This is a genomic window from Corynebacterium sp. (assembly GCF_030532715.1).
GTDB lineage: Bacteria > Actinomycetota > Actinomycetes > Mycobacteriales > Mycobacteriaceae > Corynebacterium.
Genome location: NZ_JAUNKO010000004.1, coordinates 1 through 115,343, shown reverse-complemented (window position 1 = coordinate 115,343; position 115,343 = coordinate 1). Strand labels below are relative to the sequence as shown.

The following is a 115,343-nucleotide window of genomic DNA, read 5'->3' as shown; positions in this document are numbered from 1 at the left end:
TTCGCTCATTTCTGCGAAACAGAGATCGGGCCAGCCGACCACGCCAATGCTGCCGCCCTGACGAGCCGCATGTACCAACACATGCATCACCAGCGGCGAGCATTCATTAAACACAGACACCGCGCGACGCGCGAGCCCGCCGCCGGGAAGCACTTCCGCCAACGCCCCTGGAACTGGGACAACATCTTCCGTATCGAAATGCTTCGAAGCGCTCCTAGGGGTTGACGCACTCGCGGGCGCGGGGGTGCCGTGCCCGCCCAAGGCGCCCAACGCGGCCATGCGTCCGCGTAGGATATGGATGCGTTCGTCGCGGCTCATTCCGCGAAGATCAGCACCATCAACCTTTCGAACGCTAGTTCCCATCATGGGTTCCAGTATCCGTTTTCGAACGCATGTGCGCAAGCTTCGGGGGTGCGGTGAATTTGGCAACAAAACCATAACCTTGGCGTGACACTTGCTCCACGCTCCATAACGCTTCAGGTACGTTTCCCCCAAGCCATAGCATGTGCGCTCACAGGCGTTATAGCATCGCCTCTAAGCTTTTTAATAGATACACATATGGAGCGCAGGACATGTCGTTTGCCAAACGATCGATCAAAGTTTTTATCGGCGCCAGCTTAATTTCCGTGGGGCTCTTGTGGTTCCTCCAAGGCACCCATCTCATGGAAATGGCCCCACTCATGTGCGCCGGAACATGCACCCCAGTGACGGAAAAATCCCTTACCTGGACGATCATCGGTTCCTGCATCATCGCCCTCGGCTGCGGCTTCCTCTCCTACGCGGTAGCCCAACCACCAAAAGAACACTAAGCTACCGGCGGTTAATCAAGGTCGTGGGATTGCGCCCACCGAGTCAGGGCGTGACGGTTAGACTGCTGGGTTTTCCTTAAGATATTCGAGGCGTGCGTCTCCACCGTTTTCACGGAAATAAACAATTCCTTACCGATTTCCTTGTAGGTATATCCGCGGGCTAACAACCGCAGCACTTCAAGCTCCCGCCGGGTTAAGGCGTCAATCACCGGGTCAGACACAGGGGCATGCCGCCCGGATTCCGTGGCACTGTCTGCATCAGGGGCGTCAACAACGCCGGCGCCGGCAACACGATCAGGGGCGCAAAACGCATCAAGCACAAAACCCGCGAGCCGTGGTGAAAACACGGCGTCCCCGGAGTGCACGCGTTGCACGGCGTCGATAAGCTCCGGTCCGGAAATGGTTTTGGTAACGTACCCACGGGCGCCAGCGCGGATCACAGAAATAACATCTTCCGCAGCGTCCGAAACACTCAGCGCAAGAAACGTAGTACTAGCGTCTACCCCACGAATCACGGCCTGGCCGCCACCTTCCGGCATGTGCACGTCCAAAAGCACCACATCAGGACGGGTATTCTGAATACCTTCGATAGCGCCCGCAACGGTGCCCGCCTCCCCGACGACCTCCAATGCTTGGGAGATTTCTGCCTTCACGCCAGAACGAAACACCGAATGATCATCAACCAAAAACACCGTGCACATACTGCCATGCTACGGCACCTGTGTTCCCTCCGATTGGCTCTCCGAGACCGGCGGGGGGAAATGTAGCAAGTCTTCGCCCACAGCCGTTTCCCCCACGGAAACCCGGATTTTCACCTCCGTGCCGTCATCCCCGGAACGAATCTCCGCCTCCCCACCCACTCGTTTCATGCGCCCAAGGATGGAATCACGTACGCCATGCCGGTCGGCGGGGATGCAATCGACGTCGAAACCCACGCCGCGATCGCGCACGAAAATTTCCAAACCGTCAAAGTTTTCGGCATACACATCGAGCTGCGCAACCTGCGCGTACTTCGCGGCATTCACCATCGCCTCCCGCGCGGCCAGCACCGCAGCCTGGGTTTCCACCGTCAGCGGCGAATCCGCGCCCACCGTTACCGGCGCAATGTGCAACCCGAACATATCTTCAACCTCGGCGCAGGCCCGTCCGAGCGCCGCAAATGTCGTTGTGGGTTGCGTTTTCTCAGACTCAAACAGCCACTGGCGCAACTGTCGTTCTTGGGAACGCGCCAGCCGGGCAACCGCCTGCGGATCATCAACCTGCTTCTGAATCAACGCCAGCGTCTGCAACACCGAATCGTGCAACCGAGAAGCAATTTCGGCACGCTCCGCCGCAGCCCGCGTTTCCGCCCGCGCCTCCGTGAGCGCATCCCACAGCCGCAACCACAGCGGCAATCCCAACACCAGCACACCCGCCAACGTCAACAGCACCGCCACTATCGACGCCATGAACACCGCCGGCGTCTCCCAATTCAACAGCGCCAGCACCACTCCCGAACCCAACAACAACGCCCCAGCGAGAATGCTGAGAATGCCGCGGGAAGAAGTGAACGCATCCTCCCCGCTGTCCATGGCGCGCCAAGCCAACATCGCACCCATTCCGAGCGACCCCAACGCGAGCAGCGTACTGCCCTGAAAACCAGTGGCGAAGGAAAACGAAGCCACCGCCCCGAGCAACCCCACCGGCACCAGCATGAAAGACCCGACCTGCCGCTGCTGCTGCTCCAGCACCTCCGGTGGGGCGTCTTGCAATTTTGTGGAAATCCACAACAGCGAATAAAACAACAGCCCGATGCCCCCGAACAGCATGGTGAAAATCATAGCCAGGCGCACCATAAAAACGTTCACACCGAGGTGGCCGGACAAACCAGCCGCAACACCTGCCACGACGCGCCCTTGGCGGTAGCGCACATATGTGGGGTACGGGGAATCCATAGCATGTATCGTCCCACGCCACATAAACCCCCAACAACCCCAACAGCGCAAGTCCAGGGTTTTCTCAGGGCAAACCCTGAAATTAGCCGCACATATCCCCCGCACAACACCCACAGAAACCCTTAGCACCCAAAGTAAAATTCACACTTGGGCGAATAATATACCCCCACTGGGCCGTAAAATTATGAGGTGAGGGCCTTTCAACCTAAGTTGGTATGCATGAATGCTGTATTGCTTGCGGTCATCGTCATGCTTGCGCTCGCGCTGGCGCGCGTGCACGTCGTGCTCGCCCTGTTTATCGGCGCGGTCGTCGGCGGCCTCGTCGGCGGCCTCGGCCTGGATGGCACCATGGTGGCCTTCCAAGACGGCCTGTCCGGCGGCGCGAAAATCGCCTTAAGCTACGCGTTGCTCGGCGCCTTCGCTATGGCAGTGGCGGCCTCGGGTTTACCCCGCCTACTTGCGGATTGGCTCATCGAAAAGATGGGCTCCACCAACGAAGGCGTCAACGCCACCGCACATGCGGTGACCAAATGGGGGTTGCTGCTGGGCATTATGTCCATGGCAATAATGAGCCAGAATTTGATCCCCGTGCACATCGCGTTCATTCCATTGCTGATTCCGCCACTGCTCACTGTGCTCAACCGGCTGAAGTTGGATCGCCGGGCGGTCGCCTGCGTCATTACGTTTGGCCTGGTCACCACCTACATGTTTATTCCGCTGGGCTTCGGTAGCATCTTCCTCAACGATATTTTGCTGGGCAACATCAACGACGCGGGCATGGATACCGCGGGGATCAACGTCATGAAAGCGATGGGCATTCCGGCGCTCGGGATGTTCGGAGGCATGCTCGTGGCGGTGTTTGTTACCTACCGGCGCCCCCGCACCTACGAAGATATCCCCATCACCGCCACCAGCAAGCTGGAATCCCAGCCGCTGTCACCCTATAAGGTCACTGTCGCGCTCATTGCCATCGTAGCGACGTTTGCCATCCAGGTAATCATGCAATTCATGGAACTGGAGGCGGATTCCCTGTTGATCGGCGCGCTCGTGGGCTTGAGCATCTTCCTTGTCACCGGCGCCGTGAACTGGCGGGAGGCTGACGACGTATTCACCTCCGGCATGAAAATGATGGCCCTGATTGGCTTCATCATGATTGCCGCCCAGGGTTTCGCTTCCGTGATGAACGCCACCGGCGATATCGAATCGCTTGTCGACGCCTCCGCCGCCCTCTTCGCAGGCTCAAAAGCGGCCGCAGCGATGGCCATGCTGATAGTCGGGTTGATTGTCACCATGGGCATCGGTTCCTCATTCTCCACCCTGCCTATCATCGCCGCGATCTACGTCCCACTGTGTGCATCGTTGGGGTTCTCCCCGCTAGCCACCGTAGCGATCATCGGTACCGCAGGCGCACTCGGCGACGCCGGCTCCCCCGCCTCCGATTCCACCCTCGGCCCCACCGCCGGCCTAAACGCCGACGGCCAACACGACCACATCACCGGCTCCGTCATCCCGACCTTCCTGCACTTCAATATCCCCCTCCTTGTAGCTGGCTGGGCCGCCGCCATGGTGCTATAACAACACCCGCACAGTTATAGTGGTCCCACATGCGCCGTTTCTTGCTTCCCACCCTCGCAAGCACTCTTCTGTGCACTTCCTGCGCCTTGCTGCCTATTGGCCGGCCCACTACCGAACACCCCGATCCGGAAGTTGTTACCGTAACGACGGCCGAGCCTGCCAAGGGTGATGCACAGCATAACGCCGCCACGCCGGACGTCGATACGGAAACGGAGCCCGGAGCTACCCTCACCCCAAACGCGCACCCCAACCCCGGCTGCCCCGGCGAACCCAACTCCCCCGAAATCACACGTAACATCCCGAACGTGCCCAAGCCGCACGACGCGCAACACAGCGGTTGGACCTACCACGGCGACAGCAACTACGACACCTGCTCCGACCTCTCCTACGCCACGCTCATGCCGCTCGAATACCCATCCGCGGAATTCGAAATGCAACTCATGCTGTTCCACAAAGGCGAATACCTCGGCGTAGGTGCATTAGTGCCAGCACAACACGTAGTGATCGCTACCGACAACCGCTCCGTCACCGTCCGCTACAAAGACTGGGAAGCCTTCTACGCCAGCGACGACCCCAACGCGAAATCAGAAAACTTCTTCGTGGACGTCACCTACGTGTGGGCGGGCGACCACGTGCAAGCGGTGGGGCGGATTCCCAACCAGGGCCTCTAGCCGCACCACCAGCGCCGCAATCACCATCCGGAAATCAAACGATTATTCCCACTCGATGGTGCCCGGTGGCTTGGAGGTGCAATCCAGTACCACGCGGTTAACGTCCGGCACCTCGTTGGTAATCCGCGTAGAAATTTTCTCCAACACGTCGTACGGCAGGCGGGTCCAGTCGGCGGTCATCGCGTCTTCGGAGGAAACCGGGCGCAACACAATTGGGTGACCGTAGGTGCGGCCGTCACCTTGAACGCCGACGGAGCGAATGTCCGCCAAGAGCACCACGGGGCATTGCCAAATTTCGGCATCCAATCCGGCGGCGGTAAGCTCCGTGCGGGCGATCAAATCGGCAGCTCGGAGGGTTTCCAGCCGCCCCTCCGTCACTTCACCGATAATGCGAATGCCCAAGCCCGGACCGGGGAATGGCTGACGGTTCACAATTTCCTCCGGCAAGCCAAGCTCCCGGCCCACGGCGCGCACTTCATCTTTAAACAACGTGCGCAGCGGCTCTACCAACACAAATTCCACATCGTCCGGCAGGCCACCCACATTGTGATGACTCTTGATATTGGCGGTGCCGCTGCCACCGCCGGACTCCACCACATCCGGGTACAAGGTGCCTTGGACGAGGAAGTCAACGCTCGCGCCAGCCGGGGCGTCGGCAAGCACTTGGGCGACGGCGCGCTCGAACGAACGAATAAATTCGGCGCCGATGGCTTTGCGCTTCGCCTCTGGATCAGTCACCCCCGCAAGCTTGGCCAAAAACGCCTCACGCTCATCCACGGTAACCAGGTTCGCGCCGGTAGCGGCCACGAAATCCTGCTGCACCTGCTCGCGCTCCCCGGCGCGCAACAAGCCATGGTCCACAAACACGCAGGTGAGGCGGTCGCCGATGGCGCGCTGTACCAGCGCTGCGGCCACCGCGGAATCCACGCCGCCGGAAAGCCCGCAAATTGCGCGACCATGTTCGCCGACTTGTTCGCGAACCGCTTCGATGAGTTCCTCGGCAATATTCGCCGGCGTCCAATCCTGCGGCAGACCCGCCACCTCGGTGAGGAAGCGTACTAGTACCTCTTGGCCGTGCGGGGAATGCAGCACCTCTGGGTGATATTGCACGCCAGCCATCCGCCGATCTTGGCATTCGAACGCGGCTACGGGCGCGCCCTCGGAGTGGGCGGTAACCACAAAACCTGCGGGGGCTTCGGTGACCGCGTCGCCGTGGCTCATCCACACTTTGTGGGTATTTTCGAAACCGGCATGTAACGCGCCCCCATCGACGTACAAGTCCGTTCGACCATATTCACGATTTCCGGTGTGGGCGACGGTGCCGCCCAACGCGTGCGTCATCGCCTGAAAGCCGTAACAAATGCCAAACACCGGCAGTCCGAGGGCGAGAATTTCAGGATCCAACGCGGGAGCACCAGGGGCATACACGGAGGAAGGTCCCCCCGAAAGTACCAGCGCAGCCGGGTTTTTAGCCTTGATTTCCGCCACGGTTGCGGTGTGCGGAATCACCTCGGAGTAGATGCGCGCTTCCCGCACGCGGCGGGCAATAAGCTGGGCGTATTGCGCCCCGAAATCAACGACAAGGACGGGGCGATGGGTCTGCTGAGTCACGCTACAGCATTCTACTGCATTGCCTACGATTGAATTGCAGCAATATCCCCGCCCCGAGTTTCGATATTCAGTGTCAGAACCCCACCCGGCGCCTGCGAGTTGAACGACCCCGTGCCGCAATCAGCAAATGCGTTGACGGCATTGCAATGGAGACGCACCGGCACGTTCGAAGGTAGGTACACGCTGACGGCGGCGGCATCCGTATACACATTCACCGTGCGGTCCGCGGGCAGCGGCTCCAACGCACCGAGCTGAAATTGTGCGGTGTCCCCCACCGAGGCATAAGCATCGCGCAGCTGATCGACAGTATGTGCGGTAACCACGTAGTCTCCCGCAAACACATGCCCAGTGCCCAGCGGGTCAAAGTCTGCCGGTGCAGGAATGGGAGCGCCAGTGCCCACGAACGCGTCATTGCGGGATTGCTCCAGCGCAGCGTGGGCTTCGGCGACAGCGGAACTCGCCTCCGATTCGACGCTCGCCATCACGCTCGATTGCACGCTAGAGGCTGACGAAACCGCGGCTTCCACATCGTCGGGTTTATTGTTGCACCCGGCGAGCAATACCCCGACCGCCAATCCAGCGCCCACCAGCGCAATGTTCCTACGCATCGAATTTCCTTTCGTCTTCCCGCAGCCACCTTTCGACGCCGCGCCTTAGGGCGCCGCTTCCAACTCAGCGACATCCACCTTCCCACCGGTAACGTCCAGTTTCATCCGCAGCACTTCCCCAGATGCGTCTGGGTTGTAGCGGTCTGCGGAACAGTCTCCCTCACCATCTTTGATATCGCACTGTAATTCTACGGGGACATCTTTGGGCAGGATCACACTGACGCCGCCATTGCGCACATGCACGGTAACAGTAGTTTCGTTATCGAGAGGTTCAAGGTCGCCGAGGTCGAAGTATGCGGTGCCGTCAATGAGCGCGTAATCGGTTTTTAAATCACTGCCTGCGGTAGCGGTGACCGAAAACGCGCCGCTATAAACCTTACCGGTACCCAAGGGGTCAAATCCTTCAGGGGCTGGGACTTCCTGCCCACCATCCAGGAAGCTATTGTCCAGCTGTGAAGTCTCCGGTTGCGTCTCCTGCTGAGTAGCGCCATTGTCAGCGGCGCCATCGCTGCATGCGCCCAGCAGAAGTGTGGCTACCGTAGCACACCCAATGACCGATAATTTCTTCAGCATTTCTCTCCAATTACCCAAAACCGATGTGAGGACCAACCTCAAACTACCGAAGTTGCTACAAGCTAGTCGCCCTTGCCCTCTGATGAGGGCGCCCCCCTTCACGCGGTGTGGGCGATGGTACCGGCACATTCTAGGCCAACGATACCGGCCTCAGATACTCGCAGCTGAGCGTCGATGCGAAACACCCGCCGCAGGTTTTCGGCATTCAGCACTTCTCTCGGTGGGCCCTGATCGAGCACCCCTCCTTGGTGCAGCACCACGATATGATCGCAAAATCGGGCGGCAAGGCCAAGGTCGTGAATCGCAGCCAAGACGCACACGTCCCGCTCGTGTGCCAGATTGGCGCATAAATCCATCAGCTCATATTGGTGGTGGATATCCAGGTGGTTGGTGGGTTCATCCAGCACGAGGGTCTGGGCGTCCTGGGCGAGCGCACGGGCCACGTGGCTGCGTTGTTTTTCGCCACCGGACAGCCGGCTCCACGGCCGATCGGCCAGATGCTCGATATCCACGTCGGCTAATGACCGCGCCACCACATCACGGTCATGTTGCGTCATACTTGCCCACGGTCCTTTGCCTGCCACGCGCCCTAGGGACACGATGTGCCGCACCGTCAAGTCCGTTTCGGATTCGGTGTATTGCGCCACAAAGGCGAGTTGGTGCACCCGTTCGCGCCGCGGGTAGGACGCAAGTGACGCCCCGTTGATGGTGATGTCACCGCCGTACTGGTGGACTCCGGCGATAGCGCGCAACAGCGTCGACTTGCCGCAACCATTTGGCCCTACCAGCGCGGTTACGGTGCCCGGCGCACAGGTGAAGCTGACATTGCTGACCACCGTTTTGGGCCCGTAAGCCACAGACGCATCGCGTAATTCAATGCTCACAACCGTTGACCTCGCTTGAGGATTAGAAAGAACATGGGTACGCCAATAATGGCGGTAAATACCCCGACGGGTACTTCCTGCGGGTTAAACGCGGTGCGCGCCAACGCGTCTGTGATGACGAGGAACGCGGATCCTAGCAGCGCACTTACCGGGATGAGTTGGGCGTGCGCAGGACCGATCACCATGCGCACGGCGTGCGGCACGATGAGCCCGATAAACCCGATGGCACCCACGGAGGATACGGTGGCACCGGTGAGCAATGCCACCGTGATCAGCGTGATGGACCGGACGCGCGCCACGGGAACCCCCATGGATTCCGCGGTGTCGTCGCCGAAGCTTAGGCAATCGAGATAGCGGGACATCGCCCACAGCACAATGCTGCACAGAGTGCATACCAGCGCCACCACCGTAAGCGTGTCCCAACGGGAGGCGCCGAGCGCGCCAAGCAGCCAGAACATCACGCCGCGTACGGAGTCTGCGGCGCCTCGCGCCATCAGAATCAGCGAGGTAAGTGCGGAGAAAAGTTGTCCTACCAGCACGCCCGTCAGTACTACCCGGGTGGAGGAAAAACCAGAGCCTTTGAGTAGCGCCATGAGCAACCCGAAGGAAGCCAGCGCGCCGAGTGCTGCCCCGCCGGTGAGCCCGAACGCCGCACTTCCTCCGAACGACGCTGCGGAGACGAGCACAATCACCACGACCGCGCCTGTTGATGCGCCGGAGGATACGCCCAACAGGTAGGGTTCCGCCAGGTCATTGCGGGTGATGGCTTGCAGCGCAGCACCGGCAACCGCGAGTGCGCCGCCCACGATAACCCCCATGAGGATACGCGGAATACGCAGCTCAAACAGGATTGATTGGCGCAGCAAAGATGGCTCTGGGTACGCAGCGCTAATAAACAACCCCGTTTTGTGCGTGACGGCGCCCCACACTTCCACCCAGCTTAACGACGCCGCGCCCAGAAACAGGCTCCCGGACGTCGCCGCAACAATCGCCAAGATCCCGAAGATCCAGAGGATTGCGGGGTGTCGTTGCTTCCTCATCCCTGTTGAGCCAAGCCGTCAGCGATGACCTGCAGGGCGTGAGCGGAACGCACGTTTGCGTCAAGTTCCACGCCGGGAACAATAATAAAACGCTCGTTTTTCACCGCATCCAATTGGCTCATCGCAGGATCTTTTTTCATGGCTTCGATCTTGTCTTCATAGCTATCACCTGGTGCGCCGCGTTCTTTCAGGTCCGCCAGCACGATTACCTCGGGGTTGCGCTCCGCGATTGCTTCCCAGGCAACTTCGGGCCACAACTCATTGGTGTCCTCGAATACGTTTTTTACGCCCACAATGTCGCTGATGCTTTGGCCAACCCCCGTGTTACCCGCCACATAGGGTGCGCCCTGGTACACGGAGTAGAGATACAGGATGGATAGTTTGTCCGCGTTTTTAATGTCCTTGCTTTTGGCCTCTGCGATGATCTTGTGTTGATCTTCAACGAGTTCCTTTGCGCGAGTTTCTGCGCCGAAAATAGTTCCCAGCTCGGTCACGTCCTTTTCAATCAAATCGAACGCATTTTTACCTTTATTGGGGGCGTAATCTCGGCATTCCACATTGCTATAGTATGCGTTTACCCCAAGCTCTTTAAGTTCTTCGCGGGTCCCCGAACCATCCGCGGTATACACTGATTCGAATGGTGAATAAACGAAATCAGGATCCACCGAACGCAATTGCTCACCAGTGGGCACGCGTTCGGCAATCTTTTCAATCGCTTCGTATTTTTCCTGATACTCAGGAAGGACTGCGGTCTTAAGGTTCGCGGTACCCACCATTTGTTTGTCCACGTGCAGCGCTAAGAGCGTATCAGTTGCCGCTTGCTCGGTGGAGACAGCGCGTTTGGCGGTTGATTTAAATTCCAATTCAAATCCACAGTTATCAATCGTGAAAACGGAACCGGAATCCGCCGCATCCTTGCCCGATTCCACATTTCCACTACACGAAACCAACAACCCAGAGATCGCCGCCATCGCTACGACGGAATAAATATGACGCTTCAACATAGTGACCCTTCTGCACATGTGCACGCTTTTCGAAAAAGTTTTTCAATAAATTAAACTACTATCACATGCAGAAGAAGGAAGCATAATGCACCAACTGTTACGCAACTATACATTCGTCAAACTATGGTCGGGCTCAACCGCCAGTGGGCTGGCCACATGGGCATTGCCGTTCATCCTAGGATTGCAATTAATTACCGATGAACTTGACGCAACGCAGCTGGGCATCATTCTGGCGGCACGGACCATCGGTCTCGTAGCCATCATGCCCCTAGCTGGCGCACTGGCAGACATGGCATCCGCAGTGCGCACAGTCCGAATCGCTGGTCTGCTCGCCGCTATCAGCAGTGTTGGCTTCGCAATGTCCGGATCTTCGCTGGTGTTAATGTCACTCAGCGCAGCAGCAATCGGCGCCGGCCAAGGGGCCTGCCGCCCAGCGTTTCAATCGCTGATCGCCGCAAACATAGTGGGGCCCCAACGACAAGCAGCGAATGCGGCGAACACGCTATCAGTACGGTTGGTCGTGGTTGTGGCACCAACGTTAGCGGCGATCGGCAGCCGAACCCTTGGCACCAATGTCCTGTTGCTCATCACTGCGGCACTATGGGTACTCGTGGTCACAAGCACCGTGGGCATTGCCGAAGCCCCAAGGGTCCCACATCAATCCTTGGCGAAGGGTTTTCAGGAAGGTTTCCAAGAAGCCCGCAAGCATCGCTGGTTTATGGCCGGCTTAGGGCTACTCGCCGCAGTCATCATGTTCGGCTATTCCGCCACCGGCGTGCTGCTGCCGCTAGTAAGCGAGCAGATCACTGGCACGGATACGCTGCTAGCTATGGCCACCACCGGGTACGGCTTCGGCGCCATTATCGGCGCTGTGCTCATGATCCGCTGGGTCCCAAAATCCCAAGGTTGGTGGGCCTTCGCAGGCCTTGCTGCTTATGGCCTAGTGGCGGCCGCGATGGCTGTGGCGCTCAACGGGTGGCATTGGTGGATTGTAGTCACCGCCTATGTGCTCGCCGGCGTTGGCATCGAGGTGTTTAATGTCCCATGGTTTACCTGCGTCCAGCGGGAAATGAAACCCGAGCTTATCGCCCGGGTATCCTCCCTAGACTTCCTCGTCTCCTACGGGTTGGCCCCCGCCGGGCTCGCACTCATGGCCCCGGCAGTGAAATATTTTGGGCTGGAACCCGTATTGTGGGCTGCCAGTGTCGCATGCCTCGGGGCGGGGGTGTTGGCCACCACCGTGACTGGGGCTCGCACCTTCCACGAGCCTCACCGCAAGCACAGCTAGCAGTAAAACACCGTCAAATCGACCTTTTGGAAACTCTTCAAATCCGTGTAGCCAGCCTTCGCCATGGCGCGGCGCAACCCGCCAACAAAATTGTGGTCACCATAGGCATGAGAAGACGGCCCGAGCAGAATCGTCTCCAACGGAGCCTGCTGGGAAAGATCGCCCAACAAGTCACTGCTGCCGGGTACCACCGCGCCCCTAGGGAAACGCGGGTGACCAGCGGTGGATGGCCAGTATAAGCCTTGACCGGCGGCTTCCGCGGCGTCGGCAAGCGGCATGCCCAGCATCACAGCATCGGCGCCGCACGCGATCGCCTTCGCCATATCCCCGGAGGCATAAATCTCGCCGTCGGCGATAATGTGCACGTAGCGCCCCTCCGTTTCGTCGAGGTAGTCCCGTCGGGCGGCGGCAGCATCAGCAATCGCCGTAGCCATGGGCACTTCCATACCCAACGTACGTTCGTTCGTATTCGTACCGCCGCCCACAATCACACCAACGGCGCCCGTACGCATCAAATGCAACGCCGTGAAATAATCAACCACGCCGCCGACAATCACGGGCACCTCAAGCGCCCCAATAAACTCCTTCAAATTCAGCGGCTCCCCGCCCTGCGCCACATGCTCCGCAGAAATCAACGTGCCCTGAATCACCAACAGCTCCGCACCGGCCGCAATCACCACCGGCGCCAACTCCCGCGCCCGCTGTGGCGACACGCGCACCGCCACAGTCACCCCGGATTCGCGCACCTGAGTGATGCGCTCCGTGAGCAACGTCTCGTCGATGGGCGCGGCATGCAACTCCTGCAAGACGGCAATTGGATTGGCAGTCTCATAATCGAACGTGCCGTCCTCCGTCACCGCAGCCTCGCGCACGCGCGCAATCGCCGCTTCAAGATCCGCATGGCGGCCCCACAGCCCCTCCGCGTTGATCACGCCGAGGCCACCCAGCCTGCCCATCTCAATCACGAACTCAGGGGACGCGAGCGCGTCCGTCGGGTGCGACATCACGGGGATGGAAAACGCGTAAGCATCAATACTCCAAGACGTGTTCACATCCTTCGACGAACGAGTGCGGCGGTTCGGCACAATTGAGATATCGGACAAACGGTAGCCCACGCGGGCTTCCCTCCCCTTGCCGATCTCCACATAATTACGCATCGATGAGTCCTTAAGGTCCGTAACCTGGGCGGGGTGAGCGCTGGTTATTGGTGGGGTTAACGCTGATAATAGTTCGGTGCTTCGACCGTCATTTGAATGTCATGGGGGTGAGATTCGCGCAAGCCTGCCGCTGTGATCTGCACAAACTGCGCGCGGTGCAGCTCCTCCACGGTAGCAGAACCCGTGTAGCCCATCGCCGCGCGCAAACCGCCGACCAATTGGTGCGTGATCGCGTCAATGGAGCCCCGGAATGGCACGCGGCCCTCAATGCCCTCCGGCACCAGTTTTTCTTCGCTTTTCACGTCGGCTTGGAAGTAGCGATCCTTGGAGAACGAACGCTTCTCCCCTGACAAACCACGGCCCTGCATCGCGCCGAGCGACCCCATGCCGCGATACATCTTGTACTGCTTGCCGTTGACCACCACTGTTTCGCCGGGAGCTTCCGCGGTGCCAGCGAGCAGCGAACCCAACATCACGGTAGAAGCTCCAGCCGCGAGAGCCTTGGCGATATCACCGGAAAACTGCATGCCGCCGTCGGCGATAATCGGCACGCCCGCCTGCTTGGCGGGGACTGCGGCCTCCATGATCGCCGTAATCTGCGGGGCGCCGACGCCCGCGACTACTCGCGTCGTGCAAATCGAGCCCGGGCCGATACCCACCTTGATGGCATCCGCGCCCGCTTCGATCATCGCCTTGGCCGCGGAACGCGTGGCAAGGTTACCGCCAATCACGTCGACGCGATCACCAAACTCTTGTTTGACGCGCGACACCATGTTCAAAACACCTTGCGAATGCGCGTGAGCCGAATCGACCACGAGGACATCGACGCCCGCGTCAACGAGCGCCGCCGCACGATTCCAAGACTCATCACCGGTGCCGATCCCAGCACCTACCAGCAAGCGACCGGACGCGTCCTTGGAAGCATGTGGGTACTGCTCGGTTTTCACGAAATCCTTCACGGTGATAAGGCCAACCAGCACACCAGCTTCATCTACGATGGGCAGCTTCTCCACCTTGTTGGCGCTGAGCAGACTCAACGCATCCTTCTTTGACACGCCCTGCTTCGCCACCACGAGCGGCATCGGGGTCATTACCTCGGCGACTTTACGTCCGAAATCCGCCTCGAAGCGCATGTCCCGGTTCGTGCAAATTCCCACAAGTTTGCCCTGATCATCAACGACAGGCAGGCCGGAAATGCGGTACCGGGCGCACAGAGCATCAACCTCACCGATAGTCATGTCCGGGCTACACGTCACCGGGTCGGAGACCATGCCGGACTCCGAACGCTTGACCAATTCCACCTGCTCCGCTTGTTCCTCGATGGACAGGTTGCGGTGCAAGATGCCCATGCCGCCCTGCCGGGACATTGCGATAGCCATTCGCGCTTCGGTCACAGTGTCCATAGCGGCCGAAATAAGCGGAATGTTTAACCGAATATTCCGGGTGAGCTGGCTGGACGTATCTACTTCGCTGGGGATTACATCGGACGCGTCTGGCAGCAACAACACATCATCAAACGTCAGGCCCACGAGGGCAACTTTGTTCGGATCGTCGCCGCCGGTACGTACGCGCGTATCAGTCATATGAACCGTCCTTTACGAATGTAGTTTTGTGCTATAGCTGCTGGGTCTAGGTTGCATCAAGCCTAGTCCTTTTCACCGGCTAAAAGGTAACCGCTCAGATGCTTGCCTCTATCGGTGAGCAAGCAATACTGTGGCACTGTGTACTACAACGACCGCATGCCACCTGATCCGTTCGCCGACGACCCCAACGATCCGGCATTGTTCCTTGAAAGTGACGATCCCGATCCCCCGCTCACGCCCGCTGAGCGCATCGCAATGACGCATGACCTCGAACTTATTCACGAATTCCGTCGGGTGCTAGAACCCAACGGCATCAAAGGTATCTGCTTCTTCTGCGACGACTGTGAAGATAACCACTACTACGATTGGGACATCATGACCGCCGAACTCCAGGCCACCCTCAACGGCCAAGTCTCCGCGGTGCACGAACCCAGTGCCCACCCCATGGTGACCGCATACGTGCCTTGGGCGTATTGCGCGGGCTACCTTGATGGGATGGACTCCGCCCAGCACTAACTCAGTGTTCTTCGACCAACTTCTCGGGGGGATTAGCGGGGGTTCGCAGAAGGCTTGCGGTTGCCTTAACGAACCAGCCCCTCCCCACAGCTAACCCCTCTGTTGCGGGGTTACCCGCCGGGGGTTTCACCGGGCGGGCCGGGCTCCACCGGGGGTTGCGCTGGGTCTGGCGGACTCGGGTTGGGGTTCTCCGGACCACTCGGCGCTGGCGCTTGGCTGGTGGGCTGCTGAATGGGCGCCGGCTGCTGGACCACAGTCACAGTCGCGGTAACGGTAACCGGCGGCGGTGGCTCCATCGTGGTGGTTGGCTCCTCCGGCTCTTCACTCTTTGGAGTGGTGGAAGTGGCCACGGGCCCTTGGGTGACGGTCACGGTGGTGACTGGTCCGGTGTCGCTGCCGCGCTTGGCTTGGATATCCGCTGCCATGGTGCGGGCCTGGTCTAAGAGCTCCAAGGCGCGTTCCACGTCACCGCGGCTACGGGAATCATCAGCTTGTTCAAGCGTGGAGGCTAGCTCCACCACAGCTGCGTGATCGCTAAACAATGCAACATGTGCACCCCATAAGGGGGAACCCGGCCCTGCGTTATAGATTGCTATGCCGGATCCTGCGATCGCTAAGGTTGCGGCCGCTGCGCCGAGGACACCATGCAGGAATGCCTGCCGGAAGGAGCGTTTCGGACGGCGGGTGGACAGGTCGACCACTTCCGCATCCTCGTACTCTTCGTACTCGTTGTAATCGTCGTACTGTTCTTGTTCGTACTCGAGCTGAGAGGTGGGGGCTGCAGGCACGTCGCGTATCGGCCGCATGGCGGTTGTTGGCGCGTCGTTGACCAACGGGGCCGGCGGCATTGGCGCATCGACCTCGGCTTTGAGGTCCAGCAGCAGCCCTGCCAGTTCGTCCGTCCCGTCCGACGGATCCACACCACGAGCCAGCTCGGTCAAGAACGCGTCATCGGCAAGTACGAGTTCATTCTCGTGCCCGCCAGCGCCTGAGCCTTCGGCTCCGCGAAGATGGTTCATCTACGCTCTCCCACGTTTTCCAATTGCTTCCGCAGCGCTCCGAGGGCACGGTGTTGCGCCACCCGAACTGCGCCAGGGGTACTTCCAACAATATCCGCAGTTTCTTCTGCAGATAGTCCGACAAATACTCGCAAAATAATAATGTCACGAGCCTTATCACTTAAACCATCGAGAAGATGGCGTACTCTGTTACTCCCATCGCTGACCAGCGCATATTCCTCAGGTGTGTCGTGCTCAACCGATTGCTCAGGGAGCTCTTCAGTTGGGTTAGACAAATCTCTATGGAAACTTCGGTGCGCGTCAGCAACCTTGTTGGATGCGATCCCGTATACAAACGCCATAAATGGCCGTCCACGGTCCACATAGGAAGCAACGGATGTGGACACTGCCAAGCAGATCTCCTGGGCGACGTCGTCGGCGGTGGGATGACGCCCACCCCCGAGCCGCGCGCGACAATATCGCAGCACTTGAGGGTGGATGATCTGCATGATTCTTTGCAGGGCCCTCCGGTCACCATCAGCAGCAAGTGGCACAAGCTCAGCAAGCTCAGCCTCAAACTCACTCACCGGCGAACCCCTTCCTTCGTTCATGCGATGCCAACTGGCATATAACAACGTCCAATCGTACCGCGAAAAGTTAACGAACGCGTCTCAGGTTCCCGCAAGGTGTAAAGCCCCAGCGCGCGCTGTATAAGTAGCACACAACACACATAGTATCCCGGCGCGAACGACTCCAAAAACACGAAAACCCACCGACCTTTGATCAACCTAACTGTAGTGAGGTTTACAAAAGTAGTGGGTTTCGTGTGGGAAATATCAACTAGTGGTGGTGCCCATGACCCCCACTTGCGGGTGCCGGCTCCTCCGGCTTATCCACCACGGACGCCTCGGTAGTGAGCACCATCCGCGCCACCGACGTGGCGTTCACCACAGCGGAGTGGGTGACCTTCACCGGATCAACGATGCCCTGATCCATCAGGTTGCCGTACTCCAGCGTGGCCGCGTTAAAGCCTTCACCATTGGGCAGCTCACCAGTCTTGGACACCACAACGGCGCCATCCAAGCCAGCGTTTTCGGCAATCCAATAGCATGGCTTTGCCAAGGCACGCGCCAACGCCAGCACACCAACGCGGGCATCGCCGTCGAATTCCTCAGCGTACTTGCCGATCTCCCGTGCGATCTGCACGAGCGCGGAACCGCCGCCAGCGATGACGCCTTCCTGCGCCGCGGCCTTCGCGGCATTAATGGCGTCCTCGACGCGCAGCTTCCGTTCGCCAACCTCAGTTTCGGTGGCCGCGCCGACCTTGATCACCGCGATGCCACCTGAGAGTTTCGCCAAACGCTCTTCAGCTTTTTCCTTGTCCCAGCTGGAATCCGTGCCATCGATTTCCCGGCGGATCTGCCCACGGCGGGCTTCCAGGTCTGCCGCGGTGCCCGCGCCGTCGACAATGACGGTACGGTCCTTGGTCACGGTGATGCGACGTGCGGCACCGAACGCGTCCAAGCCGATCTCGTGCAGATTCACCCCCACCTCAGGGTCAACCACGGTAGCCGCGGTGACCACAGCGAGATCGTCCATAAATGCTTTCCGACGGTCGCCGAAATACGGTGACTTCACAGCCACCACCTTCAGCGTCTTCCGAATGGAGTTCACCACCAGCATCTGCAGCGGCTCACCCTCAATATCTTCAGCGACGATCAGCACCTGCTTGCCGGACTCCACAATCTTCTCCAGCACCGGCAAAAAGTCCGGCAGCGAGGAAATCTTATTGCGGACGAGCAGCACGAGGGCGTCGTCAAGCACCGCTTTTTGGGCGTCTACATCGGTGATGAAGTACGGAGACAGGAAACCCTTATCAAAGGAAACGCCTTCGGTCACGTCCAAGGTCGTCTCAATGGACTGAGACTCCTCAACCGTGACCACGCCGTCCTTGCCCACCTTCTCCATGGCAGCGGCAACCATATCGCCGATTTCTTCATCGCGCGAAGACACCGTAGCAACATTGGCAATATCACGCGTGCTGGATACCTCGGTGGCGCGCTCCAGCAGCAACTCCACGGTACGGTCCGCACCGGCAGCAATACCCCGGTTCAACTCCACCGGGTTCGCCCCCGCCGCAACATTGCGCAACCCCTCATGGATCAGCGCCTGCGCCAGCAGTGTCGCCGTAGTGGTCCCGTCGCCTGCAATATCGTTGGTCTTTACCGCAACGGACTTCACCAGCTGCGCGCCGAGATTTTCAAACGGATCCTCGACGTCGATGTCGCGTGCGATGGTGACGCCATCGTTGGTGACCGTCGGGCCGCCGAACGGCTTGTCCAACACCACGTAACGCCCACGCGGGCCCAGCGTTACCTTCACCGCATCAGCGAGCGTATCGACGCCCGCCTGAATGCCCTTGCGGGCCTCCTCATTGAATGCAATAAGTTTTGCCATGTTTTTTACTTCTCAATGACGGCGAGAATGTCCCGCTGAGACAGAATCAGGTATTCCTCACCCTGGTACTTGATCTCAGTGCCGCCATACTTGGAGAAGATCACAACATCCCCCTCCTTGACGTCCATGGGGATGCGGTCGCCCGACTCATCAAACCGGCCGGCGCCCACGGCGATAACAGTAGCCTCCTGCGGCTTCTCCTTCGCAGAATCCGGGATGACCAGGCCAGACGCGGTGGTGGTCTCAGCCTCGTTGATCTGAACCAGGATCTTATCCTCAAGGGGCTTAATGTTGACTTTCGCCACGATGAATTCCTCCATTGTGAAAGCAGTTGAATATGTGCCGGTTGCAACTCCCAGCACAGCCGTCGTCGCGGGTGAACAACTGTGTGTGTCAGACAACCTCATTAGCACTCTACCCGCGCGAGTGCCAGCCTTCAAGGCGGCGCAGTTGTCAACTCCAGCGGGGGTGTTTGCCCCAATCTCACACCAATAATCCCAGTACCGTGGGCATCATGAGCACAGATGAAGCATTAAAACTCCAACTCCCCGACGTACTCGCCCCCTACCAAGACTTTCTCGACGCCCGCGCACGGCGAGTCGCAGGCCTGTTCCTCCACGGCATGACCGTGCGAAATCCCAACCACATTCCCAAACGCATCGTAGACAACCCCACCGGGTCGCGGATCGGTGGCGCGGCCTTTATCACCCAACAAAACCCCTGGCCACGTGATCGCCACGGGCGGCGCATGCTCTTCGTCGCCCAAATCAACCTCTCCGAAATGCCCGTATTGGAGGGCTTCCGCAACGAAGGACTCCTCCAGTTTTTTATCGGCGACCACGGGTACTTCGGCATCGACGATGAAGACTTCACGCGCGGCACCTACACCAACCCGCACAACCAATGTGTGCGCTACATTCCCGTGCAGGAATACATCAACGGGCAACTCCTTGGCGGACTGAAAACCCAATGCAAGGCGATCGAAAACGGATTCTTTGACCTCCGGGCCGTGCCATTCGACCAATACCCCACCAGCAAAGACGAGTCCTTCATGAGCAGCCTGGACTATTTCACGCCTGACGGCGAGACCCTCATCAATGAGACCCCCGCGCTGGCCCACATGGGCCCGCCCGCCATCTTCGGCGGCGGATGGGCCGCATTCGCGCAACAAGACCGCGCCGGATTCAGCTTCCACTCCAAAGTGTTACTGCAAATCCGGTCGAGCCGAGGGCCCAAAAACAAACCCCGCATCCAGTGGGGCGACAGTGGATTCGCCAACTTCTTTATCCGGCCCGAAGACCTCGAACGATGGGACTTCAGCAACGTCGCCTACTACTGGGACTGTTATTGATGCGCTCGTACTGAACAGTAGTTCGCTCATGGCAAGGAGCCGATTCGGTGGTGCAGGCAGGCACGTAAAGTACTCGATATGACCAGTATGAACATCCTTCGCCCGGAAATCCCAGAAAAATTCGCACGATACCGCAAGTTCCTCGAGGAAAACACGCGGCGCACCACCATCCTGAAGTTGCGCCCCGTGATTGTGCACGGCGATAAATTCCCTGGCTATCTTTCCAAAAGCCCCGCGGGCTCGCGTATTGGCGGGCCCGCGTTAGTCACGGATAATTTTCCGTGGCCGGTGGATTCGCAGGGCAAACCCATGATGCATATGGCGCAGCTGAATATGGCGGAACTACCCGCGCGCGAGGGGTATCCCACCGAGGGTTTATTGCAGTTCTTTCATGGCAATGACGATTGCTACGGCATCACCAGCACGCCAAATCACGTAGTGCGCTACATTCCGGCGGCTGAGCTTGCGCACGGTCGACTGCACGGCACCATCGCAGATCAGACGGACGCGATATGGGACGGGTATTTCGAAGTCACCGGGCAATTGTTTGATCAATTCCCTACTGGCTGCGATATTGAGACGGAAAACTTGGAGCTTCCCGACGGGTTGAACGACCCCAACAATGACGACGATTCCGAGCGCTACGAAATCTTTGAACTCAACCCCAGCAACACCATCTTCGGCGGGGGTTGGGCGTATTTCACCCAAGAAGATCCGCGACTATATGAAAAGGGGCTCGACGACTACCGATTGCTGCTGCAACTGGATACGGAGACCCCTGAAGATGGTCCGGTGAGCATGATGTTTGGCGACGCCGGCGTAGCCAATTTCTTTATCCATCCCGCCGACCTCGCCGCCCTTAATTTTGACAACGTGTTCTACACGTGGGACTGCTGCTAGCCGGGCACGCGCACTACAGTTGGCCGGTTTCCACTTCGAGGGCGGGGTCGCAACCGATAGTCAGCGCTGACGGGGCGGCCCCAGCCGCGATGAGTTGCGCAGCGAATGCCGCGATCATCACGCCATTGTCGGTGCATAGTTTCATCGATGGCACCCGCAAGGTAATTCCCGCCGCCGCGCAGCGTTCCGCCGCCAGTTCCCGAAGCCGCGCGTTCGCGGCCACCCCGCCACCCAACAACAGCTCGGGCGCGCCAACATCTTGGCACGCCCGAATGGCCTTACGGGTGAGCACGTCGCACACCGCCTCTTGGAAGGACGCGCACACATCCTCAACGCAGATGATTTCGCCCGCGCGTTCGGCGGCTTCCACGTATCGGGCGACGGCGGTTTTCAGCCCGGAGAAGGAAAAGTCATAACGGGAATCGGATTTCTTCATCAACCCGCGCGGAAAATCGATGGTTACAGAACCGCGGCGCGCAAGCTTATCCACCACCGGGCCGCCCGGGTACCCCAGGCGCAGCAGGCGGGCGACTTTGTCGTAGGCTTCGCCCGCGGCGTCGTCCAGCGTAGAGCCAAGTTCCCGCAGCTCAGCGCCGCGAACCTCAAGGAGTTGGGTGTGTCCGCCGGAAACCAACAACGCCACGGCATGCGCCAACGCGTCACCTTCTAACGCGGCCACTGCGACGTGACCGCCAAGGTGGTTGACGCCGTAGAATGGGACGCCCCACGCCGCGGCGTAGGCTTTTGCGGCACTCGCGCCGACGAGCAAGGCGCCGGCCAACCCAGGGCCAATCGTGGCGGCCACTGCATCTGGGCGTTCGATCCCGGCCTCGGCAAGGGCGGCGCGCATCACGGGAACAATGGATTCAAGGTGGGCGCGCGAAGCGATTTCCGGGACGACACCACCGAAACGCGCATGCTGTTCCATGGAGCTTGCTACGACGTCGGCAAGGATCTCGTAGCAAGGGGCACCATCGCCGTAGGTAACGCGGACGATCCCCACCCCGGTTTCGTCGCAAGAAGATTCGACACCGAGAATTATTGCGCTGTTCATTTTCGCCCTTCCCGCATCATCGTGTACGCGTCCGCGCCCGATGGGTGGTAGTAGTTTTTCCGAACCCCGGTGATAGTAAACCCATACGCCTCGTACAACCCAATGGCGGGCGCGTTATCGGTACGCACCTCCAAGAAGATCGGCCCACCGTAGCTGTCGGCGGCTGCGACGAGCTGGTCCATGAGCGCCCGACCCAGGCCCTGCCCTTGGCGCTGCGGGCTGACGCCGATCGTGTGGATTTCAAATTCCGGGCTGCCGGACGGGCCCAGCATGGCAAGCCCCGCATAGCCAACCAGTTCGGGATCGAACAGGCCGATATAGAAGTTGAAAGGGCTAGCGATTTCCGCGCGAAATGCGGCCGCGGGCCAAGGGTCGTCGCCCGGGAAGAGCACCTGCTCCCAGGCTGCACACGCGGGCGCATCGTCTTCGGTCAACCGGCGGATGTGCACTAGTCAATCACCACGTCGGGGACCGCAGGACTCTTCGGCTTTGCTTTCGGTTCTTTCGCGTCGGGGCGGCGTAAGTACAGGGGGACCAACGGCGCGGGCGGGGCGGCAAAGTCGACCGCGGCGACAAGAGTCGCAGGCGTCGGATGGCTATCCACACGCGCGCCGACGGCGGGGATCGCGCCGGCAAGATGCGCAGGGGCGTTCACCACCTCGGCGGGTTCCAAAAGTAGATTCGGGGCGGCGACCGCTGGGCCAGCCACGCGCCTGCCCTGCTCATATCGGGCCCAATACACTTCTCGACGCCGCGCGTCCGTGGTCACCAGCACCGACGCGGCGTCGATACCCTGGGCGATCGCATCGAGGGAGCACACGCCGAACGCGGGGATACGCAAGGCGTCAGCAAGCGCCGCGCCAGTTGCCATGCCTACGCGCAAACCGGTAAACGGGCCCGGCCCACAGCCCACAACAACCGCATCAAGCTGCGCAAACCCCACGCCCGCCTCGTCCAGGCACTGCTGAATCGCAGGGACCAGCGTCTCATTATGGTGCCGGCAATCCGGCGCGATGCGCTGCGCCAACGTTGCGCCGTCGCGCACCAAGCCAGCAACAACGGTTGGCGTCGAAGTATCAATGGCTAACACAAGCACGGGTAACAGCCTAGCGCGCCACGGCCGCACGAACGTAGCGCAGGAAATCCTCGGCGACCTGATCGCGGTCGGCGGGCTCGGAGGCCGGCCCCCGGAAGTAGTGCTTGTGGTCGCCACCGTACGCCACAACAAAGTTCTCGCCGTTCTGTTCGACGAAGTTGCAGATGAGATCGGTAGCGATGCAGTACTCGGTGCGGTTTCCAGAAGCAATCAAATCCGGCGGGTACGGCGGGTTGGGGTCCGCAACCAATAACCCACCGTGCAAATCCTTGCCAATTATGTGGTTGCGGGGATCGTTGTGCAATTTAATGGGCGTGCCCAAATACACCACACCCGCCAGCTGTTCGCGCCGTTCCAGCTCCACCTCGATACCTTGCAGCGCGAGCGCACCCTGCGAGTAGCCGTTGAGCAAGTATTTCGGGTGGCAACCGGTGGTGGCCTCGTAATCAGCAATGGTGCGCAACGCGCTTTCCGTGCCCTGCCGGGAGCTTGTGTACACGCGGCCGAACGGAATGCTGCCGTAACCATCGTCGGAGCCATTGACTGCCACGGCTGGGTACTCCTGATCCAACGGCAACAACGACACCTGCTCGAACAGGTCGGCATTTTCCGTGGCGCGGGCGTAGGCGTCAATGTGGCGGTACATCGCGTACAGCGTTTTGCCCTCCCAACCTTGCCGGTCCGGTACCGCAAACTTCCAAGTGCTGGGGTAGTCCGCGCCGAGAACGACTCGCTGTTCGCCGCTGCCGCGAGCGGCGATAACCACCACCGGCGAGCATACGGCGCCGGACTGCTCAACGGGGTGCGCATCAGTGTGGGCTGCCGCGAAAGGCACTCCAGCCCCGAGGCTGACCCCAAGAATCAGTGCCGCGACGGCTGTGGTGATGCGGCGCATTCGTCGTGTGGTGATACCCATGGCGTCGAGCTTATGGTTGCCTCGCAACATCCGCCGGTAACGAAATGCCTGCACTCGCAAACCAAGAAATGCCGTGCACCAGCTGAGCTCACACAACGTTTCGAAGCCCCTGGCAGTAGACGCGCGCAGCTACCCTCGATCGGGGCTTATCGACGCCCCCGACCCCACCCACCGCCAGGAAATATACCGCGCCTCCGATGCGGGGTCCTCCGCCACGGCGGTATCGCGATCAATCGTGACCAAAAGATAGCGGTCGGCTATGCGTTCCACGAGCCCGCCGCCCCATTCGGCGACCACGACGGCGTCCGCAAGCTCGGAATCAAGGTCGAGGGCATCGAAGGCGCCGAGGGCGTCGCCGTCATGCTCAAGCAGCCGATACGCATCCACGTGAATCAACGGCGGCCCACCCACAGTGGAACGGTGCTCGCGTGCGATCACAAACGTGGGCGAGGTGACCCGCCCACGCACATGCAGGCCGCGGGCGACGCCCTGAGTGAAGGTGGTTTTGCCGGCGCCAAGCGGGCCGTCGAGAATCACCACGTCACCGGCACGCAAGGTACGGCCCAGTTCCTCGCCGAGGGCTTGCGTATCGGCGGCGGTTTCCAAGCGGCGTTTCATTTATCCTCCCAGGTATGTGCGGGTAGTGCGACCGTGAGGGCTGCAAATCACCTCGTAGTTGATGGTGCCGAGCACAGCCGCGAAATCGTCGGCGGTCATCTCTCCGTCCGTGCCGGGGCCGAAGAGAATGGCGCGGTCGCCGGGGTGGACTTCCGGGGCGCCCCCCTCGCCTAACCACACCACGATTTGATCCATGCATACGCGCCCCACCTGCGGGTAGCGGGAATCTCCAATGGTCACTTCCAGTCCGCCCTGCATGGCACGCGGCAAACCATCGGCGTACCCGCAGGCCACCACCGCGGTAAACCCATCGCTGGGGGCGCGCCACGTTTGCCCGTAGCTCACGCCCTCACCCGCCTGGATCGGCTTCACCACGGTGACGCGGGACTCCCACGTCATGGCCGGGCGAAGTTCCGTGGCCAATCCGGGGACGGGATTACAGCCGTATACCGCAATACCCGGGCGCACCATTTCGAAGAAACTATCGGGCCGGGTGAGCAGCGCCGGGGAGTTTGCCAAGTGGTTCACAGGCACCTCCAAACCAGCGGCGCGGGCGGCGCTAATCGCCCGATTCATCGCGGCGATCTGCTGATTATTCAGCGGATTGTCGGGCTCATCAGCGCAGGCGAAGTGGGAAAACAGGCCGGTGACGGTGAGGTTGGGGGCCGCCGCCAGCATGGAAAACGCGGCGTCCCAATCGGTAGGGTCCACGCCCGAACGGTTCATCGCCGTGTCCAGCTTCAAGGAAACGCGCGCAACAACCCCCTCGTCGGCGAGGCGGCGAATGTGCGCCAAGCTGGGCACGCCTAGCTCGATGCCCGCCTCCAGCGCCGCCTCGATGTTCTGATCCGGCTGCCACATCCACGCCAGAATTGGCTGGGTAATGCCAGCCTCGCGCAGCGCTACCGCCTCCGCCAATGTGGCCACCCCGAACTGGTCCGCCCCGTGCGCCGCCATCGTCGCCGCCACCGGTGCCGCGCCGTGGTTATAACCGTCTGCCTTCACCACACACATCAACTGCGCGCCACCGGCCATACGTTTGAGCAGGCGGGTATTGTGCGCGATGGCATCCAAATCAATTGTGGTGGTGAGCAAGTTCATGGTTGCCCATTCTGCCACTGGCGCACACGTCATCCAATATGCTTAATAGTAGGTATCCCGCAGGGGATCCCCCATCACCCACGGCAAGGAGTGAGAACAATGACCAGGATCGGTGTCCAAGAACTGCTTGCTTTCGCGCAGGTGTTGTTTTTTCTAACATTTCTCGGGTTCGCGGCGTTCGCGTTTACGCAACGGGAGAGCATACTCGAGCAGTAGCCGGCCGAATCGCCTCGACGATAAGCGAGGCAGAGGTTGGCGCATGCCCGTACTCGGTTCTGGCGGCTATTTCCGCAGCTTGCCCGTGGATCATGGCCGCCAGGGTCATCACATTCACCGCGCCAAGCGCCTCCAAGTGCGGCGTAGCAAGCCACGCGCCCGCCAAGCCGGACAGTGCGTCGCCGGAACCTGGGGTGGCGGCCCAGGAGGTGCCCAAATCCACCACGTGGCTGGGGCCAGTGCTGCCGGTAATCACAGTGCGGCGGCCTTTCAGCAACACCGTGGCGCCGGTATGCACCGCGAGCGAGCGGGCAGCACCCACCCAATCTTCTAGGTTGACGGGCAGATGAAAACCTTCGACCAATTGCACGAATTCGCCGACGTGTGGCGTGAGTACCGTGACGAACCTACGGTTGATCAGCTGTTCACGCAGGGCGTTGTCGCGGGCGAGGACGGTGAGCCCGGAGGCGTCGATAAGGAGTGGTTCTGGGCGGGAGAGCAGTTCGGCGAGTTCGTCACGCTCGCCGCGTCCGGGGCCGTACACCCAGGCTTGCACGCGGGCGGCTTCGGCAATGCTTGCGTGCGGCACCACCTCGGGCGCGGGGCAGCTGGAGCCAATAACGCGAACCATGCTGGGGGTGGCGCGAACGGCGGCCATGGCGCACAATGTGCCGGCACCGGGGTATTGCTCGCTTCCCGCACAAATACCCACAACGCCACCGGTGTATTTATCGTCGGATTCGCCAGGTTCGAGGCGCAGCGGGAATGAATCATTGAGCGCGTGCCACAGAAATGCGTCGGCCGGTTCAAACTGGAGTCCAATATCTGCAACGGTCACCTCACCGCACGCCGAAGCAAACGCGTGTGCGTAACGCAGTCCGCTAAACGTAATGGTGCGGCGGGCCCGCACGTGGGCGCCGTGCGTAGCGCCGGTATCCGCATCCACCCCGGAAGGCACGTCCACCGCCAACACCGGCGCGTCGATTTCTGCGACGATTCCGGCCGCCCAGTCTCGCAGCGCCCCGGTCCCGCCAATGCCCGTAATACCGTCAATGACGAGCGCATACTCCCCCAATGGCTTCTCCACGACCACCCCTCCCGCGGCCTCAAAGGCGGCCAGCGCCGGCTGGTGCACGCGACCGCCCATCAATATGGCCTCGAGTGAAATGGCCTTCAGTTCGGTGGCCGCGTAGAGGGCGTCTCCGCCGTTGCCGCCCGAACCAGCGAGAATCAACACTCGCCCATAATGATCATCCAGCATCTGTTTGGCTACGCGGGCGACCTCTCGCGCGGCCTTACGCATAAGCTCGTCGGGGCGCTGCTGCGAGGCGAGCAGCGGGGCTTCGGCGGCACGGACCTGGTGGACTGTATAAAGGGGGCGCATACTCCTAGGTTAGGCGCACAGAATGGCGAAAGGAATGAGATTTGCTATTTTTGTTGTGCACAATTTGTTTTGGGGTGGGATTTAGTTACTCCTAGGCCCCAGACGGGGCTTGACTAAGACGCAGCGTTACACCTGAGAATGGTGGCATGAGCGATTCCTTTCCCATTGAAATTACTGGTTTGGTAAAAATTTACGGCGGCGTGCCAGCCGTTGACCATTTGGACCTGCGGGTCCGGGCGGGCACCGTGCACGGGTTTCTTGGGCCGAACGGTGCCGGAAAGTCCACAACGATCCGTTCCCTCTTGGGGCTGATCCGCCCAGACGCAGGGACGCTGCGCCTCCTCGGACACGACCCAACACGAAACCCAGCGGCGGCGACACGGAGGGTCGCATACGTGCCGGGCGATGTCGCACTATGGCCGCACCTCACCGGCGCGGAAGCACTAGCGACGCTCGCGCGACTACGGAATCGACGTCACGGGGACGATCCCGCCCGGCGCGCCGAATTGATCGAACGCTTTCAATTCGACCCGTCGAAGCGAATTCGGGCGTATTCAAAAGGGAATCGGCAAAAAGTCATGCTGATCGCCGCGCTGGCCGCCGACGCGGATGTCTTGGTCTTTGACGAACCCACCTCAGGCCTCGACCCGCTCATGGAACGTGAGTTTGGGGCATGCTTGCGGGAACGCGTAGCCGAAGGCGCGTCGGTGTTATTGTCCAGCCATATCCTTTCGGAGGTGCAAGAACTGGCCGATGACATCAGCATTATCCGCGCCGGAAAACTAGTGGAATCGGGGCGGTTGTCGGAGCTGACTCACCTCCGAGGCTCCAGAATCGTGGCCACGCTCCCCGACGGCAGCGTGCACGACCGCCTCTACCCCGCCGCCGAGATTCCGAATCAATTGCAAAAACTCCTGAATGCCTCGGCGACCGGAATTACCTGCACCAGCGCCGGCTTGGACGACATCTTCCTAGACCATTACAAGGAACAGGCATCATGAGCACGCTGATCAGAGTGTTTTTCAAAACCAACCTTGGGTTCCTGCTGGGGTGGGCGGTGCCGCTCCTGGCATTGCTCGCGGCGTCGCCGGGCGCCCTCTATGCGGCGAACCCAAATTCAGATGAAGTCGCCGCACTCGGGCAGGCAATTAGCTCAAGCCTGGGAACATTGATTATGTACGGCCACGCGCCGCAACCGCTCGGGTACGCGACATGGATAATGTGGGAATTATGGATCTGGCTGGGCCTGCTCGGCGGCGTCATGTTCATCCTGTTCGCGGTTCGGCTCACGCGCGCGATGGAAGAGGACGGGATCGTTGAATTGATCCGCGTGACGGGGATCAGCAATCGTACCCCGGTCGCTGCCGCCGCGCTCGCGACCCTCTTGGCCAGCGGCATATTCGGATTATCATGCGCACTCATCCTGTACGCACAAGCGATCAAAATCGAGGGGTTTGAACTCTTCCCGAGTGTGCTGTGTGGATGCGGTATCGCATTGATGCTCGCCACCTACGGCGGCATCGGATTGCTCGCCGCCCAACTCACTCCAACGGCACGCAGCGCACGCGCCGCCGGGCTCAGCGTGCTGGCCATTACCTACACCCTCCGCGTATTCGCCGATGTGTACGATTTCTCCTGGTTGCGGTGGCTGTCGCCGCTTGGTTGGCGGCATATCATCGACCCCTACCTCGATAACAATGTGTGGCCGCTTGCCGTATTCGTCCTGATAATCGCATGCCTGTACGCTCCGACACTGGCCCTCACGCGCGATGTTGGTGCATTCTGGGGAGCCCGTACGGTGCGCCTTAAAACCAACCACATCAGCGAGCATGCATTCAATCCGGTTTCACTCCATTGGCGGCTTAACCGCGCCACGGCACTGTGGTGGGCATTCAGCATTATCGCCATCACAATCGGACTATTCGCACTCATAGGCGAGATGGATTCGCTCGCCATGGCTGGCACCGAAATGATGGAGTCCATGACGCAGCTTCTCGGCGATACAGAGCTCAGCAGCGTATTCGTGCGCATGATGGGCACGCTGCTGGGAATCCTGCTCAGTTGCGCGGCGATCCAAACGACGCTGGCAGCCCAGCGTGATGAAACCACCGGCACCCTCACGCTTGAAGTTACCGCGGGCGCCCGGAGGAGCCGCCCCTTGCTGATCACTTGGGGCATCGCGGTATTGACAGGTGCGGCAACCGCGCTCACCGCAGCACCGCTCGCCGCACGCATCACGGATTGGAGCATACGTTCAGAACACGGCGATGCTGCCGATACCAGCGAAATCGCCAGCGCGGCGTTTTGGGCGGTGCTGGACCAACTGCCACCACTGATCGCTCTCGCCGGGATCGCAATGCTGTGCATTGGATTATCTACCCGGCTTACGCCCCTGCCATGGGCGGTCCTTGGAGTATCCGGCGTGATCACTTATTTCGGCGAACTATTCCAATTCCCCGAATGGCTACTCAATGCCTCCGTATTCGCCTGGGCCGCGCATCACGAAAGCACCACGCAGTGGGCCGGTGCACTCACGCTCGTGAGCATCGGCCTCATCACCACAGTGGCTGGTACGTTGCTGCGGAATCGCCGGGACCTAGTCTGCACATAAGGTGAACATATGCGCATTTCGGAAGTTGCAAAGCTGGCGGGCGTTTCCGTGCGAACCATCCGCCACTACCACAGCGTAGGGCTGCTGCCGATCCCAGAGCGGCGCGGCCCATGGCGCGCATACAGTATTCAAGATCTTGAACGCTTGGTATATATCCGCGCGCTCGCGGAGGCCGGCGTCCCGCTCCAGGAAATTGACGTCAGCGAGAACTATCACAGCACCTGTGCCGCCGCGATTTCTCGTATCGACGCCCAGATTGCCAAACTCCAGCAGCAACGCCACCGGCTCCAAGCATTATGCAAGAACACAACCACCTCCGGCGAAACTACGCTCCCACCCAACATCGATACCCTCTTCGATCGTGCGGAAGAATTACTCAACGCCGAAGGCTACGAACAGGCGCTGCCGCTGCTGCGACGTAAGCGCCAGCTCGATCGGCTGGCCATCCGCCTCGGCCTTTTCAATTCGGATTACTATACGTTTTTCGATCAGATAGACGCAGCAGACATTATCGGGTTCTACAGCCGTTTTTTGGCGCTCAGCAAGCCGGGTTGGACCGACCAACAATGCCACGAACTAATTGACTATACGTTCGAAATACTTGAACGTAACGGCCCCCTGCCCCAACGACTTATCGGCCCGGTCCGCCGCATGGCACGAAGCAACAATACGCAGCTCCTAGCCCGCGTCGCTTACCCCGCCGCCGGACACCAACGCTACATTGAGCTGATCCTGCCTCGCGTGCAAGAATACCTCGATAACTGCGCAACCACCCCTTGATTGCGACGCTACGTCACACCGGATAATCGCATTATGTTCGAGCTTATCCGCTGTAATTTCCGTTCCACCCGATGGTTTCTCGCCGGGTGGATTCTGCCGCTGACCGCCCTGATTGCGGTGGTTCCGCGCGCGTACTACGACACCTACCCGAACGCCGAGGAGCTCAAACGCCTCGCCGATCCGATGCGCGGCCAGCTCGGACTGCGAGTACTGTACGGCGTGGTCCCAGATCCGCTCACCATTCCAAGCTTCACCATGTGGGAGACCGGCATGTGGGTTATCCTCCTGGGCTGCATCATGTCATTGCTCCTTGCCATCCGCCTTACGCGCGCCGCCGAAGAGGACGGAATCCTTGAGGTTGTGCGCGTGACAGGCTTGGGCCGGGCGACCGCGAACTTAGCGGCGGCGGCCATGGTATTACTCGCGTGCTGCATCTTGGGCGTGGCCAGCACGCTCGCGTTGTATGCGCAGAATCTCCACCTGGAGGGTTTTGATTTCTATAGTTGCCTGCTGCTTGGCAAGACAGTGGCGCTTGCTACGGGCTGTTTCGGCGGCGTCGGCATGCTGTGTGCGCAATGGGCGCGGACGGCTCGGGAAGCCCGCAGTGCAGCGTTGATTGCCCTGGCTGGGGCGTTCTTCCTCCGCGTCGTTGCGGATGTGTGGGATGTTCCCCGCCTGCGTTGGTGCTCCCCGCTCGCTTGGCGCGACCTGGTTAAACCGTTCGAACAGGACCACGCCTGGCCACTCGTCGCCGCACTCGGAATTACGCTGGTCTGCTACGCGCCGCTCTTGGTTCCGCGTGACCTCCATGCCACCTGGACGGCCCGCATCCCGTACCCGTTCCGCATGCGAAATCAGCGAAATGTCATCAACCATTGGTTCGTAGCGATCACCATTATTACCGGCGCGCTCTTCGCCCTCACCGGCGAAATGAATGCTCTGCTTGAAAGGTCCCCAAACACCGCCGCGCTAATGCAATCCATCACCAATGATGCCGAGACCGAAGCGAGCTATTTGCGATTCATCGCCACCCCCGTGGGCATCCTGATCGCCTGCGCTGCGGTACAAATCTCGTTAGCCACGGCGCGCGATGAGCGGAGCGGCGTGATCACCCAGGAGGTGGTTAATGGAAATACACGCCACCGCCCGCTGCTTACCGATTTCGGCACGGCCGTGGCGGTCACATTGGGTATGGTCGCCATAATCGCTCCCCTTTGCGCCATTGTTGCGGACGCTTCCACCAACGCAGACGTGTTCGAAGCCGCATGGCAATCAATCCTCGACCAAGCACCCCCAGCTATCGCCGCCACCGGATTTGCCACACTCGTTACGGGATGCTCTTTACGCTGGTCAGTCCTAGCGTGGATACCAGTCGCGGCGTCCGGTTTTATTACCTTCTTCGGCGCGCTAATGGATTTCCCCACTTGGCTCCAAGACGCCTCCCTATTCGCCTGGCCAGCGCACGAACACACATTTGCGGCGGTGATGCTAGTGTGCATCGGCTTCGGCTGCGCGCTCGTCGGCGCCATTGCTTATCGGCACCGCGACCTGCACTGCTAATGAAAAACCCCAGCGGCGGCATGCGCTCACTGGGATTTTCGATTACAAGCTTGGGCTACGCAGCGCGGTCGGTATTTCGAACCGGAACGTCCGCCTGCACAACCTCACCAACGTTCGCGGGCTGGCTGGCGGCACGGGCGGCATTGCGAAAACGCTCATAAAACTTCGCATACAACCGAACATTCTTATTGTATTGCGAAGTACCGCCCCACTGGTTTGACAGGTATAAAACGAACACAAGGGCGAAATATCCCAGTACCCAGAATTCGAGGCGCTCAACTCCCCACAAGAAATACAATGGGGTTCCAATAACTAGGGCCAACAATCCCTCGAAAACTACCGCGTAGAGGGCTGCCATGAGAAAATTGACGATTCTGCTGCACTGTTTCTTCCGCTCCAAAGCATTAAACTGCTCTGGCGGGATAAGCTCAGTTACTTTGCCGGAGGCAATGGCTGCGATCAGCTCCTTGTTGCTGATCTTTTCGCATTCGACCATGCAAGATCGTGATGCTTTATACCAAGCTTTAATCTCATTCCCCTTCCCGTTATGAGTGAGTATTGATAGTGCCAACATGACTGCGCACGACGATAACAGCGCGCTTCTCAGATGCTACACCGTTTTTGTACAGCCTTCACGTATTGTGACACAAGCGCCAAAGGCGCCGGACTGAGGCCAATCGCTCAGTAACGTATTGGCCTTCAACGCCGATTGGCCCGACGACGGCGCCGCCCCTTGACTGTGACCCTGCGTCACACCCCACAATGGCGTTATGAGGGTTTCTACGGTGGCAGAGATCGCGGGCGTGTCGGTGCGCACTATTCGCCATTATCATCAGATCGGCCTGCTGCCGATACCGCCGCAACGCGGTGCATGGCGGAATTACAGCTTTGAAGATGTTGCGCTGCTGGTACGCATCCGCACATTGACTACTGCGGGTATTCCGCTCGCAGAGGTTCCCCGTCACTTGCAGGAAGCCTCGCGGGAGATTCCATCGGACGATGTCGGCGCTTTGGATGATGCGATTGAGTCCTTAACCAGCCGTATCGATTCCCTGGAGGCACAGCGTCAACGGTTGTTGGCGTTGCGGGAGCAGGTGGCTGCGGGCAAGCAGTCGTTTCTGCCGGATGCGCTGGCCGAAAGCTATGACGAGATCGTGGCTCGCATTCGAGCTTCCGGTTCCACGAAGGCATTGCGCTTGTTTCGCCGGGAACGGATGCTGGTGGAGCTCGCCGCCCAGCGCGGGTTTATCGACGATGATTTTTCGTATTACCTCTCCCGCGTCAACCACCAGGAGGTCGCGGATTTTTACGTCGAGTTCGCGGACCCCACCGGCGGCATCCTAACCGAACCTTTATGCGCTCAACTCGTCGACCGGCTCTTTGCCATCCTTGAAAGTTATGGCGATCCGCCGCCGTCCACAATTGAGAACGCCCGCCGCCTTGCCAATAACCGCGCGGTTCGCCTGCTGTGCCTGTCCGCCGCCCCCTCCGCCGGGCACCGCCGTTTTGTAAATATGGCCTTCGACCGCCTCAAAACGGACCTATAGCTTCTCGACGACGCGGCTCCCGGAGACGAAGCGCCAGGGCTCGCCAACCGCAGCGACAGCCTCCGCCCAGGCAAGCACCGCCATGACGGGATTGTCGCTGACGGCAAGTAATCCGAGCAGGACATCTTTCGCACCGGGACCAAGCACTCGTTGTAGTTCCGTATCCACCACGATGGTTTGATCGGCGCTTCGGATCGTGGTGATCGGTCCTGGGAACACTTGAAAATCGGGGCTGATGATGCGGTCTCCTCGCCCGTCCCACCACGGCACACCGCTACGTTTCACTTCCGCGACTTGGGCGGGGCTCGCGCCGTCGACAAGAATCCAGCAATCCGGCGGCGGCCCGCTAACCTGTTCTAATGATCCGGCGACGAGCGCCTCGGGAATATCTCGCGGGGACTGGTCCACCCGCCCGACAATGCTCACCTCAACGCCGGCGTAACGCTGGGCGGCCAATGCGGGAAGCACATGCGCCGCCCGCCGTTGCAGCGTCCCCCCTACGATGCCGATTCGCGCCGGCAGCACCGACACATGGCTACGCGCGAAAAACTGGAGTCGAGGTTCGCGCAGCTCTTTGACGCCTTCGATGCCTAAATACGCCGCGTCCCTGCGCGCCACCCGCACGCCGTACGTTTCGGAACGCCCCGGGCTTTCCACTGGCACGTTGGCAATAAACACCCGCCCGCCGAATTGCATGTGCTCCACGGTGGCCCACCCAATCGCCACCGAGCATTCCGCTTTCCACTGGGCGGTAGGCACTCCGATCGCCACGGTGGGCAACGAAAGCACCGTGTGGTATTCGAACTCATCGCCGAGATCGAGGGCGTTGACGGCGAGGTCGAATTCCACGCCCATGGAATCCGTGTCAAAGGCCTCCAGCCAGTTAAACACCTTGCCGCCCGCGTTGACGTAGCGCTGGAATTCCAGGGTGCGGAGTTGCTTCGACCCGCCCGCCGCAAAAAACACCTCCACGGCAATCCCCCGCCCCAACAATTCCACGGCGCTAATGAGGCCGATGCTGCCGCGCCAACCAGAGCCGGCCACCAGCAGCACGCGCCGCGGATACAGCACGTGCCTGCCCCCGCTGAGCGCCGCAACCACAACGTCCGCTATTCGACGCTCGATTGGTATGAGATGACCGCCGCCCTGATGAGTTCGATCGAGTACCCCTACCCCATTTTGGGCAAAGCTTTCCTTCAAAAGCGGGTCTACAAGTTCAGCAGGAAACAACGGCTCCATAGCGATACATCATAGTTTCCATGGGCACAAAGTAGGCGATCATTTAGCTCTTCGGCGTGCCAAATTTGAGCAATGTTGAGGAGCAATATACGCTTGGACACTTCGGCCGCGAATGAGCATTCTAGCTGCGCATATGACTAGTATTCACGTACAAGCCTGGGCGCGACAAGAAACGATTTCAGCATCAACATATAAACTTCTTAATGCCAAGCAATACAATTTTAGAGACTTATCAACTTAATCTTGCCGTTTTAATATCAGCGGTTCAGCAAAATTCGATAGGTAGGTCGCGCGCAATGCAACACTGGCGGTATTGGAAACTTCCGAGTGCGACGATCGGTTGCGCTTTAGCCGCGACTGCACACCGCTTACAATGAGGTCACTTGCCGCACACCTACGAACTATGTCGATCGAGGTATCACCATGATCACGCAGACTCGTAAGCATGAACTAGATCTCTTGCACATACGTGCCTGCGTCGCCGGGGACGACTACTACGTTGATCTCGACGACCACGACTTCCGCGAACTCATGGAAGATTTCGAAATCACCGAGGAAAGCGCCGAGCCCGGCTGTCGGGCACTCTTCGCCGCCCACTGCCGCCAACGGGAGGTGGGGTTCACCCCCTTCCAGGAGGAAGTGCGCGGCGAATTTGCTGGTATCACCAGCCCGGAGGAGTTGCACTACCTGGCCAAGGACTACAACTTTGATGATGGCTTTTGGGTACTCGAGCAGATCATCAACAACCCGTTTTGCGATATCCGCACCGCCCGCATGCTGTTCTGGCTTTCGGAACCGGAATACATTGCCACCCGCTTTGGGCACCCCGCCCATGCCCCCGGCGATGGGATCACCGAAGACCACGCCCGATTCCTCACCCAGTTGGACGCCAAGGCGCATCGCGGCGAATTCCTCCACGATTTACCCGCGGAGTTCGAATCCCCGGAGATTGATACCACCGCCGGTCAACTCTGGGGTATTGCCGCTGACTTGCAGCACTCGTAGGCGCCGTAACGCACCGCCGCGCCCGCGCACCCCTTGGCGCTAAAACGGCGCGTTAAACACCTGCAAGGCTTTGGAGTTAAAGGCGTAGAGTTTTGCGGGACGATGGGCGCCTTCCCGCCAAACACCGCCGGTTTCGTGGATGGTGTTCAGGCTGAGGAATTTCTTCCGAAAGTTTCGCTTATCAAGGCGCCGCGCGCGCACCGCCTCGTACGCTGTTTGTAGCTGCGACAGGGTAAACGCTGCTGGCAATAGCCCGGCCACGGCGTTACTGTACGACATTTTTGAGTTCAGCCGATCCCGCGCGTAGCGGATAATATCGGCGTGGTCGAACGCCAAGCTGGGCAGCTCATCAACCCGCCAGAACTGGTGTTGATGGTTGCCGTTATGCAGGGCAAAATTGGATCCGCATCCGAGGTACACCACAGAAACGGCGTGCCCGCGAGGGTCTCGCGCGACCGTGTCAAAGGTGTAGAGCTGTTCTAAAAACCCAAGGTCTTTGGCCACGTCGAGGCCCACCTTGTCGTACGCCACCCGGGTGAGCGCCTCAATGGTGGTTTCGCCTTTGAAGTTGTACCCGCCGGGCAGCGCCCACTCCCCGGCGAATGGCTCGGCCGCGCGTTGCAGCAGCAGCACTTCCAGCTGGCTCGCGGCGACACGAAACGCGACGAGGTCAACTGTCAGAACGGGGGGCTGGTAATCCGATGCAGAGCTCATAGTTGGTAAAAGCGTAACATTTGTGACGGCCATTACCCCGCCTTATCGTGTACATGTGTTGTCCGACACCCGCCGCACCAACGTTAACGCGCGGGTTGTTTATGCAGCTGCAACACGGTTTTGTCGGCGGAGAGCATCGACGGCCCGTGTACCGCACGAATGGTGATGTCGTCGGTGCTGGTAATAACGTCGCCGTCTTTGATGACGCAACCGTACTCCATAAGGTAGCCCGCGGTGCTGAACAACAGTTCAAGGGTTTCGCGCCCCGGCTCATCCACCTCGGGGATTTCGACGTCCATCAAACCCAGGCGCTCCAGCCCAACCGTCAGCGCCGCGATATTGCCGTCCGGCCCTGGGCCAATGTTGTAGGAAACCCAGATGGCAGGCAGCGGACGCGGCAGCTCCTGCAAGGCGATTTCCCGCACGAACCCCGGATACGCCAAATGTTGGGCGCTTTCCCAAAACACGGCAAAGCCGTGGGGCGCTATGGCAATGAGGGAGCAAATGACCCGCGTGAGTAGCGCCGCGGCCTCCAGTTCATTGCCGTCCCCAACGCCAGCGACGCTGACCAACGTGTGTGCTTGGTAGTCCGTGTCGAAGGCAACTTCATCGGGCCACAGCCGGCTGGCGGCGCAAAGCTCGCTAATGTGATTGAGTTCCCGCATGGGACGTTGCACCAAACCCACCATGACCACGTAGCCTTCAAACGTGAAGGCGAGCACGCCGTCCTCTGATTCCGAGCGAATAAATTGTGAAACATCAAGGTCTGGCCAGTCTTCAGCGAGCTGGTTTTTCAATTCGTCTTCGGTAACCCCCAGATCGGCTTCGTGCTGGAGGAGCATTGCCATTGCCACAGACACCAAAGTTTCCTTCCACGTGGGTAATTTGGGTACTCCACCACCCATATCAAATTTGTTGCCAAAAGGATTGTGCACGCACCCCTACACACGCGAAACCCCCCGCACGGGGTCAGTGGCCTCGCGACACGAGGGCGCACTGGGTGCGGGAGGTGGGGCGTCGAAAAGCGCTATTCCACGGTCACGGACTTCGCTAGGTTGCGCGGCTTATCAATATCCTCATTACCGCACTCACGTGCAATAAACGCGGCGAGGAATTGCAGCGGCACCGTGGCAAGCAGCGGCTGCATGATTGACGAGGATTCCGGAATGCTGATCAGCCAGTTCGCGTACGGCTCCACGGCAGTATCGCCCTCTTCCGCGATCACGATGGTCTTCGCGCCGCGCGCCCGAATCTCCTGAATATTCGACACGATCTTCGAATGCAGCACTTTCACGCCGCGTGGACTGGGCACCACGACAACCACCGGAAGGTCGTCTTCAATCAGGGCGATCGGGCCATGCTTAAGTTCCCCGGCGGGGAAACCCTCCGCATGGATATACGCCAACTCCTTCAGCTTCAGCGCACCCTCCAACGCCACGGGGAATCCCACGCCACGCCCCAAAAACAGCATCGTGGGAATCGGACCCAGCGTCTCGGCGATCTCACGCGCCTGCGCCTCGCAGTTGAGCAACAATTCAATCTTGGCGGGGATAGCCTCCAAATCCGCCCAAATATCCGCAATCTCATCCGGGTACTTGGTGCCCTTGGCCTGCGCCAACGCTAAACCAACAATGTAGTTCGCCGCCACCTGCGCCAAAAACGCCTTCGTGGAAGCCACCCCGATCTCCGGGCCCGCGTGGGTGTAAATCGCCGCATCGGACTCCCGCGGAATCTGCGAACCGTTCGTATTACACACGGCCAACACCTTCGCGCCTTGGGTTTTCGCGTGGCGCACCGCCTCAAGCGTGTCCGCCGTCTCCCCTGACTGGGACACGGCCACCACAAGCGTGCGGGAATCCAGCACCGGATCGCGGTAGCGGAACTCGGAGGCTACCTCAATCTCCACCGGGATTCGCACCCAATGTTCAATAGCGTACTTTGCCAGCAGGCCAGAGTGATAAGCGGAACCGCACGCCACCACAAAGATCTTGTTGACGGCCTTTAAATCCGCTTCGGTTAAGTTCTGCTCATCCAACACGATGCGGCCATCCACCAAGTGCCCGGCCAAGGTGTCGCGCACCGCGGCGGGCTGCTCGTGGATTTCCTTCATCATAAAGGAGTCGTAGCCGGCCTTCTCCGCCGCAGCCAAGTCCCAGTCAATGGTGAATGGTTTGCCTTCTGCGGGGTTGCCCTGGAAATCCATGAGCCGATATCCGTCGCGGCTGAGCACCACAACGGTATCCTGATCCAATTCCACCGCCTCGCGCGTGTATTCGATAAACGCGGCGACGTCGGAACCGAGGAACGTTTCCCCCTCACCCACGCCCACCATCAACGGGGTGGAACGCCGCCCCGCAATAATCGTATCGGGGTGATCCGCATGCAGGAATAGCAGCGTAAACGCGCCCTCCAGCTGGTTCAGCACGTGCAAGACGCTGGCCTCAAAATCGCCCTTGGTGTCCCCATCGTTGTACGCCAACGCCAGCAAGTGCGCTGCCACTTCCGAATCGGTGTCGCTTTGAAGCTCCACCCCAGCCGCAACCAGCTGTTCCCGCAGTGGGGCGAAGTTTTCAATAATGCCGTTGTGAACGATCGCGGCGTTCCCATCGAAAGAAACATGGGGGTGGGCATTCACATCGGTCGGCCGGCCATGCGTGGCCCATCGCGTGTGCCCGATGGCGGCGTGCCCGCGGAACGCGCCTTCACCGGACTCAGCGATCCGATCCTCTAAGTTTGCCAGCTTCCCGGCCCGCTTGACCGTGTGAAAGCGGCAATCGCCGTCAACCACGGCGATACCTGCGGAATCATAACCGCGGTATTCCATGCGCCTCAGCGCACCTAAAGCAATCTGCAGGCCATCGTGGCCGCCAACGTATCCTACAATTCCACACATGGCCCACAGAATAATGCAAACCGGCTGACTTTCAAGGAAACCGCAGCTTCTACCCCTTATCGTTGCATTATTATTTCCCGTGGTGGTTGCTGCAAGTCTCCCGCCTCGATCACGGTTGAACTATCCTTAAACATTGTGGCTGAGAATCTGAAAAAGCAACTTCCTAAACTAAGCAAGCGCGGCCCCCACCGCGTGCTCGTGGGCGACCTTGAGTTTGCGGGCCTGCCGGGCAAGGTGTACACCCCGGCGGAGGGCGCGGGGCTGCCGGCGGTGGCGTTTGGGCATGATTGGATGACCGATATTTCCCGCTACCACAACACCCTGAAGCACCTTGCCAGCTGGGGTATTGTCGTGGCAGCCCCGAATACGGAACAGGGGATTGCCCCAAGCCACCGCGGCTTCGCCGCAGATTTAGAATCGGCGTTGCAGATCGCGGCCGGCGTAAAATTAGGCAGCGGCAAAATTACTGTCTCGCCCGGAAAGCTCGGGTTTGTTGGCCACGGCATGGGTGCGGGTTGCGCGGTGCTGGCCGCCACTGGACGCCCGAAAATCCGCGCGGTAGTGGCCTTGTATCCTGCGGTGACCAGCCCGTCCGCCGAGTCCGCCGCCCGCACCATAGATGTGCCGGGCATGATTCTCGACGCCGGCAAGGAATCCGTGTTTACCAGCGGCAACGCTGCCGCCTTGGCCCGCGCCTGGAAGGGGCAAGCGGTGTACCGCCGCATTACCAAAGCTTCTCAGCATGGATTTTCCGAGGCGGTGTTGCTCAAAGCTGTCACCGGATTAGGTTGGCCGGAGTTTTCCGCCCAGGAAACCGCACGCGGCTTGATCACCGGGTTCCTGCTCCACCGGGTTGCAGGCGAGAAAAAGTACGCGCCGTTTTCCGCGTTGGAAGTTCAGGCGAAGCATGTGGAAAACATGGCCGATGCTCCTGCCCCGCTTGTCGACCTCACCACACTGTAATCCCACAATCATCACGGGGATCAGAGGCGCCGCCTTTTCAGCACACTGTGCACCGGCCCGCTTGCCTGCCGTGCGCTCGGCACCAGCACCGCCTGTTGCGCCGGGTATTGCGGCACGTGCTGTGCTGGCTGTTGCGCCGCCCGTAACGACGCCGCGCGCGTCCTATCCATCTCCGCCTCAAATTCCATCAGGCGCCGCGCCGCCCGCGCACGGAACTGCTCAATAAATTCCGAAAATTCCGGGCTGCTCACCACGCACCTGCTTTCCTAGCGCCCCCGCGTTTCAAGGTCCCACCAACCGGCCCCTCAGCCGCCGGCACTGTACACTCCCCGACCGTCGAACCCGTTGGTTCCTGGGCCGGACGCACCGGTTCCGACGCTGGTTCAGGCTCCGCCACCGGCTCAAGTGGTGGGGCTGGTTGCGGCGCAGGATCCGGTGGCACTTCCGGTGCCTGCGCTTCCGCTGGGGGCGTTTCCACTGGTGGCGCTTCCGCGGGCGGCGTTTCATCCGCCGGAGTTGTCTCAACGCCGTCAGTGAGTGCACCTTCGCTCACCGCCTGAGCGAGGCTCGCCAACGCCACACCAATATTCATCACTCCCATCAGGGGCTGGCCAATCAACCCCGGCACATCCGGGGCCGGCCGCGCACCCAACTCTTCGCCGAAGCCAAGCAAGGTGTCATAGCACTGGCCGAGTGCTTCATCTCGGTCCTGGCACACGCCCATCAGCAAGGTACCCGCGCGGTCGATCAAATCCGCCGCCGCATCAATGCAGCCGCGAAACGCGGCGGCGTGGCCTTGGGGGTCCAATGTGTTCAACTGGGCGCACAGCACGGCGATCAGCCGCTGCAACTCCTCACACATAGCGCGCAGCGTGGCGCCGGAATCCTCCGCAATAGTGTGGATCGCCGCGGCACATTCCGAAGCCCGCTGCTGCATATCCTGGCCTGCCTGCCGGTAATCCTCACACTCCACAGACAGCGCGCGCAGCACATCTGTGATCGTACCTTCCGCTAACCCACGCAATTCATCGAATAAACCGTCGGTTTCAATGGGGTCCAGATGTTCCCCGGCAGCCAACTGGGTGTGCGTTACCAGCGCCTCAGGATCAGTGCCGTCGACGGCGGACGCGGCGTCGGCAAGCGCCGTGGGGCTCAGCACTGGGCCACCCCACAAACCGCGGGACGCCGCCTGCAAATCCGCCACGGCGGTGCCGTAGCCGCCGACGAGCGCTGCGGTGTTCGACATCGGGCTCACAGCCCCTCCAAGCGGTGAGCGAACTCATCGTCGGCATCACACACATCAATAACCACGCGCCGAGCGAAACGACACCCGTCCGCGAACCCGGAGGAACGCGCCTGCCCCGCCTCGTGCACCTGTTGCAACATGCGAGCGATGCGCTCACCGTAGCTGGCAAAACCTTGGCCCGCGGCCTGGCTGGGAAAACTCGGAACTTTGGCCTGGTAGGCGCGTTGCCTGCCGTCGCATTCGCCGATCAACCGCTCCAATTGCGCTTGCGCCGCCTCCGCGTCAAAGGAAAACCCTGCCATCCGGACATACCGCCTTTTCCAGCGCACTCGAGCCGTTTCCTCTTTAAGACGCCGCGAAACCCCCAAGCGGTTCCCACCCTTGCACGCCACCTACCCCCATATTGGTGACGTGCCACCAGGGTGGAATGCGCAGTTACACTTCGGCGACGACCGCAGCGAGCCTGCCCGCGACGCGACGCGCGGTCTCTTCGGTGGGAGCCTCCACCATGACTCGGAAAAGCTCTTCGGTGCCCGACGCGCGCAGCAGCACACGCCCAGTATCGCCAAGCTCAGCCTCGGCGAGGTCAATAGCGCCGCGCACATTCGGGTGATCAACGATCACGGCCTTATCCGCCACTGGGACATTGATAAGCACCTGCGGCAATACGGTCATCGCCGTGGCCAATTCCTTGAGGGTCTTTTGTGACTCCGCCATCCGCGCCATGAGCGACAACCCGGTGAGCACGCCGTCGCCGGTGGTGCCGTAATCCGGCAGCACGATATGGCCAGACTGCTCACCGCCCAAGCTGAACCCGCCTGCGTTCAAATCCGCCAGCACGTAACGATCCCCCACGGCAGTCGTGCGCAGCGTAATCCCCGCCTCCTGCATGGCAAGCTTCAGCCCTAGGTTCGACATGACGGTGGCCACCAGCGTGTTTTTGCGCAACTCGCCGTTTTCCTTCATCGCCAGCGCGAGGATCGCCATGATTTGGTCGCCGTCAACAATGTTGCCTTCCGCATCCACGGCAAGACACCGGTCTGCGTCACCGTCATGCGCCAACCCAATATCAGCGCCGTGCTTCACCACGGCCTGCTGCACCTGCTCAATATGGGTGGAGCCGCAATTGTCGTTGATGTTGTACGAATTCGGCGTGTTGTGAATAGCAATGACCTCCGCGCCCGCAGCGCCGTACGCCAGGGGCGCGACCGTCGATGCGGCACCGTTCGCGCAATCCACTACCACCTTGATGCCCTGCAACTTGTGCGGCACTGAACGGGACAGGTGCTGCAAATAACGCTCCGTCGCGTCCGTGGATTCCTCCAACACGCGCCCAATACCGTGCCCCGTGGGGCCCTCCTCCGGCAGCTGATCCATCGCCGCTTCGATCTCATCTTCGACTTCGTCCGCGAGCTTATGCCCACCCGCAGCGAAGAACTTAATGCCATTATCTGGCATCGGATTATGGCTCGCGGAAATCATCACCCCCATGTCCGCACCGTAATCATCAGTAAGGAACGCGACGGCGGGCGTGGGTAAAACGCCGACACGCAGGACGTCGACACCCTGGCTTGCCATACCCGCAGCGAGCGCAGCTGCCAGCATCTCCCCCGACACGCGCGGATCGCGCCCAACGATTGCCACGGGCCGCCGCTTAGAAGTGCGGTTTTCGCTAGTGAGCACGTGCGCCGCCGCAGCACCCAACCGCAAGGCCAGCGGAGCAGTCAGCCGTTTGTTCGCCAACCCCCGCACACCATCAGTTCCGAAAAGTCGAGTCATGGAGTCCATTATGCCTACCCGCACATACGGTGCCCCACCCCTCCCCCTCCCCGAGCGCAAAAGCTAGCGATCGTTGCCGCTGGCGAACCGACACGCCACTAAACAACACCACCGCGCCACGCGAAATAAATCTTGCGTGGCGCGGTGGCGTCACCGAAACCGGCGAGTTACTTAGTTACCGCGGCGTCCCCGACGGATAAGGAACACACCTGCGGCTACCGCGATCGCTGCGATGGCGATGACCGCGAGCACGGAAGCACCGGTGTTCGCGAGGGTCGCTTGCGCGCCCTTGTCGCTCCGCTGTGCGGGCGCATCCTGGGAAGCAGCGGCGGGAGCCTGGCGGGCGGTGTCATTCCCGCCGGGCTGATTCGTTCCTGCAGACTGGGAAGATCCTGCGGCGGAACCGCTCGCGCTGCTGCCGGAGGAGCCAGCGGCGCCCAGGGCAAACGGCAGGAGCAGCAGCCACCACGGCTTCGACGGTAATGCGCCGCCCTTGTAGGTGTTGGTGAACTGGAATTCAGCAACAGCTCCGGCTTCCGGCCCAAGCTTCAGGGTTTGGGTCATGGCGCTTTCATCGGTGGTGAGTTCCGCGCCGTCGATCTCCGCGGTGGCGCGATCCTCGGTGACGGTGCACTCTGTGCCCACTGGGAAGGACTTGCCCACGGACACGGCTTCCCCGTCGCCCTTTACCTTCAGGGTGCCGGTACCGTGCTCGCCGCACTTGTAGTTGAACGTGTATTCCTTGGTGCGGGCGATGTCCATCCACTCGTCGTTCAGCCCGGCGATCTTCTTGGCCACGGTGAATGAGGCCTTGTTGGTCACCGCCTTGTTCTCCACGACTACCTGCACGTTTGCGTCGCTCACGGTGGTTACTTCCGCCTTGGCGCCGTCTTGCAAGATCTTCACGTTTGCGTCACCCGCGGTCACTGGCGCGAACTTCGGCTGTTCAAACGTGAGTCCGGCAACCTGCGGGAAGGTCGGCTCGCTCAAGATTATTTTGGTGCCTCGGGGGAGTTCCTGCTTGCCCTTGGCGGAGCCGTCAAGCGGAACCTCGATGCGCTCTTTGACGTCTTGGCCATTGAAGTTGTATTCCGCGAGCACGCTAAACACGGTGCCAGCCGGCACGGGCGCGGAATCCTGGGCAAGCTTCTTGTGCACTTCCACAGACCGACGGTCTACACCTTCAATGGTGCCTTGGCCGGTTTGCGAACGGCTCACACTCCGCTTCAGGGTACCGATGGAGTCGATTTCCGCCAGATTGTTCGTTACGGCGGCGAACGGTGCTTCCTTGCCGTCGGCGGTTTTCGTGCGATACTCCACCAAGTAGTAGCGGTCCTTGTTCCAGCCGTCTTTCGGCGGGTTCACGGTAACCTTCGCCTTGGTGCCGTCAGTGATATCCACGGCGACGTTGAGCACTTCCTTCGGCTCGCGCGTGCGCCGGTCAACGTCGGGGGTGATGGTACCGATGATTTCGTATTCGCCTGCGCGCCACGAGTTATCCACGTACACGTGCCCGTGGCCGGACAGGACATCGTTGATCACCATGGGGGATGCGCCCAGGGCAGCAGCTTTGTCGCCGGGGATGTGGATGCGCCAGGTGACGGTTTGCTGATCAGCGTTGTACCAGCCCCACTTCACCGGGTATTTCGGGGCCTCGTCGATCTGCCCCGTGATGGTGCCTTTCGGGCCGGGCAGCCTCACGCTCTTCTGTTCGCCGTTGTTGACATTGAACACCACATGCTCGCCGTCCCAGGCTTGCACGGCTTGGGCGCGGATGGACAGTTTGCCGTGGACGTCGTCCTTTTCCGCGAAGTTCTTACCGATGGTGCACACCACTTTGCTAGGGGTTGGCCGCGCCGTGGCCCGACAAATACCGTTGTCTGGGTGTGGCGGTTCGCTGCCCGAGGAAAGATAGAACTCTTCATCGTGGCTAAGGTTGAGCTGCTCAGGGAACTCGATGCTAAAGGTTTGCCCTTCGAGCACGTCACCTGTTGCATGCCAGCTCCACTGCACGGTGAGGTGCTGCCATTGAATGAGGGCTTCGTTTTGGCTGGTGCTGGTGCGGTCGTTGACGATAGTGATGTCGTCGATAACAACGGCAGCTGGGGTTGCGGGCGCAATGTCGGCGCGCTCAGCCTTCGCTGGGCTCTCAGGCTCCGCGTTTTCGCTTTCGCTTTGCGACGTCGCGGCCTGCTCACCCACTTCGGGTTCCGCAGTAGCTGTGGTGGCGGACGTATCCGCTTCCGATGCAGTGGTCGTGGGCTGGTCGTTTTGCTGCGCATGTGCCGGCGGCATGGTCAACCCTGCCACCAGCAAAAGCGCGGTAGCAAAAACCACGAGATAGCGCAGCAGGCGCACCCCACCGAACGTTTCGGCGCGAAGGCTAGTTCTCAATGTGCTTCCTTTAATTCGTTCAGTTTGCGCTCAGGCGACTCTTCCCCACAAGAAACTGTCGTACGGTCGCATTCCCAGCGTTGAATAGCTGACACCTCAGGCAATTAATAACTTTTTACGTAGGAAGCTTAAGCGTTTGCCAAGATTTTAGATAGTCCGGTCACCCCTAAACCTTAAAGCTAACCTTAAAAGTTTGGGGCTGGCCGGGATGAAAACCCAGGCCAGCCCCAACGCTGCGCGTATTCAAGTGCTACACGCCACACTCCCCAATCGGAATCTTCCTGTGATTACCCCACTGCTCTAACGCATACTTAATGGAGTCCACGTAGGCCTGTGTCCCCTGATCGGAAGGGTGAATCAGGTCGCTCCGCAGGAGGGCGTGATCGGCGCGTGCCCGCTGACACCAGTTAGCAACATAAAGGTTGGGGTACTTTTCCTCGGCGATCTTCACTTCCTCGTGGGAGTTTGGGATCCAGGACCGGTCACCGTACGGCATGACCAACACCACCACACGCTCCGGCCCGGCAATATCCATAACCTGGCGCAGGTGATCTTGGCTTAGGTGCGCGTTGGTGCCAAAGCCCAACACCAAGAACGGGTCCAGCGCGCCAGCATCCTTCAGCGCCGAGACGATCTCCGGCGCCGCGCTAATGGTACGGGACACTGCGGCGTCCACATGGATGCCAGGCAGTTGTTCTTCCAGCGCGGGCAGGCTCGCCAGCATCACAGAGTCTCCGACCGCGGTAATACGGTCCCCGGTAGGCACCAGCTGCGGACCCATGATTGGCTTGGTCACATCCGCTGCTTCCGCCGCTGGCACCAACGCGGTCGCGGCTTTCGACGCCGCTTCCTGCTGCTCCGCGAGCGTCACCAGGTCGCGTTCCAGCTCTGTTTCGTTCGGGGAACTGGCAATGGCCACTCCCGCAATAACCACCACAGCCACACCCACGGCACTGCTGACGGCACGCAGGAACAACGGCTTCGTGCCGGGCGCATCCCACAGCACCGCCTTGTAGCCGTGGCGGCGGATCGGCGTCTCGATCCATTGATAGGACCAATGGCACACCGGCAAGCTGATCACCAACGAGGTCACGCCAATGAGCCACGACGGCACCGTGAGCCCAAGGTTGTGAATAACCTGCTCCAGCAAGATAATCACCGGCCAATGCCACAAATACAAGCTAAAGGATCGCTCGCCCAACCAGCGCATAAAGTGCAGGTTCATAATCTTGTTCACCGGCCCGGCTTCCAACACCACGGTGGTAAGCACAATCGCGGTCAACACGGACGCCAAAAGCAACCCACCACGGTAGGTGAACGGGTGCGTGTCATGCACCAGCATCACCATTGCAATGAGCCCGAGTAGGGCGATAAAACCCACCAACCCGGCGATGCGACCCAGCGGCAACCGTTCCTTTGGCCAGCTATCCGCATCCGGGTTGCCCACAGTGGTGGTCGCGGTAAGCGCCAGCAGCACACCGATGAGCAGACCAAAAGAGTGCGTGTCGGTGCCGTAATACACCCGGGTGGGGTCCTGCGCGGGATCATACAGGTACAGCATCCAGGCAAACGAGCCAATCAGCATCGCCCCCACGAACCAACGGATGTGCTGACGCACAAACCTGCTCGCAGTAAGCAACACAAACAGCAGCGGCCAAATGACGTAGAACTGTTCCTCCACCGCGAGGGACCAATAGTGGGCGAAAATCTGCACCCCGGAGTCCGCGAAATAGCTCGCCGATTCCGCCACCTGCACCCAGTTATTCACAAACAGCAACGTGCCGAAGAATTGCGCCACGAGCCCTACAGCTGGGTCGCCGCCCACCATGCCTGCGAAGGCGGTGACCATGACAAGAACGGCGACCGCCGCGGGAAGGATGCGCCTCACACGGCGCCGCCAAAAGTCCTTCAAGTCAATTTTGCCGGTCACGGCGCGTTCGCGAATCAACAGCGAGGTAATCAAAAAGCCGGACAGCACAAAGAACATGTCCACGCCTAAGAAACCACCAGGCATCAAATCGCCGAAGAAGTGGTAAATCACCACCACCAGCACCGCTAAACCACGAAGGCCATCAATGCCCGTCACGCGGCGAATACGAATCCGCGGCTTCCACCCCGCTTTCGCGGGAGTGCCCTGCTGCGGCGGCTTTGACTCCGCGGGCGTCGACACTGCGGGCGTCGGCACTGCGGACTCGACAGGTGCGGGCTCAACTGGTACAGGCTCGGCAGGTGCGGGTGCCACGGGCGGAGCCACGGTAGCCAACGCCGCAACCTGCTCGGGCTCCGGGGCCGCAAACTGTCGGGTTGGGGCGCCGGAGGGGGTATCGTCCACCGGGGGCCGCTCGGGAGCGTCGGAACGCGCAGGAGTGTCGCGTTTCGGAGTCGGCGGCGGCACTTCGGGCACGGGGAAGCTGTCTGTTGGGGCCTCCGGCGCCGGGAAGGTTACCGTCGGAGCCTCCGACGGCGGAGCTTCGGGAATTTCAGCAAGCTCCAGCTCAGGGACGTCAGTATCGTCAACGAGCTCCCGCACTTGCTCAGGTTGCTGGCGTGGCGGCTCGGCGGGCTCGGCGCCGTCGCGCTCGACAACATCTGCGGAATCGATGGGTTCGAGTTCGGGCGGATGCGCGTGGTGTCGGGTTCGTGCCAGTCGTCGCACCCGCGCCTCGACGAGTTTGTTGTTGCGAACCCGCGGCTTGGGTTGAACTCGTGTTGTTTTCCTGGGAGACCGTTTCTTGGCCACTCGTGTCCTACCTTTGCCCTTTCTCTTTCAGGCTCGCCGCGGTGGGCGAGACGATGCCTGCGAACCCCCTGTGCTGAATCGTCTTCCACAGTGAGCACATATGCCCGTGGAACTTTACACTGCAATCCTGAAGGTTTTCTAAAGTGTGGTTGACGCTACTGCAATCACCGCCCAGTGGGAAACGTAATTGCCGATAAGAAACCCACCACAATAGGTTGCCTGCCACTAATAACCTTGCTCGAGCCACCGCATTTACCTGCGGAAACCCGGAAATATAATCAAAAGTTCGCAATATAAATTTGCATATTGAAAACCCTTGGGATTCGCCTTTGCACGAGCTTCCGTGCGCTAGGATTTTATGCGGTTCGCACGAGTTATTCCACATCGCAAGCTTGTTCCGAATGGAAAATTCGCCCACTGCGGGCTGGGAGTGTTACAAGCCTTCGCTGATAGCCAAACGTTACCTGATGATCACCCAGGTTCACCACAGCCATGCCGTGCTGGAAACGCCGAGAAAACACACCCGCAGCCCGCCATGCGGAAACTTCACCGACGGCCACGCCTAGGTCCAGCTCCGCCTCCGCCAACAGCGGCATGCAATGGTAGCCGTCATGACTTGTGGCGGTCACGGCAATATCACGGTGCGGCAGAAACACCCACGCCGCCGCGAGCGCGAGCCGCAGGTAGGGGTCATCGTCCGCGCCGGTACCGGGAACGCGGGCGATGATCAACCCCTCGCGGTCCATTTCCGCCACCTGCGCTAAACAATCCTCTACGCTCAACCAGCCATCGTTCGCGCTGCCCCAACCCAGCCAGCATTCCTCGTAGCCACCGCCGAAACGTGCGTGCCGCGCCCACCGCCCCGGCTGCCGGCGGGATTCCGCGATATTCGGCACCAACAGCAACCCGTGCTGGCGTAACGACGCCCCGGCCTGCGCAAGCATCGCCTCCAGCCCAGCCCGCACCTGCTCCATGTTCAACCCGTGCCCGTAGTAATCCGCGTAGACATCGTTGTCTGCCATGACCCCATCGAACCCCGATGCGACAAGTTCCGTGGTGACGCTATCTACCCAGGCGCGCTGGTAAGCGTCGTCCCAGACCTTTTGCTGCACGTGCCCTGGGTAGCCCGCCCATTCTGGCGCCGCCACCGAAGATTGCAGCTGCTCTGCCTGCGCCGGACTAATACCGGAAGAATACACAGGCCCCTGCTCATAGGTGCGCACCGAAGACAAACACTTGTACGCCAACACTGTTATATTAGGGTCCGCCTCTCGGAGCCGCCGCGCATTGTCGGATTCCCACGGCTGCAAGATCACGGCCCGGAATTTCCCAGCGGCCTGTTCGATTTCCTCTTCGCTCAGGGGGCCCGCATATCGGATCCAACCGAGACGCGGACGCACCCGACTATCCTGCGAGATGACGGCCAACACCCCCTGGTACCGATTGCAATGCAGCCTGCTTCGGCCGCCGCTGCCATGCACCAATCACGATGTCGAATCGGCCGCGACCCAAGTCAGCTGTACGGGATACGTTGGCGCCGGCCCCGAGGCGTCGATAAATGGCGTTGTAGCGCACCATCACCTGTTCCATCAGGAAGATGGTATGCGGCCGGGCGAGCGCATTAGCATGCCAGCGCAGGTACAGGTCCTTGTCAAACACGATGCGCTGCACAATATCCGCGAGCTCCACCACGTCGCCCGGCTCCGCCAAATCACCGCACGGTCCAACAACGTGTTCGTCTTGATCCAGGAGCGGGTCCAGCACCATCTGGTCCATGCCGCCCACCCGGGTGCCAATCACCGGCAAGCCACCGACCATAGCTTCCAGGACCACCACCGGTTGCCCCTCGTTAAAGCTCGCAAGAATGAGCGCATCGTAATCGTGCAGCACGTCGCGCACCTTCATCGAGCCGCGCAGCACCACCTTGTCCTGCAAGCCCAGCTTCTCAATGTGCTCGAGACACTTTTCGTAATATTCCGGCAAGTGGTTCGTCGGGCCGAGCACATCCACCACCACATTATCCACGCCTCGTTGCCGCAGTTCATCCACCGTGTCAATGAGCTCGATAATGCCTTTGATCGGCACCACACGAGCAATACACACAAACCGCCACGTCTTCTTTGCGGGCAGGTTGTCAATCACCTCTTGGCGGCGCCGGCGGGTGTACTCGAAGTCCTCCCACACAATGCCATTCGGCAAAATTTCCGATTTCTGTGGGTCGCCGCCGAGATCTTTGGCTTCCTCGATCGCGCGCGGATACAGGTACGTGATGTGGTCTGTCATCGGATACAGCAGGGCGCCCAGCCGGACCCACCAATGCGTCCAAAACCTCTCGAACGTACTATTGCAAAGCTCGCGGGGAGAATCCAGCGTCACCGGCAGGTTCATGCTGCGATCCAACAGCGTATTCACTGTGTCCTGCACATACAGGTTGTGCTCCGTGAGCAGGAACTTCCCGTTATGCTGCAACGCCGCCGCAGCGGAAACAAGACTCGCATAGCCCGTGGTGTGCGCGTGGTACACCCGCGCCGGCGGATGCACGCGATCCAGCAACGCATACATCAAAGAGAAGAAATCCCGGATCAGCCAAAATAACTCGTCCAAGCGAATATCATCCGCCTGGCCCGCACCTTCTAGCACCGCGGCCATCAGATCGCGGCGCGGCAACAGCGACCACAAGCGCCACGTGCGAGTCTGGGGATTCACCGCATCAATGTACAACCGGCGCAGCAGCTCGGGATCATCGTGCATACCCGCAGCCACAGCGCGCACGAGTTCACCAGCGTTATGGTCACCGACGGCGTCGTCTTTCACCGCCGCTTGGAAACCTTCACGGTGCTCCTCCAGCGACAAATACAGTACGTCCACCCAAGCAACGTTGCCCGGCACCCCATACAAATCCTTCGAAGGAGCCTTCGAATCCCACGCGATGTGGATGATCCCGAACGTGAGGTCTGGATTGTGGGTGACAATGTCATGAACCACTGCCGAAACCCCGCCGGTAAGGAATGGATAGGTGGACTCCATGACGATGGCAACGTCCACCATGTCCAATGGGGTGTCATCGCCAGGGAATCGGTATTTCGTATTGGTTACCACTGCACTGCTTTCTGCCAAAACATTTCAAACGGGGCGTCGTCGATGCGGCGCGAGGCGCTGCGAATCGCACCCACCGCCCCGATCACCGCCGAAACCATAGCCACAACAAGCCCCGGAATAGGCCCCACCAGCAACGCCAGCATCACCACAAGGCAAAACGCGCCCGAATAGACGGCGGCTTGCGCATGCATATACAACTGCGTCAGTTGAAACACTGCGAGGTGGAACGCCAACAGCGGAATGGGTACAAGAAACAGCAGCAAACTCAGCAGGTTGTGCTCCATGCCCAGCGCCGATGACACCAACAACACCCCTAACGACGTCACCGCCGCAACGCTCAACGTCAGCGCAAAGCACCGCGCAACATTGTTCCGGGTAAGTCTGATGGTGTTTCGTAACCCGGATAGCGGGGTTTGGTGTATACCCACCATCAACGAATCCACGTTCTGGCGGATCAACGGGTATTGCGAGCTGAAAAACACCGCCATGCCCACCACGACGGGAATGAGACCCACATACACAGTGACCACGTCGATACGTGAGGCATACAGGGCAATGAGGAAAAACTTGTCCGCCCACAGAATGCCGCCAAACAGCAAACCGAGGCCGAGATCCCACAACAGAGTGCTCCGATCGGGGCGGGCAGGGGCCACCAAACCCCACACCGCGCCGCCAATTAGCGCCAGTTGAGGCACCATTCCGGCCACCGGCGCAAAAAACCAAAAATGCGGGAACAGCAGTAGAAACAACGCGTAACAAACCCAACCCGCAAACAGGAAGTTCGCTTTCCGTAGCTCTTGGGCGGGAATCAACGACAACGCGAACACAAGATTCGTGAACAAGCCAAGCACATAACCGAACACTTCGGCGGTGCCCCACGTGTGTGTGGTGGTCATGAACAACGCAAACCCCATGAGCGGCAACACCGCAAAACCCAAGATGGCCGGGGTGAGGCGCATGAGTTGGAAATTAAACTCTCGTTCATCGGCACGGCTGACATGTTGCAGCGGCCGGTAGAACGGCAGGGTAACAGCGTGTGAAATCCACGGGACCGTGACGGACACCATCAACACAATTGGAAGTACGGCGCGAATATCATCAACGATCCACGGAAACACCGTCATTAACAGCGCCGTTGGTGAAAGCTGCACCAACGCCTGCCAAACCCGGCCCAGCAACACCACTGCGGTGAGGGACACAAGGCAAAAAACAATCCCCAGCGAGGTTGCAACCATGGGGTTTGGGTCCACTTGTGTCAGCCAGGCCCAGGCACACGCAGTTCCGAAGAAGGCAACAATCGTTACCGCCAAGAGAACTACAACTGGGACCTGCCTGAAGTGGTTGACTTGCAGAGCCAAAGCCCTTTCCTTTCTCCAACTTTCTGCAGGCTCGAGCGGACGGTAGCACCATCCCTATGGGAACCATACCCGGTTAATTTGCGGGCAACATACTCGCCAACGGCCAAGAATGAGCTGAGCTGCTACTGGGAATTAAGCATTCAAAATTGCCTAAACCCCAGCTAGATCGGTACATGTGAGCACTAATGTTCGTGCATTCCAACCTGCGGAAAACAAATTTTCGATTATTATTCAGCAAACGCTGTTCCGCCAGCGCACAAGAAGGAAATAGCCCCAAACAATTTCCGTGAAGCGTCATCATATTTCCGCAGCTTAAGACGTCAGACCATTAAAATGCACGGCCTATTCTCAGCCTTTTCGCGGCCTCCGCACACAATATCGACCCCACCCCCAAATGAGGGAAAGTGCCGTGTTGTCACGGCGTCAAATTCGACGTACAACCGAACCCCGAACCCCGACAATTTCCGCCCCGCCGCCCAACGATGCAAGCACCCAGTTTTGTGTCCCCACACAAAAGAACACCGCCGCCCAGCCCCCAAACCAGGGACCATGGACGGCGGTGTACGCGTATGCGTCGAAAAATATTAACGCTTGGAGTACTGCGGGGCACGACGTGCCTTGTGCAGACCAGCCTTCTTGCGTTCCACAGCGCGGGCGTCACGGGTAAGGAAGCCAGCCTTCTTCAGTGCCGGACGATCAGCCGGGTTGTAGGCGTTGAGCGCGCGGGCGATGGCGAGGCGGAATGCGCCTGCCTGGCCGGTGGGGCCGCCACCACGCAGGTTTGCGTGAATGTCGAACTGACCTTCGCGATCAATAAGAACCAACGGGGCCTTGATCAGCTGTTGGTGCAGCTTGTTCGGGAAGTAATCCTCCAAGGTGCGGCCATTGCAGGTGAACTGGCCGGAGCCTGCGACCATGCGCACGCGCACGATGGCACGCTTACGGCGACCAACCGTCTGAATCGGGTGATCGAGCTCAGCCGGCGCAACAACAGTGGCGGTTTCTTCGGTAGCCTCTACCGCTACAGCGTCACCAATGGTGTTGGTGAACTCTTCGGTAGCAGCCTGCGCAGCGGCAATGTCGGCGGCGTCGGCTGCGAGGTTTTCGGTGTTGTTCTGATCGGTCACTGGGCCACCTGCTTGATTTCGTAGGTTTCGGGCTTCTGAGCGGCGTACGGGTGTTCAGGACCTGCGAACACGCGCAGCTTCTTTGCGGAAGCGTTGCTCAGCTTGTTGTGCGGCATCATGCCTTTCACGGCCTCAAAAACCACACGTTCTGGGTGCAATTCCATGGAACGGCCCAAGGAGAGGGTCTTCAAACCACCCGGGTAGCCGGAGTGGCGGTAGCGGAACTCACGGTCCCGCTTATTGGAGGAAATGTGCACCTTATCGGCGTTCACAATGATCACATAGTCGCCGCAGTCAACGTTGGGGGCGAACTGGGGCTTGCCTTTACCGCGGAGGAGATCAGCAACCTGGCATGCCAAGCGGCCGAGCACCACGTCGGTAGCGTCGATGACGTACCACTTACGGGTAATGTCACCGCTCTTCGGGTGGTAAGTAGACAACAGGACTCCTTTAAAGTCTGTTTCGGAACTGCCAGCCATCACGTGTTATAGAAAGTATGTTTTACGGCGGCCGGTGGAGACCCGTAAAACCTTGCTGCCCTCACCCAAGATGAGGGCCCTACACACAGACACCCAACTCTAATGCAGCGGTGATTCAAACTCAAAACCGAAAATGCTCCGCCACCTGCGGCCCTATATGCGAGGAAATCGACAGCTGCGCCAATCGGGGGAATTGGTAGGTGTCAGCCAAGTGAACATCTCGCATATAGGGGCGCCGGTGGCGGAGCCCCTTACCCGTGTGTGAAGTTTTCCAGCGCACCCCAGGTTGTTGGTTTCTGGCGGTAAACCTGGGGGCGCCTCCTCGGGGTCTTGTGAACATCTCCTCCGCAATGTGAATTAGCCCCAACTCGCCGCCGCGCGCCTATTCACATCGCCCATGCGATCGTTGCCTTCCGAAACGGCGCTGGCAATGGTGGCCAGAATGCTGTTCAGCTCCGCGGCAGCATTATCCCATTGCGCTTGCGCCGCCTGATACGCCAACGCCGATTCGCCCTCCCACGTTTCCACCATGGGTTCTAGCTGCCGCTTCAAATCATTCAAAATGGTGTCAATGCTGGCGGATGTAGTTTGAATATCCGCCGCCGCGTTCTGAATCTCCCCAAACGAATACTTGATTGTGTTGTACATGCCCCTCAAACCACTCCCACTCGTGTCCTTTATATAGCCCCGCGCTACAACGGGAGCCCCTCGCCACCAATTGATTGCAACGAGGCAGCGTTGTCCGTGTCGGCCCCTTCGAACGAACCCGCATTTTGCCGGATATTGTCCGAAATACTCGTCAACGCTTCGCGCAAATTTTTTGCGGAGATATTCCAGCGTTCCATCAGCGACTGAAAATTCACTTGGGCCCTGCCCTGCCAACTGCCCTGCAATGAATCCACCACACCCTGCAGCCGACTCAGCTCACTTTGCACCTGAAGATTGACATCATCGACACGACCCGCCGTGGCGACCATAACGTCAGCTTCAGTGCGAAACATCCCGTTCACTGTCAGGCTCACCCCTTAGGAGAAAAACTCAGTACCACCATCATCTTGCTGTCACCCACTTAGACTCCCCGCGCACCATGGTCGGTTCCCACCGCCTTAAATCACCCCCCATCATGGTGTATTTGAAGCGTCCCGGCGGCCATCCGGCACGCCGCCAGCTGCGGAATTGTCGGCTCCGAGCGGGTATGGCACCCCATGGAAAATTGGTGATCCGACTCCACCCACGTCACCCACCGCACCTTGGAACCATCGCCAGGCAGCTCGCGATAATCAATCGTGCGCACCGCGTGCTCCCGAAAACCCTCACCGTGTTCAACCTCCAACGCGGGGTCGCGCTCAATCATCAATTCCACTTCGCGGTACACCGCATCTGAACTCACCCCATACACCGGATCCGCCGCAAGCAGGATACGCAGCTCCGCATCGGGCCCGGTCGCGCTCAGCGCCCCGTCCTCACGCTGTTCCAATCGGAATCCTTCCGGCAAGCGAACCCGCAGCGGCCCGTGGGCAAGCTCCACACCCGGCAGCTCCGGCGGGTTGTTCGCCACCGGCTGCGCACTCGGCGCCTCCGCGCCCGTAACAAGCGCCCCACCCCGCGAGTTTGCCTGCGGACGAGATTCTGCGGAGGTCTGCGCCACGGGAGCATCCGGCCGAGTACCCCACCAACAGGCGACACCCACGCAGCACACCACCACCCCAAGCGCTGGGATAAACCAGGCTGGGCTGCGGGGTTGCGAAGGCCGCGGGATGTTCAGGCGCTTCGGCTCACGCGGCGGCACCACTGGATCCGGCGAGTCCTCTTTCACCAGCACTCCAGCACCCGCAAACGCCGCCGTAAGTACCGAAACAACGTTTGCGGGCGCCTCAATGCGCACCTCCGCGCTCTGCCAACGCTCTTGGAGCACATCACGAGCCTGATCCACCACTGATTTCGCCGCCGCTGGGTCTTCAGCAACCAGCGACGCGGTCAGGTCGTACCGGTAGGTGGTCTCCTCCGCCTCAAACACCGTAGCCGTATCCAACACCACAATATTCACGGCGCGAAATCCCTCCTACTGTTGCGCCACCTGGCCTACCCCTATGACGTTGCCGCGCACCACCCAGGTTCCCCGACCCGGCGGTTGTGTGACCGGCCGCACCCCAAACAGGGCCCCTTCTTCGCGGTCAGCGTCCAATATCAGCGCCGCGGGAGATTGGTCTTTTACGGCGCTGAGCAGGGCGTCGAAAAGCGCGCGCCCCGCGCCGCCGGATTTGCGCGCAACTACGACGTGCAGGCCAATATCGCGGGCGTGCGGCACGTACTCCACCACAGGTTGGAGCAGGCCCTGCGGCAGCACATCGTAATCGTCGATCACTAGGAATATGTCCGGCCCGGCCCACCACGAACGGCTGTGCAATTCGGCGGGCGTAATATCCGAACCCGGCAACCGGCCGCGCAGCGTCACCCCGAGTTGTGCAATGGCTTTGGCGGCGGCGTCGGTGGTCGCGCAATATGCCGCCAGCATCTGCTCCGGCACCGCGCCGAGGTGGGTGCGGCGGGGGTCGATGAGCACGATTCGCTGGCGGGCAGGCTGCGTCAACCCCGCCATCAACGTGCCCAACAAGGTGGATTTACCGGAACCTTGCGAACCGAAACACACCAGGTGCGGGCTGGACTCCGAATTCCACACCAGGGTTTCCAACCGCGGCCCGCCCACGCCAAACGGAATACCCGCGGCGACCGACGCCGGAAGTTCAGTGCGGGAGATTCGCTGCGGCAGCACCCGCAGCGCGGGCACTCGTGGCTGATCCGCGAGCTGTTGGCACACATGGTGCACGTCTTGGTTGCCGCTGATTGCTACGAGCATGTGTTCACCGGTAGCGGTAAGACCACGACCAGGCAGCTGCGGCAGCTTCAATTGCGCCTTCCTATCGATCACCGAATCCATGGGTTCCGCAAGCCGCAGCTCCACGCGCTGCTGCAACAAGTCCCGAACAACCGGGCGAATGTTGGTCCAGCGCGCTGTGGTCACCACAAGGTGAACGCGGGCAGCCAGCCCGTCCGCCGCAACCCGATTCAGCGGCTCCACCAAATCCTCGAACTCCGTTGCAATCGCATGCCAGCCATTGACCAATAAGAACGTATGCCGATGCTCTGGGGCCGCCAGCAACCCCAGCACCTCATCCACCACGCGCCGCACCCGCTCCGGATCGCTTCTCGACGCCACACCCGCCACATGTGGCACCTTGGACAACCCCGCCAACCCTTCCGCGCCACCGAAATCCAGGATATAAAAACGCAGCTGATCAGTGGTATGGGTAAGCGCCAGTGACAGCACCAGCGTGCGTAGGAAGGTGGTCTTGCCGGTGCGGGGGCTGCCGCAAATCGCCGCATGCCCGGCCGCGCCGGAAAAGTTCATCACCAGCGGATCTTGCCGTTGTTGGTAGGGGCGGTCGATGATGCCCACCACGCAGGCCAGCTTCCCCACATTCGCCACCACGTTTGCCAACGGGATTGCCGGCGGCAGCGGCGGAAGCCAGATCTGGTGGGCCCGCTTCTCCCCTGCGGCTTGGTGCACCGCCGCCACCACCGACTCCAAGAGCGTGACCGTAGGGTGATACGCCTGCTTGCGCGGAGTGTCCGCCACCTCCGGCACGATCCACTGGTGGAAACGCCGCACCGTGGGCCGGGCCTGCCCGTCCGCCGGAGAGGACACCACCGGAAGTTTGCCCGAGACGTACGCCGCTTGGAAACGCACCAAGGATTCTGCGTCGGTGCGCAAATACCCGGCTCCGGGGCAGGCTGGCAGCTGGTAAGCATCAGAGACGCCCAACACCTGACGCGACTCCGCCGCCGAAAAGGTTTTCAAGCCGATCCGGTAGGACAGGTGCGAATCCAACCCGCGCAGCCTGCCCTCCTCGAGCCGTTGGCTAGCCAGCAGCAAATGCATGTGCAGCGAGCGTCCCAGTCTGCCCACCGCCACAAATAAGTCCGCAAAGTCGGGGTGCTGGCCGAGCAATTCGGAAAATTCATCAACCACAATCACGAGCGACGGCAACGGCGCTAGATCCTTGCGTCCCGCCATGCGCGCCGCATTGTAATCCGTCACGTTAGCAAAGTTGCCCGCGGTGCGCAACACCTCCTGCCTGCGGTTCATTTCCCCACTGACGGCGTCATGCATGCGCTCCACTAGCGTCTGTTCCGCAGCTAGGTTCGTAATCACCGCACTAGTGTGCGGTAGCTGCTCCAAGCCAAGGAACGTCGCCCCGCCCTTGAAATCCACCAACACGAAATTCAATTCGTCCGGGTCATGGGTGGCCGCCAGCGCCAACACCAGCGTTTTCAGTAATTCGGATTTCCCAGAGCCAGTCGCGCCGATGCACAAGCCGTGCGGCCCGACGCCGCCCAACGCCGACTCCTTCATATCCAACAACACTGGGGCACCGGAATCGTAAGCCACACCGATCGGCACCGTCAGGTGGCCGAAATGCGCACACTGATCCCACAAACGATCCGGGTGCTGCAATTGCATTGGGCTGAGCCCCACCAACCCCAAGAAATCGCGCGGCAGGTTGGAGCGGTCGGCGTCGACGGGACGTCGACAAGCGGCTAACGCGCGGGCAAGTACCAGCGCCTCCGCCTCGCTCATGCGGTCAGGTTCACCAATAGTTTCGTTACCTTCAACCGTGAATATTTGCAGTTCGTCGCCACAATCAAACGCCAAACCGTCCGCCTGCGCGCGGGAACCCAACACGCTGGAAGCGCGCGAGCCCACGTCAATAATGGTGGTCCACCGCGGATCGTCCACACAATCCTCCGCCCCCTCAGCGGTGGCGGAATCCACCACCAACACCCGATGCACGGCCCCATCAACCGAACGTGCATGCGGCAACCACTTTAACCACTCCCAACCAGCACCCAAGGCCGTCACGGACACCAACTCGGGACCATGGTGAAACACCAATTGGGCGACCAACGCCCGCGCTACATCCCCTGCCGCGGCCCCCGAAAACGCCAAAAACCGAAACGCGCCAAGCTGCACCACCACCGGAACCGACGGCACGGACCCCACCTCATGCACCACGCGACGCAATGACACCGCGCACACTGGGTCCAAATCTTCCGTAGCCCCGGAATCCGGAACCTCCACGGGAGTGCAGAGCGCCGCCGGGCCCAACCCTAAACGCACTTGCAGCGCATCCGGATCGCCCACGGCGCGTTCCCACAACCTGCGGGATGGAACCAACGCCACCAGGTGGCGCGGATCCGGCGCCCGATACAGTTCGCATACCCGCTGATCATGGGCGTTTTCCGCAGCTTGGCTGCGCAGGGCATCCAGATGGCGCATGTACACGCGGCGCTGCTCGTCCGTATCCTCCCCCGGCTGCGGCAAAAACATGGCGAGCATGCCCATGCCCATCATGACCGGAAACAACATCATGCCTGGGTGCATGCCCGCCCCAGCACGGGCGCGGCCAGTGATCACCATCAACACCACCATGCCCACCATCGCAAATACCATCACAAGCGGCATCAACACCCGAATCAATGGTTGTTGCTGCGGGCGCACCGCTGGCGGCACCGGATCGGGGATCAGCGATCCGGTGGGGAGCGAAGGAGCGGGATCACGTTCCGCCAACGTCAACGGAGGCACCACACGGATACGCGGCCCGTGGGTTTGCTGCGGCCCGCGCACCACCGGCGGCTTCGCGTGTGTTGCGCGCCGCGCCGATACGGTGCGCGTCGCGGTAGCAGTGTGCGCGCGGACAGTGCGGGAGGTTTGCGCGGTACGGTGCTGCTGATCGGCCGAATTCCCCATGTAAGTAATCCCCCTTGGGAAGGGTACTGCACCTGTGCGTTATAGAAGTTGCGGCAAGTGTAGATCAGCTCCCCTCAGGCAAGCTGAGATGGGGGTAACACCCGGGGAACCCGACTGGGGTAACGCTGAGCATTCCATGATGGCCGCTCCAAGCGCTCCGCGAGTGGAGAAACACCCCACAACAACCACGGCGCATCGCTGGAAACCACCACGTCACTGCGGGTATTGCCGGGTCGGGATGTGGCTGCGAGACCTGGCAAATCCCCAGTACTGCGAGACCAGGTGCCAGCTGCCAGAAACGTTGATCACTTTGTGGGCTACCCATCGGGAACTGTGAGTTGCCTGGGCAGAGTGTGAGCTGCGCCTTGGGCACTCGACCGCTGGGCGCCGTGTCCGTCCCGCACGCCTCCCCTCAACTGCATAAATAGATAGTTCACTAAGCTTTGGTCCCCCTGTGGTGTCGGTGTGTAGCCGCTGGTGAGCCCACCGTTTTGCGTCCATTGCGTCGTACCTAACACCCCCGCACATCGGGCGCCGCAGTGTTGCGTGTAGAACATGGTCTAAAGCCGCTAGATGATCCCGCCGCAGTGGCTTCTGATGGAGGCAGCCGGTTTCAGGAGGGGCGGAAAATGAGCATGAACACAGTGGTGCATCTGACTGTCCGGTTAGAGGCACCCGGCACGCATCGCAGGCAGGTGGATTTGGTGTTGCCCGCGCATTCCAGCGTTGCCGAGTGTTTGGGCGAAGTGTTACCGATGTTGAAGGCGCCTGCCATTTCCGTACCTTGGCAGCCGTCCACGCCGGCCGGCACCCCACTGTCTGCGACTGCACCGTTGGCAACGTTGCCGTTGACCCACGGGGATATTTTGGTGTTACGCCCGCATGTGGAGCCCCCGGTTCCTACGGTGATTGACGCCGCGGAAGCCCTCGTCAACGTCCCCATGCCTCGCCCAGCCTCACACCTCAGCGCCGCAGCGATGGCCGCTGGCCTCGCCGGACTGTTGTGGTGGGCCGCTACCCTGCAATACCTATCGTGGTTAGCGTTTGCGGCGGGCGCGTTGGTGTGCGTGATCATGCTGGCGGTTTCGGTGCGCGCATCCACCGGTTCACCGTACGCGCGTGTGGTGTTGGCGTCCGGCACGCCGATCCCGGCTGGTTTGGCGGCCTGGAATTACATCACCGAGCACGATACTTCGCCTGCGGCGGTGATTACGGGTGGTTTGACGGCGCTGGCGGCGATGGCCTGCGCGTGTGTGGCCGTGCAGGTGGTGTCGTTGTGTTCAGCTCGGATTAACGCCTGCTGGGGCGCATTGTTACTGGTTGGCGCCTGTGCGGTCGGGGCGTATGGTGTTGCACCTGCGGACGCTCGAGTCGCTGGCGCTGCGGCTGCGTGTGTGGGGGTGGCCCTGGTGGGGCTGCTTGCGGTGCCCACGTTGTCGGTGCATTTGGCGGGTTGTTCCGTGCCGCGTTTGCCGTCAGCCGGGCAGGATTTTGCAGTGGCCGACCACATTCCCCCAGCCGAGCAGGCGCAGGCCAGCGCTCGCCGCGCCGTATTGCTTCACGACGGCGCGGTGCTCGGCCTCAGCATCGCCGGCTCAGCGGGCATCGCGGGCGCGTGCATCTCGTGCGATGCCGACATGGCGCCGTATGTGGCAGCGCTGTGTGTAGCTGCGAGCGCCGCCGTGGGTTTTCATGCGATTCGGCATCGGTCCCCGTGGGCCACGTGGTCGCTGTGGGCGTGGGCATTGATGTGCCTAGTGTGCAGCGTGGCCACTGTCCCTATCGTGGGGTTGCTCCTAGTTAGCGGGTGCGCAAGTAGCGTGTTGTGGGCGCACCTCGCCCCTTCCCTCAATCCGAGTGCAATCAGTTGGTTGGAACGCATCGAGGCGCTCGCGATCGCCGTGGCGTTCCCCCTGGCAGCGCATATTGCTGGGGTGTTTGTAGCCATTCGGGGGTTGGGATGAGCTTTTACATCAAGGCCGTGGTGGCGAGTTTTTTCACGCTGTGCGTGTTGGTGTATCTGTTGAGCCCACCGATCGCACAAGCCGAGGATCCGCCGCCCCCACCGGAGCACACCACGGAGCAGGCACCCGAACCGCGCCCCCAAGTGCAGTGCCCGGAAGCGTCTCCGGTGGAGTCGCTGCCCGCGAAAACAACCAGTGCGTGGACGCGAGCACACGAGTTTGCCACCGGCGCCGGGGTGCGGGTCGCGGTGATTGATACCGGGATTCATCCACACCCCTACCTACCTGAGGTGCGCGCCGTCGCGGACCTTGTCGACGGCGCACAGGGCGACGCCCTCAACGATTGTGACGGGCACGGCACGGTGGTGGCCAGCGTGTTGGCTGGCCGTGGGCCGTTAGATGGCGTCGCCCCCGATATTGAAATATTGAGCATTAAGCAGAGCTCGAATTTTGCCCCCAATGCCTCCACCGCGGGCACCCTAGATTCGTTGGCGGACGCGATTGAGCTTGCAATCGATCGCGGCGCCCAGATTATTAACGTATCGGTGGTGTCGTGTGTGCCGGGCCGTGGTGAGCCGATGGAGACAGTCTTGGACCAATCGCTGGCTCGCGCCGAGGCGGAAAACGTTGTGGTGGTGGCCGCGGCGGGCAATGTTACAGCGGAGTGCCAGCCCGATTCTGCGGTGCTACCAGCGCATTCACCGACCGTGTTAGCGGTGAGCGCAAGCAACGATGCGCACGGCATTGCGCCGTATAGCATTCCGGTGCTGGAGGACCATCCGCAAGTCGCGGCCTCCGGGCATGTGAAGATAGCTGCCAGCCCTCGTGATGAAGGGTTCGTCGGCGGCATGGCCGACCCTCACGGCGGACTCCAGCCCTTCGAGGGGACAAGTTTTGCAGCCCCAGTGGTCACCGGTACTGCGGCGTTGCTCAAACAACGCTTCCCTGACGCAAGCGCAGCAGAAATTCGCAACCGGATCACTACGAGCGCGGCGCATGGAACCGGAAATGTAGACCCATATGCTGCGTTAACTTGGCTGCCTACGAGCGCTCCCCAACGAAACTTGGAACGTGTTAACGTCCCATCAAAAACTCACTCGACGATGACCACCGACCGTGCCGCCCAAGTGGGCATGGCCTTATTATTAGGCGCCGCGCTTTCGACGCTGTTGCTACATCACCATGAAACACCTTAGGCACGACTACGAAAGTCCGGATGAGGCGCTGGCCTAGGAGCCTGCGCCGAGCGGGACGAGGGCATGGACCGGGTCGAGGGCAACGCCCTCCGGCAGCAATTTGATGATGGACCATGGCGCGGGTGTTGGAGATTCGATACCTAGGGCGGCGAGTGCTTCCTCATTGGGAATGGTGTGGCGGGTGCCATGATCGCTGATGACGAGCCAGCCATGACCGGTGTCTACGGGCAGCCCAAGTCCGGGGCCGCGGTAGCTCAGCTTGGGGTTAATGGTTACGCCGGCGGGTGGGGCATCGAGAAGCGCGATATCGCCTTCCTCACCGGTGGCGCACACGTAGCGGTCGGCGGGGTCCAGCCAGGTGCGGGGTGCGGCGGTTGGAAGGTCAACGAAACTGGGGGCATCCGCCAAATTGGTGGGTTCATCGCGGCCCACCGTTCGGGATTGAAAGCCAAGGTCAAGCAGGATATCCCGTTGCAGGTTCGTGAGCCGAATCACCGCATGATCGCGCATGAAGTACGCCTCCCTGTCGGAGGTTTCCCACAACTCACCGCCATCCGGAATCCGCACCTCCGGCTGCTCGGCGATGGTGTTCAGCATATCCGGCGAGGTACCCCACACCGGGGTTTTCGCACTGATGCCTAGGCGACGGCGCACCACCCGCCCCTCCGGAGTATCGCCCGGCGGGAGCGCCTGGCGGCCCTGGGAGGTCACCACGTACGTGACCCCCGCGACCTGCGCAAGAATGGCTTCGCCGCCTTCAATCGGGGTAGGGGCCTGCTCCGCCACCCGCACCTCGATGGCATCACCTGCGGCGCAGGCGGAAAATTGCCAGCGGTGCGTATCGCTGGTGTCGATAACACCGGGAGCATCAATGAGCCCGACGGGCACACCGCGGGGGATCTCAGCAAGCACCTCGTTGGAAGCGCGGGCCGGCTGCTCCGGGGCCCCGGCGATCAATTGTGCGGACGTAAGGTTCAACACCGGATGCAGTCGATCATCTATTCGGACGTATAGCGCGCCAGTGTCCGCCACCACGATTGGCGCCTCGCCGGGATCCACCCGCGGCACAAACAACGCCAACGCCCCCGCACCCAAACACAACAACACGCACGCAACCCCACCGAACAACGCGGCACGACGGCGGCGCGCAAGCGGATCGTGGATCATGCGGGTATCACCAAGCACAAGACCATGCTCAATACGACGCAAGAAAAACTTATGTCCAGACACCTGCGCCTGTGTTGTGGGCAAAAGAATACGCTGATAAGGCACTGAAGAACTCCCCGGGGGCTGGGCCCTGAATCACTGCTACGTTACCCTGCACAGATGCGACATTGGTGCCACTTCAACATTTTTTGGCAAAACCGCAAAATTCCCGCCGGAAAACAGTAAATTCCCTCCCCAAACTACCCCCAATTAGGGGAAAATTTCAGGTTGCGCCATGCCGTTTTTTTGCGGTTTCGACACAGCATATTCCCTACTCACGCGGCATGCATTCCGCAGCCTCCGCGATTGTACCGTAGCACATTGAGGTTTTCCACACCCTTGAACCAAACTAAATAAGGGGGAGACAATGGGCTCAGCCTGCCCGTTTGGCTGGCGCGACATCGAGGAAAGGTCCCAGCAATGCTCTCTTGGTTCGACACGGCTTTCTACAACTTATCTTGGAACCTCGGCTCCTTCGGCTGGGGGGACTGCTGGTGGGTCGACGACTGCTAGCACCTCCCGGTAGCACCACACTGAACAAGCCCCCTTGAACAGCGCCAAGGGGGCTTGCTCGCGGCACAGGGCCAAGCTCAGGCTAATTCGCCGGGTGCGCCACCCAGTGATCGTTAATGTCCTCCAGCTTCAGTGGCACCGACGGAGGCTTGGTAGGCCGATGATAGTAAGGCTGGTCGAATTCCTCTGGGGTGAGGGCCTTGCCAGCCAGCCCCTTCGTCCGCAGTTCCGGAAGCCGCTCCGGCGAGTTGCCGCGCGTGCGCATTTGATCAAGCTGAGCATCCGTAAACCGGTCATTCACGGCGAAAATCACCACGTGCCGGTCCTTGTACACCGGAGTAACGCCCGCGGTGCTCCACAGCCCTTGCTCCATGGGAAGCAGCGGCTCTTGGAAGGCCCAGAAACTGGGGGGCGAAACGATGATATAGCCGATGTTCAGCCTGCGGGCAGCCTCGTCCGCAAGGTTGAGTTCGTCGGCGTCACCGTTAGCGCCCATGCCCAACTTATCGGGGTGCCAGTACACCATGTTCGTCGCCGAGCTCAGCCCCGTGGAGGGCCACAGGTAGTGCGGAAACAGCATGGGAAGGTTGTTGTACGGATACGCCCAGCCCGAGCCTTCCGCCGGGTTGGACAAAATCAGCCCTTCATAGGCGTGTGGTTGCCGCGCCAACCATCGGTACGCTTTCAGGTCTGTTTCGCTCACCATGCGCCCGTCGCGGGCGGACACGATCGCCCACTCGGTGCCATCGTGGAGGTCTACCGCGACCCGCTGCGCCAGCGACCACCCAGCGATCAGCGCGCCAATCACGGACAGCGTAATGGAGAGCTGCTGGTAGCGTTTCACGGTGCCCAGCAGCACTAGGCGCAGCGTCACAGCAATAGCTACACCGACGTACGCAAAGGTGATCATGGCCACCGGCATAATCAACCTGTGGGCCGTGTTGTAGTGCAGCGCACCGACGGATTCCAACCACTCGCCCCAGGGTTTTTCAAACGGGCGCAGCGAATTGACGGTAATCCACACGCTCAACGCGTAACACGCGGGTAGCCACAGGTTGCGGCGCCACAGCAAAGCCAAGATTGCGCCCGCCCCCGCAAACCACAGCACCCAGGTGGGGTTCGGCACCTCGTCGGTGTGCCGAGTCATCATTTCGATGGCCATCCACCACGACTGGTCCCGGGAAACGTTTTCCGTTGCCGTAAACGACTTCACTTCTTCGCTCTGGCCCGCGCCAGCCAACAGCTGTGGCAGAAACACGCCGAGGGCGACAATGCCGGCACCGGCCAGCATGCCCAGATCCGCGAGCCGATACCACAGGTGCTGCTTGCCGCTCGTGGGACGCTTGGATGGCACCCACACCAGCCACAACAACCACCAGCACGCCAACCCCAAAACTACAATGGTGGCGGCCGAGGGGTGTGTTTGCACCATGCCGATAAACGCCACCGCCGCGGCGAACGCCCGGATTTTCACCGCCGGGACAGACATAAACAACGCGAGCACGATGCCAGTCATGGCCACCGCCGCTACGTACGGCCACGCGCCCACATAATGCCCAATCCAATACAGCACCGGGCTGCCGTAGGAAGCAATCGCGGCCAATCCCGCCGCCATCTGCGCGGACAGTCCCCGATTGTTTAAAATGCGCCACGCCAGCAGCCCCACCGACAGCGGCAGCGCCAACGCAGGCAACACAATGGCAGTGATGTTCGTTGCGGCAATCGGCGAGATTCCGGCGTACTCCGCCACCAAGTAAGCACCCGCGTGCCAGGCGGAGGGATAGTACAGCGGCGCGAGGCTTTCCAAATTTTGCAGCTCGCCCATGCGGGTCGGGGACGCAACACCCGTTTCAAGGATGAACCGAATGACGCTGGCGTGCCAATGCACGTCCCAGCCTTGGTAGATGTTGTCCATGCCGTAGCGAGTTTCCGCAAGCAACCCCAAGGAACGCGCCATCAACATCCAGGCGGCCACAATCGCCCCCAGGCCAGGCAATACCCAGCGGGGGTCAATAATGCTGCCTTCCCGCCACGGCTCCCAAAATCTCGGCTTCGGCGCCACAACCAGCGGTTTCTTTGGATCAGGATCGGGTTCTGGAGGGTGCTTCGCGGCGCGTTGGGCGCGGCGTCGATAGGCGAAAAATGCGCCCCGCCACGCGCCAGCCAAGAGCAGCGCAACCGCAAACACCAGCAATACCGACGAACCGGTAAAGGAGTATTGGGTCATCCCGTACAACCACGCGGCAAACCCAAACACCCCGAAGCTTACGGGTACCGAAGCCGCCGCAGCCCACGGAGCCTTCAACCCAGAAACCCAGGACAGCAGGAAACCGGGAACGGTAAACACCGCAACCGCTACCATCGCCGCGCCATAGATTTCCATCTCGGCTTACCAACTCCTCACCTGATACACACCAGCGCCAAAAGGCTTCCTCAACCCTATGCCATGCCGACCTAAAAATTTAGTTAGCCCAGATTATTGTGGTCAACCTTCCAAGGTACGCACATTTCGCGTAACCGTAGCCCGTTCCGCCAAAAACTCGTCCGCAGGATAGTCCACGCCAACCAACGATAAACCCTTTGCCGCCGCCACCGGAACCGCGGAAGAACGCACACGGTGCTGCAACAACTCTGCCGCGAATCCCAGGCTGCGGCGTCCCTCCCCCACCGCCAAACACGCGCCGACAAGCGAACGCACCATCGACCAACAAAACGCGTCCGCACACACGTGCGCCTCATATAGCTGCGGTTCGAGGTCCGTGGACTTATCTTCCCACGAAAACACCTCCAAATTCCGCACCGTGGTCGCATTCGGCCGGTGTTTGCAAAACGCCGCGAAATCGTGCAAACCGCGCAAGGAATCCGCCTCCGCCTGCATCACCGCGACGTCGACCGGCTTCGGCCAGTGCGTCGTATCCCGCGCCCGCGTCGGCAACGCACCCCGCGGATGCGTGGTCACCCGATATAGATAATGCCTACGCAACGCCGAGAAGCGCGCGTCAAACCCCGGTGGGGCTACCGAAATCTCCCGCACTCGCACGTCCTCCGGCAGCACCTTCGCCAACCTTCGAACCAACCGCCGCGGGTCCCCCTCAATACTGCGCTGGCTTAACGACGCCGCCGGAACGTCGCAATGCGCCACCTGAAAGGCCGCATGCACTCCGGCGTCCGTCCGCCCCGCCACCGTCAAACGCACATCAGTGCGCAAGATCATGGCCAATGTGGATTCCAGCGTCCCCTGGACCGTACGCAACGGCTCCCCACCCTCTGGCCGTACTTGGGTCTGGCTAGCCCAACCGTGAAAATCAGTCCCATCGTAGGACAAATCCAGCCGTAGGCGAAGAGTATCAGTCACGTCGACCAATTCTACTAACCTTTCCTTTGAGGCCAATTCATTTGCAGGTTGCGGGTGAGTTCCAGCGCTGGATGATGAGAATCCACCGGTACCGATGCGAACAAACATGGCCCCTCAAAACGCAACACCCGCAGCCGAAATCGGATCTGCGGGTGCACGCGGAGTACCTAGCTAAAGGTTATTTTTCCTCAGTGGTCTCCTCGGCTTTGGTTTCCTCAGCTTTGGTTTCCTCAGCCTCAGTCTCTTCGACCTTGACCTCTTCAGCCTTGGCTTCTTCAGCCTTCTTGGCAGCGGCAGCCCGAGCAGTACGGGTTGCTTCGGTGCTCACGGTCGGCTCGAGAACGAGCGCGATTTGAGACATGGGGGCGTTGTCGCCCTTCCGGTTTTCCAGCTTGATGATGCGGGTGTAGCCACCCTCGCGGCCCTCAAACTTCGGCGCAAGTTCATTGAACAGGTGCGCGACAACAGTCTTGTTGGGGATGCGCTTGAGCACATTGCGGCGATCGGCAAGCGTACCTGCCTTGGCCTTGGTAATGAGCTTTTCCACGTACGGACGCAGCAACTTCGCCTTGGTGTCCGTGGTTTTAATAGCGCCGTGCTCGATCAGTTGCGCAGCCAGGTTCGAAAGAATCTTCTTCTGGTGGCTGGCAGAACCGCCGAGCCGGGGGCCCTTCTTGGGCTTAGGCATGATGTACTCCTCGTGTACGAATATGTGAGCGCGGTGGGCTCAAGGCCCTACCATGAGTGCTTTCTACTCGGAATCTTCCGCGTCGAGGTCGATGAAGTCACCGGTTTCCGCGTCGTACCCCTCCAAGGTGGTGGGGTCAAAATCTTCGGGAGCGTCCTTCAAGGTCAGGCCCAAGCCAGCGAGCTTGATTTTGACCTCATCAATGGACTTCTGGCCGAAGTTGCGGATATCCAGCAGGTCGGACTCATTGCATTCAGCGAGTTCGCCAACGGTGTGGATTTCCTGGCGCTTCAAGCAATTGTAGGAACGAACGGAGAAGTTCAGGTCCTCAATCGGGGTGCTGTAGGCGGCGATGTGCTCGGTCTCCTGCGGAGAGGGGCCGATCTCAATGCCTTCAGCGGCGGAGTTCAGCTCGCGTGCGAGGCCGAACAGCTCGACGAGGGTTTTGCCAGCAGATGCCATGGCGTCACGAGCGGAGATCGAATTCTTGGTCTCAATATCAATGATGAGCTTGTCAAAGTCGGTGCGCTGCTCGACACGAGTAGCTTCCACCTTGTAGCTCACCTTCAGCACTGGAGAATAAATCTGATCCACCGGAATGCGGCCGATTTCCCCGGCACCGCCGTACATGGTGGCGGGCACGTAACCGCGACCGCGTTCGACGACCAATTCGATATTGAGGCTGCCCTGCTCATTGAGCGTTGCGATGTGCATATCCGGGTTGTGGATCTCCACATCGGCGGGCACTTCAATGTCACCAGCGGTGACAACGCCCTCTCCTTCTTTGCGGAGGTACATGACCACCGGCTCGTCGGAAGTGGAGGAAAGCACCAGGCCCTTAATGTTCAGGATGATGTCCGAGACATCTTCCTTCACACCGTTAATGGTGGTGAATTCGTGCAGCACACCGTCAATTTTGACGCTGGTAACTGCGGCCCCCGGGATGGAGGACAGCAGCGTACGACGCAAGGAATTACCCAGGGTGTAGCCGAAACCAGGTTCGAGCGGTTCGATGGTGAACCGGGAGCGAGCCGGGCCGACGTACTCCTCGTTCAGGATAGGACGCTGGGAAATGAGCATGGGATTCGTTCTCCTTCAATGACGCCCGCTATATGACGTCTATTGGCAACGGATGAATTGAAGATTCCTTACTGCTGTTGCAAAAACAGCAGCGAAATTACTTCGAGTAGAACTCGACGATGAGCTGCTCTTGCAGCGGAACGTCGATCTGGGCGCGCTCGGGCAACTGGTGCACGAGGATGCGCAGGGTGGATGGAACGACCTGCAACCAGGCCGGGACGATGGCGTCGACGAGGTTTTCTTGTGCCTCTTCGAACCACAGCATCTTCCGGGACTTCTCACGCACGTCAATGATGTCGTACTGGGAAACCTGGAAGGAAGGAACGTTTACCTTCTTGCCGTTGACGGTGAAGTGACCGTGGGAGACAAGCTGGCGTGCCTGGCGGCGCGTGCGAGCCAGACCAGCGCGATAGACCACGTTGTCCAGACGGGACTCGAGCAGGATGACCAGGTTTTCGCCGGTCTTGCCGGGGCGTCGATTAGCTTCAGCGTAGTAGCGGCGGAATTGCTTTTCCATGACGCCGTAGGTGAAGCGTGCCTTCTGCTTTTCCTGCAGCTGCAGCAAGTACTCGGATTCCTTGATGCGGGCGCGGCCGGCCTGCCCCGGGGGGTACGGGCGACGTTCAAACGCCACATCTCCGCCGACGAGGTCGACGCGGAGGCGGCGGGACTTACGGGTTGCGGGGCCAGTATAACGAGCCATGATGAGTAACCTTTCCTTTCCCTGCTAGACGCGGCGACGCTTCGGCGGACGGCAACCGTTGTGCGGCTGCGGAGTCACATCGTTGATCGTGCCAACCTCAAGGCCAGCGGCCGAGAGGGAACGGATAGCGGTTTCGCGGCCCGAGCCCGGACCCTTGACGTAGACGTCAACCTTCTTCATGCCATGCTCCATCGCCTTGCGGGCAGCGTTTTCGGCGGCCATCTGCGCAGCGAACGGGGTGGACTTGCGGGAACCCTTGAAGCCAACGTGGCCGGAGGATGCCCAAGAAATCACGGCACCGTGCGGATCGGTGATCGACACGATGGTGTTGTTAAACGTGGACTTAATGTAAGCGGCACCATGTGCCACATTCTTTTTTACGACGCGGCGGCCAGTGCGGCGCGCGCCAGAGCGTGCTTTAGGAGGCATGGATTACTTCTTCTTTCCGGCGATCGTCTTCTTCGGACCCTTACGCGTACGCGCATTGGTCTTGGTGCGCTGGCCACGAACAGGCAGGCCGCGGCGGTGGCGCAGACCCTGGTAGCAACCGATTTCGATCTTGCGACGAATATCGGCCTGGACCTGGCGGCGCAGGTCGCCTTCCACCTTCCAGGTAGCTTCGATCACGTCACGCAGAGCAGCGATCTGCTCATCGGTGAGGTTATCGGTGCGCAGGTCAGGAGAGATGCCGGTCTCTTCCAGCAGCTTGGCGGCACGGGCTGGGCCGATGCCATAGATGTAAGTGAGAGCGACCTCCATGCGCTTGTTGCGCGGCAGGTCAACTCCAGCAAGGCGTGCCATGTGGCAGTGTCCTTTCCGGTTGTTACGGTGGTTTTCTCCTTATTCGTCCCCGCCAGACGATGCTTTGCCCGGGCGGATGCCGGACGGTGGATCGCGGTTCCACGAGGCTTCAGCCACCGATGCCGAAGGTGAAGAAAACAGACTCAACCCGCAACGGGAAAGTCTGCCTAGAATAAGGAGGCTTGAAAGTTCTACTTGTAGCGGTAGACGATGCGACCTCGAGTCAGGTCGTACGGAGACAGCTCCACAACGACGCGATCCTCGGGGAGGATACGGATGTAGTGCTGGCGCATCTTGCCACTGATGTGCGCAAGAACCTTATGACCGTTGTCAAGCTCGACACGGAACATTGCATTTGGCAAGGGCTCAACAATGCGTCCCTCAACCTCGATTGCGCCTTCCTTTTTAGCCATATCCTCTGCTTTTCCCCGGCTCAGACTGCCGGATGGGTGTCATATGCTACGCTGGTGCGACTGTACACAGCTCACACCAACTAGTAACCCTACACGCCACCTGCGTGTTTCCCAAATGGTCGAGGCGTGAGCTGCCACACGCCACCTAAGAAACTCACATTCTGGCTTCATTGTGCGTTACGGAAAACCACGCACGGACTTGAAATTAAGCCCCGAACATGCGAATGCGGCCAGGCGCAAGAAAAACTCACGCGCCCAGCCGCCGAAACTTCAGCGTCCTAGTAGACGTACACCATGTCGCCGACCTGCAGGTCATTGAAGTAGGTGACCGCGTCGTTGTGATTGAGGTGAATACAACCATGAGACAGCAGATTCACGTCACCCTCATGGAACGCAATGCCATTGTTGGTGAAATACACCGAGAACGGCATGGGGGCGTTGTTGAATTCGCGGCTGATCTCGTTTTGCACTTTACGCGTCACGTGGTGCGTGCCGCGCGGGGTCTCCCAACCTTGAGCACCAGAAGACATCGGGACCGCCCCGTATGAAACTTGACCATTGCGTTGCAGCCAGGTGCGCTGACCCGCGAGGTCAATACACGCGCGGGCAGCTGGCGGGCACGAACCCGTATCAAAACCGGGGTTCGCCACCGGCGCGGCGGGAGCTGGGGCGGTACGCTCCTGGATCAAGCCGGGGAACGCCCCGTTGACAACGTTGTCCACCGAACCACGTGCAGCATCAGCCATCTGCGGGGGAAGCCCCGAGACTCCCTGGTGCACCGCGTTGCGGGCATCCCAAGCGGATTGCCGCATGCCTTGGTTCACGGCATCACTGGATCCGGCGACGGAGGCGGACAGCGGGTTCGCGCCGGCGAGCGCCGGATTGGAAATTAACCCGACCATCGCAACGCCTGACGAGGCGCACGCTGCGGTGCGGATCTTAGCTGCCGAAGGCTTTGCATGACGTGGTTTATAGAACATGGTTAGATAGCCTATACCAAACCACTCATTTAGTTAAGTATTTGCGCGTTTTTTCACAGTAATTACTTACCTATTGGGTGTGTAGTGAGGGGGCACGCTAGGTGCGCGGCGTCAAGATCCGCGGGCCGTGTGCTGTGGCAGCGACGGTGTGCTCCCAATGGGACGACCAGGATCCATCGAGGGTGACCACGGTCCAGTCGTCGTCAAGCACGGCGGAATCAGTCGTGCCAAGCGTGAGCATAGGTTCGATGGCCAGCACGCTGCCTTCCTGAATGATCGGGCCCCGCCCGCCACGTCCCTCGTTCGCGAGGAATGGATCTTCATGCATCGTTCGGCCGATGCCATGGCCGCCGTAACCTTCCACAATGCCAAGTGCCACACCAAAGCGCTTCTCCGCTTGACGCGTCGCCATTTCCAGTGCGTGGGAAACATCCGTGAGCCGGTTACCCGGGATCATTGCCTTCAGCCCCTCGTATAGGACCCACTCGGTGGCTTCATTGAGGGCCTGGGTCTCGGCGTCGAGCTCACCAATGCCGAAAGTCCAAGCGGAATCACCAACCCAACCTTCAAAGGTCACGCCGCAGTCGATGGACACGAGGTCGCCGGGTTTCAGCACCGTATCCGCGCTGGGGATGCCATGCACAATCACCTCATTCACGGATGCGCAAATAGATGCCGGGAACCCCTCATACCCCAAGAAGGTGGGGACGCCGCCGGCGCTGCGAATGATGTCTTCAGCCACGGCGTCGAGATCCAACGTGGTCACCCCGGGCCCTGCCGCGGCCCGCACCGCTTGGAGGGCCTTTCCTACGATTTCCCCCGCCGCCTGCATCGCATCCAACTCTGCTGGAGTTTTCGCCGCGATCTTCTTCTTTGAGCGAAAGCCCATAACGCTACCCTTGTTCAACTTTCCTATTCTCAGTGCACCAATTGTGCACGCAACGTGGACTCATGCTAGACGCAGTGCGATCGCAGCACCAAAGCCGCCGGCTGGCCAACCAAAAAATCACCCCGCCACCCGCACCGGGCAACGAGGCGACTATGTGTGCGTATTAGGCGTCGAGCGCCGCAAGGGTTCGTTCGAGGATTTCCGCGACCGTACCTTCGGCTTCGATGGTGATCAGCTGGTCACCATAGTGTCCGATCAGGGGCGCAGTCTCGTCGCGGTACACGCCAAGCCGAGTCCGAATGGTTTCCTCGTTATCGTCGGCCCGCCCGCGAGAAAGCATGCGTCCCACCACCACGTCTTCAGAAACTCGGTATTCCACAACGCCGTCCAACGTGTGGCCGTGCTTGGCTAGGATGCCTTCCAGCAATTCCGCTTGCTCAACGGTGCGCGGAAATCCGTCCAACAGGAAACCGTTGGCAGCGTCCGCCTCCTCGAGGCGAGATTCCACCATCCGTGCGGTCACGTCGGTTGGAACAAGTTTGCCAGCGTCGATGTACTGTTTGGCTTCGATTCCCAACGGGGTGCCCTCGCCGATGTTGGCGCGGAATAGATCTCCGGTGGAAATGTGCGGCACACCCAGACGCTCGGAGAGGATGGCGGCCTGGGTGCCTTTGCCGGCACCGGGGGGACCAAGGAGGACGAGTCTCATTTGAGGAACCCTTCATAGTTACTTTGCAGGAGCTGACTCTCAATCTGCTTCACCGTGGTCAGCGCCACAGAAACAAGAATCAGGATCGCGGTACCGCCGAAGGGGGTCGAGCCAGCGTTCGTGGTCCCCACTCCCAGGTCCAGCATAATGTTCGGCAACACTGCGATAATTCCAAGGTACAGGGCGCCCACGAACAGGAGGCGATTCATCACATATCCGAGATATTGTGCGGTAGGTCGCCCCGGCCGAATGCCCGGAATGAAACCACCGTACTTTTTCATGTTATCTGCCTGCTCAGCTGGGTCGTACTGCACGGATACGTAGAAGTACGAGAAGAAGATAATCAGCACAAAGTACAGCAAAATGTACTGCCACGAAGAGGGGGTCTGCAGGAACTGGATCACGTTCCGCTGCCACCAGTTATCACTCACTTGCGTCTGCCCGGACTGCACAATCTGGGTGATCAGCACCGGCACATAGATAAGCGAGGAAGCGAAGATCACGGGGATCACGCCCGCCTGGTTCACCTTCAACGGCAGGTAGGTGGAGGTGCCACCGTATTGGCGGCGGCCCACCATACGCTTGGCGTATTGGACGGGGATGCGGCGTTGGCCTTGCTCAATAAACACCACGCCCACCACGAGGATGATCACTGCCACCAGCACCATGGCGAAGATGCCGCCGCCGGAGCTGGAGAGGATGCCCGCGCCGTCGGACGGCAAGCGGGTGGCAATGCCCGCGAAAATCAGCAGGGACATGCCGTTGCCGATGCCCTTTTCTGTCATCAGCTCGCCGATCCACATGACCAGCACGGCGCCGGCGGTCATGGTAAGTACCAGCACCACCAGGTCGAACACGCCACGGTCTGCGCGCAATACTTCCACGCCGGAGCCCAGCAATTGCCCGCGGTCCGCCAGGGCCACAATGCCTGCGGATTGCAGCAATGCGAGGCCAACCGTCAGGTACCGGGTGTATTGCATCATCTTGGACTGGCCGGATTGGCCTTCCTTTTTCAGCTCTTCAAAGTGCGGAATCACCACGGTGAGCAATTGCACGATAATGGAGGCCGTGATGTACGGCATGATGCCGATGGCAAAGATTGAAAGTTGCAGCAGTGCGCCACCAGAAAACAGGTTAATCAGCGAATACACACTGGATTGGTCTTGCGTGAGTTCCCGCAGACGACCACTAATAGACGCGTAATCTACGCCCGGTGACGGGATTTGGGCACCGATCCGATACAGCACGATCATGGCGATCGTAAACAGGATCTTTTTGCGCAGATCAGCGTCCTTAAATGCCGATACTAAGGCGGACACATATCCTCCTGGCCACCCACTTAGGTGCCGTGAATAGTCCCGAGTGGGCAGGTTGTGTGATTAGTTAGGTTCGGCGCACCACGTCCGGCGCGCCCAAGTTCATAGACTGCACAATCCTAGCAGCATCGCCCTTGTCGTGCCCACCTTGGTCCCCATCAGCGGCTCCTTAGGTTGGCTCACCTCACTGTTTCGCCGCGCGTGCGACGGTTTCAGCTTCCCCACGTATCGACGCCCCTCCTCCCCCACCAACGCGAAAACCCCCGGCCTGGAGCAAATCCAGGCGCGAGGGGATGCGCTTGACAGCAGGTTAGGCTTCGGTGATGGAGCCGCCGGCTGCTTCGATCTTTTCCTTGGCGGAACGGGAGAACTTGGTGGCGGTGACGTTTACCGCAACCTTGATCTCGCCGTTGCCCAGGATCTTCACCGGTTGCTTTTTGCGGGCGAGCCCGGCAGCAACGATGTCGGCGATGGCGATGTCGCCACCCTTGGGGAAGGCCTTTTCCAGGTCGGCTACGTTGACTACCTGGAAGACAACCTTGTTGGGGTTCTTGAAGCCCTTGAGTTTCGGCAGACGCATGTGCAGCGGCATTTGGCCACCCTCGAATGCGGCCGAAACCTGCTTGCGGGCCTTCGTACCCTTGGTACCGCGACCAGCGGTTTTACCCTTGGAAGCCTCACCGCGACCGACGCGGGTCTTGGGCTTGTTCGCGCCCGGTGCCGGGCGCAGGTGGTGGAGCTTAATTGGTTCGCTCATGTTGTGCCTACTCCCCCGCCACTTCTTCAACGACGACCATGTGACGCACCACGTTGATCATGCCGCGCACCTGGGGGGTGTCGGGGCGGACCACGGAGTGGCGGATGCGTTTCAGGCCGAGGCTGCGCAGCGATTCCTTCTGATTCCGCTTCGCACCAACAGTGCCTTTGGTTTGAGTAATCTTCAGGGCCATGGTTTACGCCTCCTGCCCTGCGCGTGCGCGCAGCATGCGAGCCGGGGCGACCTCTTCGAGGGTCTTGCCACGGCGGGCTGCGACCTCTTCTGGGCGGACCAGTTGCTTCAGGCCGGCCACGGTTGCGTGGACGACGTTGATGGCGTTGTCGGAGCCCAGGGATTTACAAAGAATGTCCTGGATGCCAGCGCATTCCAGTACGGGGCGGGCAGCGCCACCGGCGATGACACCGGTACCGGGAGCTGCGGGGCGCATCATTACGATGCCAGCCGCTGCTTCACCCTGCACGGGGTGGGTGATGGTGCCAGCCACCATGGGAACACGGAAGAAGTTCTTGCGTGCTTCTTCTGCACCCTTTTGAATGGCGGCGGGAACTTCCTTGGCCTTGCCGTAGCCAACGCCGACCATGCCTTGGCCGTCGCCAACGATGACAAGTGCGGTGAAGCTGAAGCGACGACCACCCTTGACCACCTTGGACACACGGTTGATGGTCACTACGCGCTCAATGTACTGCGAGCGCTCGTCCTGCTGCTGGTTGCGACGGTCGTCGCGGCCACGGCCCCGACGCTCGTTGCGGTTTTCGTTGTTGTTGTCGGCGGAGCGTCCGCCGTCACGCCGTTCACGTCCCGGCATTACGCGTTCCTTCCGTTGATGATGTTGACGGTGATCATTAGAACTTCAGACCACCTTCACGGGCGGCGTCGGCGAGTGCGGCGACGCGGCCGTGGTACTTGTAACCTGCACGGTCAAAGACGATTGCTTCGATGCCGGCGGCCTTGGCGCGCTCAGCAATAAGCTCGCCAACCTTGGCGGCACGAGCTTTCTTGTCGCCTTCCATGGCGCGAATATCGGCTTCCATGGTGGAGGCGGCGGCCAGGGTGTGGCCTGCAATATCGTCGATGACCTGGGCGTGCATGTGACGGGAGGTACGGTGCACTACCAGGCGCGGAGCCTCGGGAGTACCGCGCATGTGCTTGCGGATGCGGCTGTGGCGGCGGGCACGCGCCACACGACGACGGGTGGAGATGTCCTTGCCGATTGGGAGACGCTTGTTCTCTGCGGTGTTGCTCATTACTTACCCGTCTTTCCGACCTTGCGGCGGATCTGCTCACCCTCGTAGCGGATGCCCTTACCCTTGTAAGGATCGTCCTTCCGCAGGCGACGGATGATAGCGGCGATCTGGCCGACCTTCTGCTTGTCGATACCCGAGATGGAGAACTTCGTGGTGCCGTCAACCGCAAAGGTGACGCCTTCCGGAGCCTCAATCAAAACTGGGTGGCTGTAGCCAAGGGAGAACTCCAGGTTCTTGCCCTTTGCCTGTACACGGTAACCAACACCGAAGATTTCCATCTTGATGGTGTAGCCTTCGGTGACACCAACAACCATGTTGTTGATCAGCGAACGGGACAAACCGTGCAGGGCGCGGCTCTTGCGGTTGTCATCGGGGCGGGTAACGATGATCTCGTTGCCCTCCTGGCTCACCACGATCGGGGCCGGAACCTCGAACGAAAGCGAACCCTTGGGGCCCTTGACGTCGACGGTCTGGCCGTCGATTTTCGTTTCCACACCGGAGGGGACAACAACCGGGTTTTTACCAATACGCGACATGTGTACTCAGTCCTCCCTTACCACACGTAGGCGAGGACTTCGCCGCCCACGCGCTTCTGGTTAGCCTGACGGTCGGTGAGCAGCCCCTGGGACGTGGAGATAATGGCCACGCCTAAGCCGCCGAGCACCTTCGGCAGGTTGGTGGATTTTGCATACACGCGCAGACCCGGCTTGGACACGCGACGCACACCAGCAATGGAACGCTCACGGGTCGGGCCGTACTTCAGGGTGATGTTGAGGGTCTTGCCAACCTTGGCGTCCTCAACAGAGTAGTCAGCGATGTAACCCTCTTGCTTCAAAATCTCAGCGATGTTCGCCTTCAGCTTCGAAGAGGGCATCGACACGGTGTCGTGGTACGCATTGTTTGCGTTGCGCACGCGCGACAGCATGTCGGCAATAGGATCAGTCATGGTCATAGGGTGACCTTGGCGCCTTTCTCGTTGCGGTTCCTTCCCCACCCAGCGTTATCACCTGTCACCGGCCACTCGTCGCCACCAGCACTCAATAGCACTGCGGCTCGCTGCCTCCGAAAAAAGGTGGACGCCCTAGGGCGGGGGGCCTACAACAAAGTAGGAATAATAAAGTACATAGACCTAGTTCAGGTCCACTGGGCAACCCTACATGACGAGTGCCCAGCACACAAGATATTTTCTTTTCGACGCCGCGTTCCCCGCGCCCCTAGTGCAATTCCAGCGTCTCCGGCGGCTTGGGCGCACCCTTTGGCGGCGCGATTTTCGGAAAGGTATTGGGTGCCGGGATAGGCACTTCCGTGGTGGTTGCCACCACCGCTGCGACCACGCTGCCCGCCATCTTCTTTTGCACAATCAAAGCCAGCCCGAAGACGACGGCCCCGACCAGTGCGATCAGCGCAAACCCCCCAATGCCGCCAAGTTTCGCGGCAGCACCCACGGCGATGCCGAACCAGCCGAAGTCTGCATCCCCAAAGGTGGTGTTTTCATTCCCGAAGGTGCCAAGAACACCCAACAGGAATGCCGGCAAAAAGGTAATCAATAACCCGTTGGTAAACGCCCCGAAGACAGCACCCCTGCGCCCACCGGTGGCGTTGCCGAACACACCTGCGGCACCACCGGTGAAGAAGTGCGGCACCAAGCCCGGCAAAATGAGCGCTACGCCAAATTGGGGGCTTAATACTGAGGAAAGAATGAGCAGGCCAACCAAGCCCCCAACGAAGGAAGAGATAAAGCCGATGAGTACCGCATTTTGGGCGTAGGGAAACACGATCGGACAGTCCAAGGCGGGCATGGCGCCGGGCACGACTTTGGCGGCAATGCCCTGGAAGGCGGGCACTAATTCGCCGAGGATGGTGCGCACACCGAATAGGATCACGGCCACCGCCACCCCGAATTGCAGGCCTTGGGTAACAGATTGCATGAGGTAGTTGCCTACGCTGGAGGCGCCGTCTTCAAACGCGCCGAAGGCTTGCTGTTTGCCCACCCGCCACAACATGGCCAGCGCCAAGATCACATACATCAGCACCATGGACAGCGCGGTGGCCACCATGGAATCCCGCAGGAATCGCAGGCTTTCCGGCAGTTTCAGTTCCTCCGTGGAACGGCTGGGGCGGTTGCCACGGCGGCCGCCAACCAGGGAACCCACCGCGCCAGCGGCAATGTAACCCGCCGAGCCGAAGTGCCCCATGGCAATAGAATCGTCACCGGTGACCCGGCGCATCCAGGGGTGCACGAGGGCGGGCATGGAAACCATCAAGATACCCAGCAGCACGCCGCCACCCACGACCACCACCCACGCGTGGTAGCCCGCTGTAGCCAGGATGATGGTGAGCATCGTGGCCATAAACAGCACGTGGTGGCCGGTGAGGAACACATACCGCAGTGGGGTCAACCGCGCGAGGACGAGGCTGATGGCGAACCCCAAGATCATCATCCAGGCGACTTGCGCGCCGTATTGTTGCTGCGCGATGCCGGCGATTGCCTCGTTGGTAGGCACCACGCCCTGGGCGCCCGTGGCGCCTTGGATCATCACACCCAGCGGCTCCAAGGAGGCAACCACGAGGGTGGCCCCAGCGCCAATGAGCAGGAAGCCAAGCGTGGCTTTCAATGCACCACCGATCACCTGACCGGAGGTTTTCTTCATGGCGGCCAGTCCCACCGCCGTAATCAAGCCAATGAGGAAGGCCGGCACGGCCAAGATCTCATTGACTAGGAACTCGGAGACGGAAATGACTACGTCCACGCTAGGCTCCTAGACGTCGTAGAGGTCACGCAACACCGCGTCCACCTCGAATGGATCAGTGAAATTGTGGATGACGGCCACCGGCACCCCAACACCTTCGAGCGTGTGGGCGATCTCGCCGGAGGTGAGAATCAGGTCCGCCTCTTGGGCCTTGCCTTTGGCGGAAATGGTGTCGGTGGCCTCCACGGAAACATAGGGCGCCCAACCCCACCGGCTGAGCACCTCCTCAAGAGTGTTTTTGAGGAACAAGGAAGTGCCCAACCCGTTACCGCACACCGTGAGGATTTTGTTGCGCTGCTTGGTGTCGATAATGTCCGCCACTTCCGACTCGGTCGCGGCGACCGGCTCCCTGCCGAGGATTTCCAGCAGGTCGTCGCCGGTCATCGCGGCGTCGAGAAGCGCTTTGGTGTCGGGTTTGCTGAGCAGGCGGGCGAGCTGCGCCATGGCCTTCGTATGCTCGGTACTATCCTTCGCTGCCAGCGCCACCACGAGCGTGACGGGGTCGTTTTTGGGGTGGCCGAACTCCACGGGTTCCGCGAGCCGCACCCAGGACATCGCCGTCGTGTGCACCGAGCGGGACGGCCGCGCATGTGCAAACGCAAACCCTGGGGCTACAACAATGTACGGCCCGTTGTCCTTGACGACGTCCAGCATCGCCTCCGTATACTCCGGCTCCACCGCGCCCGTGCTCTCAAGGAGTTGCCCGGCAAGCCGAATCGCCGCCTCCCAATTCCGCACTTGCACATCCAGAGCAATCGCATCAGTGGCCAGCAGCTCAGATAATGAGGTCATATAAAGGAATGCTATTAGAGAGGAGGATTACTATCTAGCGCAATAGTTCGCCGTGTTGGTCACAATTTAATAAAGTTGGCACGCTGTGTATCGCGGGCACGTCAACGGGCTAATTCATGCTGTAACGCATCCAACTCCCCGCCGCCCGCCATTTGCAGCGCTAGTTCATCCACCGTAACCTGGTCCCTACCTGCGGTTAAGACCTGTTTCCCCAGCTTCAAAATGGTAAATCGATCACCAACTAAATGCGCATGATGCGGATTGTGAGTGATCAATACAACCGCGGTTCCACGATCCCGAGCGGCGGCAATAAAACGCAACACCATTCCGGATTGCTTCACCCCCAAAGCGGCGGTAGGTTCGTCCAAAATCACCACCCGAGCGCCAAAATAGATGGCGCGAGCGATCGCCACCACTTGACGTTGACCGCCCGACAAGCTGGAAACCGGGACATCAATATCGGCGAGATCAATACCCATCGAATGCAACTGATCGCGCGTAATTGAACGCATTTCCTCGCGGCGCAGCAAACCGAACCGGCCCGTCAACTCCTGGCCCAAAAAGAAATTCCGCCACACCGACATCTGCCCCACCACAGCCAAATCTTGATACACCGTGGCAATCCCCGCCTCCAACGCCGCGGCAGGAGAATCGAGGGTGGCGGGGGCGGCGTCGATAAGCACTTGGCCGGAGGTGGGAGCATGCAAGCCCGCAAGGACCTTAATCAGCGTGGACTTCCCGGCGCCATTATCCCCAAGCACGCACAGCACCTCCCCCGCGTCAACCTCCAAATTTATATCGGACAACGCGCGAAACGAACCGTACGACTTCGAAACATCAACCAACGAAACAATAGCCATCAGCGCGCCTCCGTATACCGCGCAACAAACAAATTCGTCACAACCGCAAACAGCAGCATCGCGCCGAGGAAAAACTTAAACCAATCCGGATTCCACCCGGCATACACAATGCCCTGATTCGTCATGCCGAAAATCAGGGCGCCGATGGCCGTGCCCACGGCGGTGCCCTTCCCTCCCGTGAGCGCGCACCCACCAATCACGGCGGCAATGATATACAAAAACTCGTTCCCCACGCCCTGTCCGGCCTGGATCGAATCAAACGCAAACAAAGTGTGCATGCCCACAAACCAGGCGGCGAAACCCACGAACATAAACAGGATGATCTTCACACGGCGCACCGGAACCCCCACCGCGTAGGCCGCGTCGGCGTCACCACCCACCGCGAAAACCCAGTTACCAAACCGCGTGCGGTGCAGGAGGATCGAGGCGAGCACGACAAAGAGAATCCACCAAAACACCGTGACACGGACCTGCACGCCGAACACATTCACGTTGCTGGCAAACACCATATTGGCGGAGTAAAACCCCTCCATGTCCGCGATCGTGGGCGTGGCCACCTGGTTGGTCACAAGTTTTGTGATGGCGAGGTTCAGGCCTTGCAACATCAGGAACACACTCAAGGTAATCAAAAAGGATGGAATACCCGTTCGGGTAACCAACCAGCCGTTGAGCGCGCCGATAGCAAGTGCGATTGCCAGCGAGATAGCGGCGCCAACCCACGAGTTGAGGTGCAGGTTGTAATTCAGCATGGTGGCAGCGAGGGCGGCGGTAGTTACCGCGACACCTGAGGAAAGATCGAACTCAGATCCAATCATGAGCAGACCGACCGCCAGTGCGACAATCCCCATCGTCGATGCGGTGTACAGCACCGTGGCCACCGAATCCCAAGACCGAAACGCTGGGGCCACTACCATAAACAACACAAAGATAGCGATCGCACCGAGCAAACTCGCAAGCTCTGGGCGGCGAATAATCTGGTCAAAGGTGGACCGAGTGGGAAGCCGATCCTCGTGCCCGTGATTGGTCGCCGCGGAAGTAATCGTGGTTGTGGTCATCGCAAGCCCGCCTTCGCGGCGTCGGCAATCTGTTCGACGTTCTCAGAGTCGACGAACGACGGGCCCGTATACACCGGTTTTCCGCCCCCAATGGTAGAACCATTACGCACATCCAGCCACAGCGCATCCACCGCGAGATAGCCCTGCAAATAAGGCTGCTGATCAACAGCCCATTCGATGGTGCCAGCTTTGATCGCATCCACGAGCTCGCCGTTGGTGTCAAACGTAGCGATCTTCGCCTCGCTCCCGGCAGCTTCCACCGAACGCACGCTGGTGAGCGCCACCGGGGCGACCAAACTCATGATCCAATCGATACTCGGATCTTGGGCGAGTTTCGTCTGCACCGTAGCTTGCACGCTGGTGAGATCCTGGCCGTTCACGTACAGGATTTCCACCTTTTTTCCGAGACCTTTTTCAATCCCCCCGCAGCGTGCTTCCTGCGAGGAATTGCCCTGCTCGTGGATAACACACAGCACCTTCTGCGCGCTTTCCTCCGACAGGCGTTTGCCCGCGAGTTCACCAGCAACAGACTCGTCTTGGCCGAAAAAGCCCTGCATGCCAAAGCGTTGAAACTCGGTCATGCCGGCGTTGAGCCCCACCACAGGTATGCCCGCATCCACAGCTTTTTGCGCCACCGGACCAATCGCCTGCGCGTTCGGCATGGTAACCGCGATGCCATCAACCTTGCTGTCGATCGCCGACTGCACGAGGTTCGCTTGGTTCGGCGCCTGCGGATCCGAAGAATATCTCAGTTCGATATTGCTTTTGTTCGCAGCGTCTTCCGCGCCTTTTCGAACAAGATCCCAAAACGTATCACCGGGTGCGCCGTGGCTGATCATCGCCACCACCTTCCGCTGGGTATCAACGCCGCCACCGCCTACAGCGCCTCCTGCGCCGCCTGCGTCGGTGCGTGGCGCTCCCCCAGTAGAGGAGCAACCAGCCAGCACCAATGCGGTACCCACAAGAAAGGCCGCGAATCTCGCGGATTGAACAGAGCGCAAAAACCTATACACGACCACCGATTCAACGCAGTGTTGCGTGCCCTGTCAAACCGAATGACCTGCGCATTTAACGATTCAGCGCCATTATGCAGGGGTTTCCTCGCCGCCCCGAGGGTAGCTTTTGTAACCACACAACAGCACTATTGTTCCAGCACGGTCGCGTGAACCCCGTCACGAACACTTCTCCGCAGCGCTAGCCAAGTGGCAGGCACACGCGCGTAAGAAGTTTCGATTCGTCGACTTGATCGGCGGTTTTCAAATACAAATTAAAACCCTTTGCCGCCAATGAATCCTCGGAGCTGCGGGCAAGGCCATTAGTTTCCAAATAGGATTCCAGCTCCTCATAAGCGGCGGGTATTTGTGAATATGGGCCAAGAATCTCGGCGACAAGACACTCGCGAGCCGCAAAGCGGTGCACCTCCAGCGGCGGAGCAACAGTAGTGTCATCGGCAACGGGAATAAACACGGACAGCTTCGGGTCCCGCACCTGGTATTGATTGTCATGCTCAATGACACCGCAAACATACGGCCCCGACACAGGAATATCCAGCACCAAGGGAGCGATCTGCTCCCACAGCTGCGGTTCATCGGCGTAGGTGGGAACGGTGCCGGTCAACGCGACAATCGTCATAGGCTCGATAACATCGGTGGATACCACAATTGACATTGGAGCTCGCTCCTTCTCGTTGGACACCAAGGCCCCGAGTATACAGAAAACCCCTGCACTCCCAGGCGGGAGGCAGGGGTATGAAGAAGCGCTAGCTTAGAGCTTCTTGCCGTCTGGGCCCTTGAACGGGAACCCCAGCTCGCGCAGCAGCGCGCGGCCTTCGTCGTCATTGGTCGCGGTGGTCACAATGGTGATGTCCATGCCGCGCGGACGGTCAACCTTGTCCACGTCAATCTCGTAGAACATGGTCTGCTCGTTCAGGCCGAAGGTGTAGTTACCGTGGCCGTCGAACTGCTTGTCGGACAGGCCGCGGAAGTCGCGGATACGCGGCAGCGCAACGGTCAGCAGGCGGTCCAGGAACTCCCACATCCGGTCGCCGCGCATGGTTACGCGGGCACCGATCGGCATACCTTCACGCAACTTGAAGTTAGCAATCGACTTCTTCGCGCGACGCAACTCCGGCTTCTGGCCGGTGATCAAGGTGAGATCCTCCAACGCGCCATTGATCAACTTGGAATCGCGGGCAGCAGCGCCCACACCCATGTTCACAACAACCTTGGTCACGCCAGGAATCTGCATCACGTTTTCGTACTTGAAATCGTCCTGCAGCTTGGTGCGGATTTCCTCGCGGTAGCGAGTCTTCAAACGCGGGGTGTAATTCTCGCTCATGATTAGATGTCCTTCCCGTTCCGGCGGGAGATGCGAACCTTCTTGCCGTTCTCATCAAAGCGGTAGCCGACGCGGGTCGGGTTGCCGTCAGAATCAAGCACCATCACGTTCGACACGTGAATCGGCGCCTCCTGGGTCACAATGCCGCCGGAAGACGCGCCGCGCTCCGGAGCCGAGTTAGCAACATGCTTCTTAATCTGGTTCACACCTTCAACCAGCACCTTTTGACGCTTCGGATAAGCCTCAATGACCTTACCCTTCGCACCCTTGTCCGGGCCGGAAATAACGATCACCATGTCGCCCTTATGAATCTTCATTAGATTACCTCCGGGGCCAGCGAAACGATCTTCATGAACTTCTTTTCACGCAGCTCACGAGCAACTGGGCCGAAAATACGGGTGCCACGCGGCTCATTGTCATTCTTAATCAACACAGCTGCGTTCTCATCGAAGGCGATGTAGGAACCGTCCGGACGACGCGTTTCCTTCTTCGCACGCACAATCACGGCCTTGACGATCTCGCCGGCCTTCACGTTGCCACCCGGAGTGGCTTCCTTCACGGTCGCGACAATCACATCGCCGATCCCGGCAAAGCGTCGAGTCGAGCCACCAAGAACACGGATACACAGAATTTCACGTGCACCAGTATTATCGGCGACCTTCAGACGCGATTCCTGCTGAATCACTTTGGGTCTCCTGACCTGGAATAATGCGAGCCAGATTTCCGTCCTGACACGCGCGGTCTATGTCAAACACTGCCACGCAACCCCCAATCGCGTTGGGCGCCGAACCTCTCCCCGCACTAGTGGGAAGTGTCGGAGGGTCTCGGCCCACGCTCGGAAACGCACGGTGGACCGACCTGCTACAGGCAACTGTGGTATTTAAACATACGCACAGCTTCCGGCGCAAATAACTCAGCTGCATCTCAACCTTGGCGTTTCCCCGCAGAGTAACCTCCCCAGTAACCTCCCCAACGGCGGCAGCGAAACACCCCTGAATGAGCCGCGCGATCCGCTACGGACCTCCGAATAACGGCGCGATCCCCTTCCCACCCGTAACGCAACACTGATACGCTTTTATTTAGAACATTATTTTTACACGCCGATGTTGAGAGCGCCGACCGTACTGAGGTGATTTCAATGCTCACGTGGCTTAAGCGTTGTTGTTTGTTCCTGTGCCTATTCCTCGCCCCATTGCTGATCTTTTTTACAATGCTGCTGCTCACACGGGGGAAGTTCAGCGGCGTGCTGGCCCTCGCCCTCACCGCCGCCATCGCTGTTGCACTGTGCTGGTGGCTGTATCGGCGCCGCCCGTCACGCCAACGCGCCGCGTTTGTGGCCTTGGTGGCGCTGATCCCTGCCGCCCTGTGCGCGTTTCTCTGCCTACCGATGGCACCCACCACCCCACCCGACGAACAAGTATTTGCTTCCGCGCCGACGCAATTTTGGGAACTTTCCACGGGTAAGCGACTCGCCTACTACCACCTACCGGCTGCCACAAACGCCCCACCCAAGGCAACGATACTGTTCCTGCACGGCGGGCCCGGCTCCTCTGTTTCCGCAGCACACGTATCGTTTTTCCAGCGCTTCACGCAAGAGGGCTTCGAGGTGTACCTATACGACCAGGCAGGCACGGGCCGCAGCGACCTCCTCCCTCCTGCGGAATATTCGCACGAACGAAACGTTTCTGATCTCGCCGAAGTAGTCGCACGTATCGACGCCGCGTCCCCCACCCCCAGCAACATCGCCCTGGTTGGCCAATCGTACGGCGGTACCCTCGCGGCGAGCGCGGTTGCCGACGATCGCATCGCTCCCCACCTCACCAAAGTGGTGTTTTCCGAACCGGGCGTTATCCCCCAGAAGTACTCGGAGTTCGCGCAATACGTCGACGAACATATCCCGAATTCCGACCCACAAAATCCGCGCAAACCCGTGGAAGAGATCCCACTTGCATTGCTCAAACCACGCCTCCTCGTGGGCTTGCTCATGCTACCCCGCGACAGTGAATTCCTCCCCCAAGAAGAGGCGCTTAACGTATTGAACCCGCGGGAAATTCTAGATCTGAACCGCTACTCGTATTGCACCGACGAGCCGATCCCACCCAACGAAGCCGACGCCGTCGCCGGCATTCGCGTCAACCCGTATGTCAACGCCTACGTGAATTCCAGCCCAAACTCAGATACCAACCCATTCAACATGGAAGCCTTCCAACACTCCAAGGTGCCTGGAATGCTCCTGCTCGGGGAATGCTCGTACGTCTACCGCCGCGACCAGCTCGCATTCATCACTGCCTACTCCAGCATGGAACGCGTCCAATACGCCGAAAATTTTGGCCACAACGTGCTCCGCACATTCGACGACGGCCGAGACGCACCATTCCAAAGCATCCTCGCCTTCCTCAACGACGAGCGCGCACCCCTACCGAACTACCCGAGCAAGAACGACCTCAAAGAATTCGTGGAGCACGCAAAATAGCCTAGGAGTCGCGCGTGGTCAGCACTCCTCCACCAACTCCCGCAACCGCTGCTCCTGCGGAATCTCGGACGGCTCTCCACAGCCCAACAATTGCGCATGCAAAAGCTCAGAAACGTCGGCGAACCGCAATGCCAGACCGCGACTTTCGGGGTAAGTGCCGTAATCAGCCGCGCCATGCGCGCGGACCAAGCCAACGAGGGCCTCAATACCAACCTCAAGTTCCGGCGTCCACTCCCCCGCAGGGGCGGAGACGTGCAGGTAGCTCACACCCTGGCCGACCACATAATGCATCGTGCCGATCGTCGCTGGGGCGGAGGCAGCCACCAACGAATCATGCAGGAACAGCAGCCCCCGCATACCCTCACCGTCAAGAGGTGTCTCCTGGGAGACAATAACATTGACGTCTAACGGCCGAGTTTCACTACCGTTTTCGAAGTAGATGCGGAAGCTTTGCTGTCCGAGTTCCTCCGCGCCGTCGGTAAGCGCGGCAGAAATCATTGTTGCTTGCTGCATCAGGCGCTGCCTGGCGTCCGGACCACACAACGGGCCAGTATCAGAACACACGGTTACCCAGTTGTTCCGCGAACTCATACCCATCTCGCGCACCCCCACACCGGTCAGCGGCAGCATCGCGTCAAGCATATTCGTCGGGGTCTGCTCATCAAGGTTGACCACGCTACCGTTAATCTCAGCAACGATTGTGAACTGCATCGGCACCTTATTCTTTTCAGCCCGCTCGCGCTGCGCGAACAACATATCCCGCACCTGACGCAACCTACCCTGGGAAACATTCCCCAAGCCAACGTCAACAGCTATGTGATAACTAAACGGGGAGTAAAACCTGCGGTAACTCGGCTTGTCCGCCCAACCCAACGCTTCGAACTCCTGCTCAAATTCTCCCTGAAGCACCTGGGAAGCCTCATCCCGCTCGAGATCAGTAAAAGAACACCCCGCTTGAGCAAACACACAACAACAAATTATCAAGAAAACGGCAGGTCGAAGCACCCGGGAAAACGAACGCATACTAGTGAGTAGACCACAAAACCCACACGAAGGGGAGAGCATCCCCCACCCCAGGACCCTGGAAGCCAACCCAACACTACCCCCAATTATCCCTGGTAGTGGCGTTAAAATTCGACGCAACCTGAGAAAGCTCCCAGCCGGAGCCCAGACTACGCCGAAAACCGTGTGCAAGTTTTAACAGCGTTCGCACCGTCCATGTAGGCACGCCAAAGCTTGTGCGCAATATTAAGTGCGCTCGCGGTTGCACAACAACCCAAAGCTACTGTTTCGCACAAGCACCTATCGCTGGCGGCACATCATCAAATTCAGCCGTGGTACGAACGTGGTACGAATTGCTTCATCAATAGCAGCCTGCGCAACCGCAAGCTGTTATGCAGGCTGGATAATTTAACCCGCTTTTCGCCGCTCACAGCTGACACGTAGAAAAGCGGGACGATCTCGATCGATCTAAGCCTTAGGCCCCTGAGTGAGTTTTGCCAGTATGAAAATCGCACCAGCTAACACCACTATGGCTACAGCAGCAACGATCCACCACACCATACTCATTCCGGATTTTTGCTCCGCTGATGGCTGAGCTTCGCTGGTGGCTTCATTGGTGGCTGACTGTGTTGTCTTCTCCCCGGAGTAAGTCGATTCAAACTTTGGGCCCGGCACTTCTTTCCCGACTGGGCGGAAATTAATCCGATATTTCACTGGATGCAGTTCAGTGGTGGCATCAGTATTGCCGTCTTCTCGGTGTGTGCTAATGAAGCTTACCTGCACGTAATGCCGACCACCCAACCACAATGCATTATTCTTTTCTATATTGGCATAAGAAATTGGATACTTCGTTCCAGCAACATTCTTTTTGCCAATCTCCTCAATACGAGTTTGATATTCACCGGTAAGAATTGAATCACTTTGGCTTTGCATTAACCCATTACCGGCATACACTTCCAACCGTCGACTAATTTTTTCAAAACTGTCAACTTTCCCTTCATTTGGGTCTTCTATGATTTCAGTGGTGATATCTAACGCTTGCCCCCACCCCACCGGAGTAGCAAAATACTGGGTCTCACCTTCAACAATTTCCGCCTCAACAGTGCCAGTAACTTCGGGAGCATCAGGATCTGGGTGAGTCAGCGGTGTATATGGCGTGACCTGGCTAGTGTCAGCCGGTTCTGATAACGATTCCTCCTTCCGTTCCTTACTGGGAGTTTTATTAAAATCATCGCCGACATCGGTTGGTTCTGGCACGGCAGCAAGCATCATGTCCACATCTTGCGGCCCTTCCCAGGTCTCGTTCAACGTCAAAAAATAGAAATCACTATCACAGTAATTATCACTGCCCTGAACACCACTGATAAACGACCCAAATACGGGGCGGCCACCATCAATAGTGCTTGCTCCAGTACTTTCAGCCCGACAAGAGAGGCCCTCTGGATTAGTCAATTCGGGATAGTAGGTAAATTTTTCCTCAAGCAGCCTAACAGTTCCGAGTTCCGGTACCGCGTTAAACCCTACATGCAATCGGTGCCCTTCAGGGATAGAGACTTTCGCGTAAATATTCTCCGAATCTTCGGCAGGCATCTTCGCGTGAATCCGTTTAGGTTTATCGAGGGTCCCCGGCTCAATCATCGGGGCATGCGATTTATCTGCACTAAACTGCACAGCCTCATCCGAAAACTGATACCCTACCGCGGTCCTGGTAGTAGCCTTTGTCAATGTCTCTCGCAACGCCTCCGCACTCGACGCATCAGAATACGTACCACCGGTAACCTTAGCCACGCACTCCAACTCGGCGCGCGCGGCGTCGTCAACCATAAACCCGATGGTGTGCACCACTAGATCCGTACCCTGATCTTTCAGCTGCTTTGCCACCTCACACACCGGAGGGGGTGCACACGTATCAATACCATCAGAGACCAACACAATCGAACGAGCACCCTCTTTAGGCAATAACTCATTGGCCTTCAGCAGAGAGTTCCCAATCGGCGTATACCCACGAGGCTGGAGGCCATCCACATCACCAGTGAGTTCCTTGGGCGGACGCTCCCCCGGTTTTGCTAACACACTAATGTCCTGGCAACCAGCCTCTTTTTCCTCCTCCGAACTCCCAGTACCCGTGCCATACGTCACCAATCCGAATTTTGCATCGGCTGGTGCCTGGTTGAGAAAGTCCTTCGTGGCATCTTTCGCGGCGTCCATCCGAGTCCGCCCGTCCACGTCAGTCTCCGTCATTGAGCCCGATGCATCCAACACCACCACCGTCGGCGCCAGCGACTCAGCGGCCCCTACGGGCGGTGCCACCAACACCGCGAGCACCACGCTCACCATCACGGCGACTAACGCCCCGACTGACAACGACACTCGTGCACCTACACGCAACATCACAACCCGCATTCTGCTCAAACTAAAAAAATAGACTCACTTCACACGGTAAACCCCCCTCCCACACTATTTCAAGGTTTTAATAACTCCATTCTTTCGAGGCTATTAATCTGCTAGGTGCCGTTATTTTCCACCAACAACTTCAAGCGACACTCCGGCCACGCCCCTCGACCTACATTCCCCACTTGCGACAACGATCGCCGCGCGCATCTGATGTACTTGATACATGACCACCTCACCGGAATCCCACCTCACCCGAGACCCATTTCCCCTGCGCGGAAGGAACATCCTTATTACCGGTGTAAGCCGCCGAGCAGGCATTGGCTACGCCACCGCTTGCAGGCTCGCCGCCTATGGCGCAAATGTGTTCTGCCACCACTTTGCACCCCATGACGCCGAACAGCCATGGGGCGCCGACGACATCGACGCAGTCATGCACGGTGTTCGATCACATCTTCGCGACGGCGCGCGCCTCGCCGATATGCACGCCGACCTCAACGACCCCGCAGCTCCCGAACGTCTTGTCGCCGCAGCCACAGAGGAGTTCGGCCACCTCGACGCACTCATTTGTAACCAGGCACTCTCCGGCTCGGACGGGGCACTCGGCGAACTTACGGCCGAAGACCTTGATCAGCATTGGCGTATCGACGCCCGCGCCTCCCTCCTACTAGCGCAAGCGTTCGCCGTCCAGCACACACCCGGCCGCCCAGCCTCCATAATTTTCCTCACCTCCGGCCAACACCTCGGGCCAATGCCCGGAGAAGTCGCCTACGCAGCGGCGAAAGCAGCAATCGCCGGCGTCACATTGACCATCGCGGATCAACTCGCGGACATTGGAATCCGGGTAAATACCGTCAACCCCGGCCCAGTTGACACCGGATACCTCACCGAAGAAATGTACGAATACGTGAAAGCAATGTTCCCTTTCGGGCGTTATGGCCAACCCGACGATCCAGCCCGCCTAATCGCATGGCTCACCACCGAAGAAGCCTCCTGGATCACCGGACAAATCATCAACACCGAAGGCGGTTTCGGCAGGTGGCGCCCACGCGGGAGCACGCAATCCGAATAACCTCACGGGGTTAATGTGCATCCAACCTGCCCGAAGTGGCGGCCTAGGTACGATGACACTCACAGCGTTCGTATCGTTGAATTAGCTCCCCATACAGGTGCTGTTGATGGTCGGCTGTTTGATAGTAACCGCCGCCAGGAAATGCCCGCCTTGAAAATCCTGCGACGTGTATCACGCCCAGGGCAACGACCGTGACGTAACGCGCAAAACCCCGCCTACCTGCGCGGCCGTGCGGCAGCGGGTGGCGGGGTTTCGGTAAGAGTACTACTTTGCCTTTTCGACGATCTCGACGAGGCGGTAGTGCTTGTCCTTGCTCAAGGGACGGCATTCTGCGATGCGCACGAGGTCACCGATGCCGGCAATCTCGTCTTCATCGTGTGCCTTCACCTTAGAGTTGGTGCGGATGGTCTTGCCGTACAGGCTGTGCTGGCGGCGATCCTCCAGCTGCACAACAATGGTCTTTTGCATCTTGTCGGATACTACGTACCCGGTGCGGACCTTGCGGGCGCCTTTTTGCTTCTTGTTCACGTTTGCCTCACTCATGTTTAAGCCTCAGCTCCCGGAACTACGGACAGGCCCAGCTCGCGCTCGCGGATAACGGTGTAGATGCGGGCGATGTCGCGCTTGACCGTGCGCAGGCGACGGTTGTTGGTCAGCTGGCCGGTGGCCATCTGGAAACGCAGGTTGAACAGTTCTTCCTTGGCCTCGCGGAGGCGGGTAGCTAGTTCTTCTGCGTTGAGCTCGCGGAGCTCAAATGCGGGGGTACCGGTAGCCATCAGAACTGGTCCTCCTTCTTGATGATACGGACCTTACAGGGCAGCTTCTGGCCGGCGCGACGGAGCGCCTCCAGAGCCATCTCCTCGTTGGGGTAGCTCATCTCAAAGAGGATACGGCCGGGCTTGACGTTGGCGATCCACTTTTCAACGCCGCCTTTACCGGAACCCATACGCACGCCGAGCGGCTTCTGGGTCAGGGGACGGTCCGGGAAGATATTGATCCACACTTTGCCACCACGCTTGACGTGGCGGTTGATGGCAATACGCGCGGATTCAATCTGACGGTTGGTGATGTAGGCGGGCTCGAGGGCCTGGATGCCGTAGTCACCGAAGTTGATGCGGTTGCCGCCCTTGGATACACCGGAGCGGTGCGGACGGTGCTGGCGACGGAACTTGACGCGCTTGGGGATAAGCATTCTTAGCCCTCCTGCTTTTGCTCTGCGCGCTGGCGACGCTGGCCACCGCGACGCGGACGCTCACGACGGTCGCCACGGTTGCGGCGATCTGCGGCGGGGGCGTTGATTTCGCTTTCGCGACGACCACCGACGACATCACCCTTGTAGATCCACACCTTGACGCCAATGCGTCCGAAGGTGGTGTGGGCCTCGTAGGTGCCGTAATCGATTTCGGCGCGCAGGGTGTGCAGCGGCACGCGACCCTCGTGGTAGCGCTCGGTGCGGGACATTTCAGCACCGCCGAGGCGACCGGAACACACAACCTTGATGCCCTTGACCTGCGGCTGGCGCATCGCGGACTGGATGGCCTTGCGCATGGCGCGACGGAAGGCGACGCGGTTGGACAGCTGCTCGGCGATGGACTGTGCCACCAGCTGAGCATTGGCGTCAATGTTCTTGACCTCGAGGATGTTGAGGGCGACCTGCTTACCGGTGAGCTTTTCCAGCTCGCCGCGAATACGGTCGGCCTCGGAACCGCGACGGCCGATCACGATGCCGGGACGCGCGGTGTGAATGTCTACGCGAACGCGGTCGCGGGTGCGCTCGATAACTACGTCGGCGACGCCGGCGCGGTCCAGGCCCTTGGCCAGGAATTCGCGGATCTTGATGTCTTCGGCGAGGTAGTCAGCGTACTGCTTGTCGGCGTACCAGTGGGACTTCCAATCGGAGGTGATACCCAGCCGGAGACCGTGGGGATGGATTTTCTGGCCCACTACTGAGCACTTCCCTTCTGGCTCTCGACAACCACGGTGATGTGGCTGGTGCGCTTACGGACGTGGAATGCACGGCCCTGAGCGCGCGGACGGAAACGACGCATGGTCGGTCCCTCATCTGCCCACGCCTGGGAGATGACGAGGCTGTCGCGGTCAAGACCATGGTTGTTTTCGGCGTTGGCGGCTGCGGATGCAACGACCTTGGCAACCGGCTCGGAAGCAGCCTGCGGGGCGTACTTCAGAATCGCCATGGCTTCAGACACGGACTTACCACGAACGAGGTCCACAACGCGGCGGGCCTTCATCGGGGTTACCCGGACGAAGCGCGCAGTAGCGCGTGCGGTGGTGATTTCTTCACTCATCGCTTATCGACGTCCCTTCTTGTCATCCTTGACGTGACCCTTAAAGGTTTTCGTCGGGGCAAACTCGCCCAGCTTGTGCCCAACCATCGAATCATCTACGAACACCGGCACATGCTTACGGCCATCGTGGACGGCGAAGGTGTGGCCGATGAAATCGGGGAGAATCGTGGAGCGGCGGGACCAGGTCTTAATAACCTGCTTGGTGCCCTTTTCGTTCTGAGCGTCCACCTTGTTGAGGAGGTGTTCGTCGACGAAGGGGCCCTTCTTGAGACTACGGGGCATTCTCTTTTACCTCCTCTTAGCGCTTCTTGTTCTTGTTGGAGCGACGACGGCGAACGATCAGACGATCGCTCGGGCGGTTGGGCTTGCGGGTGCGGCCTTCCGGCTTGCCCCACGGCGACACCGGGTGGCGACCACCAGAAGTCTTGCCTTCACCACCACCATGCGGGTGGTCAACCGGGTTCATAACCACACCGCGGACGGTCGGGCGGACGCCCTTCCAGCGCATACGACCAGCCTTACCCCAGCGGATATTGATCTGGTCCTGGTTGCCAACCTCACCAACGGTGGCGCGGCAACGAATGTCTACGCGGCGGATTTCGGAGGAAGGCATACGCAGCACCGCGTACTTGCCTTCCTTACCCAGCAGCTGGATGGAGGCGCCAGCGGAACGAGCCATCTTGGCACCGCCACCGGGGCGCAATTCCACGCAGTGCACGGTGGCACCGGCGGGGATGTTGCGCAGCGGCAGGTTGTTGCCCGGCTTGATGTCAGCGTTCGGGCCGGATTCGACCATGGCGCCCTGCTTCAAGCCCTTGGGGGCGATGATGTAGCGCTTTTCACCGTCGACGTAGTGCAGCAACGCGATGTTGGCGGTGCGGTTCGGGTCATACTCAATGTGAGCGACCTTTGCCGGCACGCCGTCTTTGTCGTTACGGCGGAAGTCGATAACACGGTAGCGGCGCTTGTGTCCACCACCCTTGTGGCGGGTGGTGATGTGGCCGTGAACGTTACGGCCACCAGTCTTGTGCAACGGGCGCAGCAGAGACTTCTCCGGGGTGGAACGAGTGATCTCGTCGAATCCGGAAACGGAGCTCTGGCGGCGACCCGGCGTAGTCGGCTTGTACTTACGAATAGCCATGTTTTACGTCCTTACTTGTCGACTCGCGGGTTACGCGGCCGAACCGCCGAAGATGTCGATGGAACCTTCGCGAAGAGTCACGATGGCTCGCTTGGTGGACTTACGCTGCCCGTAGCCGTAGCGAGTGCGCTTGCGCTTACCCTGACGGTTCGCGGTGTTCACGGAAGCGACTTTGACGCCGAAGATCTGCTCGATGGCGATCTTGATGGCGGTCTTGTTAGCGTCCGGGGCTACGAAGAACGTGTACACGTTCTGCTCCATCAGGCCGTAGGACTTTTCAGACACTACGGGAGCCAAAATGATGTCGCGGGGATCTGCGATGGTGCTCATTACTTCTCCTCCTTGTCCGCGCCGGTGACGCGGTTAACGAAGGTATTGAGCGCCTCAACGGAGAACACGACGTCGTCGGCCTTGAGCACGTCGTAGGTGTTCAGCTGATCGGCGACCAACACGTGAACGTTCGGCAGGTTGTCAACGCTCTTACGGGCAGTGAAATCCTCGCGGCCAACAACAACCAGCACGGACTTGCGGTCGGTGAGGCGTTCCAGGAACCGGCGAGCAGCCTTGGTGGAAGGCTTCTGGCCGGGCACCAGTTCGCTGACCACGTGGATACGATCGTGACGTGCGCGGTCGGTGAGGGCACCGAACAGTGCGGCAGCCTTCATCTTCTTCGGGGTGCGCTGGGTGTAGTCGCGCGGGACCGGACCGTGGGCCACGCCACCACCGGTAAAGTGCGGTGCGCGAATGGAACCCTGGCGGGCACGACCGGTGCCCTTTTGACGGAACGGCTTCTTGCCACCGCCGGATACCTGCGCACGAGTCTTCGTGGCGTGGGTACCCTGACGCTTCGCGGCAAGCTGCGCGGTAACAACCTGGTGCATCAGCGCAATGCTGGCTTCGCGATCGAAAATTGCAGCAGGCAGCTCAACCTGGCCGTCGATACCGCCATCAGCGGTGTGGACGTCAAGCTTCAGATTGGTCATGCGTGTGCACCGCCCTTCACTGCGGTCTTAACGGTTACGAGGCCACCGCGAACACCAGGGATAGCGCCCTTGATGATCAGCAGGTTGGCATCGGCGTCAATCTTTTGAACCTTCAGGTTCTGGGTGGTGACGCGATCATTACCCATGCGGCCAGCCATACGGGTGCCCTTAAAGACGCGGCCCGGGGTAGCACAGGCGCCGATGCCACCGACGCGGCGGTGAGCTGCCTGGTTACCGTGGGATGCGCCCTGGCCGGCAAAGCCATGGCGCTTCATGCCACCGGCGAAGCCCTTACCCTTCGACGTGCCGGTGACGTCGACGAACTTCACGCCGTCGAAAATGTCCACGGTAACGTCCTGTCCAACCTCGTAGCCGGAGACATCGTCCATGCGAATCTCGGCCATGTGGCGGCGGGGGGTAACGCCAGCTTTTTTGAAGTGACCCGCCTGCGGCTTCTTCGTCTTCCGCGGGTCAATTTCGCCATAGGCGATCTGGATGGCGTTGTAGCCATCGTTTTCAACAGTACGAATCTGGGTGACAACGCACGGCCCAGCTTCCACGACGGTCACCGGAATAACACGGTTAGCCTCGTCGAAGATCTGGGTCATGCCGAGCTTGGTGCCCAGAATGCCCTTGATCTCAGTTTCACTCATTACTTATTCTCCGCTGCCAAAATTCCGTCGATCACTGAATGTTCACATCGACGCTGGCCGGAAGGTCAATACGCATCAGCGCGTCAACCGTCTTCGGCGTCGGGTCGAGAATGTCGATCAGGCGCTTGTGGGTGCGCATCTCGAAGTGCTCGCGAGAATCCTTGTACTTGTGGGGAGAACGAATAACGGCGTACACGTTCTTTTCAGTGGGCAATGGCACGGGGCCGACCACGCGGGCACCGGTACGGGTGACCGTCTCCACGATCTTGCGTGCAGACGCATCGATCGCCTCATGGTCGTAGGCCTTCAGCCTAATGCGGATCTTCTGTCCCGCCACGCTTGTCCTCTTCCTCGCTGTCCCACGTCACCTTCGAAGTGATTGGTGGGAATCGCTGATGATTTCTCTATAACGTTGTCCGGTGTAGGGTCCGGGCGCAACGCCAGTATTGTTCACTTGGGTTTACCGGAGAGGCCGTCTGACAAACAGGCACTTTCCCAAAACCTAAAGGAATCGAGTGGAATGTGGACCGCGGGCGACCCCCAAGGGAAGTCCGAGCGATCAGGCACAATACCTACTGCCGCTGTTTATTTGCCATGCCCCTACTCCGGTACCCGCGGTCGGGCGTGTCGGACGACCAATCGCGGACACCAACTTAAAAAAGCAGGTGGTTCATGTTTGCCGCACCAGCGCCACAGGGCAATCAATCTTGCAGTTCCCAGCTGGGCTTACAAAAACGTTGCTTATGCCGTGTTGAGGCAACCCAGTCATCTAATCACGTCAGCTCACCGTACGCAACTCAAACCCTTACGCTATTCCCAGAAACGTAACCGAACACACACTCGGCCTGTCCATAGGGCGTACATCAAACGCCCTGGAACTACGGAAAACGGGGCCACAGGGAGTAGCCAACGGGGGTGGCGGACGCGGCGTCGAAAATTACGCTTATCCAGCATTGATGCGAATTGGTGCGCTATTTGTTGCCATGTTGTAACACTTAGCGGAGGCGCTACGACATACCCACTGAACGTCATTGAAACGCCACCGCTGACCAAAGGACCGTTTATTCCATGGATTGCTCCGACATCTGCACCGTTCTCGCCGAAGAAGTTTCCAACGCTACCCTCGCCGCAGCGCAACCCGAGGGCTCCGCAATGTGGGGAGCCGCCGCAGCTGGGTCACTCATGGTAGCCGCCGGCGCCCTCTGGGCTGACTGGATGCAACAACGCAGGCAACGTGTAGAGGTAGACTCTTAGCTGCACCACTCGCGGCTAGACTGGGGGCCATGAATACGAGCGGGTGTCACATTGTAGTCATGGGAGTCTCCGGCTGCGGCAAAACCTCGGTGGGAAGGTTGCTGGCGCCACTGCTCGAGCTGGAATATCGCGACGGTGATGACATGCACCCACGCACCAACATTGAGAAGATGGCGGCGGGGATCCCGCTGACCGATGAGGACCGCTGGCCGTGGCTGCGGGACATTGGGACCTGGCTCGCCGCACAACCAGAAGGCGCGGTCGTCGGGTGTAGCGCTCTGCGCCGCTCGTACCGTGACCTGATCCGCTCACTGTGCCCGGGTGTCGCGTTTATCCACCTACACGGCGATTTTGACCTGCTGCTCGAGCGCATGAACGCACGCGAAGGGCACTTTATGCCCGCGTCGCTGCTGCAATCCCAGTTTGACACCCTGGAACCGCTCGGCCCAGACGAACGCGGCGTGGTGCTCGACGTCGTGGATTCACCCGAGGCACTAGCCCAGCAAGCCTTCCGCTGGCTGAGCCAATAGCGCTCCCCTACACCAGCATCGAAGCACCAAAGAACACGAGCACAAAGACAAAGCCAATTACACTCACCAACAATTGGTTGATGGTCCACGTGCGCAGCGTCGTAGCCACGTCCATGCCCATGAGGCGCCCCACCAGCCAGAATCCGGAATCATTCACATGGCTGGCGAACACGGAACCCGCAGCGGTGGCCAACACGATCAGCGCCAATTGCACCGCGCTATAGCCACCGGCCTCCACCGCTGGGGCCATTAACGCCGCTGCGGTAGTCAAGGCGACCGTCGCGGAGCCTTGCGCAAGGCGCAGCGCCACCGAAATCAGGTAACACGCCAAGATGACGGGAATGCCGAGGTGAGACATTGATTCGGCAAGGGCGTCACCGATACCACTGGTGCGCAGCACTTGGCCGAACATGCCGCCCGCGCCGGTAATCAGCACCACCGAGCAAATAGGACCAAGCGCGCCATCCATCAGCTTTTCCAAGCTCGTTTTGTCCACGCCGCGCCGCAAGCCCAGCACCACCATCGCCACCAATGTTGTAATCAACAGCGCGATTGAGGTTTGCCCAAGGAATACCAGCAGCTGCACCCACCCCGAGCCCTTATCGACGACGCCAGCCGCGGCGAGCGTCGATAGGCCGGTGTTGCCGAAAATGAGCACCATCGGTATTGCCATAATGCCCACGACAACCCCCGGCGACACCGGGTTTTGCAACGCCGCGTCATCTTGGGCGGGCCCAAGCAGCACGTCGGAAACCTTGAAATCGTACCGCTTGCCCACGTACAAACCCCACCGGTAGCCGGACAAATACCAGGTAGGAATGGCAACGAGCAAGCCAAGCAGCAGGATCAGCCCGATATCCGCGCCGAAAAACTCGCTGGCGGCCACCGGGCCCGGATGCGGCGGCAGGAACACGTGCATCACCGAAAACGCACCGGCGACGGGAATGCCATACGCCAACAGCGGGCCATTCAACCGGCGGCCAACCGCGAACACCACCGGAAGCATCACGATCAAACCGGCATCGAAGAAAATCGGAAAACCCATAATCAACGACGCCACGCCCAGCGCCAACGGCGCTTTATCCTCCCCGAACCTCGCGACAAGGGCCTCCGCCAAGGACTTCGCCCCGCCCGAATATTCCACGAGCCTACCGATCATCGCGCCCAAGCCAACGAGCAAGGCCACCGAAGCTAGCGTCGTACCAAAGCCCTTGGTCAACGTTTCCGGTACGCCAGCCAGCGGAATGCCCGCCGCCAGGGCCGTCAACACCGAAACAATCACCAGGGTAAGAAACGCGTGGAGGCGGAAATAGATGACCAGCACCAAAATAACCGCGACGGCCGTTGCCGCGATACCAATCAGCGGTCCAGCGGAGAGCGTAGGCTCCCATGTTTCCATATCCATGTTGGCTCCTAAGGGGTGTCGGACACAGAAAGGTTGTTTTCAACTTAAATGTACACGCAGGTGAGGGTCGCGGGCGGTGAGAGAACGTGGCATCACAACTAGCGCGCCGAAGATTCGCTCATCTTGAATAAGCGCAGTAGCAGCGGAAAGCTTGGATCAGTGCGTAGGGCCTCTGTCGCAGCGGGCAATAAATGACTTATCCCACCATCGCCCTGGCTCAGGCAGATCTGACAGGGTGGGTTTGGCGTCCTGCGGAAACGCGAGTAATCAGCGGCCAGCGTGTCGAATCTGCCTGGTCGCGTTCTGGCCATGTCACATCTGCCTGACCGCGCGGGATCTGCATTGCCTTCGAATCGGTTTTTTCCCGGGGAAATGCAGCTCGCGCAGAATCTGCCTCAGGCACATCTAACACGGCAGGAAAGCCAGGCAGATCTTCAGTGGGATTCATGGATTCGATCGAGGGAACACTGCGGCGCACATCGGCACGCTGATAGTCGCCGAGTACATCGATCAAACGGCTGGCGATGGACTTGGCTAACGCCCGTGAGCTCGGCGCCGATGGAATCTGCTGCTAAAAGGCATCGTTATAACTGGTGGCACGCCACAACACGGGCAGCGTTCTAGATCACTGAAACACACCTCGTGAGTAACCTCCGGCATAAAACCGAGACGCACGAAAACTACTCTGCCACCAACCAATAAGAGTGTTTGCGGGCTATCTCGGGCGCTTTCGAGGCATAAAGAGATCCAGCCCGCTCCCATCAAAGGCGTTGGGGCGGGCTGAACGATTGCTATTTATATTAAAGGTAGAGACCGGCTGCTGCCAACCATGCAAAAAACCACCCCGAAGCCTTCCGCGCACGGAAGGTGGGGTGGTTTGGTGAAGATCAGCCAGTGTTACTTGGTGATCTTGGTGACGCGGCCAGCGCCGACGGTGCGGCCACCTTCGCGGATAGCGAAGCGGAGGCCTTCGTCCATGGCGACGGGCTGGATCAGGGTGACGGACATGTCGACGTTGTCGCCGGGCATGACCATCTCGGTGCCCTCAGGCAGCTTCACAACACCGGTAACGTCGGTGGTGCGGAAGTAGAACTGCGGGCGGTAGTTGTCGAAGAACGGGGTGTGGCGGCCGCCCTCATCCTTGGAGAGGATGTAGACGGAGCCTTCGAACTCGGTGTGCGGGGTGTAGGCGCCGGGCTTTGCCACGATCTGGCCGCGCTCGACGTCTTCGCGCTTGATGCCGCGGAGGAGCAGACCACAGTTGTCGCCAGCTTCGGTGTAGTCCAGCAGCTTGCGGAACATTTCGATGCCGGTAACGGTGGTGGTGGTGGACTTCTCGCGGATGCCGAGGATCTCAACCTCTTCGTTCACGTTGAGCTTGCCGCGCTCAACACGACCGGTGACCACGGTGCCACGGCCGGTGATGGTGAAGATGTCCTCGATCGGCATGAGGAAGGGCTTGTCGGTCTCGCGCTCCGGATCCGGGATGGACTCGTCGCAAGCCTTCATGAGCTCAACGATCTTCTCGGTCCACTCCGGGTCACCTTCGAGGGCCTTCAGAGCGGAGATGTGGATGATCGGGGCATCCTCATCGTATTCCTGCTCGGCGAGGAGTTCGCGAACTTCCATCTCAACGAGCTCGATGATTTCTTCATCGTCAACCATGTCGCACTTATTCAGCGCAACGAGGATGTAGGGAACGCCCACCTGGCGGGCGAGCAGTACGTGCTCGCGGGTCTGCGGCATCGGGCCGTCGGTGGCGGCCACAACGAGGATAGCACCGTCCATCTGAGCAGCGCCGGTGATCATGTTCTTGATGTAGTCGGCGTGACCGGGGGCGTCCACGTGTGCGTAGTGGCGCTTCTCGGTCTGGTACTCAACGTGGGAGATGTTGATCGTGATGCCACGCTCCTTCTCCTCCGGTGCCTTGTCAATGGCGTCGAAGGCGAAAGCCTGGTTCAGCTCTGGGTAAGCGTCTGCCAGAACCTTGGTGATGGCAGCGGTGGTGGTGGTCTTACCGTGGTCAACGTGACCAATGGTACCGATGTTAACGTGCGGCTTTGTACGCTCGAACTTCGCCTTTGCCACTGTATGTCCTCCTGGACTTCGCGGTGGCTACGACTCTCGCAGCCACATAGGTGTATTGCCTTTCCTTTCGCCCCGAAATTCTCAGGATTACAGGTCCGGCGGGTCAATTGTGCCAGTTACGTAATATTAGGGTGCTAAGGGCCGAATTTCAAACCCTCGTGCGCCCAACGTATCAGCTGTTACGGTAACGGCCAGCTGGGTGCTTTGTAGCACATGTTTGCAAAACATCCAGCAAGCCGTTACGCGTCATCGGCTGCGCCCCATCTGGCGAGGGGCAAGCGGCGAGGCGCTGAGTGTTCGGCAGCCTCGCCACCTGAGCCCAACTAGGCGGTGCCGTTGCGCTGGGCGATGATTTCCGCAGACACGTTGGTGGGAACCTCGGCGTAGGAATCGAAAATCATGGAATAGTTGGCGCGGCCCTGGGTCTTGGAACGCAGGTCGCCAACGTAGCCGAACATCTGGGACAGCGGCACCTTGGCCTTGACCAGTTTCGCGCCGGCGCGGTCTTCCATGGCCTGAACCTGGCCGCGGCGGGAGTTGATGTCGCCGATCACTTCACCCATGTATTCCTCAGGGGTGGTGACCTCAACGGCCATCACGGGCTCCAGCAGCACGGGCTTTGCCTTGGCAACGGCTTCCTTCAGGGCCTGGGTGCCGGCGATCTTGAAGGCCATTTCGCTGGAGTCGACTTCGTGGTATGCACCGTCGAGCAGGGTGGCCTTGATGTTCACCAGCGGGAAGCCCGCGAGGTAGCCGTATTGCATGGCGTCTTGGATACCAGCGTCCACGGACGGGATGTATTCCTTGGGCACGCGGCCACCGGTGACTGCGCTTTCGAACTTGTAGGTGGCGGACTCGCCCTCTTCCAGTTCTTCCACGGCCGGCGCATAGGGTTCGATCGCGATGATCACGCGTGCGAACTGGCCGGAACCACCGGTCTGCTTCTTGTGGGTGTATTCGAGCTTTTCCACAGCCTTGCGGATGGTCTCGCGGTACGCCACCTGAGGCGCGCCAACGTTTGCCTCAACCTTGAATTCGCGCTTCATGCGGTCGACGAGCACGTCCAGGTGGAGTTCGCCCATGCCGCCGATGACGGTCTGGCCGGTTTCCTCGTCCAGCTTGACGGTGAAGGTCGGGTCCTCTTCCGCGAGCTTCTGGATCGCGGTGCCGAGCTTCTCCTGGTCGGACTTGGTCTTCGGCTCGATCGCCACCTCGATCACCGGATCCGGGAAGTCCATGGATTCCAGGATGATCGGGTTGTTCGAATCGCAGAGGGTGTCACCAGTGGTGGTGTCCTTCAGGCCGATGAAGGCGTAGATGTTGCCGGCGCGCGCTTGATCAACAGGGTTTTCCTTGTTGGCGTGCATTTGGAACAGCTTGCCGATGCGTTCTTTCTTACCCTTGGTGGAGTTGGACACCTGGGCGCCCGGCTCGACGATGCCGGAGTAGACGCGCACGAAGGTGAGCTTGCCAAAGAAGGGGTGCACGGCGATCTTGAAGGCCAGCGCGGAGAACGGCTCATCCACGGAGGGCTTGCGGGTGATCTTCTCGGATTCGTCGCCGAGTTTGTGGCCCTCAACCTCGCCAATGTCGAGCGGGTTGGGGAGGTAGTCCACCACGGCGTCGAGAAGCGGCTGCACGCCCTTGTTGCGGTAGGCGGTACCGCACAGCACGGGGTACACCTCGGAAGCGACGGTGAGCTTGCGGATCGCGGTCTTGATTTCCTCAACGGTGAGTTCTTCGCCACCGAAGTACTTCTCCATGAGCTCTTCGTCGGACTCGGCGACGGTCTCGAGCAGCTTCTCGCGCCACTCGTCAACCTTGTCCTGAAGGTCGGCGGGGATTTCCTCGATGACGGGCTCGGCGCCGGTTTCCACCCGGCCGCGCCACGTAATGGCCTTCATTTCCACGAGGTCGACTACGCCGTCGAAGTCATCTTCAGCGCCGATGGGCAGCTGCAGCACCAACGGCTTGGCGCCGAGGCGGTCGATGATGGTCTGCACGGTGAAGTAGAAGTCAGCGCCGAGCTTGTCCATCTTGTTCACGAAGCAGATGCGCGGGACGTCATACTTGGCGGCCTGGCGCCACACCTGCTCGGACTGCGGTTCGACGCCTTCCTTGCCGTCGAACACGGCAACCGCACCATCGAGCACGCGCAGGGAGCGCTCCACCTCAACGGTGAAGTCGACGTGCCCAGGGGTGTCGATGATGTTGATCTGGTTGCCCTTCCAGAAACAAGTCACGGCGGCGGAGGTGATGGTGATGCCGCGCTCTTTTTCCTGCTCCATCCAGTCGGTGGTGGATGCACCGTCGTGGGTTTCGCCGACCTTGCGGTTGATGCCGGTGTAGAAGAGGATGCGCTCGGTGGTGGTGGTCTTACCGGCGTCAATGTGGGCCATGATGCCGATGTTGCGGACCTTTTTCAGGTCTGTAAGCACTTCTTGTGCCACGGTTTTCCCTAACTTATGTTGTGTTTCTTAGCTTGGTTCGTTGCCTACGGTAGGCAACGGGCCCCTGCCGCCGCCACCAACTGCGCACATGGCAGCTGGCCGGCGTACAGGGCGAGAGGGGCCGTCGAAAAGCACGTGTATGGCGGGGGGACGTTACCAGCGGTAATGAGCGAAGGCGCGGTTGGCCTCGGCCATCTTGTGGGTATCCTCACGACGCTTCACGGAAGCGCCCAAACCGTTCGCAGCGTCCAGAATCTCGTTGGCAAGACGCTCGGTCATGGTGTTCTCGCGGCGCTGACGGGTGAAGTTCACCAACCAACGAAGGGCGAGGGTGTTGGCGCGGCCCGGGCGGACCTCCACCGGAACCTGGTAGGTTGCGCCACCGACGCGGCGGGAACGAACCTCGAGGTCGGGCTTGATGTTGCCCAGCGCCTTCTCCAGCGTAAGCACCGGGTCAGTACCGGTCTTCTCGCGGCAGATTTCAAGCGCGTTGTACACGATGCGCTCCGCGACGGACTTCTTGCCGTCCAGCAGCACCTTGTTCACGAGCTGGGAAACAACTTCGGAGCCGTAGACCGGATCCTTCACAACGGGACGCTTAGGAGCTTGACCCTTACGCATGAATTACTTCTCCTTCTTCGCGCCGTAGCGGGAACGAGCCTGCTTGCGGTCCTTCACACCCTGGGTGTCCAAGGAACCACGGATGATCTTGTAGCGAACACCCGGGAGGTCCTTCACACGGCCACCGCGCACCAGCACCATGGAGTGCTCCTGCAGGTTGTGGCCCTCACCCGGAATGTAAGCGGAAACCTCGATACCGGAGGTCAGGCGCACACGGGCGACTTTACGAAGCGCGGAGTTCGGCTTCTTCGGAGTGGTGGTGTACACGCGGGTGCACACGCCACGGCGCTGGGGAGAACCCTTCAGCGCCGCGGTCTTCACCTTGGCGGTCTTATCGTGGCGGCCCTTGCGGACCAGCTGCTGAATAGTGGGCATGAACCATCTTTCTTGTGTAATCGGCGTATCCGGCCGGGACACACCGACCGATGTTCGAAACAACGCCCGAACGCGAACCGCATTCTGAACGCGCAAAACCCAGTCAGCCGCTCTCGCTGGCCTACCGGGGAAGTTCGGGCTCCCACCATGGAGACGTGGGACTAGCTAGTCAGAGTACACATTCCTGTGCATGAAGCAAAAATTTCCCCCCGAACCCCCAGCTCAGCGCACGCGCCTTAGGCCTCGTCTTCCAGCGAAGCCAGATCGCGCACCTGCTCGATATAGGTCATGAGTTCATCGGTGCTTACGGTCTTTACTTCGGCGACCTGTTCGGCCAGCGACGTGAGCTCCTTAATGGCGGCGTCGGCGCCGAGGGTGGAGCCAGACACGGACTGGATGAGCTCTTTCAGCTCTTCGCTGTGCTCGCCGTCCGCCATGCTTTCGCGCCAGCCGACCATGAGCTCCAGCGGCTCCCGCAATTGCTCCACCAGAGTTTGGATATCGGAGTTGACAGTTTCCGCCAACGTGGTGAGCTTTTCAGCGGTTTCCCACATGGTGAGGATATCCACGTCCAGCGCGTCCGCGAGCAAGCGAATCCCACGCTCTGCGGCATCGTTAATTTCATCCTTGGCGGCGAGTTCCTCAATGAACTGCACCACCATCGTGGTGTGCAGACGCGCCAGCGCAATGGTGAACCGCGACTGTTCGATCTGGCCATCGAAATCTTCGAGCTGGCGCTGGAGGTGCTCAACGTGCTGGTTCGCACTATTGCGCATCTGCGCCCACTGTTGCAGCGGGGCGAGGACTTCCTCGTATCCCTCGTCCAGCTGCTCCAGCTGCCCGACTATCGACGCCGTGACCTCAATGTCGCGGCCCAACCTACGGCGCGCACGCCGCAGCATCAATGACAAGCGTTCCAGCGGCTCTAGGCCGCGCATCCACTCGTCCAATTCCCGGAACACACCGTGCACGTTGTCTTGGAGGTCACCGAGGGTACCGGAAGCGGTACGTTCCATTTCGATCGGCGGGGTTTCCGCCTCCCGGGTGAGCACCTCCATGGGCAAGATCGCGTTCTGGAATTCCGAATAGCTTGCGAACCCGGCTTCCTTGACCAAGGTGAGCAGGCGTTCCGCGCCGGACGCGGCAATCTCCCGCCGCACGGAAGTGTTTTCCCGCAGCTCTTCCTCGTGCTGCAGGGTCGCCTCGTAAATCTCAAACACCACGTCGCGCACGTCCACACACATCGGCCGTGAGCGCACCGACAAGAAACCACCATTGGGCAGCGGTGTCACCGTGGCGTACACGTCGTACCGGCTGCCATCCTTGGCCCGGTTGCGCACGTAAGCGCCGAAAGGCTGTCCAGCCTTCAACGTGGCCCACATCGCGTGAAACGTTCCGCCCGGCATCGCGGGGTGACGAATCACGTTGTGTGGCGCCCCCATGAGCTCGTCGATGTCATAACGGGACAGATCAATGAACACCTGGTTGGCTTCCTGGATCACGCCCTTGCCATCGGTCACGGAGAAGAACAGTTGATCCGCTCCGAACTCATGAAACGGCTCAGCTGCGTTCACGTTATTCATAGGTTCCCTATCTCAATAATCTGCACGCGACTGTCGCTTCTCGCTAACGAATAAATTCGTTGAGTACAACTGAATTTACACAGACGTAGCAGAGTCGACCGTCAAGATAATTCGCAATACAACATATGCTAACACAGCAGATGTCGAACAAAAACGTTGACGCAACCACTTCGCCGTGAATAGCCCTCTAGTTGATCCATCAAGTCGATATAGTTTCCAATTCCGGGCGCGTTACATCGCGTTAACTACCACCCCAGTCGACCACCTGTTCTGCATTCTGCAATTGCGGAATAAATGCATACAACGCCTTATCTCAGCGCCCAACCGAACCCTGGGTGCCGCCAGAAAAGCGCAGCGCAATCCCCCTCGAACGCGCCCGAACCGCCCCACGCGGCACCGGGGGTCTCGGCGCCGACAAACCTCCCCCAAACGGCCACCCCCACTTCTGCTTGCCGCGGCTCAGACCTGAGACTCAAATCACCACGGGGTCGCGAAAACTCCCACTACCCCCTTCCCCACCCCTGCTCGGCCGAGCGGCCCCTTAGAAGGCTGGCCAGTGGCGGCGCAAGCAGCAATTTTTTGCTACCAATCCCATAGGCACCGGCTACGGAACCCGCCCCAAGATTGGCGCCAACACTTCGCCTGTTGAGAAATCATCAGAGTTCGCCGTGCGTCAAACGAACCCCCATCCAGTGAGCAGACTTGCGCTGCCGAAGATTGCTGGCAATCCTTCGACGCCGCAGCGACACCAATTGTGCACTACTTGCAGGTCAAGGCAGTTACATGCACGCTTCACGCCGAGACTGCCCCAGCGGGCGCGCCGTGGGCGCTGAGCACGGAAAACTTCGCCCAGGACGGCACCGGGCTGGAGGCCCAAATTTCCCCGGCGCGCACCCACTCTGAAACAATTCGCGCACAATTTATGTTTTCGAATTCGGCAATACTTTCCGCAAATTAGATAATGGCGTTATATTTGCGAATAATGCACTGGAAGTACTCAAAAAATTAAAACGGTAACGAACTTATGTAGCACACAAAGTATCTTGTCGCTATTTCAAATTGTTTACGGCGCATAAACCTTTACCAGAGCAGGAAAGACGCCGTTCCGCATATTTTCATATTTTACATAGTGCCCCAATCTGTCACACTTTTCGTGCATGAGTCTAAACCAACAGGGGTAACGTGTCCACGCAGCTCAGCGGTGCAAAATAGGAAAATTGGGGCGCTTGCCCAAGCGCACGGAAAAAGCGAGAGGGGTGCCCCAGAATGCCGTACAGGCTGAGAATTACTTAAAAATCATGTGTTGAGGCAAAGAAATTTGTGTGTTTGTAAACCAGTTGCCGGCAACAACAATGCCGCTGATTCGCTATTAAAATGCCCGGTATAGGAAACACCAAACCCCTGTACTCCTCCCACCCACTGGGAGTATGTACAGGGGCGTTCTAGTTGAACTAGCAGACCTTGTGGTGCGTTAGAACGTCTCCTCCAACGGTACGGATGCACCGGTGAAGTCACCGAAGGTGTCATCGCCGTAGATGGAGTCACCGTACGTGCTGATCGAGTAGGCCGCATTGCGTGCCGTCTCGGTCGGCTTGACGGAGATATTGCGGTACCGGGCGATACCGGTGCCCGCCGGGATCAGCTTACCGATGATCACGTTTTCCTTCAGGCCAATGAGCTTATCGGAGCGCTTGTTAATCGCGGCGTCGGTAAGCACACGGGTGGTCTCCTGGAAGGACGCGGCCGACAACCAGGATTCGGTAGCCAGCGACGCCTTCGTGATGCCCATGATCTCGCTTCGCAGCTCGGCGGGCTGCCCGCCACCCTGAATAGCCTCGGCGTTTGCCATCTTCGCCTCGGACAGGTCCACCAGCGTGCCGGGCAGAAACTCCGTGGAGCCGGACTCGATGACGGTGCCGCGGCGCAGCATCTGGCGAATAATGATCTCGATGTGCTTATCGTGGATAGCCACACCCTGGGCGCGGTACACGGCCTGCACCTCATCGATAAGGTGTTGCTCCACGCCGCGGCGCCCAAGCACCTCAAGGACGTCGTGCGGGTCGGCGGGGCCGCGCAGCAAGCGCTCGCCCACCGTCACATGGTCGCCCTCCTGGATGGTGCGCTCGATGAAGTTACCTGGGTTGGACTCCATCTCCACCTTGATCATGGCCAAGCCCTGGCGCTTGGACAGCTTCTCGTACACCACATCGTCCGAACCGTCGTCCGGGGTAATGGTCATGGTGTAGAAGTTGCCCTCGTCCTCCAAGTGCACAGTGCCCGCAACGGAGGCGATCGGCGCCTTATTCTTAGGCACGCGAGCCTCGAAGAGTTCCTGCACACGAGGCAGACCACCGGTGATGTCGCCACCGACGCCACCCTGGTGGAAGGTACGCATGGTCAGCTGGGTGCCGGGCTCACCAATGGACTGTGCGGCCACAATGCCCACGGCCTCGCCGATATCCACCTGCTTACCGGATGCCATGGACTTGCCGTAGCACTTGGCGCACACGCCGGTGGGGGTCTGGCAGGTCAGCACGGAGCGCACCTTGATCTGGGTGATGCCGGCGTCCACGAGGGCGTCGATCTGCAATTCACCAAGGTCGGTGCCTGCGGGAAGGACCACTTCACCTTCCGCGTTCTTAGCGTCGGCGGCCAGCACGCGTCCGGTAACGGAGGTTTCCACCAGGCCGTGACGGGCGTAGCCGGTGACCTCGCCACTGGCGTCCTTCACCTCGACGGCGACGGGAACCTTCACACCCTGGCGGGTGCCGCAATCCTCTTCCCGGACGATGACGTCCTGGGCCACGTCCACCAGACGGCGGGTCAGGTAGCCCGAGTCGGCGGTACGCAGCGCGGTATCGGCGAGGCCCTTGCGGGAGCCGTGCGAGTTGTTGAAGTACTCCAACACCGACAGGCCCTCGCGGAAGGAGGTCTTGATTGGGCGGGTAATGTACTCGCCCTTCGAGTTCACCACCATGCCCTTCATGCCGGCCAGGGTCCAGATTTGGCGCATGTTACCCGCGGCGCCGGACTTCACGATCATCGGAATCGGGTTGTCATCCGGGTACAGCTCTTCCACGGCCTTACCCACGGTGTCGGTGGCGTCTTTCCACAGTTCCACGAGGCGGTCGTAACGCTCACGCGGCGTCAACGCACCCATGATCCAGTACTTGCGCTCGATCTCCCGGGCTTCCGCCTCATAGCGGTCCAGGATCTCATCCTTATTCGGCAGCACCAGCACATCGGACATGGTGATGGTCACGCCGGAACGGGTTGCCCAGTAGAACCCGGCGTCCTTCATCTTGTCCATGGTTTGGGCCACGGTGATCATCGGATAACGCGCGGACAGGTCCGTAATCACGTCGCCGAGCATGATCTTGTCGCTGCCGCCGCCCTTGCGAACCATCACACCCTCAAGGTACGGGTAATTCCACGGCAGCAAATCGTTGAACATCACGCGACCCAGGGTGGTGTCAGCCAACCAGGTATCGCCCTTGTTCCAACCCTCCGGGAACTGGGCTGCCTCAATCTCAGCCGGCGGGCGCAGGTGCGAAATCCGCACCTTAATCGGCGCCTGCAGGCCAAGCACGCCGCGGTCATACGCCATAATGGCTTCCGCAACGGAGGAGTACATGCCCGTTGCCGGGGCGTCGTCAGTGGCGGGCGCGTAGGCACCTTGGCCGCCGAACTCGTCCGGCCCCTTGCACAAGGTAAGGAAGTACAGGCCGGTCACCATGTCCAGGCGGGGCATGGCCAATGGCTTACCGGACGCCGGGGACAAAATGTTGTTGGAAGCGAGCATGAGGATGCGCGCCTCTGCCTGCGCCTCCGCGGACAGCGGCAAGTGCACGGCCATCTGGTCACCGTCGAAGTCGGCGTTAAACGCCTCGCAGGCCAGCGGGTGCAGCTGAATTGCCTTACCTTCCACCAGCACCGGCTCGAACGCCTGAATGCCCAGGCGGTGCAGGGTGGGGGCACGGTTGAGCATCACCGGGTGTTCGGCGATGGCTTCTTCCAGCACGTCCCACACCTCGGGGCGCTGGCGTTCCACCATGCGCTTGGCAGACTTAATGTTTTGCGCGTACTCGTTTTCCACGAGGCGCTTCATCACGAACGGCTTGAACAGCTCCAGCGCCATCAGCTTAGGCAGGCCGCACTCATGCAGGCGCAGCTGCGGGCCCACAATAATTACGGAACGGCCGGAGTAGTCCACGCGCTTACCCAGCAGGTTTTGGCGGAACCGGCCCTGCTTACCCTTCAGCAGGTCGCTCAAGGACTTCAGCGGGCGGTTACCGGGGCCCGTCACCGGGCGACCACGACGACCGTTGTCGAACAGCGCATCCACAGATTCCTGCAACATGCGCTTTTCGTTGTTCACGATGATCTCGGGCGCGCCGAGTTCGATCATGCGCTTCAACCGGTTGTTGCGGTTGATCACGCGACGGTAGAGGTCGTTCAAATCGGAGGTGGCGAAGCGGCCACCGTCCAGCTGCACCATCGGGCGCAGCTCCGGCGGGATCACCGGGATGCAATCGAGCACCATGCCGGCGGGGTCGTTGCCGGAACGCTGGAACGCGGCCACCACCTTGAGGCGCTTCAGGGCGCGCATCTTCTTCTGGCCCTTGCCCTCATTGATGATGGTGCGGAGTTCCTCCGCCTCCGCATCGAGGTCAAAGTTCCGGATCAGGGTTTGGATGGCTTCCGCACCCATGCCGCCGGTGAAATAATCCTCGTAGCGGTCCACCAGCTCCGAATAGATGGTCTCATCAACGATCATCTGCTTCGGGGCAAGCTTGACAAAGGTATTCCAGATCTCGTCCAGGCGGTCGATTTCGCGCTGCGCACGTTCCCGGATGTGCTGCATTTCCTTGTCCGCGGCGTTTTGCACCTTGCGGCGGGCGTCGGCCTTCGCGCCGGCTGCTTCCAGCTCGGCCAGGTCCTCTTCCAGTTTCTGCGCGCGGTCGGCCAGCTCGGATTCGGCGTCGGCCTCAACGTCCTTCTTCTCCAGCAGCATTTCTGCTTCGAGGGTGGTCAGGTCGTTGTGGCGCGCCTCGTCGTCGACGCTGGTAATGATGTTCGCAGCGAAGTAGATAATGCGTTCCAGGTCCTTGGGCGCCAGGTCCAGCAGGTAGCCCAGGCGGGACGGCACACCCTTGAAGTACCAAATGTGCGTCACGGGCGCGGCGAGCTCAATGTGACCCATGCGTTCGCGGCGGACCTTGGACTTGGTCACTTCCACGCCGCAGCGTTCACAGATGATGCCCTTGTAGCGGACGCGCTTGTACTTGCCGCAGGCGCACTCCCAGTCCCGGGTGGGACCGAAGATACGTTCGCAGAACAGGCCGTCCTTTTCCGGCTTCAGGGTGCGGTAGTTAATGGTCTCCGGCTTCTTCACCTCGCCTTTCGACCAGCGACGGATATCGTCGGCGGTTGCGAGGCCAATACGGAGCTCGTCAAAGTAGTTGACGTCGAGCACGATTTTCCCTTATGTGTTGAAGGTTTTTAAGAACTATGTGTGTTTCTTCGCCCGCCTATCGACGCCCAGCCTTCCGCACGGTGCGGAGGAGGCGCGGCGTCGATACGCGCGGACCTTGAGCTCTTAAGCGATGTCGGCGTCGGAGCGTTCGTCGCGGGACAGGTTGATGCCCAGCGAGGCCCCAGCCTGGTCGAACTCGTCGTCGTCGGAGGTGCCCAGCTCCATTGGGGTGCCGTCAGCGGACAACACTTCCACGTTGAGGCACAGGGATTGCAGCTCCTTGAGCAACACCTTGAAGGACTCCGGAATACCCGGATCCGGAATGTTCTCACCCTTCACAATCGCCTCGTACACCTTCACGCGACCCACCACGTCGTCGGACTTGATGGTCAGCAATTCCTGCAGCGTGTAGGCGGCGCCATACGCCTGCATAGCCCACACCTCCATCTCGCCGAAACGCTGGCCGCCGAACTGCGCCTTACCACCCAGCGGCTGCTGGGTAATCATGGAGTACGGGCCCGTGGAACGAGCGTGAATCTTCTCATCCACAAGGTGGTGCAGCTTCAAGATGTACATGTAGCCGATCGAAACCGGGTACGGGAACGGTTCACCAGAGCGGCCGTCGATAAGCTGCGCCTTGCCGTTGCCGTCCACGAGGACATCGCCGTCGCGGTTCGGGCGGGAGTTTGCCAGCAGGCCGGCGAGCTCCTCGTTGGTGGCACCGTCGAACACCGGGGTGGAGGTCAACGAACCGGCAGGCACGTCATAGAGCTCCTCGGGGAGCATCTCCAAGAGTTCCTTGTTCTCCGGGCTATCCGTGTCAATCTTCCAGCCGGCGGCAGCCAACCAGCCCAAGTGCACTTCCAGCACCTGGCCAATATTCATACGGCGCGGCACACCGTGCGTGTTCAAAATGATGTCCACCGGGGTTCCGTCCGGCAGGAACGGCATATCCTCCTGCGGCAGGATCTTACCCACCACACCCTTGTTGCCGTGGCGGCCGGCGAGCTTGTCGCCGTCCTGAATCTTGCGCTTCTGCGCCACGTACACGCGGATCATTTCGCTCACGCCAGGCGCGAGATCGTCTTCCTCATCGCGGGAGAATCGACGCACGCCAATCACCTTGCCGGTCTCGCCGTGCGGCACCTTCATGGAGGTATCGCGCACTTCGCGGGCCTTCTCGCCGAAGATGGCACGCAGCAGGCGCTCCTCCGGGGTCAGCTC

Annotated in this window: 110 protein-coding genes and 1 pseudogene (1 of these 111 running past the window's edge); 20 read left to right on the top strand and 91 right to left on the bottom strand. The window is 60.0% G+C overall.

Translation table 11 applies throughout. From position 1 onward, the window contains the following. Positions 1 to 366, bottom strand: partial view of a hypothetical protein gene (locus Q4D83_RS07475; protein WP_303174346.1) — the start only. Its footprint begins 384 nt before the window's first position; 366 of the gene's 750 nt are visible here — the first part of the coding sequence; its start codon is at positions 364 to 366; its stop codon lies beyond the left edge, outside the window. A 206-nt stretch (positions 367 to 572) separates the two neighbouring features. Here Q4D83_RS07475 and Q4D83_RS07470 point away from each other — a divergent pair, with 206 nt between their 5' ends. Then, a complete protein-coding gene (locus tag Q4D83_RS07470; RefSeq protein ID WP_303174344.1) occupies positions 573 to 809 on the top strand; it encodes a hypothetical protein in 237 nt (78 codons plus the stop codon). Positions 810 to 820: 11 nt separating this feature from the next. Here the strand turns inward: Q4D83_RS07470 and Q4D83_RS07465 are convergent, their stop codons facing one another. Then, positions 821 to 1,510 (bottom strand): response regulator transcription factor, encoded by a 690-nt coding sequence (locus tag Q4D83_RS07465; protein WP_303174343.1) that lies wholly within the window; start codon positions 1,508 to 1,510, stop codon positions 821 to 823. A 9-nt stretch (positions 1,511 to 1,519) separates the two neighbouring features. Continuing rightward, a complete protein-coding gene (locus tag Q4D83_RS07460; RefSeq protein ID WP_303174342.1) occupies positions 1,520 to 2,743 on the bottom strand; it encodes a PspC domain-containing protein in 1,224 nt (407 codons plus the stop codon). Positions 2,744 to 2,962: 219 nt separating this feature from the next. Here Q4D83_RS07460 and Q4D83_RS07455 point away from each other — a divergent pair, with 219 nt between their 5' ends. Further along, the gene (locus tag Q4D83_RS07455; protein ID WP_303174341.1) at positions 2,963 to 4,318 is read left to right on the top strand and encodes a Na+/H+ antiporter family protein; all 1,356 of its coding nucleotides are present in this window, start codon (positions 2,963 to 2,965) and stop codon (positions 4,316 to 4,318) included. Positions 4,319 to 4,347: 29 nt separating this feature from the next. After that, entirely contained in the window at positions 4,348 to 4,989 is a 642-nt protein-coding gene (locus Q4D83_RS07450; RefSeq protein WP_303174340.1) for an LppP/LprE family lipoprotein, read from the top strand. 42 nt (positions 4,990 to 5,031) lie between these two features. Here the strand turns inward: Q4D83_RS07450 and guaA are convergent, their stop codons facing one another. The 6 genes from guaA to Q4D83_RS07420 all read right to left on the bottom strand — a co-directional run bounded on the left by guaA (position 5,032) and on the right by Q4D83_RS07420 (position 10,709). Next, entirely contained in the window at positions 5,032 to 6,600 is a 1,569-nt protein-coding gene (gene guaA, locus Q4D83_RS07445) for a glutamine-hydrolyzing GMP synthase (protein WP_303174339.1), read from the bottom strand. A gap of 23 nt (positions 6,601 to 6,623) precedes the next feature. Beyond that, the gene (locus Q4D83_RS07440) at positions 6,624 to 7,208 is read right to left on the bottom strand and encodes a hypothetical protein (RefSeq protein WP_303174338.1); all 585 of its coding nucleotides are present in this window, start codon (positions 7,206 to 7,208) and stop codon (positions 6,624 to 6,626) included. 45 nt (positions 7,209 to 7,253) lie between these two features. Then, entirely contained in the window at positions 7,254 to 7,781 is a 528-nt protein-coding gene (locus tag Q4D83_RS07435) for a hypothetical protein (RefSeq protein WP_303174337.1), read from the bottom strand. Positions 7,782 to 7,879: 98 nt separating this feature from the next. Beyond that, positions 7,880 to 8,665, bottom strand: a complete 786-nt coding sequence (locus Q4D83_RS07430) for an ABC transporter ATP-binding protein (RefSeq protein ID WP_303174336.1) — start codon at positions 8,663 to 8,665, stop codon at positions 7,880 to 7,882. Then, positions 8,662 to 9,705, bottom strand: a complete 1,044-nt coding sequence (locus Q4D83_RS07425; RefSeq protein ID WP_303174335.1) for an iron ABC transporter permease — start codon at positions 9,703 to 9,705, stop codon at positions 8,662 to 8,664. Before Q4D83_RS07425 ends, Q4D83_RS07430 begins: the two co-directional genes overlap by 4 nt. Beyond that, positions 9,702 to 10,709, bottom strand: a complete 1,008-nt coding sequence (locus Q4D83_RS07420) for an ABC transporter substrate-binding protein (RefSeq protein ID WP_303174334.1) — start codon at positions 10,707 to 10,709, stop codon at positions 9,702 to 9,704. The genes Q4D83_RS07425 and Q4D83_RS07420 overlap by 4 nt, the downstream gene beginning before the upstream one ends. 85 nt (positions 10,710 to 10,794) lie before the next feature. Between Q4D83_RS07420 and Q4D83_RS07415 the strand changes: the two genes are divergently transcribed. Beyond that, positions 10,795 to 11,997: an MFS transporter gene (locus Q4D83_RS07415; protein ID WP_303174333.1), complete on the top strand. Its 1,203-nt coding sequence runs from the start codon at positions 10,795 to 10,797 to the stop codon at positions 11,995 to 11,997. Here Q4D83_RS07415 and Q4D83_RS07410 read toward each other — a convergent pair. Together Q4D83_RS07410 and guaB are read right to left on the bottom strand one after the other, a co-directional pair. After that, on the bottom strand, positions 11,994 to 13,154 hold the full coding sequence (locus tag Q4D83_RS07410; RefSeq protein WP_303174330.1) for a GuaB3 family IMP dehydrogenase-related protein: 1,161 nt from the start codon (positions 13,152 to 13,154) through the stop codon (positions 11,994 to 11,996). The genes Q4D83_RS07415 and Q4D83_RS07410 overlap by 4 nt on opposite strands. Positions 13,155 to 13,210: 56 nt before the next feature. Beyond that, entirely contained in the window at positions 13,211 to 14,737 is a 1,527-nt protein-coding gene (gene guaB / locus Q4D83_RS07405) for an IMP dehydrogenase (RefSeq protein WP_303174328.1), read from the bottom strand. 138 nt (positions 14,738 to 14,875) lie between these two features. Between guaB and Q4D83_RS07400 the strand changes: the two genes are divergently transcribed. Then, the gene (locus Q4D83_RS07400) at positions 14,876 to 15,253 is read left to right on the top strand and encodes a DUF5319 domain-containing protein (RefSeq protein ID WP_303174327.1); all 378 of its coding nucleotides are present in this window, start codon (positions 14,876 to 14,878) and stop codon (positions 15,251 to 15,253) included. Between the two features lie 110 nt (positions 15,254 to 15,363). On the opposite strand, the gene Q4D83_RS07395 is transcribed toward Q4D83_RS07400, so the two are convergent. The 4 genes from Q4D83_RS07395 to groES form a co-directional block, all read right to left on the bottom strand. Next, positions 15,364 to 16,272 carry a hypothetical protein gene (locus Q4D83_RS07395; protein WP_303174325.1) on the bottom strand — a complete coding sequence of 303 codons (909 nt, stop codon included), beginning with the start codon at positions 16,270 to 16,272 and terminating at the stop codon, positions 15,364 to 15,366. Beyond that, positions 16,269 to 16,838, bottom strand: a complete 570-nt coding sequence (locus Q4D83_RS07390) for a sigma-70 family RNA polymerase sigma factor (RefSeq protein WP_303174324.1) — start codon at positions 16,836 to 16,838, stop codon at positions 16,269 to 16,271. The genes Q4D83_RS07395 and Q4D83_RS07390 overlap by 4 nt, the downstream gene beginning before the upstream one ends. A gap of 253 nt (positions 16,839 to 17,091) precedes the next feature. Further along, positions 17,092 to 18,708 carry a chaperonin GroEL gene (gene groL, locus Q4D83_RS07385; protein ID WP_303174321.1) on the bottom strand — a complete coding sequence of 539 codons (1,617 nt, stop codon included), beginning with the start codon at positions 18,706 to 18,708 and terminating at the stop codon, positions 17,092 to 17,094. A gap of 5 nt (positions 18,709 to 18,713) precedes the next feature. Beyond that, on the bottom strand, positions 18,714 to 19,013 hold the full coding sequence (gene groES / locus Q4D83_RS07380; RefSeq protein ID WP_303174713.1) for a co-chaperone GroES: 300 nt from the start codon (positions 19,011 to 19,013) through the stop codon (positions 18,714 to 18,716). A gap of 209 nt (positions 19,014 to 19,222) precedes the next feature. On the opposite strand from groES, the gene Q4D83_RS07375 reads away from it, so the two are divergent. Together Q4D83_RS07375 and Q4D83_RS07370 are read left to right on the top strand one after the other, a co-directional pair. Beyond that, positions 19,223 to 20,059, top strand: a complete 837-nt coding sequence (locus Q4D83_RS07375; protein WP_303174319.1) for a DUF1963 domain-containing protein — start codon at positions 19,223 to 19,225, stop codon at positions 20,057 to 20,059. Between the two features lie 78 nt (positions 20,060 to 20,137). After that, positions 20,138 to 20,959 (top strand): YwqG family protein, encoded by an 822-nt coding sequence (locus Q4D83_RS07370; RefSeq protein WP_303174317.1) that lies wholly within the window; start codon positions 20,138 to 20,140, stop codon positions 20,957 to 20,959. Between the two features lie 13 nt (positions 20,960 to 20,972). Here Q4D83_RS07370 and tsaD read toward each other — a convergent pair whose 3' ends face one another. The 7 genes from tsaD to Q4D83_RS07335 all read right to left on the bottom strand — a co-directional run bounded on the left by tsaD (position 20,973) and on the right by Q4D83_RS07335 (position 27,344). Next, complete coding sequence (gene tsaD, locus Q4D83_RS07365) at positions 20,973 to 22,013, bottom strand: tRNA (adenosine(37)-N6)-threonylcarbamoyltransferase complex transferase subunit TsaD (protein WP_303174315.1); 1,041 nt, start codon at positions 22,011 to 22,013, stop codon at positions 20,973 to 20,975. After that, a complete protein-coding gene (rimI, locus tag Q4D83_RS07360; RefSeq protein ID WP_303174314.1) occupies positions 22,010 to 22,462 on the bottom strand; it encodes a ribosomal protein S18-alanine N-acetyltransferase in 453 nt (150 codons plus the stop codon). The genes tsaD and rimI overlap by 4 nt, the downstream gene beginning before the upstream one ends. Beyond that, positions 22,462 to 23,109 carry a tRNA (adenosine(37)-N6)-threonylcarbamoyltransferase complex dimerization subunit type 1 TsaB gene (gene tsaB / locus Q4D83_RS07355; protein WP_303174312.1) on the bottom strand — a complete coding sequence of 216 codons (648 nt, stop codon included), beginning with the start codon at positions 23,107 to 23,109 and terminating at the stop codon, positions 22,462 to 22,464. Before tsaB ends, rimI begins: the two co-directional genes overlap by 1 nt. Before the next feature lie 10 nt (positions 23,110 to 23,119). After that, positions 23,120 to 24,025 (bottom strand): hypothetical protein, encoded by a 906-nt coding sequence (locus Q4D83_RS07350; RefSeq protein ID WP_303174311.1) that lies wholly within the window; start codon positions 24,023 to 24,025, stop codon positions 23,120 to 23,122. A gap of 129 nt (positions 24,026 to 24,154) precedes the next feature. After that, positions 24,155 to 24,643, bottom strand: coding sequence for a tRNA (adenosine(37)-N6)-threonylcarbamoyltransferase complex ATPase subunit type 1 TsaE (gene tsaE / locus Q4D83_RS07345; RefSeq protein WP_303174310.1), 489 nt, complete (start codon positions 24,641 to 24,643; stop codon positions 24,155 to 24,157). Continuing rightward, positions 24,644 to 25,744: an alanine racemase gene (gene alr, locus Q4D83_RS07340; RefSeq protein ID WP_303174309.1), complete on the bottom strand. Its 1,101-nt coding sequence runs from the start codon at positions 25,742 to 25,744 to the stop codon at positions 24,644 to 24,646. A 184-nt stretch (positions 25,745 to 25,928) separates the two neighbouring features. Further along, positions 25,929 to 27,344, bottom strand: a complete 1,416-nt coding sequence (locus tag Q4D83_RS07335; protein WP_303174308.1) for a bifunctional ADP-dependent NAD(P)H-hydrate dehydratase/NAD(P)H-hydrate epimerase — start codon at positions 27,342 to 27,344, stop codon at positions 25,929 to 25,931. A gap of 146 nt (positions 27,345 to 27,490) precedes the next feature. On the opposite strand from Q4D83_RS07335, the gene Q4D83_RS07330 reads away from it, so the two are divergent. From Q4D83_RS07330 to Q4D83_RS07315, 4 genes are read left to right on the top strand one after another with little or no spacing between them, the layout of a single operon-like run. After that, the gene (locus tag Q4D83_RS07330; RefSeq protein WP_303174307.1) at positions 27,491 to 28,345 is read left to right on the top strand and encodes an ABC transporter ATP-binding protein; all 855 of its coding nucleotides are present in this window, start codon (positions 27,491 to 27,493) and stop codon (positions 28,343 to 28,345) included. Continuing rightward, a complete protein-coding gene (locus tag Q4D83_RS07325; RefSeq protein WP_303174306.1) occupies positions 28,342 to 29,955 on the top strand; it encodes a hypothetical protein in 1,614 nt (537 codons plus the stop codon). Before Q4D83_RS07330 ends, Q4D83_RS07325 begins: the two co-directional genes overlap by 4 nt. 9 nt (positions 29,956 to 29,964) lie before the next feature. Next, positions 29,965 to 30,735, top strand: coding sequence for a MerR family transcriptional regulator (locus Q4D83_RS07320; RefSeq protein WP_303174305.1), 771 nt, complete (start codon positions 29,965 to 29,967; stop codon positions 30,733 to 30,735). 33 nt (positions 30,736 to 30,768) lie between these two features. Next, positions 30,769 to 32,295 carry a hypothetical protein gene (locus tag Q4D83_RS07315; protein ID WP_303174304.1) on the top strand — a complete coding sequence of 509 codons (1,527 nt, stop codon included), beginning with the start codon at positions 30,769 to 30,771 and terminating at the stop codon, positions 32,293 to 32,295. A 55-nt stretch (positions 32,296 to 32,350) separates the two neighbouring features. On the opposite strand, the gene Q4D83_RS07310 is transcribed toward Q4D83_RS07315, so the two are convergent. After that, positions 32,351 to 32,869 carry a hypothetical protein gene (locus Q4D83_RS07310; RefSeq protein ID WP_303174301.1) on the bottom strand — a complete coding sequence of 173 codons (519 nt, stop codon included), beginning with the start codon at positions 32,867 to 32,869 and terminating at the stop codon, positions 32,351 to 32,353. A 196-nt stretch (positions 32,870 to 33,065) separates the two neighbouring features. On the opposite strand from Q4D83_RS07310, the gene Q4D83_RS07305 reads away from it, so the two are divergent. Beyond that, positions 33,066 to 33,842 (top strand): MerR family transcriptional regulator, encoded by a 777-nt coding sequence (locus tag Q4D83_RS07305; protein ID WP_303174299.1) that lies wholly within the window; start codon positions 33,066 to 33,068, stop codon positions 33,840 to 33,842. On the opposite strand, the gene Q4D83_RS07300 is transcribed toward Q4D83_RS07305, so the two are convergent. Then, positions 33,837 to 35,081 (bottom strand): NAD(P)H-hydrate epimerase, encoded by a 1,245-nt coding sequence (locus tag Q4D83_RS07300; RefSeq protein WP_303174298.1) that lies wholly within the window; start codon positions 35,079 to 35,081, stop codon positions 33,837 to 33,839. The two genes, Q4D83_RS07305 and Q4D83_RS07300, sit on opposite strands and share 6 nt — an antisense overlap. A 423-nt stretch (positions 35,082 to 35,504) precedes the next feature. Between Q4D83_RS07300 and Q4D83_RS07295 the strand changes: the two genes are divergently transcribed. Further along, positions 35,505 to 36,086 (top strand): DUF4274 domain-containing protein, encoded by a 582-nt coding sequence (locus tag Q4D83_RS07295; protein WP_303174296.1) that lies wholly within the window; start codon positions 35,505 to 35,507, stop codon positions 36,084 to 36,086. Positions 36,087 to 36,125: 39 nt separating this feature from the next. Here the strand turns inward: Q4D83_RS07295 and Q4D83_RS07290 are convergent, their stop codons facing one another. The 3 genes from Q4D83_RS07290 to glmS form a co-directional block, all read right to left on the bottom strand. Continuing rightward, positions 36,126 to 36,800 carry an NUDIX domain-containing protein gene (locus Q4D83_RS07290; protein WP_303174295.1) on the bottom strand — a complete coding sequence of 225 codons (675 nt, stop codon included), beginning with the start codon at positions 36,798 to 36,800 and terminating at the stop codon, positions 36,126 to 36,128. A gap of 83 nt (positions 36,801 to 36,883) precedes the next feature. Beyond that, positions 36,884 to 37,660 (bottom strand): DUF4261 domain-containing protein, encoded by a 777-nt coding sequence (locus Q4D83_RS07285; protein ID WP_303174293.1) that lies wholly within the window; start codon positions 37,658 to 37,660, stop codon positions 36,884 to 36,886. 167 nt (positions 37,661 to 37,827) lie between these two features. Continuing rightward, positions 37,828 to 39,693 carry a glutamine--fructose-6-phosphate transaminase (isomerizing) gene (glmS, locus tag Q4D83_RS07280; RefSeq protein WP_303174291.1) on the bottom strand — a complete coding sequence of 622 codons (1,866 nt, stop codon included), beginning with the start codon at positions 39,691 to 39,693 and terminating at the stop codon, positions 37,828 to 37,830. A 135-nt stretch (positions 39,694 to 39,828) separates the two neighbouring features. On the opposite strand from glmS, the gene Q4D83_RS07275 reads away from it, so the two are divergent. Beyond that, positions 39,829 to 40,656, top strand: a complete 828-nt coding sequence (locus Q4D83_RS07275) for a dienelactone hydrolase family protein (RefSeq protein ID WP_303174289.1) — start codon at positions 39,829 to 39,831, stop codon at positions 40,654 to 40,656. Positions 40,657 to 40,676: 20 nt separating this feature from the next. Here the strand turns inward: Q4D83_RS07275 and Q4D83_RS07270 are convergent, their stop codons facing one another. The 15 genes from Q4D83_RS07270 to eccCa all read right to left on the bottom strand — a co-directional run bounded on the left by Q4D83_RS07270 (position 40,677) and on the right by eccCa (position 60,687). After that, positions 40,677 to 40,907 carry a hypothetical protein gene (locus Q4D83_RS07270; RefSeq protein WP_303174287.1) on the bottom strand — a complete coding sequence of 77 codons (231 nt, stop codon included), beginning with the start codon at positions 40,905 to 40,907 and terminating at the stop codon, positions 40,677 to 40,679. After that, positions 40,904 to 41,902, bottom strand: coding sequence for a hypothetical protein (locus tag Q4D83_RS07265; RefSeq protein ID WP_303174285.1), 999 nt, complete (start codon positions 41,900 to 41,902; stop codon positions 40,904 to 40,906). Before Q4D83_RS07265 ends, Q4D83_RS07270 begins: the two co-directional genes overlap by 4 nt. A 5-nt stretch (positions 41,903 to 41,907) precedes the next feature. Next, complete coding sequence (locus Q4D83_RS07260; RefSeq protein WP_303174283.1) at positions 41,908 to 42,204, bottom strand: hypothetical protein; 297 nt, start codon at positions 42,202 to 42,204, stop codon at positions 41,908 to 41,910. A 133-nt stretch (positions 42,205 to 42,337) separates the two neighbouring features. Further along, positions 42,338 to 43,681: a phosphoglucosamine mutase gene (gene glmM, locus Q4D83_RS07255; protein WP_303174281.1), complete on the bottom strand. Its 1,344-nt coding sequence runs from the start codon at positions 43,679 to 43,681 to the stop codon at positions 42,338 to 42,340. 171 nt (positions 43,682 to 43,852) lie between these two features. Beyond that, a complete protein-coding gene (locus Q4D83_RS07250; protein WP_303174279.1) occupies positions 43,853 to 46,075 on the bottom strand; it encodes a DUF5979 domain-containing protein in 2,223 nt (740 codons plus the stop codon). A 250-nt stretch (positions 46,076 to 46,325) separates the two neighbouring features. Next, the gene (locus Q4D83_RS07245; RefSeq protein ID WP_303174277.1) at positions 46,326 to 48,731 is read right to left on the bottom strand and encodes an acyltransferase family protein; all 2,406 of its coding nucleotides are present in this window, start codon (positions 48,729 to 48,731) and stop codon (positions 46,326 to 46,328) included. Positions 48,732 to 49,189: 458 nt separating this feature from the next. Beyond that, entirely contained in the window at positions 49,190 to 50,215 is a 1,026-nt protein-coding gene (locus Q4D83_RS07240; protein WP_303174275.1) for a putative glycoside hydrolase, read from the bottom strand. A 4-nt stretch (positions 50,216 to 50,219) separates the two neighbouring features. Next, positions 50,220 to 51,914, bottom strand: a complete 1,695-nt coding sequence (pelF, locus tag Q4D83_RS07235) for a GT4 family glycosyltransferase PelF (RefSeq protein ID WP_303174273.1) — start codon at positions 51,912 to 51,914, stop codon at positions 50,220 to 50,222. Continuing rightward, positions 51,908 to 53,113: a hypothetical protein gene (locus Q4D83_RS07230; RefSeq protein WP_303174271.1), complete on the bottom strand. Its 1,206-nt coding sequence runs from the start codon at positions 53,111 to 53,113 to the stop codon at positions 51,908 to 51,910. The genes pelF and Q4D83_RS07230 overlap by 7 nt, the downstream gene beginning before the upstream one ends. Before the next feature lie 743 nt (positions 53,114 to 53,856). Beyond that, entirely contained in the window at positions 53,857 to 54,399 is a 543-nt protein-coding gene (gene rpsI / locus Q4D83_RS07225) for a 30S ribosomal protein S9 (protein ID WP_303174269.1), read from the bottom strand. Continuing rightward, a complete protein-coding gene (gene rplM, locus Q4D83_RS07220) occupies positions 54,396 to 54,839 on the bottom strand; it encodes a 50S ribosomal protein L13 (RefSeq protein ID WP_303174268.1) in 444 nt (147 codons plus the stop codon). Before rplM ends, rpsI begins: the two co-directional genes overlap by 4 nt. Before the next feature lie 396 nt (positions 54,840 to 55,235). Next, positions 55,236 to 55,526: a WXG100 family type VII secretion target gene (locus Q4D83_RS07215; protein WP_303174267.1), complete on the bottom strand. Its 291-nt coding sequence runs from the start codon at positions 55,524 to 55,526 to the stop codon at positions 55,236 to 55,238. Between the two features lie 44 nt (positions 55,527 to 55,570). Next, positions 55,571 to 55,888 (bottom strand): WXG100 family type VII secretion target, encoded by a 318-nt coding sequence (locus Q4D83_RS07210; RefSeq protein ID WP_303174711.1) that lies wholly within the window; start codon positions 55,886 to 55,888, stop codon positions 55,571 to 55,573. Positions 55,889 to 55,989: 101 nt separating this feature from the next. Next, a complete protein-coding gene (locus tag Q4D83_RS07205) occupies positions 55,990 to 56,925 on the bottom strand; it encodes a type VII secretion-associated protein (protein WP_303174265.1) in 936 nt (311 codons plus the stop codon). Between the two features lie 15 nt (positions 56,926 to 56,940). Then, a complete protein-coding gene (eccCa, locus tag Q4D83_RS07200) occupies positions 56,941 to 60,687 on the bottom strand; it encodes a type VII secretion protein EccCa (RefSeq protein WP_303174264.1) in 3,747 nt (1,248 codons plus the stop codon). Between the two features lie 629 nt (positions 60,688 to 61,316). Here eccCa and eccD point away from each other — a divergent pair. Both eccD and Q4D83_RS07190 read left to right on the top strand, forming a co-directional pair. Next, positions 61,317 to 62,651, top strand: coding sequence for a type VII secretion integral membrane protein EccD (gene eccD / locus Q4D83_RS07195; RefSeq protein ID WP_303174262.1), 1,335 nt, complete (start codon positions 61,317 to 61,319; stop codon positions 62,649 to 62,651). After that, complete coding sequence (locus tag Q4D83_RS07190; RefSeq protein WP_303174260.1) at positions 62,648 to 63,847, top strand: S8 family serine peptidase; 1,200 nt, start codon at positions 62,648 to 62,650, stop codon at positions 63,845 to 63,847. Before eccD ends, Q4D83_RS07190 begins: the two co-directional genes overlap by 4 nt. Before the next feature lie 33 nt (positions 63,848 to 63,880). Here Q4D83_RS07190 and eccB read toward each other — a convergent pair whose 3' ends face one another. The 28 genes from eccB to rplN all read right to left on the bottom strand — a co-directional run bounded on the left by eccB (position 63,881) and on the right by rplN (position 87,001). Beyond that, positions 63,881 to 65,119 (bottom strand): type VII secretion protein EccB, encoded by a 1,239-nt coding sequence (gene eccB, locus Q4D83_RS07185; protein ID WP_303174258.1) that lies wholly within the window; start codon positions 65,117 to 65,119, stop codon positions 63,881 to 63,883. A 529-nt stretch (positions 65,120 to 65,648) separates the two neighbouring features. Further along, the gene (locus tag Q4D83_RS07180) at positions 65,649 to 67,949 is read right to left on the bottom strand and encodes a DUF6541 family protein (protein WP_303174257.1); all 2,301 of its coding nucleotides are present in this window, start codon (positions 67,947 to 67,949) and stop codon (positions 65,649 to 65,651) included. A gap of 102 nt (positions 67,950 to 68,051) precedes the next feature. Further along, positions 68,052 to 68,921, bottom strand: coding sequence for a tRNA pseudouridine(38-40) synthase TruA (locus tag Q4D83_RS07175; protein ID WP_303174255.1), 870 nt, complete (start codon positions 68,919 to 68,921; stop codon positions 68,052 to 68,054). Between the two features lie 178 nt (positions 68,922 to 69,099). Then, positions 69,100 to 69,609 (bottom strand): 50S ribosomal protein L17, encoded by a 510-nt coding sequence (gene rplQ, locus Q4D83_RS07170; protein ID WP_303174253.1) that lies wholly within the window; start codon positions 69,607 to 69,609, stop codon positions 69,100 to 69,102. A 63-nt stretch (positions 69,610 to 69,672) separates the two neighbouring features. Next, positions 69,673 to 70,689: a DNA-directed RNA polymerase subunit alpha gene (locus tag Q4D83_RS07165; protein WP_303174251.1), complete on the bottom strand. Its 1,017-nt coding sequence runs from the start codon at positions 70,687 to 70,689 to the stop codon at positions 69,673 to 69,675. A gap of 97 nt (positions 70,690 to 70,786) precedes the next feature. After that, positions 70,787 to 71,392, bottom strand: a complete 606-nt coding sequence (gene rpsD / locus Q4D83_RS07160) for a 30S ribosomal protein S4 (protein WP_146325345.1) — start codon at positions 71,390 to 71,392, stop codon at positions 70,787 to 70,789. A 24-nt stretch (positions 71,393 to 71,416) separates the two neighbouring features. Beyond that, the gene (rpsK, locus tag Q4D83_RS07155) at positions 71,417 to 71,821 is read right to left on the bottom strand and encodes a 30S ribosomal protein S11 (protein ID WP_303174247.1); all 405 of its coding nucleotides are present in this window, start codon (positions 71,819 to 71,821) and stop codon (positions 71,417 to 71,419) included. Between the two features lie 3 nt (positions 71,822 to 71,824). Further along, positions 71,825 to 72,193, bottom strand: coding sequence for a 30S ribosomal protein S13 (gene rpsM, locus Q4D83_RS07150; protein ID WP_020975609.1), 369 nt, complete (start codon positions 72,191 to 72,193; stop codon positions 71,825 to 71,827). A 191-nt stretch (positions 72,194 to 72,384) separates the two neighbouring features. Beyond that, positions 72,385 to 72,606, bottom strand: coding sequence for a translation initiation factor IF-1 (infA, locus tag Q4D83_RS07145; protein ID WP_005519800.1), 222 nt, complete (start codon positions 72,604 to 72,606; stop codon positions 72,385 to 72,387). 278 nt (positions 72,607 to 72,884) lie between these two features. After that, entirely contained in the window at positions 72,885 to 73,586 is a 702-nt protein-coding gene (locus Q4D83_RS07140) for a L,D-transpeptidase (protein WP_303174243.1), read from the bottom strand. Positions 73,587 to 73,683: 97 nt separating this feature from the next. Further along, positions 73,684 to 74,475, bottom strand: a complete 792-nt coding sequence (map, locus tag Q4D83_RS07135) for a type I methionyl aminopeptidase (RefSeq protein WP_303174241.1) — start codon at positions 74,473 to 74,475, stop codon at positions 73,684 to 73,686. A gap of 163 nt (positions 74,476 to 74,638) precedes the next feature. Continuing rightward, positions 74,639 to 75,184: an adenylate kinase gene (locus Q4D83_RS07130; protein WP_303174239.1), complete on the bottom strand. Its 546-nt coding sequence runs from the start codon at positions 75,182 to 75,184 to the stop codon at positions 74,639 to 74,641. Further along, entirely contained in the window at positions 75,181 to 76,503 is a 1,323-nt protein-coding gene (gene secY / locus Q4D83_RS07125) for a preprotein translocase subunit SecY (RefSeq protein WP_303174237.1), read from the bottom strand. The genes Q4D83_RS07130 and secY overlap by 4 nt, the downstream gene beginning before the upstream one ends. 307 nt (positions 76,504 to 76,810) lie before the next feature. Next, entirely contained in the window at positions 76,811 to 77,257 is a 447-nt protein-coding gene (gene rplO / locus Q4D83_RS07120) for a 50S ribosomal protein L15 (protein WP_303174234.1), read from the bottom strand. 7 nt (positions 77,258 to 77,264) lie between these two features. After that, the gene (gene rpmD, locus Q4D83_RS07115; RefSeq protein ID WP_303174232.1) at positions 77,265 to 77,450 is read right to left on the bottom strand and encodes a 50S ribosomal protein L30; all 186 of its coding nucleotides are present in this window, start codon (positions 77,448 to 77,450) and stop codon (positions 77,265 to 77,267) included. A gap of 3 nt (positions 77,451 to 77,453) precedes the next feature. Beyond that, positions 77,454 to 78,083 carry a 30S ribosomal protein S5 gene (gene rpsE / locus Q4D83_RS07110; protein WP_303174230.1) on the bottom strand — a complete coding sequence of 210 codons (630 nt, stop codon included), beginning with the start codon at positions 78,081 to 78,083 and terminating at the stop codon, positions 77,454 to 77,456. A gap of 37 nt (positions 78,084 to 78,120) precedes the next feature. Continuing rightward, entirely contained in the window at positions 78,121 to 78,522 is a 402-nt protein-coding gene (gene rplR / locus Q4D83_RS07105) for a 50S ribosomal protein L18 (protein ID WP_303174228.1), read from the bottom strand. Continuing rightward, on the bottom strand, positions 78,522 to 79,058 hold the full coding sequence (gene rplF, locus Q4D83_RS07100) for a 50S ribosomal protein L6 (protein ID WP_303174226.1): 537 nt from the start codon (positions 79,056 to 79,058) through the stop codon (positions 78,522 to 78,524). Before rplF ends, rplR begins: the two co-directional genes overlap by 1 nt. A gap of 17 nt (positions 79,059 to 79,075) precedes the next feature. Then, positions 79,076 to 79,474, bottom strand: coding sequence for a 30S ribosomal protein S8 (rpsH, locus tag Q4D83_RS07095; RefSeq protein WP_303174224.1), 399 nt, complete (start codon positions 79,472 to 79,474; stop codon positions 79,076 to 79,078). Between the two features lie 262 nt (positions 79,475 to 79,736). Then, complete coding sequence (locus Q4D83_RS07090) at positions 79,737 to 81,272, bottom strand: PTS ascorbate transporter subunit IIC (RefSeq protein ID WP_303174222.1); 1,536 nt, start codon at positions 81,270 to 81,272, stop codon at positions 79,737 to 79,739. Positions 81,273 to 81,281: 9 nt separating this feature from the next. Further along, entirely contained in the window at positions 81,282 to 82,064 is a 783-nt protein-coding gene (locus Q4D83_RS07085) for a PTS sugar transporter subunit IIA (RefSeq protein ID WP_303174220.1), read from the bottom strand. 101 nt (positions 82,065 to 82,165) lie between these two features. Beyond that, on the bottom strand, positions 82,166 to 82,927 hold the full coding sequence (locus Q4D83_RS07080) for an ATP-binding cassette domain-containing protein (RefSeq protein ID WP_303174708.1): 762 nt from the start codon (positions 82,925 to 82,927) through the stop codon (positions 82,166 to 82,168). Then, entirely contained in the window at positions 82,924 to 83,979 is a 1,056-nt protein-coding gene (locus tag Q4D83_RS07075) for an ABC transporter permease (protein WP_303174218.1), read from the bottom strand. Before Q4D83_RS07075 ends, Q4D83_RS07080 begins: the two co-directional genes overlap by 4 nt. Next, on the bottom strand, positions 83,976 to 84,980 hold the full coding sequence (locus tag Q4D83_RS07070; protein WP_303174216.1) for a substrate-binding domain-containing protein: 1,005 nt from the start codon (positions 84,978 to 84,980) through the stop codon (positions 83,976 to 83,978). Before Q4D83_RS07070 ends, Q4D83_RS07075 begins: the two co-directional genes overlap by 4 nt. Before the next feature lie 193 nt (positions 84,981 to 85,173). Next, complete coding sequence (locus tag Q4D83_RS07065) at positions 85,174 to 85,647, bottom strand: GyrI-like domain-containing protein (protein ID WP_303174214.1); 474 nt, start codon at positions 85,645 to 85,647, stop codon at positions 85,174 to 85,176. 96 nt (positions 85,648 to 85,743) lie between these two features. Then, positions 85,744 to 86,316 (bottom strand): 50S ribosomal protein L5, encoded by a 573-nt coding sequence (gene rplE, locus Q4D83_RS07060; RefSeq protein ID WP_303174212.1) that lies wholly within the window; start codon positions 86,314 to 86,316, stop codon positions 85,744 to 85,746. A 2-nt stretch (positions 86,317 to 86,318) separates the two neighbouring features. Next, entirely contained in the window at positions 86,319 to 86,633 is a 315-nt protein-coding gene (gene rplX / locus Q4D83_RS07055) for a 50S ribosomal protein L24 (RefSeq protein ID WP_303174210.1), read from the bottom strand. Next, on the bottom strand, positions 86,633 to 87,001 hold the full coding sequence (gene rplN / locus Q4D83_RS07050; protein ID WP_303174208.1) for a 50S ribosomal protein L14: 369 nt from the start codon (positions 86,999 to 87,001) through the stop codon (positions 86,633 to 86,635). The genes rplX and rplN overlap by 1 nt, the downstream gene beginning before the upstream one ends. 525 nt (positions 87,002 to 87,526) lie before the next feature. Here rplN and Q4D83_RS07045 point away from each other — a divergent pair. Next, positions 87,527 to 88,789 carry an alpha/beta hydrolase gene (locus tag Q4D83_RS07045; protein WP_303174206.1) on the top strand — a complete coding sequence of 421 codons (1,263 nt, stop codon included), beginning with the start codon at positions 87,527 to 87,529 and terminating at the stop codon, positions 88,787 to 88,789. Between the two features lie 18 nt (positions 88,790 to 88,807). Here Q4D83_RS07045 and Q4D83_RS07040 read toward each other — a convergent pair whose 3' ends face one another. After that, on the bottom strand, positions 88,808 to 89,755 hold the full coding sequence (locus tag Q4D83_RS07040; protein ID WP_303174204.1) for a hypothetical protein: 948 nt from the start codon (positions 89,753 to 89,755) through the stop codon (positions 88,808 to 88,810). A gap of 504 nt (positions 89,756 to 90,259) precedes the next feature. Further along, entirely contained in the window at positions 90,260 to 92,161 is a 1,902-nt protein-coding gene (locus Q4D83_RS07035) for a VWA domain-containing protein (protein ID WP_303174202.1), read from the bottom strand. Between the two features lie 247 nt (positions 92,162 to 92,408). Here Q4D83_RS07035 and Q4D83_RS07030 point away from each other — a divergent pair, with 247 nt between their 5' ends. Then, positions 92,409 to 93,254, top strand: coding sequence for an SDR family oxidoreductase (locus Q4D83_RS07030; RefSeq protein WP_303174201.1), 846 nt, complete (start codon positions 92,409 to 92,411; stop codon positions 93,252 to 93,254). Positions 93,255 to 93,518: 264 nt separating this feature from the next. On the opposite strand, the gene rpsQ is transcribed toward Q4D83_RS07030, so the two are convergent. From rpsQ to rpsJ, 11 genes are read right to left on the bottom strand one after another with little or no spacing between them, the layout of a single operon-like run. Beyond that, positions 93,519 to 93,797, bottom strand: a complete 279-nt coding sequence (gene rpsQ, locus Q4D83_RS07025) for a 30S ribosomal protein S17 (RefSeq protein WP_303174200.1) — start codon at positions 93,795 to 93,797, stop codon at positions 93,519 to 93,521. 2 nt (positions 93,798 to 93,799) lie between these two features. Further along, positions 93,800 to 94,030 (bottom strand): 50S ribosomal protein L29, encoded by a 231-nt coding sequence (gene rpmC, locus Q4D83_RS07020; protein ID WP_303174198.1) that lies wholly within the window; start codon positions 94,028 to 94,030, stop codon positions 93,800 to 93,802. Continuing rightward, positions 94,030 to 94,446, bottom strand: coding sequence for a 50S ribosomal protein L16 (gene rplP, locus Q4D83_RS07015; protein ID WP_303174197.1), 417 nt, complete (start codon positions 94,444 to 94,446; stop codon positions 94,030 to 94,032). The genes rpmC and rplP overlap by 1 nt, the downstream gene beginning before the upstream one ends. A 2-nt stretch (positions 94,447 to 94,448) precedes the next feature. Continuing rightward, entirely contained in the window at positions 94,449 to 95,198 is a 750-nt protein-coding gene (gene rpsC, locus Q4D83_RS07010) for a 30S ribosomal protein S3 (RefSeq protein ID WP_146325603.1), read from the bottom strand. Next, positions 95,198 to 95,560: a 50S ribosomal protein L22 gene (rplV, locus tag Q4D83_RS07005; RefSeq protein WP_303174194.1), complete on the bottom strand. Its 363-nt coding sequence runs from the start codon at positions 95,558 to 95,560 to the stop codon at positions 95,198 to 95,200. Before rplV ends, rpsC begins: the two co-directional genes overlap by 1 nt. A 3-nt stretch (positions 95,561 to 95,563) precedes the next feature. Beyond that, a complete protein-coding gene (gene rpsS, locus Q4D83_RS07000) occupies positions 95,564 to 95,842 on the bottom strand; it encodes a 30S ribosomal protein S19 (RefSeq protein WP_146325605.1) in 279 nt (92 codons plus the stop codon). 16 nt (positions 95,843 to 95,858) lie between these two features. After that, positions 95,859 to 96,701, bottom strand: coding sequence for a 50S ribosomal protein L2 (rplB, locus tag Q4D83_RS06995; RefSeq protein WP_303174189.1), 843 nt, complete (start codon positions 96,699 to 96,701; stop codon positions 95,859 to 95,861). 30 nt (positions 96,702 to 96,731) lie between these two features. Beyond that, complete coding sequence (rplW, locus tag Q4D83_RS06990; protein ID WP_303174186.1) at positions 96,732 to 97,031, bottom strand: 50S ribosomal protein L23; 300 nt, start codon at positions 97,029 to 97,031, stop codon at positions 96,732 to 96,734. Beyond that, a complete protein-coding gene (gene rplD / locus Q4D83_RS06985) occupies positions 97,031 to 97,684 on the bottom strand; it encodes a 50S ribosomal protein L4 (RefSeq protein ID WP_303174184.1) in 654 nt (217 codons plus the stop codon). The genes rplW and rplD overlap by 1 nt, the downstream gene beginning before the upstream one ends. Further along, on the bottom strand, positions 97,681 to 98,337 hold the full coding sequence (gene rplC, locus Q4D83_RS06980; RefSeq protein ID WP_303174183.1) for a 50S ribosomal protein L3: 657 nt from the start codon (positions 98,335 to 98,337) through the stop codon (positions 97,681 to 97,683). The genes rplD and rplC overlap by 4 nt, the downstream gene beginning before the upstream one ends. 31 nt (positions 98,338 to 98,368) lie before the next feature. Then, positions 98,369 to 98,674 carry a 30S ribosomal protein S10 gene (gene rpsJ / locus Q4D83_RS06975; RefSeq protein ID WP_003854291.1) on the bottom strand — a complete coding sequence of 102 codons (306 nt, stop codon included), beginning with the start codon at positions 98,672 to 98,674 and terminating at the stop codon, positions 98,369 to 98,371. A 731-nt stretch (positions 98,675 to 99,405) separates the two neighbouring features. Here rpsJ and Q4D83_RS06970 point away from each other — a divergent pair. Beyond that, the gene (locus Q4D83_RS06970; RefSeq protein WP_303174180.1) at positions 99,406 to 99,591 is read left to right on the top strand and encodes a hypothetical protein; all 186 of its coding nucleotides are present in this window, start codon (positions 99,406 to 99,408) and stop codon (positions 99,589 to 99,591) included. Between the two features lie 29 nt (positions 99,592 to 99,620). After that, positions 99,621 to 100,121: a gluconokinase gene (locus tag Q4D83_RS06965; RefSeq protein WP_303174178.1), complete on the top strand. Its 501-nt coding sequence runs from the start codon at positions 99,621 to 99,623 to the stop codon at positions 100,119 to 100,121. Positions 100,122 to 100,128: 7 nt separating this feature from the next. On the opposite strand, the gene Q4D83_RS06960 is transcribed toward Q4D83_RS06965, so the two are convergent. The 8 genes and pseudogenes from Q4D83_RS06960 to Q4D83_RS06925 form a co-directional block, all read right to left on the bottom strand. Continuing rightward, positions 100,129 to 101,520, bottom strand: coding sequence for a GntP family permease (locus Q4D83_RS06960; RefSeq protein WP_303174706.1), 1,392 nt, complete (start codon positions 101,518 to 101,520; stop codon positions 100,129 to 100,131). Between the two features lie 903 nt (positions 101,521 to 102,423). Next, on the bottom strand, positions 102,424 to 103,614 hold the full coding sequence (gene tuf / locus Q4D83_RS06955; protein ID WP_303174176.1) for an elongation factor Tu: 1,191 nt from the start codon (positions 103,612 to 103,614) through the stop codon (positions 102,424 to 102,426). A gap of 323 nt (positions 103,615 to 103,937) precedes the next feature. Beyond that, a complete protein-coding gene (fusA, locus tag Q4D83_RS06950; RefSeq protein WP_303174175.1) occupies positions 103,938 to 106,064 on the bottom strand; it encodes an elongation factor G in 2,127 nt (708 codons plus the stop codon). A gap of 153 nt (positions 106,065 to 106,217) precedes the next feature. Then, entirely contained in the window at positions 106,218 to 106,685 is a 468-nt protein-coding gene (rpsG, locus tag Q4D83_RS06945; protein WP_303174173.1) for a 30S ribosomal protein S7, read from the bottom strand. Between the two features lie 3 nt (positions 106,686 to 106,688). Continuing rightward, positions 106,689 to 107,060, bottom strand: a complete 372-nt coding sequence (rpsL, locus tag Q4D83_RS06940; RefSeq protein WP_112768809.1) for a 30S ribosomal protein S12 — start codon at positions 107,058 to 107,060, stop codon at positions 106,689 to 106,691. 236 nt (positions 107,061 to 107,296) lie between these two features. Then, a complete protein-coding gene (locus Q4D83_RS06935; protein WP_303174170.1) occupies positions 107,297 to 108,643 on the bottom strand; it encodes a PAS domain-containing protein in 1,347 nt (448 codons plus the stop codon). A 1,471-nt stretch (positions 108,644 to 110,114) separates the two neighbouring features. Next, positions 110,115 to 114,119 carry a DNA-directed RNA polymerase subunit beta' gene (locus Q4D83_RS06930; protein WP_303174168.1) on the bottom strand — a complete coding sequence of 1,335 codons (4,005 nt, stop codon included), beginning with the start codon at positions 114,117 to 114,119 and terminating at the stop codon, positions 110,115 to 110,117. A 123-nt stretch (positions 114,120 to 114,242) separates the two neighbouring features. Further along, positions 114,243 to 115,343, bottom strand: a pseudogene (locus Q4D83_RS06925) (DNA-directed RNA polymerase subunit beta); the annotation flags it as partial.

What these genes read in the sequence shown, in the direction of transcription:
- Q4D83_RS07310 (WP_303174301.1), bottom strand. Translation starts at nt 32,869, where the DNA reads ATGTTGGCACTATCAATACTCACTCATAACGGGAAGGGGAATGAGATT.
- Q4D83_RS07065 (WP_303174214.1), bottom strand. Translation starts at nt 85,647, where the DNA reads ATGTCAATTGTGGTATCCACCGATGTTATCGAGCCTATGACGATTGTC.
- Q4D83_RS07030 (WP_303174201.1), top strand. Translation starts at nt 92,409, where the DNA reads ATGACCACCTCACCGGAATCCCACCTCACCCGAGACCCATTTCCCCTG.
- Q4D83_RS07265 (WP_303174285.1), bottom strand. Translation starts at nt 41,902, where the DNA reads ATGTCGAACACCGCAGCGCTCGTCGGCGGCTACGGCACCGCCGTGGCG.
- Q4D83_RS07290 (WP_303174295.1), bottom strand. Translation starts at nt 36,800, where the DNA reads ATGAGCTCTGCATCGGATTACCAGCCCCCCGTTCTGACAGTTGACCTC.
- map (WP_303174241.1), bottom strand. Translation starts at nt 74,475, where the DNA reads ATGGGCTTTCGCTCAAAGAAGAAGATCGCGGCGAAAACTCCAGCAGAG.
- Q4D83_RS07330 (WP_303174307.1), top strand. Translation starts at nt 27,491, where the DNA reads ATGAGCGATTCCTTTCCCATTGAAATTACTGGTTTGGTAAAAATTTAC.
- Q4D83_RS06935 (WP_303174170.1), bottom strand. Translation starts at nt 108,643, where the DNA reads ATGAATAACGTGAACGCAGCTGAGCCGTTTCATGAGTTCGGAGCGGAT.
- Q4D83_RS07395 (WP_303174325.1), bottom strand. Translation starts at nt 16,272, where the DNA reads ATGAACCATCTTCGCGGAGCCGAAGGCTCAGGCGCTGGCGGGCACGAG.
- Q4D83_RS07465 (WP_303174343.1), bottom strand. Translation starts at nt 1,510, where the DNA reads ATGTGCACGGTGTTTTTGGTTGATGATCATTCGGTGTTTCGTTCTGGC.
- rplB (WP_303174189.1), bottom strand. Translation starts at nt 96,701, where the DNA reads ATGGCTATTCGTAAGTACAAGCCGACTACGCCGGGTCGCCGCCAGAGC.
- Q4D83_RS07190 (WP_303174260.1), top strand. Translation starts at nt 62,648, where the DNA reads ATGAGCTTTTACATCAAGGCCGTGGTGGCGAGTTTTTTCACGCTGTGC.
- Q4D83_RS07075 (WP_303174218.1), bottom strand. Translation starts at nt 83,979, where the DNA reads ATGACCACAACCACGATTACTTCCGCGGCGACCAATCACGGGCACGAG.
- rplV (WP_303174194.1), bottom strand. Translation starts at nt 95,560, where the DNA reads ATGAGTGAAGAAATCACCACCGCACGCGCTACTGCGCGCTTCGTCCGG.
- Q4D83_RS07425 (WP_303174335.1), bottom strand. Translation starts at nt 9,705, where the DNA reads ATGAGGAAGCAACGACACCCCGCAATCCTCTGGATCTTCGGGATCTTG.
- groL (WP_303174321.1), bottom strand. Translation starts at nt 18,708, where the DNA reads ATGGCAAAACTTATTGCATTCAATGAGGAGGCCCGCAAGGGCATTCAG.
- Q4D83_RS07165 (WP_303174251.1), bottom strand. Translation starts at nt 70,689, where the DNA reads ATGCTCATTTCCCAGCGTCCTATCCTGAACGAGGAGTACGTCGGCCCG.
- Q4D83_RS07045 (WP_303174206.1), top strand. Translation starts at nt 87,527, where the DNA reads ATGCTGCTGCTCACACGGGGGAAGTTCAGCGGCGTGCTGGCCCTCGCC.
- Q4D83_RS07305 (WP_303174299.1), top strand. Translation starts at nt 33,066, where the DNA reads ATGAGGGTTTCTACGGTGGCAGAGATCGCGGGCGTGTCGGTGCGCACT.
- rplP (WP_303174197.1), bottom strand. Translation starts at nt 94,446, where the DNA reads ATGCTTATCCCCAAGCGCGTCAAGTTCCGTCGCCAGCACCGTCCGCAC.
- rpsL (WP_112768809.1), bottom strand. Translation starts at nt 107,060, where the DNA reads ATGCCCACTATTCAGCAGCTGGTCCGCAAGGGCCGCCACGATAAGACC.
- rplE (WP_303174212.1), bottom strand. Translation starts at nt 86,316, where the DNA reads ATGAGCGAGAATTACACCCCGCGTTTGAAGACTCGCTACCGCGAGGAA.
- alr (WP_303174309.1), bottom strand. Translation starts at nt 25,744, where the DNA reads ATGAACTTGCTCACCACCACAATTGATTTGGATGCCATCGCGCACAAT.
- eccCa (WP_303174264.1), bottom strand. Translation starts at nt 60,687, where the DNA reads ATGGGGAATTCGGCCGATCAGCAGCACCGTACCGCGCAAACCTCCCGC.
- rpsQ (WP_303174200.1), bottom strand. Translation starts at nt 93,797, where the DNA reads ATGAGTGAGGCAAACGTGAACAAGAAGCAAAAAGGCGCCCGCAAGGTC.
- rpmC (WP_303174198.1), bottom strand. Translation starts at nt 94,030, where the DNA reads ATGGCTACCGGTACCCCCGCATTTGAGCTCCGCGAGCTCAACGCAGAA.
- Q4D83_RS07130 (WP_303174239.1), bottom strand. Translation starts at nt 75,184, where the DNA reads ATGAGACTCGTCCTCCTTGGTCCCCCCGGTGCCGGCAAAGGCACCCAG.
- rpsH (WP_303174224.1), bottom strand. Translation starts at nt 79,474, where the DNA reads ATGACCATGACTGATCCTATTGCCGACATGCTGTCGCGCGTGCGCAAC.
- Q4D83_RS07085 (WP_303174220.1), bottom strand. Translation starts at nt 82,064, where the DNA reads ATGACCTCATTATCTGAGCTGCTGGCCACTGATGCGATTGCTCTGGAT.
- eccD (WP_303174262.1), top strand. Translation starts at nt 61,317, where the DNA reads ATGAGCATGAACACAGTGGTGCATCTGACTGTCCGGTTAGAGGCACCC.
- rplW (WP_303174186.1), bottom strand. Translation starts at nt 97,031, where the DNA reads ATGAGCACCATCGCAGATCCCCGCGACATCATTTTGGCTCCCGTAGTG.
- rplQ (WP_303174253.1), bottom strand. Translation starts at nt 69,609, where the DNA reads ATGCCTAAGCCCAAGAAGGGCCCCCGGCTCGGCGGTTCTGCCAGCCAC.
- infA (WP_005519800.1), bottom strand. Translation starts at nt 72,606, where the DNA reads ATGGCTAAAAAGGAAGGCGCAATCGAGGTTGAGGGACGCATTGTTGAG.
- Q4D83_RS07460 (WP_303174342.1), bottom strand. Translation starts at nt 2,743, where the DNA reads ATGGATTCCCCGTACCCCACATATGTGCGCTACCGCCAAGGGCGCGTC.
- Q4D83_RS07350 (WP_303174311.1), bottom strand. Translation starts at nt 24,025, where the DNA reads ATGGGTATCACCACACGACGAATGCGCCGCATCACCACAGCCGTCGCG.
- Q4D83_RS07450 (WP_303174340.1), top strand. Translation starts at nt 4,348, where the DNA reads ATGCGCCGTTTCTTGCTTCCCACCCTCGCAAGCACTCTTCTGTGCACT.
- tsaD (WP_303174315.1), bottom strand. Translation starts at nt 22,013, where the DNA reads ATGAACAGCGCAATAATTCTCGGTGTCGAATCTTCTTGCGACGAAACC.
- Q4D83_RS07435 (WP_303174337.1), bottom strand. Translation starts at nt 7,781, where the DNA reads ATGCTGAAGAAATTATCGGTCATTGGGTGTGCTACGGTAGCCACACTT.
- Q4D83_RS07180 (WP_303174257.1), bottom strand. Translation starts at nt 67,949, where the DNA reads ATGGAAATCTATGGCGCGGCGATGGTAGCGGTTGCGGTGTTTACCGTT.
- Q4D83_RS07140 (WP_303174243.1), bottom strand. Translation starts at nt 73,586, where the DNA reads ATGTTCTATAAACCACGTCATGCAAAGCCTTCGGCAGCTAAGATCCGC.
- Q4D83_RS07370 (WP_303174317.1), top strand. Translation starts at nt 20,138, where the DNA reads ATGACCAGTATGAACATCCTTCGCCCGGAAATCCCAGAAAAATTCGCA.
- rplR (WP_303174228.1), bottom strand. Translation starts at nt 78,522, where the DNA reads ATGAGCAACACCGCAGAGAACAAGCGTCTCCCAATCGGCAAGGACATC.
- rpsG (WP_303174173.1), bottom strand. Translation starts at nt 106,685, where the DNA reads ATGCGTAAGGGTCAAGCTCCTAAGCGTCCCGTTGTGAAGGATCCGGTC.
- Q4D83_RS07300 (WP_303174298.1), bottom strand. Translation starts at nt 35,081, where the DNA reads ATGGAGCCGTTGTTTCCTGCTGAACTTGTAGACCCGCTTTTGAAGGAA.
- glmS (WP_303174291.1), bottom strand. Translation starts at nt 39,693, where the DNA reads ATGTGTGGAATTGTAGGATACGTTGGCGGCCACGATGGCCTGCAGATT.
- rpsE (WP_303174230.1), bottom strand. Translation starts at nt 78,083, where the DNA reads ATGCCGGGACGTGAACGGCGTGACGGCGGACGCTCCGCCGACAACAAC.
- Q4D83_RS06970 (WP_303174180.1), top strand. Translation starts at nt 99,406, where the DNA reads ATGGATTGCTCCGACATCTGCACCGTTCTCGCCGAAGAAGTTTCCAAC.
- rpsD (WP_146325345.1), bottom strand. Translation starts at nt 71,392, where the DNA reads ATGGCTCGTTATACTGGCCCCGCAACCCGTAAGTCCCGCCGCCTCCGC.
- Q4D83_RS07470 (WP_303174344.1), top strand. Translation starts at nt 573, where the DNA reads ATGTCGTTTGCCAAACGATCGATCAAAGTTTTTATCGGCGCCAGCTTA.
- rplC (WP_303174183.1), bottom strand. Translation starts at nt 98,337, where the DNA reads ATGAGTGAAACTGAGATCAAGGGCATTCTGGGCACCAAGCTCGGCATG.
- guaB (WP_303174328.1), bottom strand. Translation starts at nt 14,737, where the DNA reads ATGACTGATACGCGCGTACGTACCGGCGGCGACGATCCGAACAAAGTT.
- tsaE (WP_303174310.1), bottom strand. Translation starts at nt 24,643, where the DNA reads ATGAAACGCCGCTTGGAAACCGCCGCCGATACGCAAGCCCTCGGCGAG.
- Q4D83_RS07315 (WP_303174304.1), top strand. Translation starts at nt 30,769, where the DNA reads ATGTTCGAGCTTATCCGCTGTAATTTCCGTTCCACCCGATGGTTTCTC.
- Q4D83_RS07215 (WP_303174267.1), bottom strand. Translation starts at nt 55,526, where the DNA reads ATGTACAACACAATCAAGTATTCGTTTGGGGAGATTCAGAACGCGGCG.
- Q4D83_RS06960 (WP_303174706.1), bottom strand. Translation starts at nt 101,520, where the DNA reads ATGGAAACATGGGAGCCTACGCTCTCCGCTGGACCGCTGATTGGTATC.
- Q4D83_RS07375 (WP_303174319.1), top strand. Translation starts at nt 19,223, where the DNA reads ATGAGCACAGATGAAGCATTAAAACTCCAACTCCCCGACGTACTCGCC.
- Q4D83_RS07325 (WP_303174306.1), top strand. Translation starts at nt 28,342, where the DNA reads ATGAGCACGCTGATCAGAGTGTTTTTCAAAACCAACCTTGGGTTCCTG.
- Q4D83_RS07295 (WP_303174296.1), top strand. Translation starts at nt 35,505, where the DNA reads ATGATCACGCAGACTCGTAAGCATGAACTAGATCTCTTGCACATACGT.
- Q4D83_RS06965 (WP_303174178.1), top strand. Translation starts at nt 99,621, where the DNA reads ATGAATACGAGCGGGTGTCACATTGTAGTCATGGGAGTCTCCGGCTGC.
- Q4D83_RS07440 (WP_303174338.1), bottom strand. Translation starts at nt 7,208, where the DNA reads ATGCGTAGGAACATTGCGCTGGTGGGCGCTGGATTGGCGGTCGGGGTA.
- rplD (WP_303174184.1), bottom strand. Translation starts at nt 97,684, where the DNA reads ATGACCAATCTGAAGCTTGACGTCCACACCGCTGATGGCGGTATCGAC.
- rpmD (WP_303174232.1), bottom strand. Translation starts at nt 77,450, where the DNA reads ATGGCCCTGAAGATTACTCAAACCAAAGGCACTGTTGGTGCGAAGCGG.
- Q4D83_RS07320 (WP_303174305.1), top strand. Translation starts at nt 29,965, where the DNA reads ATGCGCATTTCGGAAGTTGCAAAGCTGGCGGGCGTTTCCGTGCGAACC.
- Q4D83_RS07410 (WP_303174330.1), bottom strand. Translation starts at nt 13,154, where the DNA reads ATGCGTAATTATGTGGAGATCGGCAAGGGGAGGGAAGCCCGCGTGGGC.
- Q4D83_RS07420 (WP_303174334.1), bottom strand. Translation starts at nt 10,709, where the DNA reads ATGTTGAAGCGTCATATTTATTCCGTCGTAGCGATGGCGGCGATCTCT.
- rplO (WP_303174234.1), bottom strand. Translation starts at nt 77,257, where the DNA reads ATGAGCGAACCAATTAAGCTCCACCACCTGCGCCCGGCACCGGGCGCG.
- rpsK (WP_303174247.1), bottom strand. Translation starts at nt 71,821, where the DNA reads ATGCCTCCTAAAGCACGCTCTGGCGCGCGCCGCACTGGCCGCCGCGTC.
- rpsS (WP_146325605.1), bottom strand. Translation starts at nt 95,842, where the DNA reads ATGCCCCGTAGTCTCAAGAAGGGCCCCTTCGTCGACGAACACCTCCTC.
- rpsM (WP_020975609.1), bottom strand. Translation starts at nt 72,193, where the DNA reads ATGGCACGCCTTGCTGGAGTTGACCTGCCGCGCAACAAGCGCATGGAG.
- Q4D83_RS07335 (WP_303174308.1), bottom strand. Translation starts at nt 27,344, where the DNA reads ATGCGCCCCCTTTATACAGTCCACCAGGTCCGTGCCGCCGAAGCCCCG.
- Q4D83_RS07455 (WP_303174341.1), top strand. Translation starts at nt 2,963, where the DNA reads ATGAATGCTGTATTGCTTGCGGTCATCGTCATGCTTGCGCTCGCGCTG.
- rplX (WP_303174210.1), bottom strand. Translation starts at nt 86,633, where the DNA reads ATGAAGATTCATAAGGGCGACATGGTGATCGTTATTTCCGGCCCGGAC.
- Q4D83_RS07260 (WP_303174283.1), bottom strand. Translation starts at nt 42,204, where the DNA reads ATGGCAGGGTTTTCCTTTGACGCGGAGGCGGCGCAAGCGCAATTGGAG.
- Q4D83_RS07415 (WP_303174333.1), top strand. Translation starts at nt 10,795, where the DNA reads ATGCACCAACTGTTACGCAACTATACATTCGTCAAACTATGGTCGGGC.
- glmM (WP_303174281.1), bottom strand. Translation starts at nt 43,681, where the DNA reads ATGACTCGACTTTTCGGAACTGATGGTGTGCGGGGGTTGGCGAACAAA.
- rplF (WP_303174226.1), bottom strand. Translation starts at nt 79,058, where the DNA reads ATGTCGCGTATTGGTAAAAACCCGGTTGTTGTCCCCTCCGGTGTGGAA.